Below are 115,343 nucleotides of genomic sequence, written 5' to 3'. Positions count from 1 at the left end.
CGTTGGTGCTGGCGCCGTCGGTCAGGTCGAGGGCGATCCACTCGTCCTCGGTGCCGGTGCGCGCGCCATCGAAGTCGGGGCGGTCGGCGACCGGGGTGAGGGTCGCCGTCTGCGGGCCGAACTCGGTGTCGCGGCTGGCCACCGCCACCGAGCCGCCGTCGTCGTCGTACTCGGTGGTGGTGACGGTGGCGTTCAGGGTCACGTTGTCGCTGTCGTCACCGCCCACGGTGACGGCGATGACGCCGTTCAGGTCGACCGACTGCACCTGGCTGTTGCCGGTCCCGGCGTAGGTCAGGGTCAGGGTCTGATCGCCCATGGGGCCGCTGACGTCGACGGTCCACTCGACACCGCCGATGGTCAGGGTGGCGGGCAGTTCGTTGCCCGCCGCGTCGGTGAACTCACCGGTGCCGCTGGTCTGCTCGACCACGATCCTGGTGATGCCTTCCGACTGCTCGGCGCCGTCGTCGTCCTGGGTCTGGGCCTGGAAGTCGACCGCGACGATCACGCCGTTGTCGGCCCGGCGCGAGCCGCCGTCCTCCTCGAAGGTCCAGGTTCCGTCGGCGTTGAAGCCGCCGGCCGCCGTCTCGGCCACGCCCTCGACAATCACATGCTGGGTGATCGAGGTGCTCGCCGTCTCCCTGCCCGTGGCCACCGAGCCACCCTCGTCGTCGTCATACTCGGTGGTCTGGACGGTGGCGGTGATATCGAAGTCGGTGCTGTCGTCGTTGCCGACCTTGACCAGGACATGATCCGTCAGGTCGATGCTCTGCAGCATCTGCGGACCATCCACGGCGTCATCGGGGAACGACAGGGTCAGGGAACCGGAGCCATCGAACGCGTAGTCCACGGCATGGTCGGTGCCGTCCACCGTGATGGTGGTCGAGCCACTGCCCTCGGTGTAGGTCGTCCCATCCTTGTCGGTGAACTGGAACGCCCCCTGGCCGGTGTGGGTCAGCTCGATCTCGGTGATCGCCTCGGACTGCTCGCCGGACTGGTCCTCGTCCTGGGTGGCGGCGGTGATGGACAGCGGAACCTCCACGCCGCCATCGCCCGCGCTGCCACCACCGACGGCATTGCCGGCATCCTCCTGGACCACCCAGGCCGCCGGCGTGCTGTCGTCGTCGTCGTGATCCTCGCTCGCGCCTTGCCAGTTGGTGTCAAGCGCCGCCGTTTCGGCCACGCCTTCCACGGTGATGGCCTGCTCGACCGGGGCGGTGGTGTGGGTGTTGTCGCTGGTGGCGATGTCGGAGTTCGTGGTCCCGTCCGCCAGCTCGGCGTCGTCGTCGTACTCGATGGTGACGGTCTGGCCGGTCAGGGTGAAATCGGAACTGTCGTCATCAACCAGCTCAACCGAAACCACCTGCGACAGGTGATAGGCCGAGACAAGCCCGATGTACGGGGTGTCGAAAGTCAGGGTCAGGGACTCGCCGTCGGCGGTGCCGGTGATGGTGGCGGTCGCCTCGACGTCCTGGGAGGTGCCATCCGCCATGGTCACGGTGATGGTGACGGTATGGGTGCCGTCCCCATTGTCGGTGGCGTCAGCCAGCGCGAAGGAACCGCCGTCGGAGTCCTGGGTCAGAACGATCTGGTAGACGCCTTCCGACTTCTCGCCCGCGGCATCCTCGTCGTTGGTGCTGGTGCCGTACCACACATCCACGCTGACGCCGCCGTCGGTGGCGCCGTCGCCTTCGCCGTCATCCTCGGCGACCGTCGCGCGCACGTCGTCGTCGCCGTAGTTGAACCATTCCGACGCGGTCTCGGCCACGCCCTCAACGGTCACGTCCTGGTCGAAGTGGGTGACCTTGCTGGCCAGTGCCACGGTGCCGCCGTTGTCGTCGTACTCGACGGTGGTCACGTCGGCGTTGATGGTGAAGTCGGTGCTGTCGTCGCGGCCCAGGTGGATCGAGACGAAGTCGGTCAGATCGACCGCTTCCACGGCATCGGGGGTGTCGAAGGCGATGGTGACGCTGCCGTCGTTGTTGTAGGTGACGGTGACCCCGCTGATGCCCTCGAAAGCCTCGGCGAGGCCGGACTCGTCGACCACGAAGCTCCCCTGGCCGGTGTGGCTCAGGACGACCTGGCTGATGCCCTCCGACTGCTCCGAGCCGTCGTCATCCTGGGTGGCGGTGGCAAAGGCCACCGGCACGACCACGCCCTTGTCGGCGGCCGTCCAGCTGCCATCGCGATAGCCGTTGGTGTCGCCGCCGTCTTCCTGGAAGGTCCAGGTGACGCCGCCCTCGTCGTCGGCCGCCTTGAAGCCGCCAGCGGCCGTCTCGGCAACGCCCTCAATCACCACGTCCTGGTGGAACTCGGTGTCCTTGGTGACCAGCGCCACGGTGCCGCCGTTGTCGTCGTACTCGGTGCTGGTCACCGTGGCGTCGAGGCCGAAGTCGGTGCTGTCGTCGTCGCCCAGCTCAACCGAGACCAGACCGCTCAGGTCGACGCTCTCGATGTCGTTCGGCGCGCTGAACTCGATGGTCAGCGTCTTGCCGTCGGCCGACACCACCGCCGTCGCCGTCGGGTAGGCGGCGACGAAGGCGTCGGACACCTCGAAGCTGCCCTGGCCATCGTGGGTCAGGACGATCTTGGAGATGCCTTCCGACTGCTCGCCGGCCGCGTCCAGGTCCTGGGTCGACACGGCAAACGCCACATCGACACTGACCCCGCCATCGGTGGCGCCGTCTTCCTCGCCATCGTCCTCGCTGTAGGTCCAGGTGGCCTGCTCATCGAAGCCACCGGCCACCGTCTCGGCAACGCCCTCAATCACCACGTCCTGGTGGAACTCGGTGTCCTTGCTGGCCAGCGCCACGGTGCCGCCGTTGTCATCGTACTCGGTGCTGGTCACCGTGGCGTCGATGCCGAAGTCGGTGCTGTCGTCATTGCCCAGCTCGACCGAGACCAGACCGCTCAGGTCGACGCTCTCGATGTCGTTCGGCGCGCTGAACTCGATGGTCAGCGTCTTGCCGTCGGCCGACACCACCGCCGTCGCCGTCGGGTAGGCGGCGACGAAGGCGTCGGACACCTCGAAGCTGCCCTGGCCATCGTGGGTCAGCACGATCTTGGAGATGCCTTCCGACTGCTCGCCGGCCGCATCCAGGTCCTGGGTCGACACGGCAAACGCCACATCGACACTGACCCCGCCATCGGTGGCGCCGTCTTCCTCGCCATCGTCCTCGCTGTAGGTCCAGGTGGCCTGCTCATCGAAGCCACCGGCCACCGTCTCGGCAACGCCCTGCACTTCCACGTGCTGGGTGATCTGGGCGGTGGTGGTTTCCGCCATGTTGTCGTCGTCGTCGTACTCGGTGGTCTCGACCACGGCGGTGATGTCGAAATCGGTGCTGTCGTCGTTGCCGACCGCCACCTTGACGTCATCCAGGTCGATGCCCTGCACGTTCTCCGACTTGGCGAACGACAGCACCACCTCGGTCGCCGTCCAGCTTTCGATGGTGGCGGTGTGGCCGTCGATCTCGACCGTGCCGCCCACCTCGGCGCCGTCCGGCAGCACGAAGGCGCCCTGGCCGGTGTGGGTCAGGGTGACCTGGGTGATGGCCTCGGACCGCTCGCCGTCCAGGTCCTGATCCTGGGTGGCGGCCTGGATGTCCACGTCGACGATGACCCCGCCATCCTCGGCGCCGTCTTCCTCGCCGTCGTCCTCCTGCACGGTGGCATCGGTGGCGGTCAGGGCGGCCTCGCCGACAACGCCGGTCACGGTGTAGTCGATGGTGGTCGAGGTGGTCTCGTACTCGTGGGCGATGGGGTCGCCGCTGGTGTTGTCGTCGTCCGGGAAGACCTCCTGGGTGGTCACGTCGTACTGGACGCTGAAGTCGCTGCTGTCGTCGATCGACAACTGCACGCCGATCTCGCCGTCGAGCACGAAGTCCTGGGCGGCGCCGGCGCTGTCGTCACTGACCAGGGTCAGAGTGAGACTCCGCCCGTCGTTCGACAGCGTGGCCTCGTACTGAAGCCCGTTGATGGTCAGGGTATCGCCGCTTTCGACCGGCTCGCCCTCGCCATCGACGAAGCGGGCCTCGTCGTCACCGTCCTGGCGGGTCAGCACCACCGAGCGGACCAGCTCGGAGCCGTCGCGGTCCTCCAGGCTGGCGGTCATGACCATGGGGATGGTCATCCCGTAGCCGTCATCGACGCCGGTTTCGGCGCCCTGGGCGCCGGTGACGCCGTCATCCTCGTTGAAGGTGGTGGTTTCCGGACCGGTGAAGCCGACCTGATCGGCCACCGCCTTGATCTCCACCTGGAAGGTGGCCTGCGACAGCGCCTGGTTGTTGTCCATGGTGTCGTCGGCGGCCGGATTGGCGGTCGGATCGGCGCTGCTGCCGAGATCAACCAACTCGTCGTCGGTCGGGAAGTCGTTGGTGGTCACCGTGGCCTGGAAGTCGAAATCGTCGTCCAGGTGCTGGGGCAGGCCGATCTGCAGGCCGTAGTCGGTGATCGACTGGCCGCCGCCTTCCGTGAAGGCCTGGGTGTAGATCTGCCCGCCGACGCCCTGGCTGAAGTCGATCTCGACCACGCGCAGGTCGGAGTCCGAGCGCACGCCGGGATCGGTCGAATGGTCGACCAGCGGCGCGCCGCCGTTGTCCGGGTGGTCGCTGTAGATGGTGAAGGTGGCGGTGCCGTCGTTGTCGCCCTGGCTGAAGGTCACCTCGGCCCACACCAGTTGCGGCGACAGGTTGCCATCGGCGTCGGCCACCGTGGCGACCAGTTGCACGAAGTCGCCGTCAGCCAGCGTCTGGCCGCCGTAGAGCAACTCGCTGCCCTCGCCCAGGTCGTACTCGAGCTGGCTGAAGTCCAGCTCGACCCGCGAAATGGACTCCGAGCCGTCCTGGTCCGGGGTCTGGGTGGTGAAGCCGATGTTGTAGAACGAGGTGTCGGCGTCGCCGTCATCGGCGTCCAGCCAGTTGTCGGTGCCGTCCGCGTCGTCGCTGCCGGTGTCGTAGGCGTTGTCCTCGGTCAGCCCGGTCACCGCGATGTCGGGGTCGGCCACGTCATAGTTGGCCACCTGGCCGACCACGCCGAGGTCCGAGCCGATGTCGACCAGACCGCCATCGACGCCCTGGGTGAAGTCGTAATAGTTGTCGCCCGGGGTGTCGGCGTCATACAGCGAGAAGCCCAGCGCGCCGCTGCCGCTCATCGAGCTGAACAGGGCCGACAGGACCCCGGAATCGGCGGTCGAGAACCAGCCGGTATCCAGGTCGTCGTCACCGAAGCCCTGGTGCTCGGCCCCGGTCACGGTGCCGCTGCCGTTGGTGGTCACCGTGGTGACGTCGCTCCAGTTGCCGAGATCGACGCCGTTGACCAGCAGCGTGACGTCGCCGTCATCGAAGTCGCCGGCCGCGGTGTCGCCATCCTCGATGGTCAGGCGGGCGGCAAAGCTCTGCAGGCCGCCGCCGAGGGCCGCCACCACATCGGCCAGGCTGGTGAAGCTGCCGATCTCGACCTCGTTCTGGCCCTCCGGCGCGAAGCCCTCGAACAGGCCGCTGGCCGACAACTGGCCGACCACGCGCACGCCGTTGAGGCCGATCATGTCGACCACGATGCCGCCCACCGGGGTGACCGTGCCGGGCAGTTCGTAGCCGGTCGGCGAGGCCATGGTGAACGGCGTATCCTCGCTGTTCTCGACCAGGACCGGCTCGTCGGTCTGGCCCTGGCCCGGGTCAAGGCCTTCCTCGCCGGTCAGACCGTCGAAGGTGGCCTTGTCGGCCACCGCGTCGAGGATCGCGGTCCCGGCCCCGCTGATCGGGGCGATGTCGCCGGAATCCGGATCGATGATCGCCGCTTCCACGTTGAACGGCACATCAACGTCGGAGTGCTCCGGCGGAATGACGTAGATCTGGTTGATGTCATCGACCGAGACGAAGAACTGCCCGGCGCCGTTGGGGAAAACGATCTGCGCATCGGGGGAGCCCGGCTCGCCGATCACCAGCAGCCAGCCGTCGTAGGTTTCGCGGATGGTCTCAAGGTCGATCACGCCGCCCGCGAGGTCGGCCGGCGTCGGATAGTCGTCCTGGTCGCCGGCGAAGAACAGCTCGGCATCGGGCGTGATGCCCAGGTTGCTGCCGGGCAGGAAGGTTTCGTTGTCGGCCGGGACCAGGGTCACCACCAGACGACCGTAGGCGCTGGCGTACCAGCCCTCGTCGGCGTTGGGCATGCTGTCCTCGAAGATGCCGCCGTACTGACCCTCGACCCAGGTCGGGTCGTAGTCGTCGTCCCCCGACTCGTTGAAGTCGTCCGGCAACTCGTCCGGCACATCGACATCGGTGCGGCCGGTGAGGAAGCTGACCAGCAGCGCCCCTTCGGCCAGGTCGACCCCGACCTCCTCGGTCTCGCTCAGGGTGCCGAAAGCCAGGTCCAGATCGCCGAGCAGGTCGAGCTGGTTCAGCCCGTCGCCCAGGTTGCCGGGATCGTAGGCGCCGAAGCTGGCGCCGCCGCCACCGCCGCCGGCGCCACCGCCGGCCGCCGCCGCCACCGCATCCGGATCAAAGCCGTCGATGCCGGCGATGATCTGCTCGGCCGAAATCACCGCGCCATCGGCCAGGCTGAGGGCCGGCGGCAGGCCGGTGTCGGCAATCACGAAGAAGTCCTGAAGGACCACATCGCCCTGGGCGGTCTGAACCACCAAGCTCGGCCCTTCCTGGGCATAGGTCGCGCTCGGGGCGTCGATTTGATAGGTCACCCCCGGACCGGCCGGGACGACCACCCGCTCGCCGGCTCCGGGCAGGGTCACCGCCTCGGGCACGTTCAGGCCGGCGCCACCTTCCAGGATGGCACCCAGATCCTCGCCAGCCGCCTGGGCCAGTTGCGAATTGACCGCCGTGTCGGCTCCCGACTCGGGGGCGGCGTCGATCTCGGTCTCGGTCAGGGTCTCGGAACCGGTGGTGTCGATGCGGTCAACCATTGTATGCCCCTCTTCGTGTGGTCTGGGAAAGCGCCCCGGAAGCCCTGCCGTTCCGGCAGCCCACAGCAGAACGCTTTCCCGATTGAAATTCTCACGAAAACTGCCCGCAAGGCTGCGGCGCGAGTTCCCTCATTCCTCGATCATCGCCTCTGGGGGATAGGCTGTAATCCCCCATTTGAGTGATATTTTGAACATAAATTATATCCCTGAAATCCTCTCCCCCCCTGGACCTATGGGAGATGCACGCCCTCGGCCGCCCCTCCTGGCGCCCCCACTGCATGGTCGCCTATCACCAAAGGCATACAGCAGAGGTAAGGTTCGGGCGCAAACTTGAAATTGTGCACCTCGCGCCCCTGATCGCCCGATCAGGGTATCGCCGAGTCGCCCGGACCATCTTTCGGTGGCCCCGCCAGCGGGATGCCATCCAAGACGCCGGGCAAAGAGAAAGGGCGGCTCCTTGCGGAGCCGCCCTTTGCTGATCGTCGCCCGGGGGTCCCATCAGACCCCCGAGCCACCCCGAACCGCGATCAGCTCGGGTTCTCGATGTTCTGGTTGGCCTGGATCATCGCCGCGATGTCGGCGTCGCTCATGCCCTCCATGGTGAACTCGGCGCTCGGCGTGCCGGCCTCGTTCTCGGCGGTGATGGTGACCACGCCGCCGGACACCGCAACGCTGAAGTCGGCACCGTCCTCGGCGTTGTAGTCCGGGTCCAGGGCCTCGAACAGGAGGTCGAGGTTGACGCTGTCGCCCTCGCCAGCGTCGAAGTCGGTGATGGTGTCGCCGTCGCCGACCACGAAGGTGTCGGCGCCGTCGCCACCGGTCAGGGTATCGGCCCCGCCGCCACCGATCAGGACGTCGCCGCCCGCGCCGCCGATCAGGGTGTCATCACCTTCGCCGCCGAAGATCACATCGCGCCCGGCGGTTCCGGTGAGGGTCTCACCGTCATCGGTGGGGCTCACGATCTCGTTCTCGGCGCCGACGATGTGCAGGGGCGCCCAGTTGGTATCCCCGTCGCCGTCGGTCACCTGGTACTCGACGGTGTGGTCCTCGGGCAACGGATCGAACTCGACCGAACGAACCATGAAGTCGCTGGACAGATCCCGAAGGAAGCCATCGTGGTACCCCTCGGCCGTGAACACGATGTGCGAGAACGGCGAGTCGGTGGTGATGGTCAGCGGATCGGTCCCGCTCCACGCGATGGCCGCGAGGCTCCCCGAATCGACCAGGTTGCCGTGATCGTCGAAGGCCTCCCAACGCCCTTCCTCCTTGAACCAGCCGCCGAGGCCGTCGAACTCGAGGTCCGCGAAGAGAACCGTGGCGCTGAGGGTGGCACGACCAAGGCTGACCGCCAGGGCCTCGCTCTGACCATTTTTCTTCACGCCAATCTCGGCGCCACCCGGGCTGCCGCCGACGCCCTTGCTGGTGCCCAAAAGGTCGATCTGGGTGGACACCGTTCCGTCCGCCAGACTGAGGTCGAGGCGGCCGTTCGCGTCAACGTAGGAGGTCCCTTCGTTGAAGGCGGCCAGGGCAACGCCCTCCCAGCCCGCCGTGGTGCCGCCCAGGGTGATGGGATCGGCCTGGTAGCTGTAGGTGTAGCTGCCGTCGGCATTGACCTGGATGGTGCTGCCATCGGCCAGGACGTGGGCCTGACCCACGTCAAGCAAGGCACCGTCCACCTTGATCGCGGTCACCGTCGCGGCCTCATCGGCGCCCAACTCGTCGTTGTCGAGCACGTTGCCGCCCATGTCGGAGGCGCTGGGATCGGTCACCACCAGCAGGTCGGCGTTGGCCACCGGCCCGTCATCGTTCACCGTGATGGTCAGGGTGTTGGAGTCCTGATCGCCATCGCCATCGGTCACCGTGTAGGTGAACTTCAGGTTCAGCGGATCGTCGCTCCCGGTCTGACCCTGGTCCGGGTGGTCCAGCGGTCCGTACTGCTTGTACTCGTAGTCGCCGTCCGGCTCGACCACCAGCTTGAAGACGGTCTGGCCAGCGGCCGTGCCGTAGACCACCAGATTGCCGTTCTCGGTGGTGGTCTGAACGTCGACCTTCTCGCCGCCCGACTTCAGGGTGGTCGGCTGGCCGCCCGGCTCGCCGTCGTGCACCTGCACGCCGTTCCACCAGGGGTAGAGGTCGTAGTCGATGATCTGGATGTCGGTCACCTCGGCGCCGTCGGCACCGGGCACGAAGTCCAGCTCGCCGCGGGCGTAGCCCACGTAGCCGTGGGTGTCTTCCTGGGTGCTGTTGGTTTCGGCCATCGCCTCCGGATTGTCGTCACGGATGACGATCTTCAGGTTGTTGCTGGCGCTGTCGCCGTCGCTATCGGTCACCGTCACGTCAAGGTCCAGGTGCCGCTCGCCATCGGTGTACCAGCGGGCATCGTGGTCGATGTTGTCGTACAGAGTGACCGTGTACTGAAGGTCGGCCGGGTCGTTGCCGAACGAGATGGTCATCACCGTCTCGTCGTTGTTGTAGCCCGGCACCGAGGCCTTGATGACCGCGCCCCCGTTGCCGTCCGAGACGGCATAGAGGTCACGCCCTTCCGAGCTCCAGTCGCCGCCACTCAGGGTGGCGTTCAGCGCCCCGATGTCGATCGCGGCATGGGCCAGGTTGCCCCAGATGCCATCGTTCTTGCCGTGGTCGTTGCCGAACTCGACGTTCAGGCTGCCGGTGTAGCTGGGCGGGAACCAGTCGCCATCGGGCTGGTTCGAGCCGTCGTCGTCGCGACGCCCACCCTCGATGTCGGCCTCGTCCAGGGTGGCCGTCTCCGGCCCGCCCCGGTAGAAGTCCGGCCGCGCATCGACGCGCACGGTGACCTCCTCCTCGGTGGTCGCCCACTCGTCGCGCATGTCATCGCTGTCCGACCACGGGAACCAGTCGGTCGGCACGTCGTTGTCGACGTTCCACTCCTTGGCGATGCCGGTCACGGTGACGTCGATGTCGCCGTACCAGTCGGCCGGGCCCTTGACCACCAGATCGTCGCCGTGGGCGTTCATCTGGTCCTCGGTCATGTAGTAGGAGCCGTGGTGCGAGTCCAAGGCAACGAAGTGCCCGTTCACCATGTAGCCCAGTTCCAGGCCATGGCTGCCCGGGTTGTCCAGCCAGGTGTTGGGGTTGATGCCGTCGCCGGGCTGGATGTCGAGGTCGATCTTCACCCAGTGGGCTTCCGAGCCGTCCTGGTCGGGGAAGGTCACCGCCACCGTCGGCAGGTCGATGATCTGCTTGCCGCACCAGTAGCCCTGGGCGTCCTCTTCCACCTCGTAGACGGTGCTCGAGTTCCAGAACGGACCCTCGTTGTAGAACTTGCCGTGATCGCCCTCGCGGCAATCCTTGGTGATGCTGATCTCCGGCGCGTCGGCCACCGCCTTGATGTCGTAGTGGTAGCTGGCGTCCGAGACGGCGGTGTTGTTGTCGCCGCTCAGCTCGTCGTCGCTGGCGTGATCGGTCGTGGTCACCGAGACGTTCATGGTGAAGTCGTCATCGGCGTGCTGCGGCAGCTCGACGTTCAGACCGTGCAGGCTGAGGTCGACCACCCGGGCCTCCTCGCCGCTGACGTTCACCCACTCCTCGCTCTCGCTGTCGAACAGGAAGTACGAGAAGTTGTCGAAGGTCAGGCTGCCATCCTCGCCCACGGTGACGTCGGCCATGATCGGCTGACCGAACGACGGGCCACCGGCAACCACGCCCCACAGCATCACCTGCTGCGGGCCCTGCGGCCCCTGGACCAGGGCCGCCTGGAACGCCGGCTGCGGGCCAATGCCCTGGCCGCCGGTCAGCTCCTGCCAGCCGAAGCGCACGGTGGCCCCGTCATCGAGGTCGGCGAAGCTGACCACCACCGAGGAAATGCCCTCCGAGCCGTCCTTGTCCGGCGTGCCGGTGATGAAGCCGACGCCGAAGAACGGGCAGCCATCACGGTATTCGCCGGTGAACCAGTTGTACTGGGCGTTGTCCTCGTTGTAGCTGGTCAGGAAGTTGGGGTCGCCGTTGTCGTAATCGACGCCGCTGATGTAGCCGTCCTCGTTGAAGTCGGCCGGCCATTCCACGTCGCCGTCGCGGTAGTCCTCGAACGGACCTTCCTTGAACTCGGCCTTGTCGGCAACCGCGTCCAGCACCGCCGTGCCCGACCCGCTGATGGTCGCGATGTCGCCCGAGTCGGGGTCAATGATCGACGCTTCCACGGTGAACGGCACGTCGACGTCGGAGTGCTCCGGCGGGATCACATAGATGTCGTTGATGTCATCGACCGAAACGAAGAACTCCCCGGCGGCGTTGGGGAAAACCAACTGCGCGCCAGCGGTCCCCGGCTCGCCCACCGACAGCAGCCAGCCGTCGTAGGTCTCGCGGATCGTCTCGAGGTCCATGGCGCCGCTGAACGGCGCCGGATAGTCGGCCTGATCGCCGGCAAAGAACAGGTCGGCGTCGGGAATGATGCCCAGGGTGCTGCCCGGCACGAAGGTCTCGTTGTCGGCCGGCACCAGCTCGACCACCAGACGGCCATAGGCCTTGGCGTACCAGCCCTCGTCGGCGTTGGGCATGCTGTCTTCGAAGATGCCGGCGTACTGGCCCTCGACCCAGCTCGGATCTTCCTCGCCGTTGAAGTCCTTGGGCAGCTCGTCGGGCACGTCAACGTCGGTCTCGGCGCTCAGGAAGCTGACCAGCAGCGCCCCTTCCGCCGGATCGACCGCGACGTCCAGACCCGCCGCCGGGGCAGCGAAACCCAGGTCCAGGTCGCCGCCCAGATCGCTCTGGTCCAGGCCGTCGCCCAGGTTGCCGGGATCGTAGGCGCCGAAGCTGGCGCCGCCGCCACCGCCGCCGGCGCCACCGCCGGCCGCCGCCGCCACCGCATCCGGATCAAAGCCGTCGATGCTGGCGATGATCTGCTCGGCCGGGATCACCGCGCCATCGGCCAGGCTGAGGGCCGGCGGCAGGCCGGTGTCGGCCAGCACGAAGAAGTCCTGCAGCACCACCTCGCCCTGGGTGGTCTGAACCACCAGGCTCGGCCCTTCCTGGGCGTAGGTCGCGCTCGGCGCGTCGATCTGATAGGTCACCCCAGGCCCGGCCGGCACAACCACCCGCTCGCCGGCCCCGGGCAGGGTCACCGCCTCGGGGACGTTCAGACCGGCGCCACCTTCCAGGATGGCCCCCAGGTCCTCGCCAGCCGCCTGGGCCAGCTGCTGCCCGGCCGGCGTGGTCGCGCCAGTGTTCTCGGTGTTCTCGGTCACGCTCTCGGTGCCCGTCGTCTCGATGCGATCAACCATGGTGCGCCCCTTTTCCAGGCTGTGAGTGCTGCTCCGATCGGCGGGTGCTTCGGGCCTCGTCCCCCTGGCATCCCGCCCGACCCCCGGGCAGCACCCGAGTGTCGGTTCAATCCACCCCTTGGACGCCTTCCGCCATGTGGCGATGGCCCCGAAGAGGTTTTTCCATAGTCATGATGGTTGCGCAGGAAATGCCGCCTGTAATCCCCCATTTGGGTGATATTTCTGGCATAAAATTCCGGCGGCGCGGCACCCCAAAGGTATGGTTTTGAAGGCCCCTCACCCCCCGGGGGGACGTCGGCGCGGGGCTATGACCAAAGCCATAGACCTCGGCGCGGGCCCCCATGCCGACAGGCGGCGCACAAGGGCCGAGGGAGCGCCGGCACAGCCCCCTGGTCAGGCAAGCGGCGCGCTCTTTGAGCATGAAATCGTCGTCGCGATCCGTTCCGGATCGCTCGGGATTGGCTCAAGGCCGGACTGTCCGGTTTTCGGAATACAAAAAGGGCCGGCGCCCGGAGCCCCGGACGCCGGCCTGGATGGGAACCGGACGGATCGGCCGCGCCCCCCGCCAGCGGGACGCGCGGCCGGAGCCGTTACTCGGAGCCGTTACATGGTGGGCTCGAACACCTTGACGGTCTCGAACTTGCCGTCCTTCACCTGCCACAGCTCGAAGGTGCCGGCGACGTCGCCGTTGGCATCGAAGTTCTGCGAGCCGGCGGCGCCCTCGTAGTCGATGTCCTCGCCGGCCTTCAGCGCGGCCAGGGCCTCGGCCCACTGGCCGGCGCCGATCTTCTTGCCCGGCGGGTTGGCGACCTCGCGCAGGGCGTCGCGCACCGCCTTGGGGTCGGTCGAGCCGGCCTTCTCGGCGGCCAGCGCCAGGAGGTAGGTCGCGTCATAGGCGGTGTCGTGATACGGCTTTTCGGACTCGCTGCCGTATTCCTCGGCCCAGGCGTCCTTGAAGGCCTTCGAGGAATCGCTTTCCAGGGCCTTGGCGGTGGTCCCGAAGGTGCCGTTCATGTAGTCGGCGCCGATGGCGGCGACCAGACCGGGGTCCTTCAGGCCATCGGTGAAGATGAACTTCGAGAAGAAGCCACCCTCCAGGGCCTGACGGATGATGGTCTGGCCCGATTCCGGATAGGCGATCAGGACCAGATACTCGGCCCCGCCCTCGGCGGCGCGCTGCAACTCGCCGCGGTAGGAGGCCTGGTTCTTCTCGAAGCCGACGCTGCCGGTCACTTCGCCGTCCTTGCCGCCGAAGGCCCCGGCGAAGGAATCGGCCAGCCCCTTGCCGTAGTCGTTGTTGACGTACATCACGGCGACCTTGTCGACGCCCTTTTCCATGGTCACCTGGGCCAGCGCGACGCCCTGCCCGGCATCCGAGGGCACGGTGCGGAACAGGAAGTCGTCGTCCTTGAGCTCGGTGATCACCGGCGAGGTGGAGGCGCCGGAAATCTGCGGCACGCCGTTGGCCTTGGACACCGACTCCGCGATCGGGATGGTCACCCCCGAGGACAGGGCGCCGACGATGCCGCTGACCTTCTCGAGGTTGACCAGCTTCTGGGCCGCGTCGACCCCGGCCTGGGGCGCCGTCTGGGTGTCGCCGACGACGATCTGAAGCTCGCCCCCGAGCACCCCGCCCTGGGCGTTGATCTGCTTGGCCGCCAGCTTGATGCCGTTGAGCGAGGTCGAGCCGTAGGCCTGCAGGTCGCCGGTCATCGGCATCGCCGCGCCCAGCTTCAGGCCCTCGGCCTGGGCCGCCGTGGCGCCCAGCGCGGTGCCCAGGGCAAGCGCCGAAACCATCCCCAACCGGGTGAGCGTGTTCTTCATGGGAGCCGTCCTTTCGTCGCTGTCCATGTAAATCAAGGAGTCGCCAACAGGGGCGGGGCGGGGCCGGACGAGCCGTCGCCCCGGTTCCCCGCCGCCAACTCGACCCCGAGATTAGGGCGCCCCGCACGGCCATGCAATGCCCGCGACAGTGCCTTGCGCGCGGCTCATGGAGTGGCGTCGCCAAGCAGGGCCTCACAGCCGGTTGCCCGACACTGGCCCCTTGTCTAAAGTGCCTGCCCAATCACCGCCGCCGGGGGAGAACACCATCATGTCGGGCAGCGTCAACAAGGTCATCCTGATCGGCAACCTGGGCCGCGACCCGGAAGTCAGGACCATGCAGAACGGCGGCAAGGTGGCCAACCTCAACCTGGCCACCTCCGACACCTGGAAGGACAAGGCCACCGGCGAGCGCCGCGAGCGTACCGAGTGGCACCGCGTGGTCATCTTCGGCCCCACCGCCGAGGTCGCCGAGCGCTACCTCAAGAAGGGCTCCAAGGTCTACATCTGCGGCCAGTTGCAGACCCGCAAATGGCAGGACCAGTCGGGCCAGGAGCGCTACACCACGGAAGTGGTGGTGCAGGGCTTCGGCGGCGAGATGACCATGCTCGACGGCCGCCCCAGTGGTGGTGGCGGTGGTGGTGGCGGTGGTGGTGGTGGTGGCGGCGACAGCTATGGCGGCAACCAGGGCGGCGGCTATGGCGGCGGCCAGGGTGGGAACCAGGGCGGCGGCTATGGTGGCGGCTCCTCCGGTGGCCAGGGCGGTGGCTGGGACATGCCGCCGGCCGGCGGCGGCGACCTGGACGACGACATCCCCTTCTGAGCGCCGGCCCGCCAGGGGGCCAAGCGCCGCCCCGCCAGGGGGACCAAGCGAAAGTCTCGTTGTTCGCCCCCCGGGCCTCTGCTAGATTTCGGGGCTCTCCGGGGCCCGCCCGATGGGGTCGACATCGTTGGCCGGCTCCGTCCGGGGGCCCACCGCGCGGCGGCCCGCCCGCCCGCGCCCACCCGGGCCGCCCGCCCCCGACTTTTCAAAGCCTTGATCGATCCGGAACACGCCCACCGTGACCACGCCGCCGTTGCCCGCCGCCGACATCCAGCCGATCAACCTCGAGGACGAGATGAGAAGCTCGTACCTCGACTACGCCATGAGCGTCATCGTCTCGCGCGCCCTGCCCGACGTGCGCGACGGCCTGAAACCGGTGCATCGGCGCATCCTGTTCTCCATGAAGGAGAACGGCTACGAGTACAACAAGCCCTATCGCAAGTCGGCGCGCATCGTCGGCGACGTCATGGGTAAGTACCACCCGCACGGCGACCAGGCGATCTACGACGCCATGGTGCGCATGGCGCAGGACTTCTCCATGCGCCTGCCGCTGATCGACGGCCAGGGCAACTTCGGCTCGATGGACGGCGACAAGGCGGCGGCCATGCGCTACACCGAGGCCCGGCTGGCCCGCGCCGCGCACAGCCTTTTGGAAGACATCGACAAGGAAACCGTCGACTTCCAGGCCAACTACGACGAAACCACCCGCGAGCCGGTGGTCCTGCCGGCCCGCTTCCCCAACCTTCTGGTCAACGGGGCGGGCGGCATCGCGGTGGGCATGGCGACCAACATCCCGCCGCACAACCTGGGCGAGGTGATCGACGCCTGCTGCGCGCTGATCGACAACCCCGACACCGACGACGCCGACCTGCTGGAACTGGTCCCCGGCCCCGACTTCCCGACCGGCGGCACCATCCTCGGGCGGGCCGGCATCCGCGCCGCCTACGCCACCGGGCGCGGCTCCATCGTGATGCGCGGGCGCACCCACTTCGAGGAGGTGCGCAAGGACCGCGAGGCCATCATCGTCACCGAGGTGCCCTACCAGGTGAACAAGGCGGCGATGATCGAAAAGACCGCCGAGCTGGTGCGCGACAAGAAGCTGGAAGGCATCGCCGAGATCCGCGACGAGTCCGACCGCCACGGCGTGCGCGTCGTCGTCGAGCTGAAGCGCGACGCCCAGGCCGAGGTGGTGCTGAACCAGCTTTTCCGCTTCACCCCGCTGCAAAGCACCTTCGGCGTCAACATGCTGGCCATCAACGGCGGGCGGCCGGAGATGCTGACCCTGCGCCAGGTGCTGGAGGCCTTCCTCGACTTCCGCCAGGAGGTCATCCGCCGGCGCACCGTGTTCGAGCTGGGCAAGGCCCGCGACCGGGCCCACGTGCTGGCCGGGCTGGCCATCGCGGTGGCCAACATCGACGCCGTGATCGCCCTGATCCGCGCCGCCCCCGACCCGCAGACGGCGCGCGAACAGCTGATGGCCCGCGACTGGCCGGCCGACAGCGTGGCCCCGCTGATCGCCCTGATCGACGACCCCACCCACCAGGTGGTCGACGGCCACTACCGGCTGTCGGAGACCCAGGCCCGGGCCATCCTCGATCTGCGCCTGCACCGCCTGACCGGCCTGGAGCGCGACAGGATCGGCCAGGAGCTGACCGAGATCGGCGCGCGCATCCGCCACTTCCTGGCCATCCTCGGCGACCCCGAGACGCTGATGGGCGTGCTGCGCGACGAGCTGGTGGAAATGCGCGAGAACTTCGCCACCGAGCGGCGCACCACCATCGAGGAAAACGAGTTCGAACAGGACATCGAGGACCTCATCCCGCGCCAGGACATGGTGGTCACCCTGACCGCCAGCGGCTACGTCAAGCGGGTGCCGCTGTCCAGCTACCGGGCCCAGCGGCGCGGCGGGCGCGGCCGCTCCGGCATGGCGACCCGCGAGGCCGACGTGGTGACCAGCCTGTTCGTCGCCAACACCCACGCCCCGGTGCTGTTCTTCACCACCACCGGCATGGTCTACAAGCTGAAGGTCTACCGCCTGCCCCAGGGCAATCCCCAGGCCCGCGGCAAGGCCGCCGTGAACATCCTGCCGCTGGCCGAGGGCGAGGCCATCGCCACCGTCATGCCGCTGCCCGAGGACGAGGAGTCCTGGGCCGACCTCCATGTGATGTTCGCCACCGCGCGCGGCGGCGTGCGGCGCAACAGCCTGTCGGACTTCACCAGCGTGCGCGCCAACGGCAAGATCGCCATGAAGCTGGACGACGGCGACAGCCTGATCGGCGCGCTGACCTGTCGGGCCGACCAGGACGTGCTGCTCTGCACCCGCAACGGCAAGGCGATCCGCTTTTCGGTCGAGGACGTGCGGGTGTTCGCCGGGCGCACCTCGACCGGCGTGCGCGGCATCCGCCTGCTCGACGACGACCGGGTGATGTCGCTGTCGCTGCTGTCCGGCGGCGACCACGACAGCGACACCCGAAACGCCTACCTGAAGGCCGCGCGGCGCCTGCGCGGCGAGGAAAACGGCGAGGCCGAGAACGAGACCGGGGGCGAAAGCCCGGCCGAGAACGGCACCGAGGATGCGGCCAGCGCCGACATCGACCTCGACGCCGAGCTGTTCGCCACCATGCAGGCGGCCGAGGAATTCATCCTGACGGTGACCGAGAACGGCTTCGGCAAGCGGACCTCGGCCTACGAGTACCGGCGCACCGGGCGCGGCGGCCAGGGCATCACCAACATCGACACCTCGGCCCGCAACGGCCAGGTGGTGGCCTCGCTGCCGGTCGGCGACGACGACCAGATCATGATGATCTCCAACGCCGGACGGTTGATTCGCCTGCCGGTCGGTGATATCCGCATCGCCGGCCGCGCCACCCAGGGGGTGACCCTGTTCCGCACCGATGCCGACGAAACCGTCGTCTCGGTGGCCCACCTGGCTGACGACGGGGCTGACGACGGCGCCGACGACGGGGCCGACGAAGACAGCGAAGACGGGGCCGAAGACGGGACCGAGAACGGCGGGCTCGACGGCCTGGAAGACGACACCAACGGCGCCGATTCCGCGCCCACCGACGACTGACCGAGCGCCCGGGCACCCCCGGCAACAGGAACGAGACCAGCCATGGCCGAGGCCAACAGCCAGCCGCGTGGCCCTCGGGTGGGGGTCTACCCGGGCACCTTCGATCCGATCACCAACGGCCACCTGGACATCATCCAGCGGGCCACCCGACTGGTCGACCGGTTGGTCGTCTCGGTGGCCAGGAACGCCGGCAAGGGGCCCCTGTTCGGCCTCGACGAGCGGGTCGAGATGGTGCGCGCCGAAATCGCCGACCTGCCAGCCAACGGCACGGTGATCGAGGTCGCCCCCTTCGATTCCCTGCTCATCGACCATGTGCGCGGCGTCGGCGGCACGCTGATCGTGCGCGGCCTGCGCGCCGTCTCCGATTTCGAGTACGAGTTCCAGATGGCCGGCATGAACGCCCGTCTGGCCGGCGACGTGGAAACCGTCTTCCTGATGGCCGCCGAACGCTGCCAGTTCATCTCCTCGCGCTTCGTCAAGGAGATCGGCCGCCTGGGCGGCGACATCAGCTCGTTCGTGCCGCCCCGGGTGCGCCGCCGGGTGCTGGACGCCTACGCCGCCGGCGCCCCCTGAGCCGCCCCCCGCCCGATCAAGGAGCCCCGCCAATGGCTGCCACCCGCCGCCTTTTCCTGGCCTGCCTGATGACCCTTGCCCTGGGAGTATCCCCCCTCATGACCGACACCGCCGCCGCCGCCGAGATGGACCCCGAGAACACCCTCTACATGGACCTCGACCATGGCCGCGTGGTGATCCGCCTGCGCCCCGATCTGGCCCCCGGCCACGTGGCGCGGATCAAGGAGCTGACCCGCGAGGGCTTCTACGACGGCACCGTCTTCCACCGCGTCATCGACGGCTTCATGGCCCAGGGCGGCGACCCCACCGGCACCGGCATGGGCGGCTCCGACAAGCCCGATCTCAAGGCCGAGTTCTCCGACGCCCCGCACCTGCGCGGCACCGCCTCGATGGCCCGCGCCCAAAGCCCCAACAGCGCCAACAGCCAGTTCTTCATCTGCCTGGATGACGCCCGCTTCCTGGACGGCCAGTACACCGTGTGGGGCGAAGTGGTCGAGGGCATGGAATACGTCGACATGATCCAGAAGGGCGATTCCAGCCGCAACGGCAAGGTCGCCGTGCCCGACCAGATCGTGAAAATGCAGGTCGCCGCCGACGCCGAGTAGGGGCGCGGTCGCCCCCACCACCAAACCACAAAGGGCGCCCCGGACGGGCGCCCTTTTTGTTTTTCCGATCCCGGGCGTGCCCCGGAGCAGAGCGGCTCGCCGCCCCCTACCGCCCCTTCAGTAGTTCGCGGCGCTCGCCGTCGACGTCACCTCCATGGCCCGCATGTAGGCGCTTTGGCAGTAGGTCTGATAGGCTACCCCCTTCCGGGCGCAGGCCTGCAACAGGGAGGTGGCCCGCCGCTGATCGCCGGCCTTGACGGTCAGGCTGATGGCCAGGGCGAAGTATTCGTGCTCGGGATGCATGGCCACCTTGTTCTGGCCGTGCTTGAGAACATCGAAAGCCTCGTCCCAACGCTGCAAGCGGATGTACTCCCCCAACAGCAGCGTGAACACGCGCTTGGTGGCCCCCGAGCCCGCCCGGGCAATCTCAAGATTCTTCAATGCCGTGGCGATATTGCCCTGGCCCTTGCGGGCGTGGAAAAGAATGATCCGGGCCCGCGGGTCCGGGTCGTTGGCCCCTTCGAGCACGGCCAGGGCCTTTTCCGCCGCCAGATCGTGGTCGTTGGCCTCCAGGGCTTCCTCGGCCTCGTTCAGGAAGACGCTGCGCTTGATCACCTCGAAACCAGCCCCCCGCCAGACCACCTTGTGCAGCCTGTCCACCGACGGCTTGTCCATGAAGACATCCTTGCGATAGTGGGTCCGCTCGTATCCCGCCAGATTGAACAGGCGTTCCTCGGCGCTTGGATGCTCGTGCTTGCCCTCGGTCGTCTTGTAGGGCAGCGGAGCCGGTTCCTCGGGTGCCTCGCCGCCGTTGATCAGGGTGGCAAGGCCGGTATCGAGCCCATTGATCATCCCCTTGATGGCGGTGCCCAGGGAGGGCTCGCTCTCTCCGGCCTCGCCCTTCTTGGCCTGGGCGGCCTCGGCAGCCTCTTCCTGGGATTGGAGGCGCTCAAGATAGACCGCCACCTTGCCCCAGTCGTAGCCGGCCCGCTTGGTCAGATCGAGGGCCATCAGGTCGGCCTGGATTTCGTGCTCGCGCTGCCACTCGAAGAAGCCGACCTCTTCGGCGTGATGGCGCTGCATGCGCTCGAGCATGAGCACGGCGAGGGCGGCATTCTTGTTGTTGCCGTCGCCGGCCAGAAGGGAAGCCAGAAAGGTCGCCCCCACCGCGGTCTGCTTGCTGCGGTAAAGCTGGCGGGCGATGGCATCGTGGTGGTTGAGCAGGCTGTGGGTCAGTTCGTGGGCAATGACGGCGGCCAGCTCGTCTTCCGTCTCCACGTTGACCAGCAACCCGATGGAGATCTGCAACACGTTGAACCGGTTCATCGCGGCCATGTAGCTCGGATTGTCGATGATGATCGCGGTCACCGGTGGATCAAGCGGTTGGTGGGGCCATTGGGCGAGCAGGCGGTTAATCACCGTCTGCACGTAGTCGGTGATGGCCCGCGCCCCGGGGCCCTCCAGGGGAACGAAGTTCTTGTTGCGGGCGGTGCGTTTGGTCAACTCCAGCGGGGTGACGGCGCCCAGCGCCAGGGCCCGCTGTTCGGCGGCCCGGGACTGGGCCCAGGCGCGCACGTTCAGACCGACCTGCTGGCCCCCCTCGGTGTAGCGGACGTCGTCCAGGAAGTCGGTGTAGAAGTTGGGCTCAAGGGGTTTGATCCGGACTTCCTGGGCCTGCCCGATCAGCGGCTGCTCCTGGAACTCCTGGTAAGCGTGTTGGGGCTCGGACTTGCCAAGCAGAGCCTGGGTTGTCTTGCACCCGCCAAGGCCGACCAGGGCCAGCCCGAGAACCATCAGGAACGCCAAACGCCGCACGCCAAACCCCCCTCTTTCCAACGTTCACCTGTTGTCGGTGGCTACTTGCAAGGCTCCTCGCCCAGTCCCCTGGCGGCCAAACTTCGCACCTGAGCGTCAATATCACCGTCTGAATTTTCGGCAATTGCTGATCCAGCTCGAATTTTTGTTTGATTTTGACACCCAACCGGGCTTGAATTAATGACTTCTTCTCCGGTTTCCACCTGGGTCCTCTTGACCCAACCCACCCCCTGGGCTTCCAGAAGGGCCCCCTTTGGCGCCACCCCCCAAGACGACAATGGGGAGAGACGGCAACTGGCTGAGCGACACCTCGCGCAGAAATTCGCTCCGATCAGAATAGACATCGACCAGCCCGATGGCGGGGTCGGCCCGAAACGCGCGGATGGTCACCTCTTCCGCCCGCAGGGGCAGGGCCAGACACCCGCCCACCACCACCGCCGTGACTGCGGCGGCAAGCCGATGGATCAGGTGGGCCCCCTCTGCCATGCCTTCCCCCTTCAGCACCGCCTGTGATTCCGCCGGGGCCGGGACCTTGACGCCCTGCCTGTCCGGCCGGGCATTGGAAAAGCCCTCGTCGAGGCCCTGCCTGCGGCAAAACCGGCGCTGTCTGTCACCGTCCCCACCACCTGGAATCCCGCAGCCTGCCAGGCAACACCCCGGGCCGTTCCGTTACACCAAGTCTAGTCACAGTGGGGCCGGGCCGAGTTGCCAAGCCCCCGGCCGACCGCGGCCGATTGATGTTCACCGGTGCTGGCACACCCGACCAATTCACCCGGCGCCCTGGCCTCGGCCATGTCAGAGGTGAGGACCTGCGTTCTCTTGACCCATCCCACCCCTTCGGCCTGCAGAAGGATCCCGTTGTCACTGGCCCCCACGACGGCAATGGGAGGGGCCGGCAACTGGCTGACCGGCACCTCGCGCTGCCACGTGCCCTGATCGGAAAAGATGTCGACCAGCCCGGTGGTGGGGTCGGCGCGAAACGCACGGATGGTCACCTCTTCCGCCCTCAGGGGCAGGGCCAGACACCCGCCCAGCGCCACCGCCACCAGCCCGGCGGCAAGCCGGCGAATCACCAGGGAACCCTCTGCCATGCCTCTCCCCTTCGCAAAGCGTGTCATTTCGCCCAAAGGCAGCCGGCGCGCACTCTACCTTTACCTGTCCCGGGCGGGCAACGGAAAATCCAACGACAACCCCGAGGGGCGACGTGCATCGCCGGCGCTTGCCGAGGGCGCGCGGCGCGCTTAGCCTGTAGGCCAGGGGAAAGAACGACCCAAGGGGGAGAGAGTGAAGAGCAGTCTGGTTTTTCGTGAGGAGTTCCGGGTGGGCCGCGCCGCGCTGCACCATCTCAAGGGCCTACAGCTCGGCAAGGTTCTGTTCGCCCTGCTCTCGGCGATCCTGATCAATGTGTTCGACCCGCTTGGCCTGTCCGGCGCGACCCAGGAACGCAGTGTGGAGTCCCTGAACAAGATTCTCTCGCCGTTCCACCCCACCGACGGACAGGGCACCGTCACCGTGGTGCTGATCGACGAGCCCTCCGTCGATCCCACGCTCGGCGAGGAAAGCAGGAAGCAGGGGATCGTCGGGGTTTCCTACCCGCTGACCTACGACAACTACAGGGACATCCTGTCGGTCACTCTGTCCTACCGCCCGAAAGCGGTGTTCGTGGACCTGATCATCTCCGAGGGCGGCTCGCGGGCCGAAGACGGGGGCAGTCTGGCTCGCCTGCTGGGACACAACATGGCACGGCGGGAGGCGACGGCGCGGGGCGAACCCGTTCCCCTGCCCTATGTGCCGGTCTACTATCCTGACCCCGAGGCGGTTGGGGTGCCGCTCTCCAGGCAGCCGGCCTGCGAGCATGGCGGAGTGGCCGAACTGGGCGTTTTCGGGGCACTGGCCGAGGAGCGGCCGTTCATTATCCGGGACGACGCCTTCACCGGCTTCTACCCCCTGCTCGCCCAACGCGACTGCGCCAGCGAAGACGGCGACAACCTGTTGGTCTCCCCGGCCCTGATGCTCTATCTGGACCTGTGCCGGGATCACCCCGAGACCTGCCCGCACGGCCTCGGGCCCCCGGACACCCCGCTGGTGGCACGGTTCGGCACCCCCATGGCGCTGGGCTGGTCCGACGCCACCGGCCCCGGCAACCTCGCCTACCGGGACCGCCAAGGCACTCCGTATTGTCAGAGCTTCGAAAGCTCTCCGGCCGAGCGGGCCGGACGCTATTTCCTGGCCGCCCTTTTCGGCGCCGCCGGAGACCGTCTGGTGAGACCCCCGGAAAGCAACTGCTTCTATCAGGATTCCCTCAGTGTTCTCGAGTTGTTATCCCAGTATCACAGGATCACCCCACCCGCCTTCGGAGTCGGCCCCCAGAACTGCGACGCCCTGGGCGACGGCATCGGCAGCGATTTCCTGGAGAAGCGCCTGTGCGGACGGGTGGTGATGCTGGGCATGGATCTGGTCGGCATCAACGACACCATGCCCTCGCCGGTGCATGGCCGGGTGCCCGGGGTGGTCTGGCATGCCCAGGCCCTGGACAACCTGCTGGTCTACGGCCCCGACTACCTGCGCCAGCCCCCCACCGTCTTCATGAACGCCGACATGGGCTCGGCGTTCGAGATCGGCTTGCTGTTCGTCGCCCTGCTGGGAGCGGCGATCACGGCCCGCTGGATCAAGCGCCGACGCAGCCGCCCGCAGCACGCCCCGGCCAGCGCCAGCCTGCCCGCATGGTCCGAGCTTGCCGAACAGCCCCACCTGCTGATCCAGGCCGGGGTCGGCCTGGCGTGGATCGCCGCCAAGCTGCTTGTGGTCGGTGCCGTGATCTTCTGCCTGATCCTGGGCGCCGAGATCATCTATGTCTCGCTGTCGCGCTACGAGCCCAACAACTGGCTGGGCGTGGCCTCCATCGCCTACGCCACCTTCGGCTTCATGATCAGCCGTATGTCCGGCCAGGGCGACACCGACGGCGCGACCTGAGCGCCCTGCCCGCCGGCGCCCCCCGGGGGTTGACTCCCGGGGCGGCTAGGCCAAAACTGCCCGCTCGCAAAGCGCGCAGACCCACCAGACCACGCCAGGAACCCGAAAAAAAGCCTAGAGCAGATCGTGCGAAATGTGAATCGCGGAGCGCTTCAGATTTCGCACGATCTGCTCTCGATCTTAGATGTAGAGCCGATTTGAGCGAAAAATCGTTAACCACCAAGTGGTTCCGATTTTTCGCTCTCGGCTCTAGTGCCACCGTCCAGAGCCGGGGCGTTCCTCCCCGCCAGACACGGAGAAACACATGCCGGTTTTTCGCCGATTCGCCCTCTCCCTGGCCTTGTGCGCCCTGATGGCAGCCTGTCAGACGACCGACACCGCCCGGGTCAGCGAGGACCATGACTGGGGGATTCCCGTCACCACCGAGTACCGGGACGCCGATTTCCATGCCCCCACCCCCACCTCCGTCCCCGGCGCGACGGTCATCTCGACCGAAAAACTGGCCGCTGCCCTGGAGGAAGAGACCCCGCCCCTGCTGATCGATGTGCTTGGCGGCGACGGCCACAACACCATTCCCGGGGCAGTCTGGCTCAAGGGGGCGGGGTGGGAAGGCACCAGCGACGCCCGCCTGGACGCGAAGTTGGCCGAGCTGACCAACGGCGACAAGTTCCGGGACACTGTCTTTTTCTGCCTGGGCCCGCGCTGCTGGCTGTCCTACAACGCGGCCATGCGCGCCTCGCGTCTGGGCTACGTGAACACTTACTGGTACCGCGGCGGAGTCAACGGATGGGAGGCTTCCGGGCGTCAGTTGGTCCCGGCGACCCGAGCCGAGTGGTAGGGGCGCGGTCGGCGGTCAATACCAAAGGGGCGCTGCCCCTTTGGAACCCCGCCGGGGGACACAGGGTGTCCCCCGGACCCTCGCCATGACGTAAAAACCACCCGGAGGGGCTGCCCCCTCCGGGTGGTTTTTTCTTCGTGGAGGGGTCCGGGGAAGCCCGGCTTCCCCGGCGGGGGTTCCAAGGGGGCGGCGCCCCCTTGGCATCGGCCGCCGAGAGCGGGCCTACTTGTCGTCGCCCATGCGCAGGGCGTTGATGAAGGCGGACTGGGGGATTTCCACCTTGCCGAACTGGCGCATCCGCTTCTTGCCCTCTTTCTGTTTCTCCAGAAGCTTGCGTTTGCGGGTGATGTCGCCGCCGTAGCATTTGGCGGTGACGTCCTTGCGCAGGGCGGCGATGGTTTCGCGGGCGATGATGCGGCCGCCGATGGCGGCCTGGATGGGCACCTTGAACATGTGCCTGGGGATCAGGTCCTTCAGCCGTTCGCAAATCTGTCGGCCGCGCAGTTCCGATTGGGTGCGGTGGGCGATGAAGGCCAGGGCGTCGACCGGCTCGGCGTTGACCAGGATGGAGACCTTGACCAGATCGCTTTCGATGTAGCCGGTCATTTCGTAGTCGAAGCTGGCGTAGCCCCGGCTGATCGACTTCAGGCGGTCGTAGAAGTCGAAGACGATCTCGTTCAGCGGCAACTCGTAGACCGCCATCGCCCGCCCGCCGACGTAGGTCAGGTCCTTCTGGATGCCGCGCCGCTCGGTGCACAGGGCGAGCACCGGGCCCAGGTACTCGTCGGGCACCATGATGGTGGCCTTGACCCAGGGTTCCTCGATGCGGTCGATGCGGGTCGGGTCGGGCATGTCGGCCGGGTTGTGCAGTTCGATCATCTGCCCGTCGACCATGAACAGCTTGTAGACCACGCTGGGCGCGGTGGTGATCAGGTCCAGGCCGAACTCGCGCTCCAGGCGTTCCTGGATGATCTCCATGTGCAAAAGGCCGAGGAAGCCGCAGCGGAAGCCGAAACCCAGCGCGGCGGAGCTTTCCATCTGGAAGTCGAAGCTGGCGTCGTTCAGGCGCAGCTTGGCGAGGCTTTCGCGCAAGGCCTCGAAATCCGAGGTGTCGACCGGGAACAGCCCGCACCAGACCACCGGGATGGACGGCTTGAAGCCCGGCAGGGGCTCGGCGGCGGGGCGGCGGTCGTCGGTCAGGGTGTCGCCCACCTGGGTGTCGGCGACCGACTTGATGCCGGCCATGACGAAGCCCATCTCGCCGGCTTCCAGGGCCTCCACCTCGACCATCTTGGGGCTGAAGAAGCCCACCTTGTCGATCGGATGGACCGCCCCGGTGCGCATCATGCGCATGCGCATGCCCTTCTTCAGGCGCCCCTCGACGACCCGCACCAGCACGATCACCCCCAGGTAGGGGTCGTACCAGGAATCGACCAGCAGGGCCTTGGGGGGCGCCTCGCGGTCGCCGGCCGGGGCGGGCAGGCGCTGGACCAGGGCTTCCAGCACATCGCCGATGCCGAGCCCGGTCTTGGCGGAAATCTCCAGCGCCTCGGAGGCGTCCAGGCCGATCACGTCCTCGATCTGCTGGCGGATGCGGTCGGGCTCGGCGGCCGGCAGGTCCACCTTGTTGAGCACCGGGACGATCTCCAGGTCGTTGTCCAGCGCCAGATAGACGTTGGCCAGGGTCTGCGCCTCCACCCCCTGGCTGGCGTCGACCACCAGCAGCGCCCCCTCGCAGGCGGCCAGGGAGCGGCTGACCTCGTAGGAGAAGTCGACGTGGCCCGGGGTGTCCATCAGGTTGAGCTGATAGGTCTCACCATCCTTGGCGGTGTAGGCCAGACGCACCGTCTGGGCCTTGATGGTGATGCCGCGCTCGCGCTCCAGCTCCATGGAATCGAGCACCTGCTCCTTCATCTCGCGCTCTTCCAGGCCGCCGCAGGTCTGGATCAGGCGGTCGGCCAGGGTCGACTTGCCGTGATCGATGTGGGCGATGATGGAGAAGTTGCGGATGCGCGAAAGGTCTGTGGTCATGGAGGAGCCGGGTTGTTGGAGACGGGGGCCGCCCCGGACTGGGCCGGAAAGGGGGGCAGCGGGAAGCGCACATTAGGGCAGGCCCGGGGGCGGGTCAAACCGCCACCGGGCCAGGGCACCGAAGTGTGGGGTGAAAGGCGTCCCGGGCGGAAACCCGGGAAGCCCGGTCTCAGCGGTCGAGCCAGATTTCGGCCCGGCGGTTGCCCGCCTCGCCGGCCGGCATGACCTCGAGATACAGCGGTTCGGTATCGCCCACCGCCCCGGCATACAGGCTGTCGGCCGGGAAGCCGGCGGCGAGCAGGGCGCGGGTCACCGCGTCGGCCCGTTGCAGCGAGGTTTCCAGGTTGATCAGCCGATGGCGCACCAGATCCATGTCCTGGGTGCGGCTGGAGGCGTGGCCGACCACGCGCAGGGTGCCGCCGTACTGGCGCTGCAGGTCGACCACCTGATCGATCACCCGATAGGCCTCGGACGACAGGCGGGCCGAGCCGTTGTTGAAATAGATGGTGGCGACCAGATCGGAGGACACCGCCATGGCCGGATTGAAGGCGCTCAGCGGATAGGGGCCGCCGGTCTCGTCGACCGAGGGCAGCGAGGCGAGCTGGTCGCCGCTGTTCAGGCTGGACACGCCGTCGGAGCTGATGACCACCGTGCCGCCGGAGGCGAAGGGGTCCTCGGCCCCGGGACCGGGCGGGTAGTCGGCGGGGCGGAAGCTGCCATCGGCCTGCCCCGGCGGCGGCGGCGGGCTGCCGGCCCGCTCCACCGCGCCGGCCGGGCTCGGCTGGGGGGACGGGCTGGCCGGCGGCGGCGGGGTTTCGGCCACCTGGGCGTTTTCCGGCTGCTCGGACAGGGCGCGCATGGTGCTCACCTGTCGGCGGCCGCTTTCGGTGTCGTACTGCCGGTTGGCGGTGTCGGGCACCAGCCCCTCGGCCAACGCCTCCTGCTCGGCCTCGGCGGCGGCCTGGTTGGCGGCGGCCTCGGACGCGGCGGCGGCGGACTGGCCGGCCGTGGTCGGCTCCACCGGGTCGTCCTCGAACCACGAGCAGCCGGCAAGGCCACCCAGCCCAAGCAGCAGCGCGGCGACGATCAGCGGCGCGCCCCCGATCAGCCTGCCCGTCGCGCGGACAGGGCGGCGGCCCGGAGCGGTGGCGGTGTGCTCGGTGGCTGGCATGGTCTCGCGATCCCCAGTTTTCACAACCAATTTCACAACCAATTTGACAACCAATCCTACAACCAAACGTCTCAACACCAAATTCTCGGCCAAGTTCTCGGCCAAGCGGCTTTCCCGGCCCGGTGGCGTTGTGCACCGCGGAGCCTTCCGGCGGCGCCGTCACCGATCAGCGATTTGGCGCCCTGCCCCGCGATCTGTTACCATCCGACCAAAGACCCGGGCGGCGACTTCACGCGGCATCTCAACAAGCATACCGTTAAGCCCAGGAAGGCGCTGGATTCGTTCCGTATCGAAGGTACCTCACTCCGGGACGCGAAGGAAGCGGTTGTTTCCGCCGAGTCGCGCCGCCTCTGCCGGTTTTCTCCCCACTGTTGCAAAGGGACCCCACCCGATGGCCAAGGACCCAGCGGATTCCAAGGACGCCGCCGCCCCGCCCACCGTCGACGCGACCCGGTGGGCCCAGCACATGCAGGACATCGCCGCCCGCAGCCAGCGGCTGGTCAGCGACTTTCTGGCCCGTCAGGCGGCCGACCCACAGGTTGGCATGTCCGATCCGCTGGCCATCGGCTCGGCCTTCCTTGACATGACCACCCAGATGATGGCCAGCCCGACCAAGCTGATGGAGGCCCAACTCGGCCTGTGGCAGGACTACATGACCCTGTGGCAGACCGCCGCCCGGCGCATGATGGGCGAGGACGACGTCGCGCCCCTGGCCCAGCCGGAGAAGGGCGACCGCCGCTTCAAGGACGAGGCGTGGAGCGAGAACCAGGTCTTCGACTACATCAAGCAGTCCTACCTGCTGACGGCGCGCTGGATGCGCCATGTGGTCAACGACGTGGAGGGGCTCGACCCCAAGACCGCCGCCAAGGTGGACTTCTACACCCGCCAGTTCGTCGATGCCCTGGCGCCGACCAATTTCGTCGCCACCAACCCCGAAGTGCTGCGCGAGACCCTGGAAAGCGGCGGCGAGAACCTGGTCAAGGGCCTGGAGCACCTGCTCGAGGACCTGGAACGCGGCAAGGGCCAGTTGCGCATCCAGATGACCGACGACACCGCCTTCGAGGTGGGGGTCAACGTCGCCGCCACCGAGGGCAAGGTGATCTATCGCAACGAGCTGATGGAGCTGATCCAGTACAGCCCGCGCACCGAAAAGGTGTTCGAGCGCCCGCTGCTGGTCATCCCGCCGTGGATCAACAAGTTCTACATCATGGACCTCAGGCCCAAGAACTCGCTGGTCCGCTGGCTGCTGGATCAGGGCCACACGGTGTTCATGATCAGCTGGATCAACCCCGACGAGAAGCTGGCCGGCAAGCGCTTCGAGGACTACATGCAGGAAGGCCCGCTGACCGCGCTGGACATCGTGCGGAAGGTCACCGGACAGCCGACGGTGAACGCCATCGGCTACTGCCTGGGCGGCACCCTGCTCGGCGCCACCATGGCCTACATGGCGGCCAAGGGCGATGACCGCATCACCTCGGCGACCCACTTCGTGACCATGCTCGATTTCGTCGAGCCGGGCGACCTGGGGGTGTTCATCGACAGCCAGACCCTGGAGATGCTCGACCGCAAGATGGCCGAGGTGGGCTATCTCGATGGCTCGGAGATGGCCACCACCTTCAACATGCTGCGCGCCAACGACCTGATCTGGTCGTTCGTCGTCAACAACTACCTGTTGGGCAAGGACCCCTTCCCCTTCGACCTGCTCTACTGGAACTCCGATTCGACGCGCATGCCGGCGGCCATGCACAGTTTCTACCTGCACGAGTTCTATGAGAAGAACCGGCTGAAGGACCCCGGCGCCATCACCCTGGAAGGGGTGCCGATCGACCTCGGCAAGGTGAAGGTGCCGTCCTACTTCATCTCAACGCTGGAGGACCACATCGCCCCCTGGCGCAGCACCTACCGCGGGGTGCACCTGTACAGCGGGCCGACCCGCTTCGTGCTGTCGGGCTCCGGGCACATCGCCGGCATCATCAACCCGCCCAACCCGGACAAGCCCAAGTACGGCTACTTCCTGAACAGCCGCAAGCCGAAGGACCCGGCGGCCTGGCTGAAGGGCGCCACCAAGAACGAAGGCAGCTGGTGGCCCGACTGGCAGAAGTGGGTGTCCTCGTTCACCGGGCCGCTGGTCGAGGCCCGCCAGCCCGGCAGCAAGGACTTCCCACCGCTGGAGGACGCCCCCGGCAGCTACGTGCGCATCCGGGTGTAGGACCGGCCGGGGCCGGCCGATGAAGCTTCGCCTGACCCTGCAGGGCGCCGACTACGAAAGCCGCGACCTGGGGCGTTTTCCGGCCTCCCGGGTGGGGGCTCTGTTCAAGGGACTGGACTGGGCCGCCCTGCGCGGCGAGGCGGCCCGGCGAGCGGCGGCGGGCGAGGACTTCTGCCCGCCCGGCCTGTACGTCGAGGCGCGGACCCTGTTCGGCCAGAGCCTGACCCTGCACCTGTTCACCCCCCATCCCGACCGCCCCACCTTCGAGGCGCTGACCCGGGAAACCTTCAGCGATCATCTGGCCGGCTGGGCGCCGCGCCGGCCGATACCGGAGCAGCATGCCCATTACCTGGACCCGGGCGGGGCGGCGGAACTGTTGAAACGTTTCCTGGACGACCTGCCCGACATGCTGTTGCAGCCGTCCGGCTATCAGGGCGGGTTCATCGCGCTGACGCGCCGGGCCTACGTCAACAGCCTGAAGATGATCGCCCTGATCGTCGCCCTGTGCGGACTGGTGGTGGCCGCCCTCACCGCCGCCCTGTGGGCCCGCCACCCCAGCCTGCGTCCCGACTGGATCGACGGGCAGCCCTGGCTGACCCAGGCCCTGGGCCGGCTGGGCGGCTGGCTGGGCGGCTGAGCGACCGGCACCGCACGGACCGTTGCCGCCCCCTCCCGGCCGGGCGCCAGGCGGCCTTCACACAAACCCGTCCCGGGCCCGCAGCAGGCCATGGGCCATCCGCTGCCCCCAGCCGCGCAGCGCGGCCAGCGGGAAGGGGCGCGGCATCGCCGCCATGACGGCCGGGATCTCGGCCATGGGCCCGGCGGCCCGGCCGCTCAGGACGCGGGCGACGGCGCGGCCGCTCCAGGTGCCCAGCGACACCCCGACTCCCTGAAAGCCGATGGCAAACCAGATGCTGGAATCGTCGGGCAGGCAACCGACGGTGGGTGACAGGCGACTGGTGATGCACCACGGGCCGCGCCACGCGTGGCTGATCCCGATCCCCGCCCAGGCCGGAAACTTCAGGGCCAGCCGCCGGGCCATGCGGTCGCGCCAGTGGGCCATGTCGGCCTCGCTGCCCCGGGTGCCGCCGGGGCCGGCGATCAGCAGGCGGCGGCCACCGGCGGCGTCGGGCGGCAACAGGCGCACGTCGGTCAACAGGCGGCGCGTGTCACTGATCGGCTCCGTGCCGACGAAGCGGTGGGCGGCCTGCTCGGTCGGGCTCAGCGGCCGGCTGACAATGACCTGGGTCAGCACCGGCAGGTAGGCGCCCCGGAAGGGCGGCCGGCGTCCGGCCGGGCCCAGGTCGTCCGGGGTGAAGGCGTTGGTCGCCACCACCACCTGATCGGCCCGCAGCTCGCCCTCAGGGGTGGTCAGGATATGGCGCCCCGCTTCCCGCCGCCAGGAAACCACCGGGCTGCCGCCATGCAGACGGGCCCCGGCGGCGCGCGCCGCTATCGCCAGTCCAACCGCCAGACGCAAGGGGTTGAGGCCGAAGCTGCCGGCCATGAACAGGGCGCCATGGCTGTCCGGGCTGGCGTGATGGCGCTCGGCCAACTCCTCGGCCGACCACAGGGCGGTTGGTGGGCCGCCGAAGCGGGCCAGGGCTTCCTGGTGGTCGCGCAGTCCGGCCAGGGCGGCCGGCCGGTGGGCCACCGCCAACTCGCCGGCGCCCTGGCGGGCCAGATCGAAGCCATGGGTTTCGGCCAACTCGCCGACCAGGGCGATGGCCTCCTGCTGGACGCGCACGAAACGGCGCGTCTCCTCGGCGCCGTGGCGACGGGCCAGGGCATCCAGTGAGCGGAAGCTGCCGCCCAGGCAGCACATGCCGCTGTTGCGCCCGGACGCCCCCCAGCCCGGCCAGGCCGCCTCGAGCACCACCACCTCGACCCCGGCCCGGGCCAGCTCGAGCGCCGCCGACAGACCCGTATAGCCGGCCCCGATCACCGCCACCCGACAGTTGGTGGCGCCGTCCAGCGGGGGCGCCGGCGGGGGCGGTGGGCTGTCCTCGGCCCACCAGGTGGGCGGCCGGCGGGTCGGGTCGCGCAGCTCCGGGTGGAGCAGCGAGGCGGCCATCGCCGCGCCGCGCCTACTTGTAGCCCCGCAACTGGTCGAGGTAGTTGGGCAGGAAGAGCGATATCTCGGGCACGTAGGTGATCACCACCAGACCGCACAGCAGGATCAGCAGCCACGGGGTGGCGGCCTTGATGGCCCAGCCGATGCTGTGCCCGGTTATCCCCGCCGTGACGAACAGGTTCAGTCCCACCGGCGGGGTGATCATGCCGATCTCCATGTTGACCACCATGATGATGCCGAAGTGGATCGGGTCGATCCCCAACTGCACGGCGATGGGGAACAGGATCGGCGCCATGATCAGGATGATCGCCGAGGGCTCCATGAAGTTGCCGGCGATCAACAGCAGGATGTTGACGACGATCAGGAAGCCCCAGGCCGGCAGCCCCCAGCCGGTGATCAACTCGGCGATCTCGTGCGGGATGCGCTCGGTGGTCAACACGTGGGCGAACAGCATGGCGTTGCCGATGACGAAGAGCAGCATGATGCTGACCTTGGCCGCGTCCAGCACCGTGCGCCCGACCTCCGGGTGGCTCACCGAGCGCAGCAGCCCGACCGGCAGCATCACCAGATTGCGCAGCACGGCCGAGGCGGTGCCCTCGCCCTCGGCCCGCCACGGGGTGTTCTTCAGCGGCCCGATGTCGCGATAGCCGTAGACGGCGATGAACCACGCATAGACCGCCGAGACGGCCGCCGCCTCGGTGGGGCTGGCGATGCCGCCGTAGATCGACCCCAGCACGATGATGATCAGCATCAGCCCGCCCAGGGCCGACAGGGTGGACGCCGCCATCTCGGCCAGGAAGGGGCCGAAGCCGGGGAACTCGGCGCGCGGCAGGCCACGCACCCGGGCCATGATGTAGATGGCGACCATCAGCGTCAGGCCGATCATGATGCCCGGCACGAACCCGGCCATGAACATGCGCGACGCCGATTCCTCGGTCGCCGCGGCGTAGACCAGCATGACGATCGACGGCGGGATCAGGATGCCCAGGGTGCCGGCGTTGGCGATCACCCCGGCGGCGAACTTCTCCGGATAGCCGTGGCGCACCATGCCGGCGATGACGATGCTGCCGATGGCCGCCACGGTGGCCGGCGAGGAGCCGGAGACGGCGGCGAACAGCATGCAGGCCAGCACGCTGGCCATGGCCATGCCGCCGCGGACGTGGCCGACCAGACTCATGGCAAAGCGGATCAGGCGGCGCGCCACGCCGCCGGAGGAGAGGAAGGCCGAGGAGAGGATGAAAAAGGGAATGGCCAGCAGGGTGTAATGGCTGGACAGGTTCTCGAACAGCTTCAAGGCCACCGAGGCCAGACTGTCGTTGGAGAACAAAAGGATGGTCAGCACGCTGGACAGACCCAGCGCCATGGCGATGGGCAGCCCCAGGGCGAGCAGAACGAACAGCAGGATGAACAGGAAGACGGTGGTCATCGCGCGGCCTCCTGGTTCATCTCGACCCGATCCTCGAGCACCTCGCGGGCCTCGTCGGCCAGATCGAAGCCACCCGCCTTGCCGGTCAGGATGCGCCAGCCGATCTCGGCCAGCCGCCAGCCGATCATCACCATGCCCAACATCAGCATGGAGAAGGTGACCCAGCGCGGAATGGGCAGGTCCTCCATCTCGATGCCGATCTTGTACATCTTGCTTTCATAGACCCAGCCGCCGGCCAGGAAGAGGCCGCAGTAGGCCAGCCCGGCGGCGACCACGACCAGCCCCACAACCCGCCGGGCCGCCAACGGCAGCAGGCGCACGAAGGCGTCCACCCCGATGTGCGCGCCCACCTTGATGCCGTAGGCGGCACCGAACAGCACGAACCAGGCAGCCCCCATCAGGGTCAACTCCTCGATCCAGAAGATGTCGATGCTGCCCTCGCCGAACAACTCGATCAGCTCGGCGTACATCAGGCGGACGATCACCTCGAAGAACACGAGAAGGGTCATCCCCACCAGGAACAGGCAGATGATGATCTCCTCCAGGCGGCCGAGGCCCTGGGCAATGGCGCGCAGCATGGGGCGGGCTTCCTTGGGCGCGAGAGGGAGGGGGCGCGAGAGGGACAAACAATGGCGCGGCGACACGAATGCGGCCCCGACATACGGCCCCGGTTATGGCATCGTGAAGCCCGGCCGCGACCGGCCGGGCTTCACGATGGTTCCTGAGCGGTGCTTTTGAAGGTTGGCGGCGGCCAAACGGTGGACGGGCGGCCGAAGCCGCCCGTCACCCATAAGGTCTTACATGTTGGACTCGACCGCGGCGTCGATCAGGTCCTTGCCGATCTGGTCCTCGAACTTGGCCCACACCGGCTTCATGACCTCGACCCACTGGGCGCGCTGCTCGGGGGTCAGCTCGTGGATGGTCGAACGGCCCGACTCGGCGATCTTGGCGCGGTCGCCGGTTGCCTTGTCCATGGCCACCTTGTTGCCGTGGGCGATGGCCTCGGCCAGGGCCTTGTCAACCTCGGCGCGCACATCGTCGGGCATGCTCTTCCAGAACTCGTCCGAGGTGACGATCAGGTAGTCGATCAGGCCGTGGTTGGAGGCGGTGATGTGCTCCTGCACCTCGAAGAACTTCTTGGAGTAGATGTTCGACCAGGTGTTTTCCTGCCCGTCGATGGCCTTGGTCTGCAGCAGGGTGAACACCTCGCTGAACGGCTTCTTCACCGGCAGGGCGCCGACCGCCTCGAACTGCGCCTGCAGCACGTCGGACGACTGGATGCGGAACTTCAGGCCCCTGGCGTCTTCCGGCACCAGCAGCGGCTTGCTGGCCGACAGCTGCTTCATGCCGTTGTGGATGTAGCCCAGGCCAAGCAGTCCGACGTCTTCCATCGAGGTCAGCAGCTTCTGCCCGGCGGGACCGTTCTGGAAGCGCTCGACGGCGGCCATGTCCTTGAACAGGAAGGGCAAATCGAAAATCTGCAGCTTCTCGGTGTACTGGCCGAACTTGGACAGCGACGGGGCGGCCATCTGGACATCGCCCAGCAGCATCGCCTCCAGCACCTGGTTGTCGTTGAACAGCTGCGAGTTGGGGTAGACTTCAACAACCACCTTGCCGTCCAGCCGCTCGGCGACCAGATCACGGAACTTGTTGGCCATCTGGCCCTTGGGGGTGTTCTCGGCCACCACGTGGCTGAACTTGATGACGATGGGGTCGTCGGCCCGGGCCTGATCGGCGATCAGGAACGGGGCAACAACCATCAGGGCGCTCAGCAGAGCACCGGCGGTAAGCTTGCGGATCACGGGTACCTCCCTAGACGATGGAGCCTCCGGGCGCCTTTATGGTGGCGCCCCGGAACGGAGCGCCCGGCAACCATCGCCGCCGGGCGCCCTCTTGGAACGAAAAGGTCCGGCCGGCAGCTTAGGCCAAAAGCGGCCTGCTTCGCAATAAAACCGCAAGCTGATTCTCCAGATGATTTCACAAGGCGGTCCCTAAGGGTGATCGGGCGACTGTCCGGCGCGGCACGGCTTCAAGGGGGGATGCCCCCGCCGCCACCGCTTGACGTCCCCGCCCCCGGCACCGAAATTCTGCCCTGCGGCCGCCCTTTCGGCGCCTCGCGCGATCTTCGAAAGGCAAGGGGCACCCAAGAGTTGCCCCAGGAATGCTGGAGGGGCACCTCTTGGGTGCTCCAGGCAAGAGCAAGACAGGAAAGGGGCTCCCGACGCCGATGTCCATGTTCAACAGCCCGCTGCTGCTCGGCTTCGACCATTTCGAACGGGTCCTCGACCGGGTTTCCAAGGCCTCGGCCGAGGGCTACCCGCCCTACAACATCGAGCAGACCGGCGAGCACGACCTGCGCATCACCCTGGCCGTGGCCGGCTTCACCGAGGCTGATCTCGCGGTCACCGTGGAAGACAACCAACTGGTCGTGCGCGGCCGCCACGCGGTACCAGAGGACGAAACCCGGATCTTCCTGCACCGGGGCATCGCGGCCCGGCAGTTCCAACGCAGCTTCGTGCTGGCCGAGGGCATCGAGGTGAAGGGGGCGCGGCTCGAGAACGGCCTTCTGCACATCGATCTGGCCCGCCCGGTGCCGGAAACCGTGGTCCGGCGCATCCACATCGAAAAGGCGCCCACCCCGGCCGCCGGCCGCACCGTCGAGGCGCCCGCCAGCCGCACCAGGAAGAGCGACCCGTCATGACCGCACCCAAGGCCACGCCCCGCAAGACCGGCTTGCCATCGGCCGCCGAGTTCAGTACCGAGTTGAGTGGCGCCGGGTTGAGTGGCGCCGAGCTGGCCGCCCTGGGCACCCAGACCATCGCCTTCATCAAGCCGGTCGAGCAGGAAGGGCGCACGGTGTGGTCGATCCACGCCGCCGACGGCCAGCCGCTGGGCGCCGCCCAGACCCGCGACGCGGCCATGGGGGCCGCCCTGCAACACAACCTGACGCCGATCAGCGTGCACTGAGCCCGCCTTGGGGCCGCCCGCCCCGCGCGGCCCGCGCGGCCCCTTCCAACACCTTGACTTCAGGCGCTTTGTGATGGCGCCGACCCGCCACCCCCGGGCCATGCGCGCAGCCTTGACAGCCTGTGGGGCCGGCCCTATGGTGCCGGCGCTTCCCGGCCGCCCTGGCGGCGGGTCGGGGGTGGGTGCGGCTTGTTCCGCAGGCCCCGTCCGGACCCGGCGACACCATGGCGCTGGCCCGCCGGACGCGGACCGGTGAGGCATCTGGGGGAGGTATCGGGCCATGAGCAACCAGGACCGAGGCTCTCCGGACTCCTCCGGCGGCGGACAGCCCGACCTGGCCGACATCGACCGGCGTCTGAAGGACCTGGGGCACGGCGCGGAAGAGCAATCCTCCGCCACCTCTGCCCAGTCCGGCGGGGCCGGTTCCGGGGTCGGCCTGGGCATGCGCATCAGCGTCGAGTTGGTGGTGACCACGGCGGTCGGCACCGGGCTTGGCTGGCTGCTTGACGATGTCCTGGGAACCCGCCCCCTGATGCTGGTCATCGGCCTCCTTCTGGGGGGCGCGGCCGGGGTAATGAACGTCTATCGGGTGGCCCAGGGCCTGGACGACGGTGTCGGTCTGGGACGGGCCATGGAGCACAAGCGCCAGGATACGCCAGGGCGATCCGGCGCCGGCCAGGCGCAGGCGAAGGAAGAGGGACCAAACGGTGGCTAATCCCATCCATCAGTTCGAGATCACCCCCATCATCCCGATCCATATCGGCGATCTCGACCTTTCCTTCACCAACTCGGCGCTGTTCATGACGGTGGCCGTGGCGTTGTCGTTCGCCTTCTTCTGGGTGGCGACCCGCCGGGTGGCGGTCATTCCCGGGCGCCTGCAAAGCATCGCCGAGCTGCTCTATTCGTTCATCGCCAACATGATCAGGGACAATGCCGGCAAGGACGGCATGAAGTACTTCCCGTTCGTGCTCACCCTGTTTCTGTACGTGGCGCTGGGCAACATGCTGGGCCTGTTGCCTTACAGCTTCACCTTCACCAGTCACATCCTGGTCACCGCCGCGCTGGCGCTGGTGATTTTCGTCGGCGTGACCATCCTCGGCTTTGCCCGTCACGGCATGGGCTACTTCCGGATGTTCTTCCCCGAGGGCGCGCCGCTGCTCACCGCGCCGATGCTGATCCCGATCGAGATCATCTCCTACCTGTCGCGTCCGTTCAGCCTGTCGGTCCGTCTGTTCGCCAACATGACGGTCGGCCACATCATGCTGAAGGTGCTGGCCGGGTTCATCATCTCGCTCGGCGTGTTCGGCATCGTGCCCTTCGCCGCGGTCGTCGGGGTGACCATGCTCGAAATCATGATCGCCCTGATCCAGGCCTACGTGTTCACCATCCTGACCTGCATCTACCTGCACGACGCCCTGCACATGCACTGATCCCGGCCGCCCCGGCCCCGGCGGCCGGCGGCACCCGGGTGGGCGCGGGCACCCCCAACAGAGAACCCCACCTGACCACCGTCCAAATCAAGCGAGGATTTTCGATATGGAAGCTGAAGCTGCGAAGATGATCGGGGCCGGTCTGGCCGCCATCGGCATGATCGGTGCCGGTATCGGCGTCGGCAACGTCTGGGCCTCGTTCATCAACACCGTCGGCCGCAACCCGGCCGCCAAGGGCGAGATCGGCGCCAACATCTGGATCGGCTTCGCGGTCACCGAGGCCATCGCCCTGTTCGCCCTGGTCGTCGCCCTGATGGTGCTGTTCAGCTAAGACGCCCGGACGACCACACCGGCCCGACGGAGAGCCCCTTGGTCTGGGGCCTCCCGGGCCGGTGGCCGTCGCGTGCGCCTTGGCTGATCCGACCGCATTGTCGGGGACGGCCCGCATCGCCGTCCCCACGTTGCCGTTCCTCAAGGTTACGGTCCCCTTCAGGCCGCCCTCCCGGGAGCCCTTTCCATGCCCCAGTTCGATCCCTCGAGCTTCGCCTCCCAGCTGTTCTGGCTGATCGTCACCTTCACGGCCCTGTTCATGATCGTCTGGCGGTTCGCCATCCCGCGCATCGGCGACGTCATGGACCAGCGCCAGAAGATGGTCGATGACGACCTGGAGCGCGCCGCCCAGTTCAAGGCGGAAGCCGAAAGCGCCATCGCCACCTACGAAAAGGCGTTGGCCGAGGCCCGGGCCCAGGCCCGCGCCGTGCTCAAGGAATCCGAGGCCAGCCTGCAGGAAACCCAGGAAGCCCGCCAGCGCGAGGTGTCCGCCCGCCTGGCCGAGGAAATCAAGAACGGCGAGGCGCGCATCGCCAAGGCCCGCGACGAGGCCCTGGACAGCCTGGCCGACATCGCCGCCGACACCGCCGCCGCGGCGGCCGAGAAGGTGGCCGGCATTCGTCCGGCGCCCGACGAGACCAGGAAGGCGGTCGCCGCCACCCTGGAAAAGCGCGCCAACTAGACGACGCGCCCCCGGCGTACCCAGAGCCGTCGCCCGCAAGAGGACCGCCCACCGATGATCGCCACCGCCCTTGCCGCCAGCCACGCCGAGGACGCCGCCCACGCCGCTTCCGGGGGCCTGTTCGCCGATCCCGCCTTCTGGGTCGGTCTGGCTTTCCTGGTCGTCGTCGCCGCCGCCTTCCGGCCGGCCTTCCGGGCCATCACCACCTCGCTCGACACCCGTGCCGCCGGCATCAAGAGCCGCCTGGAAGAGGCCCGCAAGCTGCGCGAGGACGCCCAGGCCATGCTGGCCGAGTACCAGCGCAAGCAGAAAGAAGCCCTGAAGGAGGCCGAGGACATCCTGGCCCAGGCCCGTGGCGAGGCCGAGCGGCTGCACCAGAAGGGCCTTCAGCAGCTTGAGGAGTCGATCACCCGCCGCGAGCAGCAGGCCCAGGAGCGCATCGCCCAGGCCGAGGCCCAGGCGGTGCGCGAAGTGCGCACCCAGGCCGTCGACGTGGCCCTGGCCGCCGCCGCCAAGGTCATCGCCGAGCGCCTGGACGCCAACCAGAGCGCCACCCTCATCGATGCCGCCATCAAGGACCTGCCGCAGCGCCTGCACTGATCGGCGCCCTCCCGGCAGCCACCACACAGCCACCAAAGGGGCGGCCCGGCACCAGCCGGCGCCGCCCTTTTCTTTTGGCGCGTTTTTCCGACGCCCCGGGCAGCCCGGCGAGCCGCCGTTTCCGGCCCATGCCGGGCGGCCACCCCGGCCCACCTCCCGCCAGGCCTTTCCGCGTGGGGGTTGGCAAGCCCTCGGGCCGCCCCTATACACGGGGAGCCACTTTGTTTTCCAACGTTCCAGAGGTTTTGAGATGGAGGCCCCTTCCCAGATGCCGCCCGGCCAGCCGGACACCCGGGTCAGCGTGCGCGAGGCCTTCGGGCTGGACAGCGAACTGACCGCGCCGGCCTTCTCGCGGCCCTCCGACCACGTGCCGGAGCGCGACGACAACTACCTGTTCGACCGCGACACCACGCTGGCCATCCTGGCCGGCTTCGCCCACAACCGGCGGGTCATGGTGCAGGGCTACCACGGCACCGGCAAGTCGACCCACATCGAGCAGGTGGCGGCGCGCCTCAACTGGCCGTGCATCCGCGTCAACCTGGACAGCCACGTCAGCCGCATCGACCTGATCGGCAAGGACGCCATCGTCCTGCGCGAGGGCCAGCAGGTGACCGAGTTCCGGGAAGGCATCCTGCCCTGGGCCCTGCAACACCCCTGCGCCCTGGTCTTCGACGAATACGACGCCGGGCGGCCGGACGTCATGTTCGTCATCCAGCGGGTGCTCGAGGTGGAGGGCAAGCTGACCCTGCTCGATCAGAACAAGATCATCCGCCCCCACCCCGCCTTCCGCCTGTTCGCCACCTCCAACACGGTCGGCCTGGGCGACACCACCGGGCTCTATCACGGCACCCAGCAGATCAACCAGGGCCAGATGGACCGCTGGAACATCGTCGCCACCCTGAACTACCTGCCGCACGACGCCGAGGTGGACATCGTGCTGGCCAAGATGCCCGACATGGCCGGCGAGGCGGGCCGCCAGCAGGTTTCGGCCATGGTCGCGGTGGCCGACCTGACCCGCCAGGGCTTCGTCAACGGCGACATCTCCACCGTGATGAGCCCGCGCACCGTGCTCACCTGGGCCGAGAACGCCCACATCTTCGGCGACGTGGCCTTCGCCTTCCGGGTCACCTTCCTCAACAAGTGCGACGAGGCCGAGCGCCCCATCGTCGCCGAGTACTACCAGCGCAGCTTCGGCACCGAGCTCAAGGAAGGGGCGGCTCAAGTTGTCACCCTGTAGCTTTGTCACCCTGTAGATTGGTCACCCTGTAAGACGAAAGATGTCGCCATGCCCGTCCCCCCGGCCAGCAGCAACCAGCCGCCCGGCCTGGTGCCCGGCGACCCGGAACCCGGCGAGACCCTGAAGCGGGCCACCAGCGCCGCCCTGAGGGCCATCGCCGGGCGCCACGAGGTGACCGTCTCCTACGCCCCGCTGGGCTACGGCGGGGCCGGCGCGGCCCATGTCACCGGCGACACGGTGCGCCTGCCGCTGCCCACCGCCCTGCCCGACGCCCGCCAGTTGGGCCGCCTGCGCGGCGCCGCCGACACCGTGGCCCTCAGGCTGCGCTACCACGACGAGAGCCTGCACGGCCGCAACCTGCCTTTCGGCCACGAGGCGCGCGAGGTCTATCAGGCCCTCGAGCAGGCCCGCTACGAGGCGCTGGGGGCCCGGGTGCTGAAAGGGGTGGCCGGCAACATTTCGGGCGCCCTGGAGCAACGTCTGGCCGCCGAGGGCCACGCCGAGGCGACCCGGGCCGATCAGGTGCCGCTGGCCGAGGCCCTGCGGGTGCTGGCCCACCAGAGCTTCGGCCACCTGCCGCTGGGCACCGGGGCACGCCATCTGGTCGAGCTGATCCGCGCCGACCTGGGGGCCGAGCGGGCCGACGCCCTGATGACCCAGCTGCGCGACCTGGTCGGCGATCAGAAAGGCTACGCCAAGGCGGTGCGTCACCTGCTGGCCGAGCTGTCGCTGGAACCCGAGCTGGACGACCCCGAAAGCGACGACGACAGCCCCGCCGAGGCCGACGACGAGGCCGCCCCCGGCGGCGGCGACGATGGCGGCGAGGCCAACCCCGAAAGCCAGATCGCCGGCGGCGCCGAGGCCGCCCCGGACAGCGACGTGGGCGGCCAGGGCGGCCGTCAGGAAATGGCCCCCGAGGAAGAAGCCGGCGAGCAGCAGGTGGAGGGCGAGATGCCCGGCCAGGGCGGCGAGGATGCCGCCGGCCCCGGCGAACGCCGCCCCGAGGCCGCCCCCGGCAGCCTGGGCCTGGGCGGCTACCGGGCCTTCTCCACCACCCACGATCAGGTGGTGGGGGCCGACGAGCTGTGCGATCCGGACGAGTTGACCCGCCTCAGGGCCCAGCTCGACCAGCAACTGCATCGCCTGCAAGGGGTGGTCACCCGGCTGGCCAACCGCCTGCAACGCCGCCTGATGGCGCGCCAGACCCGCTCCTGGGAGTTCGACCTGGAGGAAGGCTGGCTGGACGCCGCCCGCCTCGCCCGGGTGGTCGCCAACCCGACCCACTCGTTGTCCTACAAGATGGAGAAGGAGACCGACTTCCGGGACACCGTGGTCACCCTTCTGATCGACAACTCAGGCTCGATGCGTGGCCGCCCCATCACCGTGGCCGCCATGAGCGCCGACATCCTGGCCCGCACCCTGGAACGCTGCGCGGTCAAGGTGGAGGTGCTGGGCTTTACCACCAGCGCCTGGAAGGGCGGCAAGAGCCGCGAGGCCTGGATCGCCGCCGACAAGCCGGAGCGCCCGGGGCGCCTCAACGATCTGCGCCACATCGTCTACAAGGGGGCCGACCAGCCCTGGCGGCGGGCCCGCCGCAACCTGGGCCTGATGCTGCGCGAAGGCATCCTCAAGGAGAACATCGACGGCGAGGCGCTGCTGTGGGCCCATACCCGCCTGCTCCAGCGGCCCGAGCAGCGGCGCATCCTGATGGTCATCTCCGACGGTGCCCCGGTGGACGATTCGACGCTCTCGGCCAACCCCGGCAACTACCTGGAAAAGCACCTGAGGGCGGTCATCGAGATGGTCGAGAACCGCTCGCCGGTGGAGCTGGTGGCGATCGGCATCGGCCACGACGTGACCCGCTACTACCGCCGCGCCGTCACCCTGATGGACGCCGAGGAGTTGGGCGGCACCATGCTGAAACAGCTCGCCGCCCTGTTCGAGGAAGACGCCCGCGCCGGCCCCGGCCCGGGCTGGCACGCCGTGATGTAGGCGCCCCGGCCCTACAGGAACACCTCGACCGAGGGCACGACCAGACTGAAGCGGTCGGCCAGTGCCGCCAGTTCGGCCCGCACCAGGGCGGCGGCCGGCTGCACCCCACCCAGCGGGTCGGGCAGGTCGCGGTCGGCCACCGCGTCGGCCGGGATGCAGGTGAACAGCCCATGGTCGAGCGCCGCCCGGGCGGTGCTGGAGACGCACATGTGGGCCATGAAGCCGGTCAGGATGAGCTGCTGGCGGCCGGTCGCCTTCACCGCCTCGACAAAGGCCGGGCTGGTGAAGCTGTTGGGCAGCCCCTTCACGCACACCGCCTCGCCCTCGGCCGGGGCGCAGGCGTCGATGATGGCCGCACCCCGCCCCTCGGGGTCGAACAGCCCGCCCGGCCGGCCGTGGTGAACCACGTGGATGACCGGGGCGCCGGCCGCCCGCGCCGCCGCCAACAGGCGGGCGATGGCGGCCGAGGCAGGCCCGATGCCGGGCAGCGCCAGGGCGCCGTCCAGATACTCGTTCTGGGCGTCGACGACCACCACCACGGCGGCCTCGAAGGTGGGGGGAACCAGCTTGGCGCCGGCCATCTCAAGCAGGGTGCGGGGCTGATTGGTCACGCGGGATGCCTCCAGGCCGACAACAATGCCTGGAAGGGTGGCCCGCCGGCCCGGCCAAGCCAAATGACAAATCGGTCAGCCAGGGAGGAAGGCGCGGGGCAGGGTTGGGCGCCGAGCCGCCGGTCAGGGCGCGTCGATGGCTTCCTGGCGGGCGAAGGCCTCTTCCACCAGACGGGTGTCCTGGCGCTTCTGGGCGATCGAACGGGGCAGGCTTTCCAGCTCCTCGATCAGCGCCATGTGCAGCACCCGGGCGACGTCCTTCTTGCGCTCGCGGCAGGCCTGGGCGTGGGCCAGCAGGATCTTGTCGCTCAGCCGCCGCATCGGGTGGCCGGGCGGCGTGTTGGCCTGGGGGCTGGGAGAAGGCTGGGAGACGTCGTCGGCCATGGCAAATCCGGGGGCAAGGTCCGGGGGCAAGTTCCGGGGGCGGGATCCGGGAGCGGGATGCTTCACGGCGAGGTCGCGGCCGGGCTGGCCGTTGTCTTGCCCCGAGCCGCCCCAGCCGGGAAGGCACCGGGGGCGGCCAGCGCCGCGAACCCCTCGCCCATCCTCAATACCCCATCGCGGTCCGCGCCGGAACCCCCGGGGTTGCCGGGCCACGAAAGCGGGTCGTGCGCGATCCGACCCGGATCGCGATGACGATTTGCGGCAATATCAAAAACTTAGAGCGTGTTGCGTGAGTCACAAACCACGCAACACGCTCTAGGTGTGGAGCCGATCTGAGCGAAGAATCGGGAACCACCAAGTGGTTCCCGACTTTTTGCGCTCGGCTTTAGGGCCTGAGGACCCTCAGGCGGCGGCCTGGGTGGCCTTGTTCGCCTTGCTGATGCGCCGCTTCAGGCGCCGCGCCTCCAGCGACAGCTCCTCGTTGCGGGCGCTGGTCAGGTAGGCGTCGATGCCGCCACGGTGCTCGATGCTGCGCAGGGCATGGGTGGAAACGCGCAGGCGCACCATCTGGCCCAGGGTGTCCGACAGCAGGGACACCGTCTGCAGGTTGGGCAGGTAGCGGCGGCGGGTCTTGATGTTGGAGTGGGAGACCAGGTTGCCGGTCTGCACTCCCTTGCCGGTAACGGCGCAACGACGGGCCATGGGGTCTAACGTCCTTGAAGTCCGAAGGGGTGACGAAGGGTCCCGCCGGGGTCCCGCCGGTGTCGGGGCGGACGGCCACCGGCACGCCCCGGGGTGGTCAACAGGGGGGCGGGACCACGGGCAATGATCCTTGAAGGGAAGGGTTCTTAGCCTTTGCCGGGCCGCCCGTCAAGGGGCGGAGTCCGGCCGGCCGGCCTCAGCCGAACAGCTTGTCGATGTCGTCCTGGCTGAAGGCCTCGCCCCCGCCCTCGTCGGCTTTCTCTTCCGCCTTCTGCGGGGCGGGCGCCGGGGCCGGTTTGGGCGCCGGCTTTTCGGCCGGTTCATCGGCCTTGGGGGCGGGCGCCGGCTCGGCCTTCTTCACTTCCACCTTGGCCTTGGCCGCCTCGGGCTTCGGCTCGGGCGGCGGGGCGGCGCCGGCCAGCATGGCGTCCACATCGTCCTGCGACACCCCATGGCCGGCCAACTGCGGGCCGTGCAGGTACTTCTTGTATTCGTCCTTGTCGGCCTCGCCGTCGCGCGGCGGGTCCTCCTGGGCGATGGAGTCCGGCCCCCAGATGAGGATCAGGCTGTTGACCCGGTTCTCGATGAACTGCAACGAGGTCACCACCTTGGTGATGCGCTGCCCGGTGATGTCCTGGAAGGCGCAGGCCTCGAACACGTTGCCGGACTTTTCCGGCACCTGATCGAGCAGGGCCAGGATCTCGGCGTCGCTGGTCTTGGCGCGGACCTGGGTCAGGATGTCCTCGATCCCCTCGACGTTCTCCATGATGGTGTTGGTGGCGCCCTCGGTGGCGGCGACGATGGCATCCAGCTCGTCGGACATGCGCGAGAAGTGGTCCTCGTCCTCGGTCGAGCCGGGACGGCGGATCGCGGCGATTTCCTTCCTGATCTTCTGGATGTGCTGGAACAGGCCCAGAAGTTCGCGCTTCAGGACATGCACGTCATCGTGACTGCTGATCGACATCGGGGGCGGCGCCCTTTGCAACTGGCTTCCGGCCGCCACCAAGGGACGGCCTGGGTTATTCCGGAAAGTTTAACACCTTCGCGGCGGAATGTGTAGGCGGGCCAAGGGGCGACTCCACCAGCGGCCCCTTCAGCGGTCCTCGTCGCGCAGGGCCCGCAGGGCGGCGGTGACCAGCCGGGCCCGGTCCTCGTCGCCAAGGTCATCGAGAATCTTCTGCTTGGCGTTGCGGATGCGCATGGCGTTGAGCAGAAGTTCGGCCCGCTCGCGGCTGATGTTGCCCTGGGCGGCGCGGATGCGGGCGATGGCCTCCTCGCGAGCCGGGGAGTCGCCCTGCCCGGCCCCCTTCAGGTGGGCGGCGGCGGCGCTCTTTTTGGCCGCGCGGTTGCGGGCCCGCGCCGCGCGCGCCTTCTTGGACAGGAACAGCGACAACAGGCGATCCGCCAGATCGGGCATGGCGACCTCCCTCAGGCCTGGCGAGGGGCCGGCCCGCCCACCAACCCGCCGACCGGTCCGCCCACCTCGGCCAACTCGTCAGCCAGGCGGCGGGCCTCCTGCTGACGCTGCCACATTGCCGCATAGGCGCCGCCCCTGTCGAGCAGCTCGCCATGCCGGCCGCGCTCGACGATGCGGCCCCGCTCCATGACCAGGATCTGGTCGGCGTCGATCACCGTCGACAGGCGGTGGGCGATGACCAGGGTGGTGCGGCCCCGGGCAACGCCGGCCAGGGCCTGCTGGATTTCCTGCTCGGTGTGGGTGTCCAGCGCGCTGGTCGCCTCGTCGAAGATCAGGATGCGCGGCTGTTTCAGGATGGTGCGGGCGATCGCCACGCGCTGCTTCTCGCCGCCCGAAAGCTTCAGGCCGCGCTCGCCGACCAGGGTCTCGTAGCCCTCCGGCAGGCTTTCGATGAAGGGGTGGATGGCGGCCAGCCGGGCCGCCTCCTCGACCTCCGCCCGGCTGGCCGAGGGGCGGCCGTAGGCGATGTTGTAGCCGATGGTGTCGTTGAACAGCACGGTGTCCTGGGGGACCACGCCGATGGCGGCGCGCAGGCTGTCCTGGCTCAACTGGCGCAGGTCGTGGCCGTCGAGGGTGATCGCCCCCTCCGTCACGTCGTAGAAACGGAACAGCAGGCGGGCGATGGTCGACTTGCCGGCCCCGGAGGGCCCGACCAGGGCCACCTTGTGGCCGGCCGGCACGGAAAAGTCCACGTCGCTCAGGATGCGCCGCTCGGGATTGTAGGAAAAGCCCACCCCCTTGAAGGCCAGCGCCCCGGGGCCGGGCGGCAGGGCCTTGGCCTGCGGCCGGTCGATCACCTCGGGCGGCGTGTCGAGCAGGGCGAACATGGCCTCCATGTCGGTCAGCGCCTGCTTGATCTCGCGGTAGACCATGCCCAGGAAGTTGAGCGGCAGGGCCAACTGCACCAGATAGCTGTTGACCAGCACGAAGTCGCCCACCGTCATGGTGCCGGCGGCGACCCCGTTGCCGGCCATGATCATCAGCCCGGTCAGACCGAGCGAGATGATCACCCCCTGCCCCACGTTGAGCACCACCAGACTGGCCTTGCTGGTCACCGCCGCCTGTTCGTAGGCGGTCAGGGCGCGGTCGTAGCGGTCGCTCTCGAAGGCCTCGTTGCCGAAGTACTTGACCGTCTCGTAGTTGAGCAGGCTGTCGATGGCCTTGCCGTTGGCCTCGGCGTCGGACTGGTTCATCGAGCGGCGGAACTTCAGCCGCCACTCGGTGACGCTCATGGTGAAGACCACGTAGCCGCCGATGGTGGCCAGGGTGGCGGCGGCGAAGCGCCAGTCGTACAGCCCCCACATGACGGCGCAGACGATGAGCAGCTCGACCAGCGACGGCCCGGCCCGGAACATCACCAGGCGCAGCAGGATCTCCACCCCCCGGGTGCCGCGCTCGATGATGCGGGCCAGGCCGCCGGTGCGCCGCTCCAGGTGGAAGCGCAGCGACAGGGCGTGCAGGTGGCGGAAGGTCGACAGGCCCATGCGGCGCACGGCGCGCTCGGTGACCTTGACGAAGATGGCGTCCTGAAGCTCGGCGAAGGCCTGTTGCAGCACCCGCACCAGACCGTAGCCGACCAGCAGGCCGACCGGCACGCTGATCGCCACCCCGGCCTGGCTGGCCCCGCTCAGGGCATCGACGGCGTGCTTGTAGAGCACCGGCACGGTGATGGTCGCCGCCTTGGCGGCCAGCAGCAGGATCAGCGAGATGACCACCCGGGCCCGGATGTCGCGCCAGCCGGCCTCCTCCGGCCCCGGCCACAGGTGGGGCAGGAAGCGCCTCAGGGTTTCAAGGTCGTTGCGGGGGCGGTCGGAGGGAGGCGGGGGCGGCCGGCGGCTGCGCATCTAGGGGGGACGGCTTTCTGACGGGAAACGGAAGGAAGGGAGAGCGGAAGGAAGGGAGAGCGGAAGGGTCAGGACCGGTCCGGCGGATTTTTCGGCGCGAAGCGGGCGATGCGGGCCCTGAGGCGGGCCTGATCCTCTTCGGTGGTCGCCTGCGAGTCGGTGTCGGCGGCCGACTTGCGATGCCCCGGCTTGCCCGGACGGCCCAGCTTGCCGGCCACGGCGCGCGGCCCTGGCGTTGGAGACTCCGGCGCGGCGGGTGCCGACGGCGTCTGTTCGGCAGGTGCCGGCGGCGCCTGTTCGGCGGGCGCCGACGGGGCCTGTTCGGCGGGCGCCGACGGGGCCTTGGCGGCCGGCTCCGGTTCCCCGGCCGCGCCGGCCGACTTGCGGGCCTTGAGGCGAATGCGCGGGGTCGGGGCGTCGGCGCGGCGGGCCGGCGATTCGGCGCTCTGCGGCGCCTCCGGCGCGTCCTCGGCGGCCTGGGTGGCTTCCAGGATGCCGATCAGCTCGGCGATGCTGGGATCGACCGTGCCCTCGTCGTCGTCCACCGCCGCCCGGGTTGGCGCGGTCGGCCGGTCGGGGGGCGGCTCCAGCGGCAACTGGTCCTGCGGCAAGTGGTCCTGCGGCAACTGGGTGGTCGGCTCATCGACCGGTGGCGCGGTCGGGCCGCCCGGACTGAGCTTGCGGGCCATGGAGCGGATGTCCTCGGCCTCGCCCGGCCCGTCCGGCGGCGGCTTGGCCACCGTTTCCAGGCGCTCGGCGGGGAGAGGCTCGGCGGGGGAGGGCTCGGCGTGACGCGGCTGACGCGGCGCGTCGGGGGCCACCGGCTGCCCGGTGGCGGCGCGCACCCGCTGGTCGACCTCCGAGAGGAAGGCGCGCAGGCGGCCCTGGGCGCCGTTCTCCAGCATCTCGCGGAACAGGCGGTCGGCCTCCACCTCCTCCAGCTCACGCACCAGCCGGTCGTGCCGCCGCAGGAAGGTGGCCATGGCCACCCGCACCGGCTCGTGGCTCTGCGCCCGGCGGACCAGCCAGTCGGGGAAGCCGGGCTCGCTCGCCCGGTGCTCCAGGAAGACGTTGTGGAAGGCCCAGATGTCGCCCAGCGAGGTGCGAGCCCACAGATGCTCGGCCTGCTCGGTGTCGATCAGGCGCAGGTGCTCGGCGCACAGCGCCACCTGACCGATCATGTCCTTCAGGGCCAGCTCAGCGTTGGCCATCACGGCGCCGCGCTGGACCTGGGTCTGCACCTGGAGCAGGGCCCGGATCTGGGACTCGGACAGATCGACCAGCCGCTTGCTCTGCCACAGCACGCCGCGCAGCGCCCGGCTGTTGCGGCCCAGCGCGATCATCTGCAGGGCGGCCACCACGACCAGCCAGAGCAGGGCCGGCGGCCCCACCGCCAGACCGGCGTAGACGGCCAGTTCGGACGCCGGCAGGTCGGCCAGCGCCGACCAGCCGGGGCGGGCACCGATCAGCAGGCCGAGGCCGGCAAGCCAGCCCAGGCTGAGCACCGAGGCGGCGATGGTCAGGACAAGCGCGGGCATCGCGGAACGACCCTGTTGGCGGAAGGGGAATGGCGGCTGGGTCCATTCTGGCCCCCGACGGCGCAAATGTCACGGGGCCCGCCGAAGGTCCGGGAGCGACGGGGTCAGAAGGCGGGCATCCGGGGCGCCTTGTCGGGCCGCCGACGCAGGGCGCGCGGCGGGCGCACCGCGTGGCCGCGCGACTTCAGGAAGCCGCGCACCCGGCTGAAGTAGAGCTCCGCCGCCTGGGCGGCGATGCCTTCGGGATCGCTGCGCCGGTCGGCCCGCACGCTGTCCAGCACGTCGGCCAGCCCCTCGATCAGGGTTTCGGCGAAGCGCCGGGGCTCCTGCTCGAGCGCCGCCTGGGCCAGCACCCCGAAGGCCAGCCGCTCGACCAGCCGCACCTGTTGCAGGGAGTCGTCGGCCCGTGGGGGCTCGCCGTCGCCACCGTGGCGACGGCCGAGGTTGTCGGCCAGGGCCGACATCAGGCGCGAGGTGTCGTTGCTCAGGGCCAGGGTCTGGCGGCGCCGATGGGCCCGCCAGCGGTGGACGGTCACCAGCACCCCGCCGACCGCCCCGGCCAGGGCCGCCAGGATCAGCCCGAACAGCAGGTAGTCGCCCGCTTCCAGGGTGCTCACCGCCTGCCCCAGGCCGATGCTGAGGGCGGTCGCCCCGAGCAGCGCCAGGGCCTTGCCCGGCACGCTGCGGCACAGTGGCAGGATGACCGGGACGAGCAGCACATAGGCCATCATGGTCGAGACCGGGCCGCCGCCGGTCAGCAGGTCGACCTTGCCGTCGTTCATGTCGCGCAGCACCGGCAGGCCCATGCCCAGGGCGATGATCACCGCCACCACCACGACGACGAGCGAGCCCAGGGTCCGCATGGTCCGACTTCCTTTGTGACACCAAGGACGTTACGCAGGCAGCAGGGGCGCCGGCCAACCGATACCCCGCGCCGCACACCGTCGCAAGCCGCATCGTAGCGACTGGCTGGCCCGGCGGCGCCCCGCTCGATGCTTGTTCCCGCATCCCGGAAAGGCTACCACGGAGGCCACCATGAGCCTGATGCGCCACGTCACAGACTGCAATCGCGCCGATCTGGCCGACTTCCATCCCTTCCACGTCGACGGCCGGCGGTTGGGCTGGGTGCGCTCCCGGGTGGCCCGCCGTCTGGCCGACTTCCCCGGGGTGTTCCAGGTCGACCGGCAGGCGGTGACCCTGGCCGAGACCCTGACCACCCCCGAGGCGCGCACGGCGGCGGTGGCCGAGGTGCTGCCCAGGCTGGTCGAGGACGGCCTGATCGGGGCCTTGCGCGGCGAACCCTACCGGGTGACCACCGCGTGGGCGGCGCCCGACGCCTTCACCCTGGACCGCGCCGCCGCCAGCCTGTTCGGAGTGCTCAGCTTCGGGGTCCACCTGAACGGCTGGCGACGGCTCGACGACGGCCGTCTGGCCCTGTGGATCGCGCAGCGCAACCCGGCCAAGGCGGTGGCTCCCGGCAAGCTGGACAATCTGGCCGCCGGCGGCCAGCCGGCCGGCCTCTCCCTGCGCGAGAACATGCTGAAGGAGGTGGCCGAGGAAGCCAGCCTGGGCCCCGAGGTGGCCCAGGCCATGATCCCCACCGGGGCCATCGCCTATCGCATGGCGACCGGGCACGGCCTGCGCCGCGACGTGCTGTTCACCTTCGACCTCGAGGTGCCGGCCGATGTCACCCCCACCCCGGGCGACGACGAGGTGGCCGGCTTTCATCTGATGGAGGCCGAACAGGTCCTGTGCCGAATCCGCGAAAGCGATGACTTCAAGTTCAACGTAAACTTGGTCATCGCCCACTTCGCCCTGCGCCATGGCCTGCTGTCGCCGGACAACGAGCCCGACTATCAGGCCCTGGCGCACGGCCTGGCTGGGCCAGCCGATCTTTGACGGTCCCGCCCCCGCCCCCTGGGGAGGCGGCGGGGCGGCGGCTTGAAAGGGCCCCCGGGCGACCCGACATCACGGTTCCGCCCGGTTTCCACCCCCCTCATTCATCCCAACCATCATCCCAACCATCAAAAGCACGAGGATTGTCCGACCCATGAGTTTCACCATCATCGAGCCGGCCCCGTCCCGCCTCAACCGTTCCGAGCAGGCCGTGCCGGGCTCCAACGCCCGCTTCCTGGAGAAGGCCGCCCAGGGCGATGCCGACGTGGTCTTCCTCGACCTGGAGGACGCCGTCGCCCCGGACGAGAAGGAAACCGCGCGCAGGAACATCATCCAGGCGCTCAACGACCTGGACTGGTCGGGCAAGACCATCTCGGTGCGGATCAACGGGCTCGACACCCACTACATGTACCGCGACGTGGTGGACATCCTGGAAAACTGCGTCGACAAGCTGGACCTGATCATGATCCCCAAGGCCGGCACGGCCAGCGACATCTATGCCCTGGACATGCTGGTCAGCCAGATCGAGGCGGCCACCAAGGCCACCAAGCGCATCGGCTTTGAGATGATCATCGAAACGGCGCTGGGCATGCAGAACATCCATGACATCGCCGCCGCCAGCAAGCGCAACGAAAGCCTGCATTTCGGGGTGGCCGACTACGCCGCCTCGACCAAGGCCCGGACGACCAACATCGGCGGCCCCAACGCCGACTACGGCGTGCTGACCGACCCGGCCGGGGACGGCGGGCGCGACTATCACTGGGGCGACATGTGGCACTACGCCATCGCCCGCATGGTGGTCGCCGCCCGGGCCAACGGCCTGCGCCCGGTCGACGGGCCGTTCGGCGACATCCAGGACGCCGAGGGCTACCGCGCCCAGGCGCTGCGTGCCGCCGTGCTGGGCTGCGAGGGCAAGTGGGCCATCCACCCCAGCCAGGTGGCCCTGGCCAACGAGCTGTTCAGCCCCTCGGAGAAGGAGGTCGCCCAGGCCAAGGCCATCCTGGAGGCCATGGAGCAGGCCAAGAAGGAAGGCAAGGGCGCCGTTACCCTGAACGGCCGGCTGATCGACATCGCCTCGATCAAGCAGGCCCAGGTGCTGGTCGACAAGGCCGCCCAGGTGGCCGCCAAGGGCTGAGGTTGACGCGACCGAGATTGACGCGACTGACGCTGGCGGCGGGCCCGTTCCGCCGCCAGCCGCGCCGACAAGGAGGGCGCTCCGCCCCTTACCTCTCCTGGGCCTTCAGGTAGGCGGCGACGGCCTGGGCGCGGTTGGTGATGCCCAGTTTCTCGAACAGGTTCTTCAGGTGGAATTTCACCGTGTTGAGTGAGATTCCCAGGCGCTCGGCCATCTGTGCGTTGGTCAGCCCGTCGGCCAGGGCGGCGAGCAGTTGGCGCTCGCGCCCGGTCAGATGGTCGAGCGGCCGGGTGTCCAGCCGGGCGACGTCGACAAAGGGAAAGACCATGCGCCCGGCGGCCACCTGGGCCAGGGCGTCGAGCAGCTTTTCCGGCGGCCCGGCCTTGGTGCAGAAGCCGGCCGCCCCCAGCGCCATGGCGCGGCGCGGAATGTCCGGATCGGGCGAGCCGGTATAGACCAGGATGCGCGGCTTGGGCTGCGGCAGCGGGCGCAGCTTTTCCAGCACCCCGGGGCCGTTCAGGTAGGGCATTTCCCAGCCGATCAGCCCGATGTCGAAGGCGAAGCGCTCGACGGCGGTCAGGAAGCGCTCGCCATCGGCCGCCACCGCCAGCACGACAAACCGCCCGTCGCCCTGCAGCAGGCGCACCACGGCGCCTTGCAGCAACGGGTTCTTTTCGGCCACCACCACCTCGATGGGCCGCTCGGGCGCCGAGCGGGGCGGCGCCTCCAGGCGCAACGGGCGGCTTGCGGCAGGATCGCCCCGGGGGGGGATATCCTCGGTATCCGAGGGACTCATGACGTGACTGGAACCCGCTGCGACGACACGAAAGGATGGCTGCGCCGCCGACTCAGCTTTCCGGCGTCCGCCCCATGCCCGGGCGGTAGGGTTGGTGGTTGGCCTTGCCCCGGGCCTTGGCATGATACATGGCGGCATCGGCCCGGCGCAGCAACTCTTCGCCGTTGGCCGCCTGATCGGGCAGCAGGGCCGAGCCGATGGAGGCCGAGATGTGCCCCTGCCGCTCGCCCAGGTCGAAGGGCCGCGACAGGGCCTCGATCAAGCGCTCGGCCAATCCCCGGCAGGCCGCCTCGTCGGCGACATCGGACAGGATGACGGTGAACTCGTCGCCACCCAGACGGGCCAGGGTGTCGGCCTCGCGCACACAGTGGCCCATGCGCCGGGCGGCGGCGACGAGCAGGGCATCCCCGGCCTGGTGACCCAGGCTGTCGTTGATCTCCTTGAAGCCGTCCAGGTCGATGAACATCAAGCCCATGCGGTGCCCGCGCCGGGCCGCCTGGGCCACCGCCTGGTCCAGCCGGTCCATGAACAGGCGCCGGTTGGGCAGACCGGTCAGGCTGTCGTAGGAGGCCTGGTACTGGATGCGCTCCTGGTCCAGCTTGCGCCGGGTGATGTCGCCGATGACCACGGCATAGTGGGTGGTCTGCCCGGCCCCGTCGCGGACCTCGTTGACCGCCACCCTGAGGGCCACGCGGCCGTCGTCCCCGGCCTCGCCGGTGCCCGGGCGCCGCCGCCACTCCTCCCATTCGTAATGGCCGCTCCGGGTCAGGGCAGTGGTCAGCGCGGCCGCCGTCCTGGCATCGTGGGCCAGCAGATGAAGGAACGGCTGGCCCAGCACGTCGCCCGGCGCCAGCCCGGTCAGCCCGCTGAAGGCCGGGTTGACCTGGCGCACCAGGCCAGCCCCATCGGCCACCAGCACCCCCTCGCTGGTGCTGTCGAAGACGATGCCGGCGATGCGCAGGCGCTCGGCCACCTGACGGCGTTCGGTGATGTCGCGCAGCACGATCACGGTGCCGCCCAGGCCGGCCTCGGCGAGGATCGGCTGGCTCGCCAGCTCGGCCGGAAAGGCCGTGTTGTTGCTGCGCAGCAGGTCCACTTCCAGCGGTCCGTGGGCCCGCCCGTCGGCCATCGCGGCGCGGATCTCGGCGGGACAGCCGCCGCCGCTGCCCGGGCGGGCGGCGCGCAGCACATCGCCGACCGGCAGACCGACCATGTGGTCGACAGAACCGCCCAGGATGCACGCCACCGCCGGATTGGCGAAGACCACCCGGCCCTCCGGATCAAGCCCCAGGATGCCGTCGCCCACCGTCTCCAGGATCGACTGGTTGCGCTGCCCGAGGGCGGCCAGTTCGCGGGTCCGCTCCTCGACCCGCCGTTCCAGTTCCACCCGATGGGCCCGCTCGGCCCGCTCGGCCCGCTTGCGCTCGGTGATGTCGCGCAGGATGCCGGTGAACAGGAGGCGCGCGCCCACCCGAAGCACGGTGACGGTGATTTCCATCGGGAACAGGCTGCCGTCCTTGCGCCGCCCCTCCAGCTCGCGGTGATGCCCCATTGCCTGGGACGGCCGGCCGAGCAGGAAGCGCGCCATGTAGCGGTCGTGGTTGGCGGCCACCTCGGAGGGCATCAGGGCATGCAGGCTGTGCCCCACCATCTCGCGCGCCGAGTAGCCGAACATGTTCTCGGCGGCCGGGTTGAAGGAGGCGACCAGGCCATCCTCGCCGACCGTGACCACCGCCTCGCCCATGGTGTCGAGGATGCCGCGCAGACGGGCCTCGCGCTGGCGCAGCCCCTCGGCGGCGCGCACCCGCCCGGTGATGTCGCGGGCCTCCAGCAGGAAGCTGTCGGGCCCGACGAACGGCACCACCATGGCCTCCACGTCGACCGCGCTGCGGTCCATGCGCAGCAGCTTCAGCGGCAGCGCCTCGCCCTCGGCGGCCAGCGCGGCCGGGCCGAGGTCGACGACATCCTGGTAATCGGGATGGAGCAGATCGGCCAGGGTCAGGCCGCTGACCTCGCCCGGCGAGTCAACATCCAGCAGGCGCCGGGCGGCGGCGTTGAGAAACACCACGCGGCCCGCGCCATCGAGCAGGAAGGTCGGGTCGAGCACCGCTTCGACGATCCGCCGACCACGCGCCTGCTGTTCGGCCAGATCCCGCGCCGCGCGGCCGACGGCCCGGCTGTCGATGCCGGAAAGGGCGATCAGGGGCGCCGTGCCGGACAACGTGCCGGGATCGATCACATGCGCCGTCAGGCTGATGTCGCGGGGCAGACCGTCGGCGCCGATCAGGCACACCGGCACCGCCCCCGGCGCCTCGAGCAGGCTGGCCAGGCCCGTCGCCATGGCCGAGCGGCAGGGCTCGGCCAAGAAGTCGGCAAAGCACCGCCCCTGGGCCTCGACCGGGTCGATCCCAAGCAGGATGCCGCCGGCGGGATTGAGATGAACGATCAACTCGTCCCGACACAGGCAGACCAGGGTCGGCACTGCATCAGCCAGGGCGCGGGCGGCGGGCGGAGTCAATGCGTCGGCTGACGCAACCATGGACATTGACTGAGTTCACTCAATTCCAAAGACGCAAATCCCCCGCGCGGATCGTTTAATGTTGCATGTTTTTGACGCCCGGAAAATGCGATAACGCACATGGCTGCCATTCACCCCTCAGCGCCGCCGCGCCCCCCGAACACCCCGGCAAGGCGCGGTTTTGGCAACCTGAGCACCAGCAGCAGGGCCAGGATCACGGCGTGTTCGCCGGCCGTCCCCCAGCCGGCGCGCACCATCATGGCGTGATGGATCACCCCCAGGATCGCCGCCGGGTAGATCAGCCGGTGCAGCCGCCGCCACCGCCGGCCGCCGAGTCGCCTGACCACCGCCTTGGGCGAGGTGGCGGCCAGCACGGCCAGGATGGCGAACGAAACCATGCCCAGGATGATGAAGGCCCGCTTGGTGATGTCGGCCCACAGGGTGGGCAGGTGGAAGGCCTGATCCAGCCCCACGTAGGCCAGCACGTGCAGCACCGCGTAGGCAAAGGTGATGAGCCCGATGGTGCGGCGCAGGCGGACCAGCCGGGTCCACCCGGTCAGCCGCCGGGCCGGGGTGATGGCCAGGGTGAGCAGCAGCAGGCGCAGGGTCCAGTCGCCCAGGCCGCGCACCAGCGCCTCGATGGGATTGGGGAACAGCGCCCCGGTCAGCGCCTGCCCAATCAGCACCGCCAGCGGCACAAGGCACAGGGCGACGGTGGCCGGCGGCACCCAGCGGGCCCCCAGCCATTTGGGTTCGGGCGGGCGCTTCAGTACCATTTGGTCAGGTCGAGATCGCGGTAGAGATCGGCCACCGCTTCACCATAGCCGTTGAACATCAGGGTCTCGCGGCGGAAGAACTCGCCGATGCGCCGTTCCCGGGCCTGGCTCCAGCGCGGGTGGTCGACCTCGGGATTGACGTTGGCGTAGAAGCCATACTCCGAGGGTTGCAGGGCCTGCCAGGTGTTGAGCGGCCTGTCCTCGACCAGACTGATGCGGACCACCGACTTGATGCTCTTGAAGCCGTACTTCCAGGGCACCACCAGACGGATCGGGGCACCGCTCTGGTTGGGCAGCACCTCGCCGTAGAGGCCGACGGCGAGCAGGGTCAGATCGTGGCGCGCCTCGTCCAGGCGCAGGCCCTCCACATAGGGGTAGCTGATCGGCGCCCGGTTGCGCGGCGGCATCCGTTCATCATCGATCAGGCTTTCGAAGCGCACGTAGCGGGCCGAGCCCAGGGGCTCCACCCGATCCAGCAGGGCGGCCAGGGGAAAGCCGATCCAGGGGATCACCATCGACCACGCCTCGACACAGCGCAGGCGGTAGATGCGCTCCTCCAGCGGCTGGGTGGCGAGCAGATCGGCCACGTCGAAGGTCCGCGGGCGGGCGACCAGCCCATCGACGCTCAAGGTCCACGGGCGCGGCTTCAGGGTGTGGGCGTTTTCCGCCGGGTCCTCCTTGCCGGCGCCGAATTCGTAGAAATTGTTGTAGGTGGTCACCGCCTCGTAGTCGGTCAGCGCCTCGTCCACCCGATGGGTGGTGCCGGTGACCTCGAGCGGGGCCAGCTTGCCGGGCCGCTCCACGGCGGCGCGCGCCGCGCCGACCCAGCCCCCCAACCCCGAGGCCAGCCCGGCGGAGAGGGCCAGGCTGCCCGCGCCGGCCTTGAGGAAGCGCCGGCGGGCCCGGAACAGGGCCGGCGGCGTGACCTCGGAGTCGGGCAACGACCACGGAGAGCGACGATGGACCGGCATGATGACACCACGCTGAACTCAAGGGATGGGCGGGCTTATGGGCAAGACCCGCCAAGAGTGCCCGAGCCGCCGCCGCCGGACCACTCACTTTCCCGTGATCCCCCGCCCGGCGGAGCCCCCACCACCCCCACCCGCGAGGCCATTCGCCCCACCGGTCGCCCCACCAGCCGACCAACCGGCCGACCAATCGGCCGCCTCGCCGTTTGTCTTGTCGACCCGTCACCCCCAGCCTAAGTTGGAGTTGAAGTTGGAGCAGGCCAAATCCCCCCCGACCGACCCACCGGTTGCCGACCGGTCGTTACGGAGCGTCGCGTTGACCCCCCCCCCTTCCAGGCCGACTTGTCCAGCCGCCGCCTCCCCGCTGTCCTCCACCGATGGCGGCGCCCCAAGCCGCCTGGGGCGGCTGTTCGCCCTGATGGAGGGCTGGTATTTCGAGACCGACGCCCAGCTCCGCCTGACCTTCCTCTCCGACCGCGCCGAAGGTGGCCTGGGCGCCGATGGCCAGCGCAGCGGCTGGGCGATCGGCCAGCGGCTGGACCGGCTGCTGATCGCCGACACCCGGGACGACCCGGCGGAGCGTCTGCTGGCCGGCCGCCTGCCGCTGGACCGCGCGGTGCTGCGCAAAAGCGGTCATGGCGACCCGTTGCGTCTGGTCGTCAGCGCCGCCCCCCGGGTGGACGGGAACGGCACCTTCCTGGGCTACGACGGCACGGCGCGCCCGCTGCGCGCCGCCCCCCCGCCACCACCGGCCGACGCGCCGCCGGGCGGCACCCCGGGGACCCCGGCCGCCGACGACCCGCGCTGGCTGGAGGCCATGTTCCAGCACAGCTTCCAGTTCTACGGCCTGCTCGATGCCGAGGGCCGGCTGCTCGCCGCCAGCCCGTCGTCGCTGGCCTTCATCGGCCGCGCGTTCGCCGAGGTCCACCTCAAGCCGTTCTGGGAAACCCCGTGGTGGACCCACAGCCCGACCGAGCAGGCCCGCCTGCGCGAGGCCATCAAGGGCGCCGCCCAGGGCCGCTTCGCCCGCTTCGAGACCAGCCACCGCGACGCCCAGGGCGAGACCAGGTTCCTCGACGTCTCGCTGACCCCGATCCACGACGAACGCGGCCAGGTCGGGCTGATCGTCGCCGAGGGGCGCGATGTTTCCGAGCTTCGGCTGGCCCGCCAGGCGCTGCTGAAGAACATCCAGTTCCTCAACGCCCTGTCGGACACCGCGCTGACCCCCATTTTCGCCCTCGACGGGCAGGGCCACTACAGCTTCTGCAACGAGGCCTTCCAGTTGATGATCGGCCGCCCGGCGCACGAGATCCTCGGCCATTCCATGTACGAGGTGTCGCCGCGCATGGTCACCCAGTCGCCGCACGCCTCGTTCCACGACCTGCTCCACTCGGGCGGCACCCAGCGCTATCAGGCGGTGCTGGTCTATTCCGACGGCAGCCGGCGCGACGTGGTGGTGGCCCAGGCGGTCTACCAGGATGAAACCGGAGCCACCGACGGCGTGGTCAGCCTGATCACCGACATCACCGACCTCAAGGAGGCCCAGAAGCGGGCCGAGGATTTCGCCGCCGCCTCCTCGGACTGGCTGTGGCAGACCGACGCCGACAACCGGCTGGTCTTCATCTCGGAAAAGGCGGCCGAGCTGACCGGCCTGTTGAGCGAGGATGCCTTCGCCCCCGACGGCCCCCTGATCGACCAGGACTGGGACCAGGAAGGCTGGCGCCAGCACATGGACGACATGGCGGCCCGCCGGCCGTTCAAGGACTTCGTCTACCGCACCCGCCCGGGCAGCGACGGGGTGAGCCGCTTCATCCGGGTCAGCGGCGTGCCACTGTTCGACCGCCACGGCCTGTTCTGCGGCTATCGCGGCACCGGCAGCGACATCACCGCCCAGATGCAGGCGGCCGAGGACCTGCGCGCCGCGATGCGCGCCGCCGAGGCGGCCAACCGCACCAAGTCCGAGTTCCTGGCCACCATGAGCCACGAGCTGCGCACCCCCCTGAACGCCATCATCGGCTTTTCCGAAACCATGGCCATGGGGGTGTTCGGCCAGGTGTCCAACCCGGCCTATCGGGGCTACGTCAACGACATCAAGGCCTCCGGCGAGCACCTTCTGACCCTGGTCAACGACATCCTGGACGTCTCGCGGGTCGAGATCGGCGAGATCGAACTGTTCGAGGAGGACGTGGCGCTGGCCGATCTGACCGGCTCGGTGCTGCGTCTGGTCCAGCCCCGGGCCCGCCAGGCCGGCATCGTACCGACCATCACCGTGCCGGTCGACCTGCCCCGCCTCAGATGCGACCAGACGCGCATCAAACAGGCCCTGACCAACCTTCTGATCAACGCCGTGAAGTTCACCCCGAGCGGCGGCTCGGTCGGCCTGTCGGCATGGCGCGACGAAGCCGACGGCACCCTGGTCATGGAGGTTGCCGACAGCGGCATCGGGATGAGCCCGGAACAGGCCCAGCGGGCCCTCAAACCCTTCGCCCAGGTGGATTCCAGCCTGGCCCGCAAGTACGAGGGGGCGGGCCTCGGCCTGCCGCTGGCCAAGAGCCTGACCGAGCTGCACGGCGGCACCCTGAGCATCGACAGCGCCGAAGGCCAGGGCACCCGGGTGCGCCTGACCCTGCCCGCCGAGCGGCTGGTCATGTCCCCCGCGGGGTGACGGAAGGGGCCGCCCCGGCTCCCAGATATGGCGTGAATCTTGGGTGACAGATCAAGATAGGGGAAGACAGACCGGGGCCAGCTTCGCTACCCTCAAGACGTGGAAGGTTCCTTCTGAAGCATGTTGCGTGCTTTGTGAACCACGCAACCTGCTCCAGGCCTTTGATATGTTGCCGCAAATCGTCGTCGCCAACCGGTTTGGGCGATCGGTTCCGGATCGCTCGGGATTTGCTCTAGAGAATGTTGCGTGCTTTGTGAATCACGCAACATGCTCTAGGCTCTTGATATTGCCGCAAATCGTCGTCGCGATCCGTTCCGGATCGCTCGGGATTTGCTCTCTAGCCGGAGACAGGCATGCCCCGCCGCCGACTGGTCCCACCTCCGTTGCGCCTGACGTCCGATCCGCTCGCGGCGGCGGACCTTCCCTCCCCCGACCATTGCCGTCCCAACGCCTCCGCCCGCGCGGGGGCGTTCTGTTTTTGCGATCACCCGAACGCCCCATGCCCCACCCCCTGAACCGGGAGAGCAAGATGGCCAAACGTTCCGCCCGCAAGGCCGCCGCCGAGACCCGCCACCAGGACAGCCGGGTGGGTCGCCTGCCCGAAACCACCAGGATCCCGGCCGGCAAGGGACAAGGCGGCAAGGTCCGCCCGCTGTTTCCCGAACCGCCCGGCTGGGACCCGCTGGACGAGCCGGCCGATCCCGAGGAGGCCCAGCGCGACCGCCGCTATGTGCGCAAGGTCAGGCCCTACAACGATCACCAGCGGGCCCTGATGGCCGCCATCGAAAGCCACAACCTGATCCTCGCCCTGGGCCCGGCCGGCACCGGCAAGACCTATCTGGCCATCGCCAAGGCGGTGGAAGCCCTGGAGGCCGGCGAGGTGGGGCGCATCCTGCTCACCCGCCCGGCCATCGAGGCGGGCGAGAACCTGGGCTACCTGCCGGGCGGCCTGGAGGACAAGCTGGACCCCTACCTCAGGCCGCTTTACGACGCCCTCAACGAGCGCCTGGGCGCCAAGCGCCTGAAAGGGCTGCTGGCCGACGGCACCATCGAGATCGCCCCGGTCGCCTTCATGCGCGGGCGCACCCTGAACAACGCCTTCGTGGTCATCGACGAGGCGCAGAACTGCACCTACGGCCAGATCAAGATGCTGCTGACCCGGCTCGGCTGGCACACCACCATGGTGCTGACCGGCGACCCCGACCAGAGCGACCTTTTGCCCGGCGTCTCCGGTCTGGCCGACATCGCCGACCGCCTGGAGCCGCTGGAGGACGTGGCGGTGATCCGCCTGGACGAGGGCGACATCGTGCGCCACCCGCTGGTCGCCAGCCTGCTGACCGTGGTCTGAGCGCCGTCAGGCACGCCCCCGGGGAGGCGCCTTCACGGGGGCGGCGCCAGCAGGTCGCGGTAGGCGTGCCAACTGGCGTGGCCGAGCAAGGGCAGCAGCACGATCAGCCCCACATAGGCGGTGAGCAGGCCGACCGCCGTGGTCAGGGCGATCATCGCCGCCCAGCCGACCAGCACCCGGCGGTTGCGCCAGGTGGCGGCAAGGCTGAGCCCCATCGCCTCCAGCGCCGACACCTCGCGCTCCACCAGCAGGGGCAGCGAAACCACCGAGAGGGCAAAGGCCAACCCCGCCAGCGCCCCGCCGACCAGGGTGCCGACCAGCAGGAACAGGGGCGCCTGCGGGGCGGCCAGCACCTGGCTGACGAACTGGTCCAGCGGCGGGGTGTCGCCGCCATAGAACAGGGCAAAGACGATCAGCGCCGCTTCCAGCCAGACCAGCAGCAGCAGGCTCAGGCCCAGGCCGACTCCGGCCAGCCGGGGCAGGCTGGCCTGCATGGCCCGGGTCAGGGCGTCCAGGTCGAGCGGCGCGCCGCTCTCCTGGCGGCGGCTGATTTCATACAGCCCCACCACCAGGACCGGCGCGACGATCATGAAGCCGCTGATCAGGGGCAGGATCATGCCGCCCTGGCCGACCATCAATGCCCCCCCCGTCACCACGGCCGAAAGCAGGAAAAAGACCCCGCCGTGGCCCAGGCTCAAGAGCGGATTGCGTTTCAGATCGTGCCAGCCGGCGGCCAGCCAGCGGGCCGACTGCTCGACGCCCACGGTGCGAATGGTCGGATACAGCGACTGCCCGGGCAGACGGTCCTCAAGGCCGGACGCTCCGGCCTCGGTCGGTTGGTGGATCATGCGGGCGCCTCCCCATGGCCCTGTGCTACCCTGTCGGCGGGCGCGGCCCCTGCAGCGGGGCGCCGGTTGATCCGGCTTGGCGAGCCCACCAAGGCGCGCCGCTTGTTCAAGGGTTGAAATTCGCCGGCGCCATTTCATTGTAGGCTGAAGCCCCAGACCGGCGCCACCCCCGACCTGCCCCCGTCATCCGGAGCCCACCACCATGCACCTGATCGGCCGCTACATCTCGCCCTACGTCCGGCGCGTCGGGGTCAGCCTGAACCTGCTCGGACTGCCTTACGAGTTGGTCGTCAAATCGGTGGTCGATGACTTCGACGAGCTGCGGGCCACCGCCAATCCGCTGGGCCGGGTGCCGGTGCTGGTGCTCGATGATGGCGAGCAACTGGTGGAAAGCGGCGCCATCCTCGACCACCTGGACGAGTTGGTCGGCCCGGAGCGCGCCCTGATCCCCGCCGCCGGCGCCCCCCGGCGCGCCGTGCTGCAGGTCACGGCGTTGGCCACCGGGGCCTGCGACAAGGCGGTCAGCGCCTACTACGAGCGCACCCGCCGGCCGCCCGAGTTCACCTACCTGCCCTGGGTCGAGCGCTGCCGGACGCAGATCACCGGCGCCCTGCGCAGCCTGGAACAGCGCGCCGCCCGGGGCGACTGGCTGGTCGGCGGCGGATTGACCCAGGCCGATGTCAGCGCCGTGGTGGCCCACGACTTCATCGCCATCGTCGAACCCGAGGTGCTGACCGCCTCCCCCTGCCCCGCCCTGGCCGCCCTGTCGGCCCGCCTGAACGGCCTGGAAGCCTTCGCCCGCACCGCCCCGGATGTCTGAGAAAGGGGGGGGGGGACTGCGCCGCGGCGACGGCCGCTTTCCTGGTCGGGCGAGGGGCCTCGACGGTGGGCCGGCGGTCGGCTAGAGCCGAGAGCGAAAAATCGGAACCACTTGGTGGTTCCAGATTTTTCGCTCAAATCGGCTCTACATCTAAGATCGAGAGCAGATCGTGCGAAATCTTAAGCGCTCCGCGATTCACATTTCGCACGATCTGCTCTAGACTCCGTTCCCCCGCGTCAGGTGGCTGGATGGCCGCCCCGGTTCGCCCGGCGAACCGGGGAGGAAAGTCCGGGCTCCATGGAAACACGGTGCCGGGTAACGCCCGGCGAGGGAAACCTCAGGGAAAGTGCCACAGAGAGCAGACCGCCACCGCACCGGCTCGCCGGTCCGGCGGCAAGGGTGAAAGGGTGCGGTAAAAGCGCACCGCGCCCCCGGCGACGGGGGCGGCAGGGCAAACCCCACCGGGAGCAAGACCGAATAGGGACGGCAGGCCGGCGGGTCCTTCGGGGCCCCTGTCGGCAGGCGGGTTTTCGCGCCGCCGTCCGGGTGTGTCGCGCCAGGCGTCCGGCAACGGGCGTCGCAGACGAATGGCCATCCAGCGGACCCCCTCGGGGGCCCGTGGACAGAACCCGGCTTACAGGCCACCTGACGCGGGGGCCCGCCGGGGTGACCCCTACCCCTGCCGGTAGGCGTCGACCACCTTCCTGACTTTCTCGCGCGCCACCTTGTAGCTTTCGCGCAGCTCGGCCGAGGCGGTCTCGCCGGCCCGGCGCAGCTTCTCCGACTGTTCCTGGAAGTCGTTCCAGGCCGTCTCGGCAAGCCGCGAGTCCGGAATGTCACCGCCGCGACCCGGCTCGGGAAAGTTCTTCCGCACCTCGTCCCACTGCTGGCGCAGGGCGTCGAAATCCTGCTGGGCGGCCTGGACGTACTTGTTGTCGTGACTGCTCATGCCTGCATTCTCCTTGTCTGTTCACTTGAGGGGCCTGTTGACTTGAGGGGTCTGTTCACTTGAGGGGCCGGGGTGGTCCGCGCCGCAAGCGCCGACCCCGAGCCATCCGCAACGGACCGCGACGCCGCCTTGCGGCAGCATCAAGAGGCGAGAGCCAACTGCGGGACTCAAAACAGGGCACGCAACACGCTCAAGGCCCCCGGTTCATCCTTCCTGGTCAATCAACGCGCTGGCGTCCATCGGGTTCCCGGGCCGGGAACCGACCGGCACCCCACCGCGTTGGTCGAGGAGTGACGCCAACGGAAAGGAGACCCTGACGTGAACAGGAACCTGTTGCTTGCCATCCTGGTTGCGGCGGTCATTGCCCTGGCGGCCGTGCTGCTTCTGCAGCCGCCCCGGTCGGATGACGAACAGGCCACCGAACAGGTGGAAGACGCCGTCGAAGAGGTCGGCGACGCGGTCGAGGAAGCCGGCGAGAGCCTCAACGAGGCAACCGACGGCGCCGCCCAGTCGATCGAGGACGCCGCCCAGCAGGCCGAGGACGCCGCCGACGATCCCTGACCCCCAGCCGCTGCCCCGGGGGGTGGCGAAAGCCCGCCCCCCGGGGCAAAGCGACCGACCGCCGCCACCGCGCGGCGGTTTTCTTTTGCGCCGTCGGCGCGGCGGGGCCGTCCCATGGCGTCCCATGCCCGGGCGTCCCCCTCCCCGCCCCGGCCGAGAAAGAACACTTTTCGAACAAAGTATTGCCCCACCCCTTGGCAATTGTCGCCGAAGGGCGGAATCGCGCCGATTCTGGCGACCATGGCTGGACGTCAGAAAAAGCGCCCGCAGCCCATGTTTTCCCATTCGGCGTCCCAAGAAGAGCCATCCGGCTCCATTGACTCCCATGCCATCCCATGAGATACCATATTGGTCCATGCTCCCGGTGGTGTCCCCACCCGGGTTCCAGGGGCCGCTGACCATGGCCCCGGACCCCGTTGCCCGATCCGCCAGCCCGTCCCTTTCACGGCAAGACCGCGTGGCGGGGTGGGACCGGCCGGGAGCCGGCATCCGATGTGCCCCCAGCCACCCACGGCCGGGCGCCCGGCACGGCCCTTCGGGGGAAGGCGATGAAGCTGTTCCTGTCAACCACGGTGAACAAAGTGGATCGGAAGGGCCGGGTCTCGGTGCCGGCCGGCTTCCGCACCGTGCTGGCCGCGAACACCACGCCGGGGGTGTTCGTGTTCCCCAGCTTCCACGGCGCCTGCATCATGGGCGTCGGCTCCGACGAGATGGAGCGCCTGGCCGACGGCACCGAGAGCTTCGCCGCCTTCTCGCCCGAGCACGAGGACGCGGCGCGTCTGATCTTCGGCGCCACCCACCACCTGAACTGGGACGAGACGGGCCGCATCCTGCTGCCGGCCGAGCTGCGCGAGCACGCCGGGATCGACGATCAGGCGGCCTTCGTCGGGGTCGGCAAGCGTTTCGAGATCTGGCACCCGGAGCGCCACCGGGAAGCCCGCGACACGGCCCGTCAGCGCGCCGTGGAAACCAAGCTGAGCATCCCCATGCCCGGCTCGGGAGGCGCCAAATGAGCCGCGCGCCCCACCTTTCGGTGATGCTGGACGAGGTCATCGAGGCCCTCGCCCCGCGCCCCGACTCGATCATCGTCGACGGCACCTTCGGGGCCGGCGGCTACAGCCGCGGCCTGCTTGCCGCCGGGGCCGGCCGGGTGGTCGGCATCGACCGCGACCCCACGGTGCGCCCCCACGCCGAGGCCCTGGCCGCCGAGCATCCGGGGCGCTTCGACCTGCTGTCCGGCTGTTTCGGCGACATGGCCGACCTTCTGGCCGACCTTCTGGCCGCGCGGGGCATCACCCGGGTCGATGGCGTGGCGCTGGATCTGGGCGTGTCCTCGATGCAGCTCGATCAGGCCGAGCGGGGCTTCTCCTTCTCCCACGACGGGCCGCTGGACATGCGCATGGGGCGCGAGGGGACCAGCGCCGCCGATCTGGTCAACCAGCGCGAGGAGGGCGATCTGGCCCAGTTGATCGCCCGCCTGGGCGAGGAACGCCACGCCCGCCGGGTCGCCCGGGCCATCGTCCGTCGCCGCGCCGAGGCCCCCTTCACCCGCACCCACGATCTGGCCGAGGTGGTGCGCGGCGCCATCCCCCTGCCCCGCAAGCGGCCCCGGGGCGCACCGACCATCGATCCGGCGACCCGCACCTTCCAGGCCCTGAGGATCGCGGTCAACGACGAGCTGGGCGAGTTGACCCGGGGCCTGCTCGGGGCGGAACGCCTGCTGGCCGCCGGCGGGCGCCTCGCCGTGGTCTCCTTCCATTCGCTGGAGGACCGCATCGTCAAGGATTTCGTGCGCGCCCGCTCGGCCCGCGCCCCGGGCGGCTCGCGCCACCTGCCGCCGACCGAGCGGCCGGCCCCCAGCCTGATCGAGATCACCCCCCGGCCGCGCACCCCAAGCGACGCCGAGTGTGCCGCCAACCCGCGCGCCCGCTCGGCCCGCCTGCGCATTGCCGAGCGCACGGAAGCGCCGGCCTGGCCGGCCGATCCCCCGCTGAGTGGGGAGGGCCCGGGCCGATGATGCGTCTGTCGACCTTTCTCTGGCTTGCCGTCGCCACCCTGGCCGGGGTCGGGCTGTTCCTGCTCAAGTATCAGGTGCAGTCGCTGGAAGACGATCTGGCCGCCGCCGAGCGTCAGGCGGCGGCCGACCGTCAGGCCATCCACGTGCTGAACGCCGAGTGGGCCTACCTGTCCGACCCGTCGCGCATCCAGCGGCTGGCCGAAAGCCGCCTCGGCATGGTGCCGCTGGCTCCGGGCATGATCCGCACCCTGGCCGAGTTGCCGCGTCCGGCCGGCGAGGTGATGCCGCTGCCCATGGTCAAGCCCCGCGCTGTCTCCCCCGAGGCGGCGGCACTGCCGGTCGCCGATCGCCGGGAGGGCCACTGAGCATGCGCCACCCCTCCGCCCCCCGCTCCCTTGGTCGTTCCCGGACCAGCCGCCCCTTCCTCTACCCCGGCGAGGAGATCCGCCCCGCCGCGACGCCCCGGGTGCGCCTGGAAGGTGCCTCCAAGCGGGCCGTGGAGACCGGCCGCACCCGTCTGATGGTGACCGCCGGGCTGTTCGCCTGTGCCTTTGCCCTGGTCGGCTTGAGGCTGGTCGACCTGATGGCCCTGCCCGAGGGGGCCGGGACTCCCGGGCCGGCGCTGGCCAGGGCGGCCAGCGACGACCCCAGGCGCCAGGACATCGTCGATGCCAACGGCGTGGTCCTGGCCACCAACCTGCCGGTGGTCGATCTTTACGCCGACGCCCGCAAGGTGCCCGATCCGGCCGGCGCGGCGCGCCGCGTCGCCGCCCTCTTGCCCGACCTCGACCCGGCCACGCTGAGCGAAAAGCTGTCCTCCGGCTCGGCCTTCGTCTACCTGAAGCGCGGCCTGACGCCACGCCAGCAGGAGGCGGTCAACGGCCTGGGCATCCCGGGCCTGGAATTCCAGCGGGCCGAGCGGCGGGTCTATCCGCAGGGGCGGCTGGCGGCCCATCTTCTCGGCGCCACGGACATCGACAACCAGGGCATCGCCGGCCTGGAGAAGACCTTCGATGCCGAGCTCACCGATCCCGCCGCCGGACCTGTCCGCCTGACCATCGATCTGGCCGTGCAGGCCGCCGTGCGCCGCGAGCTGGAATGGGCCATGCAGCGCTTCCAGGCCAGCGGCGCCGCCGGGCTGGTCATGGACGTCAACAGCGGCGCCCTGGCCGCCCTGGTCTCGCTGCCCGACTTCGCGCCGGAGAACTTCGGCGACGCCCCCGACGACGCGCGCTTCAACCGGGCCACCCTCGGGGTCTACGAGATGGGCTCGGTGTTCAAGCTGTTCAACACGGCCATCGCCCTGGAAAGCGGCACCGTGTCGCTGAAGGACGGCTTCGACGCCAGCCAGCCCCTGAAGGTGGCCCACACGCGCTTTCAGATCCGCGACTACCATCCCCAGAAGCGCTGGCTGAGCGTGCCCGAGATCCTCATCCACTCGTCCAACATCGGCTCGGCCAAGATGGCCCTGAAGACCGGCACCACCACCCAGCGCCACTTCCTGGAGCGTCTGGGCATGCTGAGGCCGGTCGATCTGGCCCTGCCCGAGACCGGGGCGCCGCTCTATCCCGAGCCGTGGCGCGAGATCAACACCATGACCATCGCCTACGGCCATGGCATCGCGGTCAGCCCGTTGCACGTGGCGCGCGGCGTGGCGGCGGTGGTCAACGGCGGCCTGCTGCCCACCCCGGCCCTGCTGGCGGCCGACGCGGCGACCCCGCCCATGCGCGTGTTCAGCCAAGCCACCTCGCAGACCATGCGCCGCCTGATGCGCCTCGTGGTCACCCAGGGTTCGGGCCGGCAGGCCGACGTCGCCGGCTATCAGGTGGGCGGCAAGACCGGCACCGCCGAAAAGGTGTCCAGCGCCGGCGGCTATGATCGGCGCAGCCTGCGCACCACCTTTGTCGCCGCCTTCCCGATCAGCCAGCCACGCTATGTGGTGCTGGTCACCCTGGACGATCCCCAGGGCATCAAGGAGACCTGGAACTTCGCCACCGCCGGCTGGAACGCCGCCCCCACCGCCGGGCGCATCGTCGCCCGGGTGGCGCCGCTGCTCGGCGTCTTCCCGGTCGCCCCGACGGAAACCGCCCGCTGGGATGGGGAAATCCTGGAAACCGCGCTGACCCAGGAGGCCCGCCTTGCGCTGCACTGAGCTGCTGGGCCCCGACCTGCCGCCCACCCCCGACCTGGCCAACCTGGCCGACTTGGCCGACCTGGAGATTTCCGGGCTGTCGGCCGATTCGCGGGCCATCCGGCCGGGCTGGCTGTTCGCCGCCTTGCCCGGGCGCCGCGCCGATGGACGGGTCTTCATCGATCAGGCGATCGCCAACGGGGCGGCGGCGGTGCTCGCGCCGCCGGGCACGAAGGCGCCGGTGCCGGTCATCGCCGACCCCCTGCCGCGCCGCCGTCTGGCCCTGATGGCGGCGCGCTTTTTCGGCCGCCAGCCGGACACCGTGGTCGCCGTCACCGGGACCAACGGCAAGACCTCGACGGTCAGCTTCGCGCGCCAGCTATGGCGGCACCTGGGCCGCCCGGCCGGCAGCCTGGGCACGGTCGGCGCCTTCGGCCCCGGCTTCGAGCGCCCCGGCAACCTGACCACGCCCGATCCGGTGCTGCTGCACGACCTGCTCGCCCAAATGGCCGAGGCCGGCACCGAAACCCTGGCCATGGAGGCCTCCAGCCACGGCCTGGACCAGCACCGGCTGGACGGCGTGCGCCTCGCCGCCGCCGCCTTCACCAACCTGAGCCGCGACCACCTCGACTACCATGCCGACATGGCCGCCTACCGGGCCGCCAAGTTCCGTCTGTTCGAGGAGCTGCTGCCGCCGGGCGCCGGGGCGGTGCTCAACGCCGACGTGGGCGAATACCCGGAACTGCGCGAGATCTGCGACCGGCGCGGCCTGCGGGTGATCTCCTACGGCATGGCCGGGGGCACCCTCCGCCTGGAGCAGGTGGAGCCGACCCGGGGCGGGCAGAAACTGGTGCTTCGGGTGCTCGGCCGGCGCCACACGGTGCTGCTGCCGGTGGCCGGCCAGTTCCAGGCCATGAACGCCCTGGCCGCCCTGGGGCTGGTGCTGGCCGCCGGCGCCGAGGCCGAGGCCGGGGCGGCGGTCGAGGCCCTGCATCATCTGAGCGGGGTCAGCGGGCGCATGGAGCGGGTCGCCGTGCGCGCCAACGGGGCGGCCGTCTATGTCGACTACGCCCACACCCCGGACGCCCTGGAAATCGCCCTCGAGGCCCTGCGCCACCACGTTCAGGGGCGGCTCAGCGTGGTCTTCGGCTGCGGCGGCGACCGCGACCCCGGCAAGCGGGCCCCGATGGGCGAGATCGCCGCCCGACTGGCCGACCGGGTGATCGTCAGCGACGACAACCCGCGCGGCGAGGACCCGGCGGCCATCCGCGCCGCCATCCTGGCCGCCGCCCCGGGCGCCGTGGAGATCGGCGACCGCGGCGCCGCCATCCGCCGCGCGGTGGCCGAACTGGCCCCGCGCGACGTGCTGCTGATCGCCGGCAAGGGCCACGAAAGCGGCCAGATCGTCGGCGACGCGGTGTTGCCTTTCGACGATTCGCAAGCCGCCCGCGAGGCGGTCCGACGGGCCGATGAAGGAACCGCGCCATGAGGACGCCGGCCATGGTCATCACCTCCCCGGACAGTTTCCCCGGCGCCCCGCTGTGGCGGGCCGAGGACGCCGCCGCCGCCACCGGCGGCCGCGCCGTCGGCACCTGGGCGGCGCGCGGCGTCTGCCTGGACAGCCGGCGGGTGACGCCCGGCGACCTGTTCATTGCCCTGCCCGGGGCGCGCGTCGATGGCCACGCCTTCGTCGCCCGGGCGCTGGCCGAGGGCGCCGCCGCGGCGATGGTCTCGGCGCCGCCCGAGGGGGTCGACGCGGCCCGCCTGCTGATCGTCGAGGATGTGCTGAAGGGGCTCGAGGGGCTGGCCGCGGCGGCCCGGGCGCGGACCCGGGCCCGGCTGGTCGCCATCACCGGCAGCGTCGGCAAGACGGGGACCAAGGAAATGCTCGGCGCCGCCTTCGAGGCCGCCGGCCCGGGGCCAATCCACATCACCCGGGGCAACCTCAACAACCACATCGGCTGCCCGCTGACCCTGGCCCGCATGCCCATCGAGACCAGCCGGGCGGTGATCGAGATGGGCATGAACCATCCCGGCGAGATCGCCCCGCTGTCGCGGCTGGCCCGCCCCCACGTGGCCCTGATCACCACCATCGAGGCGGTGCATCTGGCCCATTTCGCGGGCCTTGAGGGGATCGCCGACGCCAAGGCGGAAATCTTCGCCGGCATGGCGCCGGAAGGCATCGCCGTGCTCAACCGCGACAACGACCAGTTCGACCGGCTGGCCCGCCTCGCCGCCCTCAAGGGCCTGGAGGTGGTGCCCTTCGGCTCGTGCCGGGGCTGCGCGGCGCGCCTGGACAGGATCGAGGCGGAGGGCGAGGGCAGCCGGGTCACCGCCTGGCTGCACGGCCACCTGCTGACCTACCGGCTGGCCCAGCCGGGCCGCCACATCGCGCTCAACAGCCTGGGCGCCCTGGCCGCCGTGGCCGCCCTTGGCGACGACCCGGAGCCCGCCGCCGCCGCCCTGGCCCGCCTCGGCGCGCCGCCCGGACGGGGGCGCCGCAGCCGGATCGCGCTGCCCGCCGGGGGCCACCTGGACCTCATCGACGACAGCTACAACGCCAGCCCGGCCGCCGTGCGCGCCGCCCTGGCCGCCCTGCCGGCGGTCGGTGCCGGCCGCCGCCTGCTGGCCCTGGGCGAGATGCTGGAACTGGGCGAGGCCGCCGAGGCGCTGCACGCCGGGCTGGCCGAATCGGTGCTGGCCGCCGGGGTGGCCAAGGTGTTCACCGTCGGCGGGGCCGCCCGCGCCCTGCTCGACGCCCTGCCGGCCGAGCGCCGGGGCGGCCACGCCGAGACCGCCGAAGGACTGACCGAGGCCGTGCTGACCGAGGCCGCCGCCGGCGACCTGCTGCTGATCAAGGGCTCGCGGGGCCGCCGCATGGATCGGCTGATCGACGCCCTCTCGGCCGTCGCGCCAACTCAGCCCCCCAATAACCAACAATAGAGTCCTGAAAGGAACATCCCGGCGCATGTTGCACTATCTGGCCCAGTTCGCCGACGACCACATCCTGTTCAACCTGTTCCGCTACCTGACCTTCCGGACCGGGGGCGCGGTGTTGACCGCGATGCTGGTTGCCTTTGTCGTCGGCCCCGGCCTGATCCGCTGGCTGAGGAAGAAGCAGAAGCAGGGCCAGCCGATCCGCGAGGACGGGCCGGAGGGGCACCTTCTGACCAAGCAGGGCACGCCGACCATGGGCGGCGTCATGATCCTGCTCGGGGTCGGCGTCGCCACCCTGCTGTGGGCCGACCTGACCAATCCCTACCTGTGGGCGGTGCTGCTGGTCACCCTGGGCTTTGGCGCCCTGGGCATGGCCGACGACTATCTGAAGGTGACCCGCCGCCACACCCGCGGCGTGCCCGGCAAGGTCAAGCTGGCGGTGCAGATCGCGTTGTCGCTGCTGGCCGCCATCTGGGTCGTCTGGCAGGGCACCCCGGAGATGAAGACCGGCCTCGCCCTGCCCTTCTTCAAGGATCTGGTGATCGAGCTGGGCTGGTTCTACGTGCCCTTCGCGGTGTTCGTCATGGTCGGCGCCTCGAACGCCGTGAACCTCACCGACGGCCTCGACGGGCTGGCCATCGTGCCGGTGATGATTGCGGCCGGGGTGTTTATGCTGATAGCATATCTTGTAGGTCACGCCCTTTTTGCAAACTATCTACAGCTACACGCCGTCCCCGGGGCCGGCGAGTTGGCGGTTTTCTGTGGGGCCATCATCGGCGCCGGGCTGGGTTTCCTGTGGTTCAACGCGCCGCCGGCCATGGTGTTCATGGGCGACACCGGATCGCTGGCCCTGGGCGGGGCGCTGGGCGTGGTCAGCGTGGTCACCAAGCACGAGGTGGTGCTGGCCATCACCGGGGGTCTGTTCGTCCTGGAAACGGTGTCGGTGATCGTCCAGGTGGCGAGCTTCAAGCTGACCGGCAAGCGGGTCTTCCGGATGGCCCCGCTGCATCACCATTACGAGAAAAAGGGGTGGGCCGAGCCCACCATTGTTATTCGCTTCTGGATCATCGCCTGCATCCTGGCCATCGCCGGGCTGTCGACCCTGAAGCTTCGATAAGGCTGTGACGGAAAGGCTGTGACGGAAAGGACTTGGCGTAACGCCATGGGCGAGGGGTTGGCATATTTCAGGGACCGGCAGGTGCTGGTGCTCGGTCTGGGGCGCTCCGGACGGGCCGCGGCGACGGCGCTGACCGCCGCCGGGGCCCGGGTGTGCGCGCTCGACGACGATCCGGGCAGCCGGGCGCGGGCCCGCGCCGCCGGTCTGGCGGTGGCCGACTCCGCCCCCGAGGACCTCGGGGAGGTGGCCGCCCTGATCCTCAGCCCCGGCATTCCCCACACCCACCCCGCCCCGCATCCGCTGGCCGCCCGGGCCCACGACGCCGGCCTGCCGGTGATCTGCGAGGTCGACCTGATGCTGAAGGCGAGGCCCCGGGCCACCGTGGTCGGCATCACCGGAACCAACGGCAAGTCGACCACCACCGCCCTGCTCGGCCATCTGCTGGCCATCGCCGGGCGGCCGGCGGCGGTGGGCGGCAACCTGGGCACCCCGGCCCTGGAATTGCCCGACCCGGGGCCCGACGGCGTGCACGTGCTGGAACTGTCGAGCTACATGCTGGAGCTGGTGCCGTCGCTGACCTGCGGCGTGGCGGTGCTGCTCAACATCGCCCCCGACCATCTGGAGCGCCACGGCGGCATGGACGGCTACGTCACCGCCAAGCGCCGCGTCTTCGCCCCGGCCCACCCCAACCTGCCCCTGCCGGCGGCGGTGATCGGCATCGACGACGCCACCACCGCCGGCCTCCACGACGCCCTGGCCCTGGAGAGCGGGCGACGGGTCATCCCGGTGTCACACGGCACGCCGCCCCTGGGCGGAGTCGGCCGGCGCGACGGCTGGCTGATCGACGCCACCGGCGAAACCCCGGTCAAGGTGGTCGAGCTAGCCCGCTGCCCGGCCCTCAAGGGGCGCCACAACGTGCAGAACGCCGCCGCCGCGGTGGCCGCCGGGCGGCTGCTGGGGCTGGACCACGCCACCCTGGCCAAGGGCCTTCAGAGCTTCCCCGGGCTGGCCCACCGCCAGGAGATGGTGGCCACCCTCGACGGCATCACCTTCATCAACGACAGCAAGGCGACCAACGCCGACGCCACGGCCACCGCCCTGGCCTGCTTCGAGGACGTCTACTGGATCGTCGGCGGGCGACCGAAGAGCGACGGGCTGGCCGGCCTCGAGCCCTTCTACCCGCGCCTGCGCCACGCCTTCCTGATCGGCGAGGCCGAGGACGCCTTCGCCGCCACCCTCACCGGCGCCGTGCCCTTCACCCGCTGCGGCACCCTCGACCGCGCCGTGCCGGAAGCCTTCGCCCGGGCCCGCGCCGAGGGCGTCGCCAACCCCACCGTGCTGCTGTCGCCGGCCTGCGCCAGTTGGGACCAGTTCGCCGACTTCAACGCCCGGGGCGACGCCTTCAAGGCCCTGGTCCACCGGTTGTCGGGCAAGCCTGAGAACGATCTTGCGGACAAACTTGCGCGGGAGGCCTCGGCATGACCGCGCTCTCCTTCGCCCGCACCGATACCAGCGTGCTCGGCCACTGGTGGTGGACCGTCGATCGCTGGCTGCTCGCCGCCCTGGCCCTTTTGATCGGCATCGGCATCCTGCTCAATCTGGCCGCCGGGCCGCCGGCGGCCGAGCGCATCGGCGCCGACACCTTCCACTTCGTACGCCGCCAGATGGTCTTCCTGCCGGCCGCCGTGGCCCTGATGCTGTCGGTGTCGCTGCTCGGCCCGGTGGCGGTGCGCCGGCTCGCCGTGCTCGGCCTGTTGGGCGGCATCGTGCTGCTGCTCGCCACCCTGATCATCGGCAGCCCGATCAACGGCGCCAACCGCTGGCTGAGGATCGGCGGCTTCTCGTTGCAGGCCAGCGAGTTCGTCAAGCCCTGTCTGGCCGTCACCGCCGCCTGGCTGTTCGCCCGTGGCCGGCTGGAGGAAGGCTTCCCCGGCCGCGCCCTGGCCGGCGGGGTGTTCGCCGTGGTCGCCCTGCTGCTGCTGGCCCAGCCCGATGTCGGCATGACCATGGTGGTGGCCGCCGTGTGGTGCGCCCAGTTCTTCCTTGCCGGGCTGCCGCTGGCGTTGGTCTTCCTGCTCATCGTGGCCGGCATCGCGACCCTGGTCGGGGCCTATTTCGTGTTCCCCCACGTGGCCAGCCGGATCGACCGTTTCCTCGATCCGGCGAGCGGCGATTCCTATCAGATCAGCCGCTCCATGATGGCCTTCCAGGACGGCGGCCTGTGGGGCGTCGGGCCGGGCGAGGGGCGCATCAAGGGCTCGCTGCCCGATGCCCACACCGACTTCATCTTCGCCGTCGCCGGCGAGGAGTTCGGCCTGTTCCTGTGCCTGCTGATGGTCGGCCTGTTCGCCTTCCTGGTGCTGCGCGCCATCGTCCGGGTGTGGCTGTCGGACAACCTGTTCGTCCTGCTGGCGGTCGGCGGCCTGAGCGTGCAGTTCGGCCTGCAGGCGCTGATCAACATGGCCTCCAGCCTGCACCTGATGCCGACCAAGGGGATGACCCTGCCGTTCGTCTCCTACGGCGGCTCGTCGATGCTCGGGCTGGCGCTGGGCATGGGCATGGTGCTGGCCCTGACCCGCCGCCGGCCCAGCGAGTTGCCGACCGCCCGTTCCACCGTCCCACCCGCCGCCCGGCCCGTCTCACCCCTGCCCCCCGGAGGCCCCCGATGACCGCCCCCCTGATCGTGCTTGCCGCCGGCGGCACCGGCGGCCATGTCTTCCCGGCCGAGGCGCTGGCCAGTGAACTGGCCGGGCGCGGCGTCGAGCTGGCCCTGATCACCGACCCGCGCGGCACCGCCTACGGCGGCACCCTGGGCCGGCTCGCCACCTACCCGGTGGCCGCCTCGGGGATTGCCGGCAAGGGGCTGCTGGGCCGCCTCAAGGGTGCCGTGCGCCTGGGCCGGGGCAGCGTGCAGGCACACCGCCTGCTGGGCGAGCTGAAGCCGGCGGCCGTCGTCGGCTTCGGCGGCTATGCCTCGCTGCCCGCCCTGTTCGCCGCCACCCGGCGCCGCCTGCCGACCATCATCCACGAGCAGAACGCGGTGCTCGGGCGGGCCAACCGGCTGCTCGCCGGGCGGGTCGGCGTGGTCGCGCTCAGCTTCAAGGAAACCCGCCGCCTGCCCGAGGGGGTGCGCGCCGTGCCCACCGGCATGCCGGTGCGCCCGGGCATCGCCGCCATCCGCGACGCCGCCTATCCCGAACCCACCGCCGACGGCCCGCTGCATCTGCTGGTGCTTGGCGGCAGCCAGGGGGCGCGGGTGTTGAGCCGGGTCATCCCGGCCGCCCTGGCCGCCCTGCCCGAGGCCTTGAAGGCGCGCCTGCGCGTCACCCAGCAGTGCCGCCCCGAGGACCTCGAGGCGACCCGCGCCGCCTACGCGGACAGTGGCATCGCGGCCGACCTGTCCGACTTCTTCAACGACGTGCCGGAGCGCCTGACCGCGGCCCATCTGGTGATCGCCCGGGCCGGCGCCTCGACCGTGGCCGAGGTCTCCGCCGCCGGGCGGCCGGCCATCCTGGTCCCCTACCCCCATGCCATCGACGACCACCAGACCTTCAACGCCCATGTTCTCGACCACACCGGCGGCGGCTGGCTGATGCCCGAGGACACCTTCACGCCCGAAACCCTGGGCCAACGCCTGGGCGACCTGCTGGGCAGCCCGCCGACCCTGGTCCGCGCCGCCGAGGCGGCCCGCCGGGCCGACATCCCCGACGCCGCCGCCCGGCTGGCCGACCTGGTGCTGGCCGAGGCCGGACTGGCCGAAGCCCCGCTGACCCGCCAGGGGAGGGACGCCGCATGAGGGCCCTGCCTCTCGACATCGGGCCGATGCATTTCGTCGGCATCGGCGGCATCGGCATGAGCGGCATCGCCGAGGTGCTGGTCAACCTGGGCTATCAGGTCCAGGGCAGCGACCTGAGCGACAACGCCAACGTCAAGCGGCTGCGCGGCCTGGGCATCCCGGTCGCCATCGGCCACGCCGCCGAGAACCTGGGCAGCGCCCAGGTGGTGGTGGTCAGCTCGGCGGTGAAGCCCGACAACCCGGAGGTCCAGGCGGCCCGGGCGCGGCTGGTCCCGGTGGTCCGCCGGGCCGAGATGCTGGCCGAGCTGATGCGCCTGAAGTGGGCCATCGCCATCGGCGGCACCCACGGCAAGACCACCACCACCAGCCTGTTCGCCGCCCTGCTCGATCAGGCCGGCATGGACCCCACGGTGATCAACGGCGGCATCATCAACGCCTATGGCACCAACGCCCGCCTCGGCGAGGGCGAGTGGATGGTGGTCGAGGCCGACGAGAGCGACGGCACCTTCACCAAGCTGCCGGCGACCATCGCCGTGGTGACCAACATCGACCCCGAGCACATGGACCACTACGGCAGCTTCGACGCCCTGCGCGAAGCCTTCCGCACCTTCGTCCAGAACATCCCCTTCTACGGCTTCGCCTGCCTGTGCATCGACCACGGCGAGGTCCAGGCCCTGGTGCCGGACGTGCTCGACCGCCGGCTGATCACCTACGGCTTTTCGCCCCAGGCCGACGTGCGGGCCCGCGAGGTCACCTTCGGGCCCGAGGGCGCCAGCTTCCTGGTCGAGGTCTCCGACCGCCAGCAGGGCACCCGGCGCGCCTTCGGGCCGCTGACCCTGCCCATGTACGGCGAGCACAACGTGCAGAACGCCCTGGCCGCCATCGCCGCCGGCCTGGAGATGGGCCTCGCGGACGCCACCATCATCGCCGCCCTCAAGGGCTTTACCGGGGTCAAGCGGCGCTTCACCAAGACCGGCGAGGCCGGCGGGGTGACGGTGATCGACGACTACGGCCACCACCCGGTGGAGATCGCCGCCGTGCTGAAGGCGGCCCGGCAGGCCAGCCGGGGCCGCGTGGTGGCGGTGGTCCAGCCGCACCGCTACTCGCGCCTGGAAAGCCTGTTCGAGGATTTCTGCACCTGCTTCAACGACGCCGACCATGTGCTGGTGGCCGATGTCCACGCCGCCGGCGAGGCCCCCTTGCCCGGCGTCGACCGCGACCATCTGGTCGACGGCCTGCACCGCCACGGCCACCGCTCGGCGGCGCCGCTGGCCGGGCCGGAGTTGCTGGCCGCCGAGGTCGGGGCGCGCACCGCGCCGGGTGATCTGGTGGTCTGCCTGGGCGCCGGCACCATCACCGCCTGGGCCAACGCCCTGCCCGAGCAACTGGCGGCCTGGCAGGCCACCCACCAGCCGCCGGAGGCCCGCCCATGATCGCCGCCGCCCCGCGCCCGCTGATCCAGCGCCTGCCCAAGGTGCGCGGCCGCCTGAAGGCCGACGCGCCGCTGGCCCCGCTGACCTGGTTCAAGGTCGGCGGCCCGGCCGAGGTGCTGTTCCGCCCGGCCGACCTCGATGATCTGGTCAGCTTCCTGGCCGCCTGTTCGGCCCCCGGACTGACCAACGTGCCGCGCACGGTGATCGGCGCCACCTCGAACCTGCTGGTCCGCGACGGCGGGGTGCCCGGGGTGGTGATCCGCCTGGGCGGCGCCTTCGCCGGCATCGAGGCGGACGGCGACGACGCCCTGATCTGCGGCGCCGCGGCGCTCGACGGCGCCATCGCCGAGGCCGCCGCCGACGCCGGGCTGGCCGGCTTCGAGTTCCTGGCCGGCATTCCCGGCAGCCTGGGCGGCGCGGTGCGCATGAACGCCGGGGCCCATGGCGGCGAGATCAAGGACATCCTGGACTGGGCCGAGATACTCGACCCGGCCGGGCAGGCTTACCGCTGGCGGGCCGACGAGCTGGGCCTCGCCTACCGCACCTCGGCCCTGACCGAGGGCTGGATCGTCACCCGTTGCCGTCTCGTCGGCCGGCCCGACGCCCCCAAGGCCATCGCCGCCCGCATGGCCGAGATCAAGCAGACGCGCCGCGACAGCCAGCCCACCGGCGGGCGCACCGGCGGCTCCACCTTCCGCAACCCGCCGGGAGCCAAGGCCTGGGAGTTGATCGACCGGGCCGGCTGCCGGGGCCTGACGCGCGGCGGCGCCATGGTCAGCGAGAAACACTGCAACTTCCTGCTCAACACCGGCACCGCCAGCGCCGCCGACCTGGAAGGCCTGGGCGAGGAGGTGCGCCGCCGCGTGCGGGCCGCCTGCGGGGTCGACCTGTCGTGGGAAATCCGACGCATCGGCCAGCCCGAGGGAGGCGCGGCATGACCGTCACGCCGCGCCGCATCTCGGTCCTCATGGGCGGCTTCTCGGCCGAGCGCGAGGTGTCGCTGGTCAGCGGCGCCGCCGCCGCCCGGGCCCTGGCCGAGCTGGGCCACGAGGTCCACCCGTTTGACCTTCAGCGCGACCTCAAGGGGCTGCTCGCCCACTTCGAGGAAAGCCGGGCCGAGGTGGTGTTCAACGCCCTGCACGGGCGCTATGGCGAGGACGGCGCCCTCCAGGGCCTGCTCGACATCCTGGGCCTGCCCTACACCCACTCGGGCCGCCTCGCCTCGGCCCTGGCCATGGACAAGCCGACCGCCAAGCGCCTCTTCGCCGAGGCCGGCATCCCGGTCGCCGAGCACCGCATCGTGCCCGCCGCCGAGCTGGCCCACGGCGACCCGCTGCCCCGCCCCTATGTGCTGAAGCCGGTCGACGAGGGCTCCAGCGTCGGGGTGACCATCGTCCGACCGGGCGACAACACGCCGCCGGTCGACCCCGCCGCCTGGGGCTTTGGCGCGGTCATGGTGGAAGCCTTCATCCCGGGGCGCGAGTTGACCGTGGCGGTGCTCGGCGCCGGCCCCGGGCAGCCCGAGGACCAGGCCCTGGCGGTCACCGAGATCACCACCCAGCGCGGCTTCTACGACTACGACGCCAAGTACGCCGCCGGCGGCTCGCGCCACGTGCTGCCCGCCGAGGTGCCCGCGGCGGTGGCCGAGGAAGCCCGCCGGCTGTCCGTGCTGGCCCACCAGACCCTGGGCTGCCGGGGGGTCACCCGGACCGACCTGCGCTGGGACGGGCAGACCCTGTTCGTCCTGGAGATCAACACCCAGCCTGGACTGACCCCGACCTCGCTGGTGCCCGAACAGGCGGCCCTGGTCGGCATCGATTTCGCCGGGCTGGTCCAACGCATGGTGGAGGCAGCGCAATGCGACGGCTGATCCCCACCCGGCGCCGGCCCGGCCCGGCCAAGACCCGCCGCCCCAGCCCGGCCAAGGCCCGCCGTCCGCAGCCGGCGGCGAGAAGCCGCCGCCCGTGGATCCTGGCCGGGCTTGGCGGCGTGGTCCTGCTGCTCGGCGGGGTGGCCGGTGGGCTGGTTCTCTCCGGCCACACCCTGGACAGCCTCGCCGCCCCGGGCACCGGCGCGACGCGCGGCCCGGTCTCGGTGTCGCTGGTTCCCCCGGCGCCGCCCCTGGAGCGCCTGCAGGACAGGCTTGGCCTGAGCGTCGCCTCGGTCGAGGTGATCGGCCGCCGCCGCACCGCCCCCGACGCCCTGCTGGCCGCCCTTGGCCACGGCCCGGGCGACCCCATCCTGTCGCTCGATCTGGCCGCCGCCCGGGCCCGCATCGAGGCCCTGCCCTGGGTCCGCCGGGCCGCCCTGGCGCGCCGCCTGCCGGGCACCGTGCGCATCACCCTGGAGGAACGCCGGCCGCTGGCCCTGTGGCAGCACGACGGACGGTTCTCGGTGATCGATGGCGACGGCGCACCGCTCGCCGTCGATCCGGCCCGCTTCGCCACCCTGCCGGTGGTGGTCGGCCCGGACGCCCCGACCCACGCCGCCGAGTTCCTGGAAATGCTCAACCTGGAGCCGGCCCTGGCGGCGCGGGTGCGGGCCGCCACCCGGATCGGCGCCCGACGCTGGAACGTGGTCCTCGACGACATCGCCGAGGGTCCGGAAATCCGACTGCCCGAACACCGCCCCGACGCCGCCTGGCGCCGCCTGGGCGAGCTCGACCGCCGCCACGGCCTGCTCGGCCGCGCCCTGGCCATGATCGACCTGAGACTGGGCGACCGCCTCGTCGTCGACCTGGACGAGCGCCGCCTGCCCCCCGCCCCGCCCGAGGCCCCCGGCGCCCCCGGCGGCCTGCCCACCGCGCTGCCCGCGCCGCCCATCGCCGGCGGCGAGGAAAGCGCCTGACCCCCCTGACGGAGACCCACCCCCCGTGTCGAGGACCAAGATGCGCACCGGCCTGATTGCCGCCCTGGACGTGGGCACCAGCAAGGTGGCCTGCTTCATCGCCCATGCCGGCGATGACGGCCGCCTGGAGGTGCTCGGGGTGGGCCATCAGCGGGCCCAGGGCATGCGCAACGGGCAGGTGGTCAACATGGACCGCGTGGAAGCCGCCATCCGCGCCGCCGTCGAAGGGGCCGAGCAGATGGCCGGGCAGCGCATCGACAGCGTGCTGCTCAGCGTCAACTCGGGGCAGCCGCACTCGACCCGGGCCGAGATCGATCTGGCCCTGGACGGCCACGAGATCCGCGACAGCGACGTGGCCCGGGTGCTCGACCACGCGCGGGCCTTGAGCGACGGGCCGGAACGCGACCTGATCCACTGCATCCCGACCACCTACACCATCGACGGCGGCGACGGCATCGTCGATCCGCGCGGCATGTTCGGCCAGCGGCTGGGGGTGCACATCCATCTGGTCACCGCCGCCGCCGGGCCGGTGCGCAACCTCGCCCTGGCCGTGGAGCGGGCCCATCTGGCCATCGAGGGCCGGGTCGTCGCCCCCTACGCCAGCGGGCTTTCCTGTCTGGTCGAGGACGAGCGCGAGATGGGCGCCATCCTGATCGACATCGGCGGTGGCACGACCAGCTTCGCCGTCTTCCTCGACAACCAGATGGTCTTCGTCGACAGCCTGCCGGTGGGCGGCAACCACGTCACCAACGACATCGCCAAGGGGCTGTCCACCCCGCTGGCCAACGCCGAACGCCTGAAGACCGTCTACGGCAACTGCCTGCCCTCGCCCAGCGACCAGCGCGAGTTCCTGAAGGTGCCGCTGGTCGGCGAGGACGAGGAAAGCTCGGCCAACGAGGTGCCGCGCTCGATGCTGATCAACATCATCCGGCCGCGCCTGGAGGAAACCCTGGAGTTGGTCCGCCACCACCTGGAACACGCCGGCCTGAGCCACGTCGCCGGCCGCCGGGTGGTGCTGACCGGTGGCGGCAGCCAACTGTCCGGCATCCGCGAGCTGGCCGAGATGGTGCTCGACAAGCAGGTCCGGCTGGCCCAGCCGCAGCGCCTGCTTGGCCTGCCCGACAGCGTCGGCGGCCCGGCCTTCGCCACCGCCGCCGGCCTTCTGCGCTACGGACAGAAAGTCCACGTCGAAGCCCCCGCCCACCCCGAACCGGCCCGCCGGGCCGACGGCAGCGGCGGCCGTCTGGGCCGCCTCGGCCGCTGGCTGAAGGAGAACTTCTGATGCGCGACCAGGACGATCTGTTCCCCCGCCCGCCCGCGTCATCGACCGAGGGCAGGGCGACCAGCGACGACCCGGCCGAGTTGTGGGATCTCGACCCCGACCCGGCGCAAGCCCCGGCCAAGGATCTGGCCGACCGACAGCCCACCCCCTTCACCGGTCCCAAGGCCCCCGCGGCCGGCCCCCGGACCGCCGACCCCGAGGCCGCACCCCGTACCAAGAAACCCACCCAGGATCAGGCAGACAGACAGGAGGCGGATCCCATGAGCATCAACCTCACCGTTCCGGGCTCCCCAGAGGAGTTCCACATGAAGCCCCGCATCACCGTCATCGGTGTCGGCGGGGCCGGCGGCAACGCGGTCAACAACATGATCGCCGCCCAGCTTGAAGGCGTCGACTTCGTGGTCGCCAACACCGATGCCCAGGCGCTGGCCCACAACCGGGCCGAACGGCGCCTGCAACTGGGCATCGAGACCACCCACGGCCTGGGCGCCGGGGCGCGCCCCGATGTCGGCCGTCATGCCGCCGAGGAAGCCATCGACCAGATCCTGGCCGAGCTGGACGGCGCCAACATGGTCTTCGTCACCGCCGGCATGGGCGGTGGCACCGGCACCGGGGCCGCCCCGGTGATCGCCCGCACCGCCCGCGAGGCCGGGGTGCTGACCGTCGGCGTGGTCACCAAGCCGTTCCAGTTCGAGGGCGCCCACCGCCTGCGGCTGGCCGAGCAGGGGATCGAGGAGTTGGCCCAGGTGGTCGACACCCTGATCATCATCCCCAACCAGAACCTGTTCCGCGTCGCCAACGAGAAGACCACCTTCGCCGATGCCTTCAAGATGGCCGACGACGTGCTCTATTCCGGCGTGCGCTCGATCACCGACCTGATGGTCATGCCCGGGCTGGTCAACCTCGACTTCGCCGACGTGCGCACGGTGATGCAGGAGATGGGCCGCGCCATGATGGGCACCGGCGAGGCCGAGGGCGAACGCCGCGCCCTGGACGCCGCCGAGGCCGCCATCGCCAACCCGCTGCTGGAAGACACCTGCATGAAGGGGGCGCGCGGGGTTCTCATCAACATCACCGGCGGCCCGGACATCACCCTCTACGAGGTCGACGAGGCGGCCAACCGCATCCGCGAGGAAGTGGAGGTCGAGGCCCACATCATCTTCGGCTCGTGCTTCGATCCGGAGCTCGAGGGCAAGATCCGCGTCTCGGTGGTGGCCACCGGCCTGGAAAGCGAGATGGGCCAGCTCCACCGCCCGCACAGCAGCGACCTGATCCACGCCGTGGGCGGGCGCGGCGGCGCCCAGCCGGCCGCCCAGCCGCGTCCGCAGATGCGCACCACCGCCCAGGCGGTGGCCCAGCCGGTCGCCCCGCCGACCCCCGAGCCGCTCGCCCAGACGGTGGCCCGGCAGGTGGTCGAGACGGCGGCCGAGGCTGACAGCCAGGCCGAAATGGCCGAGGACAGCGCCCCGACGCCCCAACCGGCGCAAGGCGAGGCCCACGCCGAACCGCGCTCCCGGCCCCAGCAGAGTGCCGCCGAGCGGCGCCTGTCGCCCAGTCAGGCCGACTGGCTGGATCAGGTCTACGGCCCGGCGGTGACCAAGCCCCGGATCGGCACCAAGGCCGAACGCGGCGAGCCGCGCCGTCCGGCCGCCCGGCACGAGGAGGCCTCCCGGAAGGCCGACGTGTTCATTCCCGAACCGCCGGTCGATCCCGGCCACGACCTGCCGGCCGACCTGGAGCGGGAGTCGCCGCGCCGGCCCGCCGCCCGCGAGGCCGGACGGGAAAACCGTCAGGAGGGCCGTAACGTGGTCACCTTCGGGGCCGAGGAGGACACCTATGAGGAGGTGCCCCGGGGCGAGGGCGCCAAGCCGCGCCGCGGCTCGCTGTTCAGCCGGGTCACCGGGCTGGCCCGGCGGGGTCCCGAGGACGCCCCGCACGGCGAGGCCCACCCGCACCACGAACCGCGCCTGGGTGGCCTGACGGGGCGCACCGAGGATCGCCCGATCGACGCCCATCCCGAGGAGGAGCTGGAAATCCCTGCCTTCCTGCGTCGTCAGGCCAACTGATACGGGCCCACTGAACGGGCCCCCCCTTCGGGGCCCGGCCTGATCCCAGCCATCGGGACGGGGTGTCCGCCGCAATACGGGGGCGGCGGACACCCCCCTGCCCGAGCCGGCGGGAAGTCTCCAGCCAGTATCAACCCCGCCCTCAAGACTGAAATCCAACTTTCATTTCCACGATACAATGGCCGACCATGCGGCCCTCTGTATCGAGACCGACCACACTTGAGCCGGCGGCTTGTAACGGCAGCGTCAATATCCCCGCCGAAAGCCCGCCAGCGCCCTGCCCCCGACCCCAGCCGGGGCGGGAGAATCGGCCGTCAGCCAGCGAGTCGCCCTCCCCTGGGCGGCCCCGGACGCGGCGAAACATTCTGAAACAAACATTGATTTGGCCCTTCCCCCGGCCCTTGCTACAAAGACATCGTCAAGAAGCCGCGACGCGATGGCACCCACGGCCTTCCCAGGCTGGCCTCCACGGCCGTCATGTCCAGCGCCCTCGTCGTCGCGGCGCCTGTCCGTTTCCGACCCCCCGCGGAGCCTGTTGCCAATGAATGCCCTGACCCGGGACCCCTTCGCCAAGGATCAGATGACCCGCGAGGACCAGATGACCCGCGAGGCGCTGACCCAGGCGCTGACCGACACGCCGCTCGACGGGCGGCCCGAGGCCGAGGGCGCCGAGGCGGAATCCCTGGCCCGCCGGGCCCGCCGCCGGGTCAGCGACATGCTCTCCGAGGTCTTGCGCCAGAAGACCCTGGCCCGCCCCATCCATTGCACCGGCGTCGGCCTGCACAGCGGCCGCAAGGTCACCCTGACCCTGGCCCCGGCCCCGGTCGACAGCGGCATCACCTTCGTGCGCACCGACATCGCCGGCGCTCGCACCGTGCTCCCGGCGCTGGCCGGGCAGGTCGCCGACAGCCGCCTGTGCACGGTGCTCGCCAACCCGGACAGCGGCGTCTCGGTGGCCACCATCGAGCACCTGATGGCGGCGCTGGCCGCGGCCGGCATCGACAACGCCGAGGTCCGCCTGAACGGCCCCGAGGTCCCGGCCCTGGACGGCAGCGCCCGCCCCTTCCTGTTCCTGATCGACTGCGCCGGCACCATCGAGCAGGAGGCCCCGCGTCAGGCCATCGAGGTGCTGCGCCCGGTGGGGGTCGCCGACGGCCCGGCCTCGGCCACCCTGGCCCCGGCTGAGAGCGGCCTTTGGCTCGACTTCGCCATCGACTTCGACAGCGCGGCGATCGGCCGCCAACAGTTCTCGCTGGCCCTCGACCACGGCGACGACGCCGCCTTCCGCCACCAGTTGGCGGCGGCGCGCACCTTTGGTCTGGCCGAGGATATCCCGCGCATGCGGGCCGCCGGGCTGGGCCTGGGGGGCTCGCTGGACAACGCCGTGGTGGTGGACGGGGCGCGCGTGCTCAACGACGGCGGCCTGCGCTTCGCCGACGAGTTCGTGCGCCACAAGATGCTCGACGCCATCGGCGATCTGTCGCTGGCCGGGGCGCCGCTGATCGGCCACTACACCGGCACCCGGGCCAGCCACGCGCTGAACACCCGTCTCGTCGCCACGCTTTTGGCCAGCCCCGATGCGTGGCGCCGCGTGCCGCTGACCCGGGCCCGCGCCGCCCAGGCCGACTCCCGGCCGGCCGAGGGCACCGGCCGCGCCGTCGCCTGACCCCCTCCGCGGCGCCGCATTTCACGGCACGGGGCACCTTGTCTCCGGGCCACGGGTGCGGGATAGTGGCGGCCATGATGATCTCGCTCGCCTCCCTCCGCCGGCCCCTGGCCGCCATCCTCCTCGCCCTGCCACTGCTCGCCGCCTGCTCGGGCGACGGCGAGGAGGAGTACGTGGAGCGCCCGGTCGAGGACCTCTACAACCAGGCCATGGACCTGCTGCGGGCCGAGGAATACGGCGCCGCCGTCACCGCCTTCGAGGAGGTGGAACGCCAGCACCCCTACTCCACCTGGGCCACCAAGGCGCAGTTGATGGCCGGCTTCTCGGCCTATCAGGATCGGGCCTATGACGATGCCGTGGTCTCGCTCGACCGCTTCATCCAGTTGCATCCGGGCAACCCCGACATCGCCTATGCCTACTACCTGAAGGCGCTGTGCTTCTACGAGCAGATTTCCGACGTCGGCCGCGACCAGAAGATGACCAGTCTGGCCCTGAGCAGCCTGAACGAGGTGGTCGGCCGCTTCCCCGATTCCAAGTACGCCCGCGACGCCCGCCTGAAGATCGATCTGGCCAACGACCATCTGGCCGGCAAGCAGATGTCGATCGGCCGCTGGTACCTGCGTCAGGACCAGTATCTGGCCGCCATCAACCGTTTCATCACGGTGATCCGCGACTACGAGACCACCACCCACGTCCCGGAAGCCCTGTACCGGCTGAGCGAGGCCTACACCGCCCTTGGCCTGGAGCAGGAGGCGCTGCGCGCGGCGGCCGTGCTGGGCCACAACTTCCCGGGCGATCCGTGGTACCAGGACGCCTACCGGCTGGTCGGCGAGGGCAAGCTGGCCCCGCCCGACGACGAAAGCTGGATGTCCTGGGACCTCGGCCTGTCCAGCCTGTTCGACGACGACTGAGCCGACGCCCATGCTGGTGTCGCTGTCCATCCGCGACGTGGTGCTGATCGACCGGCTCGACCTCGAGGTGCCGGCCGGCCTCGCCGTGTTCACCGGCGAGACCGGGGCCGGCAAGTCGATCCTGCTTGATTCCCTGTCGCTGGCCCTGGGGGCGCGGGCCGACAGCTCGCTGGTCCGCCCGGGGGCCGAGCGCCTCACCGTCGCCGCCCGCTTCGAGCCGCCGCCCGGCCACGCCGCCCTCGCCCTGCTGGCCGAGCACGACATCGAGCCGGAGGAGGACGGCGCCCTGATCCTGCGCCGCACCCTGTCGGCCGAGGGACGCTCCAAGGCCACGGTCAACGACCAGCCGGCCAGCGTCGGCCTGCTGCGCCAACTGGGCGATTGTCTGGTCGAGATCCACGGCCAGTTCGAAAGCCACGGCCTGCTCGACCCCAGGACCCACCGCCCGCTGCTCGATTCCTTCGCCGGGCTGGCCCAGCCGCTGGCCGCCACCCGGGCCGCCCACGCCGGCTGGCGCACCGCCGCCAAGGCGCGCGCCGCCGCCGAGGCCGAGCTCAAGGCGGCGCGCGCCGAGGAGGACACCCTGCGCCACCATCTGGCCGAGCTGGAAGCCCTCGCCCCCGCCCCCGGCGAGGAAGGCACCCTGGCCGAGGCACGCACCCGGATGATGCACGGCGAACGCCTGCTGGAGGGCATGAACGCCGCCCTGGCCGCCCTCAAGGGCAGCGACGACGGCCCGGAGACCGCGCTGGCCACCGCCACCCGCCACCTGGAACGGGTCGCCCCCCAGGCCGCCGGGCGCCTCGACGGGGTGATCGGCGGCCTGGAGCGGGCCAGCGTCGAGCTGGCCGAGGCCCTGGCCGCCCTGGAGGCCGCCGCCGCCGACATCGACCTCGACCCATCCCATCTGGAAAGCGTCGAGGAACGCCTGTTCGCCCTGCGCGCCCTGGCCCGCAAGCACCATGTCGAGGTGGACGATCTGGCCGACCGGCTGGCCGACATCCGCCGCCGGCTCGACGCCCTGGAGGACGGCGGGGCCGACCTCGCCCGCCTCGCCAAGGCCGAACAGGCGGCCCGTCAGGACTACGTGGCGGCGGCGCGCGCCCTGTCCAAGGCGCGCACCCAGGCGGCGGCCAACCTGGATCGCCGCATCGCCACCGAGCTGCCGCCCCTGAAGCTGGACAAGGCCCGCTTCCGCACCGCCCTGACCGAGCTGCCCGAGGCCGAATGGAGCGCCGAGGGGGTGGACGGCATCGCCTTCGAGGTGGCCACCAACCCGGGGCGCGACCCGGGGCCGCTCAACAAGGTGGCCTCGGGCGGCGAACTGGCCCGCCTGATGCTGGCCCTGAAGGTGGTGCTGGCCGCCGACGGCACCGCCCCCACCCTGATCTTCGACGAGGTCGACAGCGGCATCGGCGGGGCCACCGCGGCGGCGGTCGGCGAGCGGCTGGCCCGCCTCGGCGAGACCCTGCAGGTGCTGGTGGTCACCCACTCGCCGCAGGTGGCGGCCAAGGGGGCCCATCACTGGCGGGTCGCCAAGCGCCCGGCGGCCAAGGGCAAGGCCGAGTTGACCACCGTGGTCGAGCCGCTCGACGCCGCCGCACGGGCCGAGGAAGTGGCCCGCATGCTGGCCGCCGACACGGTCACCGAGGAAGCCCGCGCCGCCGCCCGGCGCCTGCTGGAGCCGACCCGGTGAGCGCCGCCCCCACCGACCCGCCCCCGGAGGACCTGACGCCCGATCAGGCGGCGGCCGAACTGGCCCGGCTGGCGGCCGAGATCGCGGCCCACGACGCGGCCTATCACCAGCACGACGCGCCAACCGTCAGCGACGCCGAGTACGACCGCCTGAAGGCCCGCAACGCCGCCCTCGAGGCCCGCTTCCCCGAGCTGATCCGCGCCGACAGCCCGCGCCACAAGGTCGGCGCCCCGCCCGCCGCCGGCTTTGCCGAGGTGCGCCACCGGGTGCCCATGCTGTCGCTCGACAACGCCTTCGACGGCGCCGACGTGGCCGAGTTCCTGGCCCGCATCCGCCGCTTCCTGAAGCTCGACCCCGACACCCCGGTGGACATCCTGGCCGAGCCCAAGATCGACGGCCTCTCGGTCGCCGTGCGCTACGAGCGGGGGCGCATGGTCCAGGCCGCCACCCGGGGCGACGGCCGCACCGGCGAGGACGTGACGGCCAATCTGGCCACCCTCGAGGGCCTGCCCGAGCGCCTGTGCACCGACACCCCGCCCGAGGTGCTGGAGGTGCGCGGCGAGGTCTACATGACCCGCGACGCCTTCCTGGCCCTCAACCAGCGCCAACAGGCCGAGGGCGGGCGCAGCTTCGCCAACCCGCGCAACGCCGCCGCCGGCTCGCTGCGCCAGAAGGACCCGGAAATCACCCGCGCCCGCCCCTTGAGCGCCTTCTTCTACGCCTGGGGCGAGGTGGTCGGCCTCGCCTTCGAAAGCCATCACCAGTACCTGGAAACCCTGGCCGCCTACGGCCTGCCGACCAACCCGCTGGCCCGCCGCTGCCAGGGGGTGGAGGCCCTGCTCGCCTTCCACGCCGAGCTGGCCGACCAGCGGGCCAGCCTGCCCTACGACATCGACGGCATCGTCTACAAGGTGGACCGGGTGGACTGGCAGAAGCGCCTGGGCGAGGTGTCGCGCGCCCCGCGCTGGGCCATCGCCCACAAGTTCCCGGCCGAGCAGGCGCGCACCGTGCTGAGGGACATCACCGTGCAGGTCGGGCGCACCGGGGTGCTGACCCCGGTCGCCGAGCTGGCACCGGTCACCGTCGGCGGGGTGGTGGTCGGCCGGGCCACCCTGCACAACGAAGACTACATCGCCGACAAGGACATCCGGGTGGGCGACACGGTGACCATCCAGCGGGCCGGCGACGTCATCCCCCAGGTGCTGGCCGTGGTGCCCGAGGCCCGGCCGGCCGATGCCCAGCCCTTCCGCATGCCCGACCACTGTCCGCGCTGCGGCAGCGAGACGGTGCGCGAAAGCGGCCAGGCGGCGCGGCGCTGCACCGGCGGGCTGGTCTGCCCGGCCCAGGCGGTGGAGCGCCTGAAGCACTTCGTGGGCCGCCAGGCCTTCGACATCGAGGGGCTGGGGGCCAAGCACATCGAAAGCTTCTGGAGCGACGGCCTGCTGGCCTCGCCGGCCGACATCTTCCGCCTCGACGCCGACCGGCTGGCCGGGCGCGAGGGCTGGAAGGAAACCTCCATCACCAACCTGCTGAACGCCATCGCGGCCCGGCGCACCATTTCCCTGGAGCGCTTCATCCACGCCCTGGGCATCCCCCAGGTGGGGCGGGCCACGGCGCGCCGGCTGGCCGAGAGCTACGGCAGCCTCACCGCCTTGCGCGCCGCCCTGACCCAGGCCGCCGAGCCGGACACCGACACCGGCGCGCGGACCCGCGCTGAGTTGCTCGACATCGAGGACATCGGCCCGGCGGTGGCCGACGAGCTGGTCGGCTTTTTCCACGAACCCAACAACCGCGCCCTGCTCGACGATCTTGCGGACCTGCTGACCATCGAGCCGTGGCAGGCGCCAGAGGCCGCCGACTCCCCGCTGGCCGGGCTGACCGTGGTCTTCACCGGCAGCCTCGAGACGATGTCGCGCGACGAGGCGAAAAGCCGCGCCGAGGCCCTGGGGGCGCGCACCGCCACCGGGATTTCCAAAAAGACCGATCTGGTGGTCGCCGGCCCGGGTGCCGGCAGCAAGCGCAAAAAGGCCGAGGATCTGGGCATCGAGGTGATCGACGAGGCCGCCTTCCTGGCCCGGCTGGGCGAGGCATGAAAACCTTTCGTGAAGACGGTCACGGTCGGCGAGACGGGTGATTGACTCGACTCCGCCGCTGTTGCTTCAGTTGAGCCCCATTCAACGCTCGGGCGGAGGGATTCCCCATGACTGTGATCGGACACGAAATCGTCGGCCAAGGGCCGACCAAGGTGATGGTGCTGCACGGCTGGTTCGGCGACCACACGGCATTCGGACCGCTGATGCCCTACCTGGACACCGAAACCTTCACCTACGCCTTCATGGACTATCGCGGCTACGGCAAGAGCCGCGACATGAAGGGCAAGTACACCATGGACGAGATCGCCGCCGACGCCCTGGCCCTGGCCGACCACCTGGAGTGGGACGGCTTCCACCTGATCGGCCACTCAATGGGCGGCATGGCGGTCCAGCGCATCACCGCCAACGCTCCCAAGCGGGTGAAAAGCGTCATCTGCCTCACTCCGGTGCCGGCCAACGGCTTCCCCTTCGACGACGAGGGCTGGGCGCTGTTCACCGGGGCCGCCGAGGATGACGGCAAGCGGGCCGGCATCATCGACTTCACCACCGGCAGCCGGCTGTCAAAGAGCTGGGTTCAGTACATGGTCAAGCGCTCGCGCGAGACGACCACCCAGGCCGCCTTCGCCGCCTACCTGCCGGCCTGGGGCAAGACCGACTTCATGGCCGAGATGCAGGGCCGGGAAACCCCGTTCCTGGTCATCGTCGGCCAGCACGACCCGGCCCTGACCGCCGCCCTGATGAAGACCACCTACCTCAAGGCGCTGCCCGACTGCCGGCTGGAGGTGATGGCCAACGCCGGGCACTACCCGATGCAGGAAACCCCGGTCGCCCTGGCCACCCGCATCGAGGCGTTCATGCGGTCCAAGGGGTGAGAATCGCGGCGCTGATCCTGGCCGGCGGTCGTGGCCGCCGGCTGGGCGGCGTCGACAAGGCGCGCCTTAAGGTGGCCGGGCAGCCGCTGCTGGGCCACGTTCGGGCCCGCCTCGCCGCCCAGCGCCCGGCACCCCCGGACGTGGTGGCCCTGAACGCCGCCGGCCCGGCGACGCGCTGGGCCGGGCTGCATGACGGCCCGTGGCTGCCCGATCCGCCAGCCCACGCCGGGCAGGGGCCGCTGGCCGGGATTCTGGCCGGGCTGACCTGGGCCGGCGCCACCGGCGCCGACTGGCTGCTCGGCGTGCCCTGCGACACCCCGGCCCTGCCCGACGACCTGTTGGCCCGGCTGCGGGAGGGGGCGGAGACCGGCGGCGCCGAGATCGCCGTCGCCGCCTCGGCCGGGCGCCGTCATCCGGTGATCGCCCTGTGGCGCCCCGCCCTGGCCGCCCCGCTGGCCGAGGCCCTGGCGCGCGGCGAGGCCAAGGCCGGCACCTTTTTGGCGGCACGCCATGCGGTGCGGGTGGACTGGCCGGCCCCGCCCGACCCCTTCCTCAACCTCAACACCCCGGAAGACGTGGCCCACTTCAAGGCCGCCCTCGACCAGAGCCAGCAATAGGGAAGCCGGCCGTCAAGGAGCCGGGAGGGGGGGAATACTCGGCGCATCCAGGTCCGCGCCCCCTGCCGGCGCCCGCCCTCGGCCTTCGCCGGCGGCGACACGCCGGGGCGCCCGGCGGACAGACCGGCGCGCCATTGTCACACCGTCGGGCCGATCATCCGGCGCAACTTCGGCGCACCTCCGGGGCAACGGCGCCGCCTCATGCCGAGGCATGTCGGCTCGCCCCCCGGCTCCCGCGCCCCGGTCGCCCGATAGGCCCGGCTGGCCGGCCGGCGTCACCCAAGCGGAACGGGTCAGGCGGCAAGGGTCGGCTGGCAAGAGTCGGCTGGCAAGAGTCGGCTGGCAAGAGTCGGCTGGCAAGAGTCGGCTGGCAAGAGTCGATCAGCAAGGGTCGGGCGGCAAGGGCCAAGGGGCGCGCCGACCGATAGCCCACGTCGGCCGGCGGTCCTTTGCCAAGCCACCGCCCCGGGCCTGCCCAGTGTCGGCCTGCCCAGTGTCGGCCTGCCCAGTGTCGCGGCGGCTCAGTAGGTGCGGATCAGGCCGACCAGACGGCCCTGCACGCGCACCCGGTCGGGCGGGAAGATGCGGGTTTCGTGGCGGCTGTTGGCGGGCTCGAGGGCCAGCGAGTCGCCGCGCTTGCGCAAGCGCTTCAGGGTCACCTCGTGGTCGTCGACCAGGGCGACCACGATGGTCCCCGTCTCGGCATCGTCGCAGCGCCGGATGATCACCGTGTCGCCGTCGAGGATCCCCGCCTCGATCATCGAATCGCCGTCCACGGTCAGGGCGTAGTGCTCGCCCTTGAGGACCAGGGCGGCCGGCACGTCGACGCGGTCGCTTTCGTCGCGCAAGGCCTCGATCGGGGTGCCGGCGGCGATCTTGCCATACAGCGGCAGGTGAACCACGTCGTTGACGCTGACCCCGGCCGGCGTGTCGGCGCCGACGATGTGGCCGGCCCCGCCGGTTCGCCCGCCGGAGACCAGATGCAGGGCGGTGCGCCGTTCATCCGGCGTGAACCCGTCGCCGTTGGCCGGCGGCGTGTTGGCCCGCCCCGGTTGGGTTCGCCCCGGTTGGGCCCGGCCCAACTCTTCCTGCTCGATGCGGGTCAGCCGGCGGGAGCGCGGCGGCAGGTCGCTGGCGTCCAGGTTCTCGGGCAGGCGCAGCACTTCCAGGGCGCGCGCCCGGTGCGGCAGGCGGCGGATGAAGCCGCGTTCCTCCAGCCCGGTGATCAGCCGATGGATGCCCGACTTGGACTTCAGGTCGAGCGCCGCCTTCATCTCGTCGAACGACGGCGAGACCCCGGTTTCCCGCAATTTTTGATCGATAAACCTCAGCAGTTCGTACTGCTTCCGGGTAAGCATCGGGCAATTCCTCGCGGCGGGGACAATTCACTTGTTCTACTTTGGTTCGGAGAACAGGTCAAGGCCGAATCGGCGCCGCCACCGAGTCGGCCGCCAAGGCTCACCCCGCCCGGTCGGGAGTCCCCACCGCACGCCGGCCGCCGTTTTTGGCGACCAGCCGGATGTCGCCGATGACCATCGCCGGGTCGACCGCCTTGACCATGTCGTAGACCGTCAGCGCCGCCACCGAGACCGCGGTCAAGGCCTCCATCTCCACCCCGGTGCGGCCACGCAGCGCGCAGGTGGCGGTGATGCACAGGGCCGGCGGATCGTCCTCGGGCACGAGGTCCACCGCCACCCGGGTCAGGGCCAGGGGATGGCACAACGGGATGAGGTCGGCGGTGCGCTTGGCGGCCATGATGCCGGCCAGCCGGGCGACCCCGGTCACGTCGCCCTTTTTCGCCGTGCCGGCGCGGATCAGGGCCAGGGTCTCGGCGGTCATGAAGATCCGCCCCTCGGCCACCGCCCGGCGCTCGGTCTCGGGCTTGTCGCCCACATCGACCATGTGGGCCGCGCCGTCGCCGTCGAAGTGGGTCAGGCCGCCCACCTAGAGGCCCCCGGCGGCGCCTTCCGGCAGCGGCTCGGCGAGCAGGGCGCCGGCCGCCGCGCCGGGATCGGGCTGGCGCATCAGGCTTTCGCCGATCAGGAAGCGGCGCGCCCCGACCGCCGCCATGCGGGCCAGATCGGCCGGCGCGTGAAGGCCGCTTTCGGCGACCAGATCGCGCTCCGCCGGGACCAGCGGGGCCAGCGCCTCGGTCACCGCAAGGTCGGTCTTGAGGGTCTTCAGGTTGCGGTTGTTGATGCCGATCAGCGGTGTCTTCAGCACGCTCAGGGCGCGCTCCAGCTCGCCCAGATCGTGCACCTCGGCCAGCACATCCATGCCCAGATCAAAGGCCGCGGCCTCCATCTCGGCGGCCAGGGTGTCGTCGAGCGCCGCCAGGATGAGCAGGATCGCATCGGCCCCCATGGCCCGCGCCTCGCCGATCTGCCAGGGGTCGACCATGAAGTCCTTGCGCAGCACCGGCAGATCGACCGCCGCCCGGGCCGCCCGCAGATGGTCCGGATGGCCCTGGAAGTTCGGCCCCTCGGTGAGCACCGACAGGCAGGCGGCGCCGCCGGCGGCATAGCTTTTGGCCAGCTCGGCCGGATTGAAGTCGGGGCGGATCAGGCCGGCCGAGGGCGAGGCCTGCTTGATCTCGGCGATCAGCCCGTAGCCGCCTGCCTCGACCTTGGCGGCCAGCGCCCGGGCGAACCCCCGGGGCGGCGCGGCGGCGGCGATGGCGGCCTCGAGCTCGGCCGCCGGGCAGGTCTTTTTGCGTTGCGCCACCTCCTCGGCGGTGGTGGCGCAGATGCGCTGCAGAACGTCGGTCATCAGCCCGGCTCCCGACCGTTGGTGATGGCCACCAAACGGGCCAGGGTGGTCCGCGCGGCGCCCGAATCGATGGCCTGGGCGGCCAGCGCCACCCCGCCGGCCAGATCGGCCGCCCGCCCGGCGACGATCAGCGTCGCCGCCGCGTTGAGCAGCACGATGTCGCGATAGGGGCCGGGCTGGCCGTCCAGCATGGCCTTGATGGCGGCGGCGTTCTCGGCCGCGTCGCCGCCCTTGAGGTCGGCCGGGTTGGCCCGCGACAGGCCGGCCTGTTCCGGGGTCACTTCGAAGGTCGACAGCCGCCCCTGGTGCCACTCGGCGACCCGGGTCGGCCCGGTGGTGGTGATCTCGTCCAGGCCGTCACTGCCGTGCACCACCCAGGCCCGCTCGGCGCCCAGGCGGCCCAGGGTCTCGGCCAGGGTGCTCAGCCAGCGGCTGGCGAACACCCCCATCACCTGGCGCGTGGCGCCGGCCGGGTTGCTCAGCGGTCCGAGCAGGTTGAACACGGTGCGGGTGCCCAACTCCTGACGCGCCGGGCCGACATGGCGCATGGCGCTGTGGTGACGCGGGGCCATCAGGAAGGCGATGTGGGCCTCGGCCAGGGCCCGCTCGACCAGCGGCATCTCGGCCTCCAGGTCGACCCCCAGGGCGCCCAGCACGTCGGCCGAGCCGGAGCGCGAGCTCATCGCCTTGTTGCCGTGCTTGGCCACCGGCACCCCGCAGCCGGCGACCACCAGGGCGGCGCCGGTCGAGATGTTGAAGGTGCCCGAGGCATCGCCGCCGGTGCCGCAGGTGTCGACCGCGCCGGGCGGGGCGCTGACCTTGGTCGCCTTGGCGCGCATGATGCGGGCGGCGCCGGTGATCTCGTCGACCGTTTCGCCGCGCACCCGCAGGGCCATCAGGAAGGCGCCGATCTGGGCCGGCGTGGCGGCACCCGACATCAGGATGTCGAAGGCCGCCTCGGCCTCGGGCTCGGACAGGCTCTGCCCCTCGGCGACGCGGGCCAGGATGGGCTTCATGGGATCGGACATCGCGGGGCGGGCTCCGGGTCGGGGATGGGGGCCGGCTCAGGCCGACCGGGCCAGCGGCTGATGGCCGGCCAGACGCAGGAAGTTGGCCAGCAACTCGTGGCCGTGCTGGCTGGCGATGCTTTCCGGGTGGAACTGCACGCCCCACAGTGGCAGCTCGCGGTGGGCCAGCCCCATGATCAGCCCGTCGGCGCTTTCGGCGCTGACCTCCAGGCAGTCGGGCAGGCTGGCGCGGTCGACCAGCAGGGAATGGTAGCGGGTGGCGGTCAGCGGGCTGGGCAGGCCGGCGAACACTCCCCTGCCGTGGTGGTGGATGGGGCTGGTCTTGCCGTGCAATGGCTCGGGCGCGCGCACCACCTGACCGCCGAAGGCCTGGCCGATGGCCTGATGGCCCAGGCAGACCCCGAACAGCGGCACCGTGCCGGCGCTGGCGGCAATCAGCTCCAGGCAGATGCCGGCCCGGTCGGGGTCGCACGGGCCGGGCGACAGGATGATGCCTTGCGGCTTCAGGGCCAGCGCCTCGGCCGGGGTCAGGGCGTCGTTGCGGCGCACCTCGACCTTTGCCCCCAATTCGCCCAGATAGTGCCACAGGTTGTAGGTGAAGCTGTCGTAGTTGTCGATCAGCAGGAACATCGGCTGGCCCGCTCTCCCCCGGATGGAATACGGCACAATGCCGCCGCCCGGGACCCCCGTCAAGGCAGCCGCCCCCGCCGGGCTTTGCCCGGCGTCCAATGAAGGTACCGGGACTGGCCCGGCGCCCAACGCCCGTGCCGGGACTGGCCCGGCGCCCGGGGAATGACCTATAGTCCGGGTGGGACCTCCCCCCACCCCGCCTTGCGCATGGACCGACGATGACCGGCAACGGATGGCTGATCCTGCTCGCCGACTGGGCCCGGTGCCACCGCCGGACGGCGCTGGCCACCGGCGCGGCGCTGGGTGGGGTCGGGCTGCTCGGGCTGGGGGTGCTGCTGGGCGTCGGGCTCGACCTGATGCTGTCCGAGCCGCCGCCCCGGCCGGTCGCCCACTCGGCGCCCACGGAGCCGCCGCCGCCGCGCCTCAGCCACCGCTCGACCACCGCCTGGCCGATTTACGAGGACTTCAGCCAGGCCCCGGAAGGGCCGACCGGCGACCGCGTCCCGCCCTCGATCCTCGACGCCCCGCCGACCGGCGACACCACCACGCCGGAGGGCATCGTGCCGCCCCTCGCGCGGCCTCCGCAGCCCTCCGCCGAGCCGCCCTCGGTGGCCCGCCTGCTGCCGCCGACGCCGCTCCCGGCGCCGCCCGAGGCCGCCGACCCGGATGGCGCGCCGACCCCGCCCTGGCGCCTCAACGCGGTGCCGGTGGTGGCCGACCCGGGGCGCGACATGGTGGCCGTGGTGATCGACGACATGGGCCTCGACCGGCGCCGCACCGACCGGGTGATCGCCCTGCCCGGGCCGCTGACCACCTCCTTCCTGTCCTATGCAGAGGACCTGCCGGCGCAGACCGCGGCGGCCCGCCGGGCCGGCCACGAGTTGATGATCCACCTGCCCATGCAGCCGACCAACCCGGCCATCGATCCCGGCCCCGGCGCCCTGACCGTGGACATGGACCCGCTGGCCATCTCCGACGCCCTGACCCGGGCATTGGCCAGCTTCCCGGGCTTCGTCGGCCTGAACAACCACATGGGCAGCCGCTTCACCGCCCAGGCCGATCCCATGCGCGTGGTGCTCAGCGAGGTCCGGCGGCGCGGCCTGCTGTGGCTCGATTCGCGGACCACCGCCGACAGCGTGGCCGGCGAGCAGGCGCGCCACCTGGGCCTGCCGCTGGCGGTGCGCGACGTCTTCCTGGACCACCGCGCCGGCCGCGACGTGGTGCGCCGGCAACTGGCCCACCTGGCGCGCATCGCCCACGCCCACGGCTACGCGGTGGCCATCGGGCACCCGCGCGACGACACCATCGCCGAGTTGGCCCCGTGGATCGACAGCCTGCCCGGCAAGGGGTTGCAACTGGTTCCCATCAGCGCCATCGTGGCCCGCTACGGCCTGCCGGCCAACGCGCCGGAACTGGCCGCCACGCCCCCAAACCCTGAACCAACCAGACCCTGAACCAAGCCGAAAGGGACCCGCCCATGAGCACCTATCACGTGGCCGGCATGAAGTGCGGCGGCTGCGCCGTCAGCGTCGAGCAGGCGGTGCGCGAGGCCGTCCCCGGGGCCCAGGTCAGCGTTGACGTGGACAGCGGCCGGGTGACGGTGGACGCCGAGCTGGCCCCGGCCGAGCTGTCGGCCAAGGTCGAGGAAGCGGTGGAAACCGCCGGCTTCGCCTTCGGCGGCGCCGCCTGAGACGCCGCCAAGGGCACCACCAAGGGCACCACCAACGCAGCCGCGCGGAGGGCGGCCCCACCAAGTTGTCACAACACGCTGGACAGGCCGGCCGATTTTTTCTATACACCCCGTCTCGCCGGGACGGGCGGCGGGTTCCAGCCGGAACCTGATGGTCCGCCCCGGCCGTGCCCAGGTAGCTCAGTTGGTAGAGCATGCGACTGAAAATCGCAGTGTCGGCAGTTCGATTCTGTCCCTGGGCACCACCTTTCCTTCCCCGAGAAAGCGCCTTTCTCGATCAAGGAAACCGGTGGCCGCCACCACCCAGACGCCCCCGCCGCCCGGCCGGGGCGTTTTTTGTTGTCCGCCGATTGGCCGCGCCGGGACCGAGGCGGCAAGCAAAAACCCCCTGGAACGGCGGGCGCTCCAGGGGGCGGAAGTTGGCGGCGGAAAGTCGGCGGTTGCCGAGTGTCAGGCGGGTGGTCCGCCGTCAGCGCTGGTCCATCGGCACGAAGGGGCGCGCCGTCGAGCCGGTGTAGAGCTGGCGCGGCCGGCCGATGCGCTGGTCCCGGTCCTCGACCATCTCGCTCCACTGGGCGATCCAGCCGACGGTGCGCGCGGTGGCGAACAGGGCGGTGAACATCGAGGTGGGGATGCCCATGGCCTTGAAGATCAGGCCGGAATAGAAGTCCACGTTGGGGTAGAGCTTCTTTTCGACGAAGTACTCGTCCTCCAGGGCGATCTTTTCCAGCTCCAGGGCGATTTCCAGCAGCGGGTCCTTCTGCATGCCCAGCTCTTCCAGCACCTCGTGGCAGGTGCGCGACATGATCTTGGCCCGCGGATCGTAGTTCTTGTAGACCCGGTGGCCGAAGCCCATCAACCGAAAGGGATCGTCCTTGTCCTTGGCCCGCTTGACGAACTCGTTGGTGCGGCTGGGGCTGCCGATCTCCTCCAGCATGTTCAGCACCGCCTCGTTGGCGCCGCCGTGGGCCGGGCCCCACAGGCTGGCGATGCCGGCGGCGATGCAGGCGAAGGGGTTGGCGCCCGAGGAGCCGGCCAGCCGCACGGTCGAGGTCGAGGCGTTCTGCTCGTGGTCGGCGTGCAGGATCAGGATACGGTCCATGGCCCGCGCCAGCACCGGATTGATCCGGTAGGTGTCGCACGGGGTGGCGAACATCATGTGCAGGAAGTTCTCGGCGTAGCGCAGGTCGTTGCGCGGGTACATCAGCGGCTGGCCCAGGCTGTACTTGTAGGCCCAGGCGGCGATGGTCGGCATCTTGGCGATCAGGCGGTGCGAGCTGATCATCCGGTGGCGCGGGTCGTTGATGTCCAGGCTGTCGTGATAGAACGCCGACAGCGCCCCGACCACGCCGCACATCACCGCCATCGGGTGGGCGTCGCGGCGGAAGCCTTCCAGGAACTTGTGGATCTGCTCGTGCACCATGGTGTGGTGCGTGATGGCGTGCTCCAGGTCGTACTTCTGGTCGGGGTTGGGCAACTCGCCGTGCAGCAGCAGGTAGGCCACTTCCATGAAGTCGCAGTTGGTGGCCAGATCCTCGATCGAATAGCCGCGATGCATCAGCACCCCGGCCTCGCCGTCGATGTAGGTGATGGCCGACTGGCACGAGCCGGTCGAGGTGTAGCTGGGGTCGTAGGTGAAGTAGCCGGTCTCGGCGTACAGCTTGCGGATGTCGATCACGTCGGGGCCGGTGGAGCCGCTGATGATCGGAAACTCGTGGCGCGTGCCCCCGTTCTTGTTGTCGATCAGGGTGACCGTGTCGGCGTGGGTCTCGGTCATGGGTTGCGGTCCCTTTTTGCTGTTCGTTCAGGGCCTGGCGCGCCGGACCGGGCGCCAGCGGGGCGGATTCAGGCGGACGGCTCCAGGGCGTCGGCGAGGCGGCCCAGGCTTTCCGCCCGGCCGAGCAACTCCAACACCTCGAAGACAGGGGGCGAGACGGTGCTGCCGGAAAGGGCGGCGCGCAGGGGCTGGGCGGCCTTGCCCAGCTTCAAACCCTGCTCTTCGGCGAAGGATCGGGTGAGCGCCTCCAGCGCTTCCCGTTCCCAGGTAGGGGTGTCGGTCAGGCGGGACAAGAGGGCGGCCAGGGTTTCCCGCCCTTCGCCCTCGATCTGACGGGCCGCCTTGTCGTCCAGGGCCAAGGGCCGGGGCAGCAGGTAGAAGCGCGCGCTGTCGGCCAACTCGACCAGGGTGCGGGCCCGGGTCTTGAGGCCCGGCATGGCCGCTTCCAGCAGGGCCCGCCCGGGGTCATCCACCGTCAGCCCCTCGCCGGCCAGCCGCTCGGCGACCAGCCCGGCGAGGCGCGCATCATCGCCCTGGCGCAGGTACTTGGCGTTGAGGTCGGTCAGCTTGGCCATGTCGAAGCGGGCCGGCGAGCGCCCCACCCCGGGCAGGTCGAACCACTGGATGGCCTGCTCGGTGGTGAACATCTCGTCGTCGCCGTGGGCCCAGCCCAGGCGGGCCAGATAGTTGCGCATGGCCTCGGGCAGAAAGCCCATGTCGCGGTAGGCCTCGGCCCCCAGCGCCCCGTGGCGCTTCGACAGCTTGGCCCCGTCCGGGCCGTGGATCAGCGGGATGTGGCCGAACACCGGCGGCTCCCAGCCCAGGGCGCGATAGAGCTGGGTCTGGCGGAAGGCGTTGGTCAGGTGGTCGTCGCCCCGGATGACGTGGCTGATCGCCATGTCGTGGTCGTCGACCACCACCGACAGCATGTAGGTGGGCGAGCCGTCGGAGCGCAAAAGCACCATGTCGTCGAGCTGGCTGTTGGCCACCGTCACCCGGCCCTGCACGGCGTCCTCGATCACCGTCTCGCCCTCCTGGGGGGCTTTCAGGCGGATCGCCGGGGCGACCCCTTGCGGCGCCTCGGCCGGGTCGCGGTCGCGCCAGCGGCCGTCATAGCGCTGCGGCTGGCCGGCGGCGCGCTGGGCGGCGCGCATCTCGGCCAGCTCCTCGGCGCTGGCGTAGCAGCGGTAGGCCCGCCCCTGGGCCAGCAGGTCCGCCACCACCTCGGCATGGCGGGCGGCGCGGGCCGACTGGAAGACCGGCTCCGCGTCGGCCTCGAGACCGAGCCAGGACAGGCCGTCGAAGATGGCGGCCACCGCTTCCGGGGTCGAGCGCTGGCGGTCGGTGTCCTCGATGCGCAACAGGAAACGGCCGCCGTGGTGGCGGGCGAACAGCCAGTTGAACAGGGCGGTGCGGGCCCCTCCGATGTGGAGGAAGCCGGTCGGCGAAGGCGCGAAACGGGTGGTGACGGTCATCTTTTTCCTGAAGCGGACAGGGAACGACACGCCGTCGCGCGGGCGACGGCGGGCAACGGACGGGCAACGGGCGGAACGTGGGCCGGCGCATCGGGGAGTGGATTGCGCCGCCGCACACCGCGTGTAGCATGCTCTCGTGTAGCACAAACCGCACCGCAGTGCAGCAAGACAGGCGTTTCGGGACCGGGAGACGGGATCACCATGGGCCGCACCACACCGGCCGGGCGGGCCAGCCCGCCGCCCCGCTGGGGCCTGCGGCGGGCCAGCCCGCCGCCCCGCTGGGGCCTGTGGCTGCCGGTTGCCCTGGGCGCCGGGGTGGGGCTGTACTTCGCCCTGCCGCGCGAACCCTCGGCCGGCCTGTGCCTGGGGCTGTTGGCCGGGGCGATGGTCCTGGCCGGGCTGGCCCTCACCACGGGCCGCCGGCTGGGCGGCGGACTGCCGGTCGCCGCCCTGCTGCTGCTGGCGGCGGTGCTCGGCCTGGGCGCCGGCACGGTGCGCTCGGCCTGGGTCGCGGCGCCGGTGATCGACCAGCGCCTGGGGCCGCTGCCGGTGGCCGGGCGGGTGGTCGACGTGGAGCCCAAGGGGGCGCGCCACCGGGTGACCCTGGACCGCCTCAGCCTGCCCGACCTCGACCCCGAGGCGACGCCGCGCCGCCTGCGCCTGACCGTGGCCGGGTCGCCCCCCGAGCCGGGCCGGCGCATCGAGCTGGATGCCGTGGTCCTGCCGCCGCCGCCGCCGGCCGCCCCGGGCGGCTTCGACTTCCCGCGCCGGGCCTGGTTCCAGGGTCTGGGCGGGGTGGGCTACGCGGTCGGCCCGTGGCGCCTGTTGCCACTGACCGAGCCGCCGGGAGTCGGCGCCGCCCTCGCCCTGACCCTGGCCGATCTGCGCCAGACGGTGGCCCGGCGCATCGCCCGGGCCCTGCCCGAGGCAGCGCTGTTTCCCCGCCTGGACGACCAGCCGGGAGCGGTGGCGGTGGCCCTGCTGACCGGCCACCGGGGCGGCGTCGACGAGGCCACCTGGCAGGCCTTCCGCGACGCCGGGGTGGCCCACCTGCTGGCCATCTCCGGCCTGCACATGACCCTGGTCGCCGGCCTCGCCTTCGTCGCCCTGCGCCGCGGGCTGGCGGCGGTGCCGGCGCTGGCCGGGCGGCTCGACCTGAAAAAGCCCACCGCCGCCGCCGCCCTGTTGGTGGCCGGCCTCTACCTGTTGCTGGCCGGGGCGCCGATCAGCGCCCAGCGGGCCTTTGTCATGATCGCCCTGGTGCTGGGCGCGGTATTGGCCGACCGCACCGCCCTGTCGCTGAACGGGGTGGCCTGGGCCGCCGGGCTGATCCTGCTGGTCCAGCCGGAAGCCCTGGTCAGCCCGGCCTTCCAGATGTCGTTCGCCGCCGTCACCGCCCTGGTCGCGGTCTACGAGGGCGCCGCCCGACCGCTGCGCCAGCGGGTTCTCGGCGAGCGCCCGACGTGGCCCCGGCATCTGGCGCTGTATATCGCCGGGGTGGCCCTGACCACGCTCGTCGCCGGGGCTGCCACCGCGCCTTTCGCGGCCTTTCATTTCAACCGTCTGGCCGCCTATGGGCTGCTCGGCAACCTGCTCGCCGTGCCGTGGATGGGGCTGTGGGTGATGCCTTTCGGCCTGCTCGCCCTGCTCTTGATGCCGCTCGGGCTGGAGCATCTGGCGCTGGTCCCCATGGGCCTGGGGCTGGAAGTGATGATGGCCGCCGCCCGCTGGGTGGCCGGGCTGCCCGGGGCCGCCGCCCGGGTGCCGGACGTGCCGGCCTGGGGCCTGCTCGCCGCCGTCGCCGGAGGGCTGCTGCTGTGCCTGGTGCGCGGCCGCCGGCGCTGGCTCGGCCTGCCCCTGCTGGCCGGCGCGCTGGCCGCCCCCTGGCTGGGCCCGCCGCCCGACCTGCTGATCGGCCCGCAAGGCCGGGTGATCGCCCTGGGCGACGGCCAGGGCGGCTACCTGACCACTCCGGGGCGCGCCGACTCGTGGACCCGCGCGCAGTGGGCGGCCCGCTTCGGCCCGGCCCGTGGCGACCTCGCCCCGGGGGTGCGCCAGGGCGCCGTGCGCTGCGGCCCCGAGGGCTGCCTGCGCCCGGGCCCGGACGGCCGGCTGGCCAGCGGCGTGGCGCTGCCGTTCACGGCCCGGGCGGCGGTCGAGGACTGCGGCCGGGTCGCCGTGCTGGTGCTCACCAACGGCCTGCCCCGGCCGCCCCTCTGCCCGGACACCCGGATCATTGACCGAGCGAGCCTGAAAGCCGGCGGCGCCCACGCGGTGTGGCTCGCCGCCGACGCCCCCCGCCTGCGCCAGGCCCGCCCGCCGGGCACCGCGCGGCCCTGGCACGCACGGCCTTCAAGCAGATAGCAGGGCCAAGGCGACGCGGATCAGGCGGCCCCGTTCTCGGCCAGTTCGGCCAGAGCCGCCTCAAGGCCGGCGCGCACCGCCTCGGCCTCGCCACCGTCGGCCCGCGCGGCGGCGCCCTCCAGGGCGCGGGCAAGGTGGGTGACATCGCTCGCCCCGACCAGCGCGCTGTCGCCCTTCAGGCCATGGGCAAGGCGGCCCAGTTCGGGCCAGTCGGCCGCCGCGATGGCCGCCTCCAGGGCCGGCAGACCGGCCCCGGCGCGGGCCACGAAACGGGGCAGCAGGCTGGACAGATCGGGGCCGGCGGGACTCTCCGCCGACTCGCCGTCATCGCCCTCCGCCGCTTCCGGCGTGCGCGGCAGCAGGCGGCCGAGCAGACGCTCCAGGGCCCCCGGACGCAGCGGCTTCATGGCGAACTCGTCACAGCCGGCGGCCAGTGCCGCCGTCCGGTCCTCGGCCAGGGCGGTGGCCGAGAGGATCATCACCCGGGTCCGCGCCAGGCCCAGGCGGGCCTCGCGGGCGCGCAGGCGGCGCAGCACCTCGATGCCGTCCAGGCGCGGCATCTGCATGTCCATGATGACCAGATCGAAAGGCGGCGCCTCGGCCTCCAGGCGGTCGAGCGCGGCGCGGCCATCCTCCGCCTCGCTCAGCTCGAAGGGATGCCCGGCCAGCAGGCCGCGCAGCACCATGCGGTTCAACGCGCTGTCGTCGACCAGCAGCAGCCGGGCCGGCGCGAAGCGCCACGACGGGCGCTCGGCGCTGTCCTCGCCCCGCCGCGCCCGACGCCGCTCCGGGCACGGCTCGAGGCGGATCTGGAAGCGGAAGGTGCTGCCCCGGCCGGGTTGGCTGTCGACCTCGATCCAGCCGCCCATCAGCTCGACCAGCCGCCGGCAGATGGCCAGCCCCAGCCCGGTGCCGCCAAAGCGCCGGGTGCGCGAGGTGTCGAGCTGGGCGAAGGACTCGAAGATCGCCTCGCGCTTTTCCGGCGGGATGCCGATGCCGGTGTCGCGGACCGAGAAGACCACCCCCCGGGGAGTCGCCGGCGGAGCGTCGGGCGGGGCGTCCCCGGCCGGCCCGACGTGCACCGTGACGCCGCCCCGCTCGGTGAACTTCAGGGCGTTGCCGACCAGATTGACCAGGATCTGGCGGACCAGCCGCTCGTCGCCGATCCACAACGGCGGCAGCGCCGGATCGACCTCGGCGCTCAGAGCCAGGCCCTTCTCCTCGGCCCGCATGGTCATCAGGTCGACCGTCGCCGAGACCAGCTCGGGCAAGCTGAACGGCGCCTCGCGCAGGTCGAGCCGGCCGGCCTCGATCTTGGAGAAGTCGAGGATGTCGTTGAGCAGGTCGAACAGATGCTGGCCGGTGGTCGCCAGCAGGTCCAGGTAGCGCCGCTGCTCGGGCTGAAGGTCGGTCCGGGCGAGCAGGTCGATCAGCCCCAGAAGGCCGCTCATCGGGGTGCGGATCTCGTGGCTCATGGTGGCCAGGAACTCGGCCTTGGCCTGCCCCGCCTGCTCGGCCCGGTCGCGCGCCTGGCGCAGGTATTCGGCCGCCTGGTGCTCGGCGGTGACGTCCTTGGCGGTGACCACCGCCGCCGGGGCATAGGGCAGATCGGGCACCGACTGGCCGATCAGGGCAAGACGGCGATAGTCGCCCTCGCGGTTCCTGATGCGCAGTTGCAGCCCCGGCCGGCGCTCGGGGTCGTCGGCCGGGCTGTCGACGGCGCGGGCCAGGAAGTCGATCAGCCCGGGCAGGTCGTCCGGGTGGGCCAGATCGCCCAAATTGCTGCCCTCCAGCTCGCCCGGCCAGTAGCCCAGCACGCGCTGCGAGGCCGGGTTCTGGAAATGGATCTCGCCCAGCGAGTCGACGATGCTGATCAGGTCCGAGGCGTTCTCGGCCAGCACCCGGAAGCTGTCGCGCGCGCTGTCGATGCGCTGGCGCAGCCGCCGCGTCGCCAGCGCCTGGGCGGCGGCTTCCAGGCGGTGCCGGAACAGCGCCAGGGTAACCACCAGCAGCCCGGCCAGACAGGCCAGCCCCGGCCCCCACCCCAGCAGCGCCAGCAGGGAGAGCCCCGGCGGGCCGACCAGCAGCAGCGCCGCCGGGGCCGAACCGGCGATCAGCGGCAGGGCGATCAGCGGCCCGGCGAGGGCCACGGCGACCCCGCTCGCCGATCCAAGATCCAGGCCCAACACGGCCCATATCAGCCCGGCGGGCAGGGCCATCAGGGACGGCGCCCAGCGCCCCCAGACGGCCGAGGCGCGGGCCCGCCGGCCCAGCCCCACCCCGATCACCAACCCGATTATCAGCAGCGGGGCGACCAGCGGCGGCCACCAGCCGGTCAGCCCCCAGGCCACCGCGCCAGCCGCCACATGCAGCGCCGCGAACAGATGCCGGGCCCGCGACGAGACGCCGGCAACGAGGAGACCGGCCGCCTCGCCGGGGGCCATCCCGCCGCTGGCGTGGCGGGCCGGTTCGCGCGCCAACCCATCCGCCAACCCATCCGCCAACTCATCCGCCAACTGGGGCCCGACCAGCCAGCCGGCCACCCGTTCGCTCCATCCCCGTTGCCGCCGCGCCGCCACGTTTCCCTCTCCCCGCCAGAGGGGCAAAGTCAGAGGAGCAAAGTCTCCTGGCAGCCCCGGCCGCTGTCAATCACCCAGGGCCGCCTGCCCAACCGGCGCCAGACTGCGGGTCACCGCCTCGATCAGCCGCCCGGGCAGGGTCGGTGGCCGGGGATCGAGGTGGGGATGGCGGGGCGCCTCGGGAGACGGCCCGACCACCAGATGGGCCCCCAGCCGCTGGGCCAGTTCCTGCCCGGCGGCCGGCGGCCCGACCGCCGTCTCCGCGGTGAAGCCGACCCCGGCCAGCATCCCGGCCAGACAGGCGGCCAGCCCGGGTTGCGGGTCGTTGACGACGATCAGCCAGCGGTCCGGCTCGATGCCCGGGGTGGCGCCGCCACCGATCCCGCCGGGGCCGCCGAGCAGACCCGAGGCGGCCGGCTCCAGGGTGCCCAGGGCATTCCCCAACGCCTCGGCCAGGGCCATCGCCTGGGCCCGCCAGCGGGGATCGTCGGGCGCCCGGTGGCCGGCCATGACCAGCACATCCAGCGCCCCGGCCAGACGCCCGGCCTCGGCGAAGCCCATCGAGCCCAGGGAGCCGGCCAGCCGATGCAGCCGCAGGGCGCCCTCGTCGGTTGGCCGGGGCCCGATCAGACGGACCAGATCGCCCGGCCCGGGTCCGCGCAGCCGGATGTCGGCGATGTAGTCGGTGACCAGGGCCTGAAGGTTGGCTGGCCCCCTCACACGCCACCTCCCGTGGCGACCGGCGGGCGATGCCACGGCCACTGGCCGGGCCGGCGCGCCGCCTCCCACAGGTCGCGCACCCGGTCGGCCAGGGTCATCGGGTCGAAGGGCTTGGCGATCAGGCCGATGGTGCCCTCGCCCGGCACCCCGGCCGGGGCGTGGGCGCGCGCCGTCATCATCACCACCGGCAGGCCGGCCAGGGTCGACCGCGCGCCGAGATGGGCCAGGGTCTGCCGGCCGTCCATGCCGGGCATCATCAGATCGAGCAGGATCAACTGCGGCAGGCGGTGCATCCAGTCGTCGGCCGGCGGCTCGGCCAGCCAGCCGTCCAGGGTGTCGAGGGCGCTCTGCCCGCCGTCGCAGGCGCTGACCCGAAGGCCACCGACGTCGCCCAGGGCGAGGCCGACCACCTGGCGGATGTCCGGGTCGTCCTCGATCAGCAGGACGTGTTCCAGATCGACGGCCGGCCAGTTGCCGGAAAGGGGAGTCATGGTGCCGTTTCCTCCTCGGGCGGACGGGGCAGGGTGTCCTCGGGTCCGTCGAGGCGCGGCAGGTAGACGCGGAAGGTGGCCCCCTGCCCGGGCTCGCTGTCCACCTGCACATGGCCCCGGTGGCGGTCCAGCAGGGCCTTGACGATGCTCAGGCCAAGGCCGCTGCCGCGCCGTCCGCCGGTGCCCGGCGGGCTGCCCTGGGTGAAGCGCTCGAACAGCCGTGGCCGCAGTTCGGCGGGAATGCCGGGGCCCTGGTCGATGACCGCCACCTCCACCCAGTCGCCGGCCGGCCGCAGGCGCACCTCGACCCGGCCCCCGGGCGGCGAGAACTTGATCGCGTTGGACAGCAGGTTGCTCAGCACCTGACCCAGGCGGCGCTGGTCGCCGCGCACCATCAGGCCGGGCTCATCACCGTCCAGGACCAGCTCGACCTGGGACTGGCTGTCGTAGGTGGCCATCTCGGCGACCGCCTGGGCGGCCACCTGGGCGAGGTCGACCGGGGCCAGGGTGAAGGGCATGCCGCCGGCCTCCAGACGGTGGATGTCGAGGATGTCGTTGACCAACTCGACCAGCCGGTGGCAGTTGTCGTGGGCTAGCCGGACCAGCCCCGCGGCCTTATCCGACAGCTCCCCGGCGCGGCCGCCGGCGAGCAGCCCGAGCGCCCCGTGGATGGCGGTGATCGGGGTGCGCAGCTCGTGGCTGATGGTGGCCACCACCTCGTCCTTCATCTGCTCCAGGCGCTGGCGTTCGGTGATGTCGCGGCAGACGGCGATCAGCACCCGCTCGCCCTCCTCCTCGCACACCTCGCTCAGGCCCAGCTCCAGCGGGAAGCGCGAGCCGTCCCTGCGCCGCGCCGCCACCACCACCGGCGGCGCGGTCAGGATCTCGGTCTCGGCGGCCAGGAAGTGGCCGACGAAGCTTTCCAGATGGGTCGCCTCCCAGTCGGCCGAGATGAGGGCGATGTTCTGGCCGGTCAGTTGTTTGGCCGTGTAGCCGAAGATCTGCTCCACGGTGCGGTTGGCGGCCAGCACCTTGCCCTCCTCGTCGAGCATCAGGATGGCGTCGATGACGTTGTCGAAGATGCCGCGCAGGCGGGCCTCGCTGGCCTCCAGGGCGCGGCTGGCCTGGACCTGGGCCGAGATGTCGCGCGACACCGCATAGACCCGGCCGCCATGGGCCACCGCCGACCACGACAACCACACCTGGTGCCCGTCGCGGGCGATCAGCCGGTTGCGCAGGTCGCGCACCACCTCGCCCTGGGCCAGCCGGGCCACGGCGTCGGCTGTCGGGTCGATGTCCCTGGGGTGGAGCAATTCGTTGAAATCGCGCCCCACCAGCTCGGCGGACGGATAGCCCAGCACCGCCTCCCAGGCCGGGTTGACGCGGCGCAGGCGGTGGTCGAAGCCGGTCACGCAGACCATTTCCGGGCTGACGTCGAAGAAGCGGTCGCGCTCCGCCTCGACCCGCCGCAGGGCCACCCACACCGCGCCCAGCAGTGTCACCGCCATGGCCAGCAGCAGCAGGTTGAGCAGCAGGCGCTCGCTCCAGGCGCGGATCACCGTCCTCAGCGGCTGCACCATGACCAGCCGCAGCGGCACGTTGTCCAGTTCCGAAACGGCGACCAGGGCGCCGGACCGGCGTTCGATCAGGCCCCCGGTTTCCGGCCCCGGCTGACGACGCAGGCTGTCCAGCGGCAGCTCCAGGTGACGGGCCGCCTCGGCCAGCGGGTGGCCGATCAGCGACTGCCCGGGCGCCAGCCCCGGCACGGCGGCGGCCACCACCTGGCCGCCGGGACTGATGAGCAGGGTGGAGAGTTCGTCAACACCCGTCCCCGAACCATAAAAACCCTGGAAATAGAGCGGACTGGCCGAGGCCAGGGCGACCCCGGCGAAGCTGCCGTCGGGATCGTTGATGCGCCGCGCCATGCCCAGGAACCATTGATCGATGCCGCCGCGCGCCTGCATCGGCTCGCCGACGAACAGCCGGTCCTCCTGGGCCAGGGCCTGGAAGTAGGGCCGGTCCTCGACCCACACCGTGGGATCGAGGGGATAGTGGGTGGACGACACCCGGACCCGCCCGCGCCGGTCGATCAGGGCCAGGAAGCCGATCACCTCGGCGCTGCCGCTGAGGCGCCGCAGGTTCTCGTGCTCTTCCAGCGGCGCCCGAGGGGTGCCGAAGCGGCGCGCCTGCTCGACCTCGGCGACCAGCGCCTGGAGGGTGACGTCGATCAGGTGGAAGGCGTGCTGGTGGTGGCTGCGCACCAGGGTCAGCCGGTCGTGCAGGTCCTTCTCGGCAAAGGCCAGTTCGTGGCGGTAGTCGGTCCAGGCCTGGAAGGCGAACCACAGCACCAGCACGCCAACGGCGGCCATCAGCATCAGGCCGAAGGCACCGTGCCCGTTCTCTCCCTGTCGCCAACCCAAAACCGAGCGCCCGACCATGCCACGTCACCTTCGGTTGCGGGACACATGATGACCCAACCGGCGGCTGGGCGGCAAGGGCGGCCGGCGCCGGCTCACCCCGGGTCGGTCCCGGTCAGCCGGCTGCGCACCCGAACCTCGTTGTGCAGGGTGCGGTGCACCGGGCATTTGTCGGCGATCTCAAGCAGGCGGTCCCGGGTCTTTGCGTCCAGATCGCCGGACAGGGTGATCTCGCGCTCGATGACGTCCACCTTGCCGGTGACCGACTCGCAGTCCAGGCAGTCGTCCACATGCACCTTCTCGTGCCTCAGCCCAACCTCGATACCCTCCAGCGGCAGCTTCTTGCGCCGGGCGTACATGCGCAGGGTGATGGCGGTGCAGGCCCCCAGGGCGGCCAGCAGCAGATCGTAGGGGTTGGGGCCGCGATCGGTGCCGCCGAGGTCGGCCGGCTCGTCGGCCATCAGGCGGTGATGCCCGGCCCGAACCTGGTTGGCGTAGCCGTCCTGGCCGTCCTGGCCGCCCTGGCCGGCCTCGACCACCGAGACCTGATAGGCGGACTCGGTCTCGGGGGCGGCGGCCGTTTCCTCGCCGCTGGCCAGATAGCGCCCGGCCCAGGCGGCGATGACCTCGGCGGCGTAGCGCGAATCGGCCCGCCGGCTGAGCATGTGGTCGGCGTCGTCGAGCGAAACGAAGCTCTTGGGATGGCGGGCGGCGGCGAACAGGCGGCTGGCGTTGTCGATGCCCACCACCTCGTCGCGCGGCGCGTGGCAGACCAGCAGCGCCTTGCCCAGCCGGCCCAGCCCCTCCAACAGGTCGTGCTCGGCGATGTCCTCGACGAACTGGCGGCGGATGGTGAAGCGGCGCCCGGCCAGGGTCACCTCGGCCTCGCCGGCGCCGCGGATTTCCTCCACCTGCTCGGCGAACAGGTGGCGCACGTGGTCGGGGCCGCTGGGCGCGTTCAGGGTGGCCACCGCCTTGACCCCGGGCAACCGGGGCGCCGCCGCCAGTACCGCCGCGCCGCCCAGGCTGTGGCCGACCAGCAGCCCCGGCCCATGGTGCTGCTCCTCCAGCCAGCGGGCCGCCGCCACCAGGTCCTCGACGTTGGAGGAAAAGGTGGTCTCGGCGAAATCGCCGCCGCTCTCGCCGAGCCCGGTAAAATCGAAGCTGAGCACCGCGAAGCCCTTGCCGGCCAGGGCGGCCGACACCCGGGCCGCCGCCCGCACGTCCTTGGAGCAGGTGAAGCAGTGGGCGAACAGCGCCACCCCGCGCGGCGCCACGCCGCGCGGCCGCTCCAGGCGGCCGGCCAGTTCGTGGCCGTGGGCGCCGGGAAAGCGCACCTCCTGGCGGGTGGTGGCGTAGTCGAGGCTGGAACTCATGGGCAGCGTCCGGTTGCGAGGGGCCTTTGCCGCCATATGGGCCGGCAAGCCGGGGCTTGCCAGACGCGGCGCCGGCGAGGACACTCCCCACCCCGATCCCCCGCCACAGGACCGCCCCATGAGCCGCCGCCCCATCCCGCCCGATCCCGCCCCGCCGGAAGGCGTCGAGCACCTCGGGCGGGAGCTGCTGCACGACGGCTTCCTGCCGGTCGAGAAACGCACCCTGCGCCACCGCCTGTTCGCCGGCGGCTGGAGCCAACCGCTGACCCGCGAGGTGGTGCGCCGGGGCGTTGCCGTGGCCGTCATCCCCTACGACCCGGTCCGCCGGCGGGTGGTGCTGATCGAGCAGTTCCGCATCGGCGCCCAACTGGCCGACCAGCCGGCCTGGCAGGTGGAGGTGGTCGCCGGGCTGGTCGAGCCGGGCGAGGATCACGCCGCCGTGGCACGCCGCGAGCTGCAGGAGGAAGCCGGCCTCGAGGCCCTCGACCTTGAGCCCGTGCAGGGGGTGGTGGCCAGCCCCGGGGCGATGGACGAAACGGTGTGGCTGTACGCCGCCCGGGTCGATGCCGAGGCCGCCCAGGGCATCCACGGCCTGGACCACGAGGGCGAGGACATCCGGGTGTTCACGGTCAGCCTGGACGAGTTGGCCGACCTGGTCGACCGGGGCGGGCTGACCAACAGCACCACCCTGATCGCCGCCCTGTGGCTGCTGCGCCACCACGGCGACCTGGACGCCGCCTGGACCGGCTGACCGCCGCCCCAGACCCGTCCCCTAAACTGGGGCGGCGGTCCGCTGCCCCAGACCCGTCCCCTAAACTGGGGCGGCGGTCCGCCGCCCCGGCCCGGTCCCATTCCTACCCCCAGAGCACGCCGAGCGGCGGGTACAGCCGGCCGCGCTCGTAGAGCAGGGCGGCCTCGCGGTCGGCGGCCAGCAGCAGCGGGCCATCCAGATCGACGAAATCGGCATCGGCGGCGAGCAGTGCCGCCGGCGCCATGGCCAGCGAGGTGCCGACCATGCAGCCCACCATGACGCCGAAGCCCCGGGCCCGGGCGGCGTTGCGCAGGGCCAGCCCGGCGGTCAGGCCGCCGGTCTTGTCGAGCTTGATGTTGACCACCTGATAGCGTCCGGCCAAGTGGTCCAGGTCATCAGCCCCGTGCACCGATTCATCGGCGCACAGCGGCACCGGGCTGTGAACGCCCTCCAGACCCTGGTCGGCCTCCGCCGGCAGCGGCTGTTCGATCAGCACGGCGCCCAGATCGGGCAGTTGGGGGGCCAGGGTTTTCAGCAGCTCCAGGTCCCAGGCCTCGTTGGCGTCGATGATCAGGTCGGCCACCGGGGCGGCCTGGTGCACGGCGGCGATGCGTTCCAGCGCGTCGTCGCGGCCCACCTTCAGCTTGAGCAACGCCCGGTCGTCCAGCTCGGCGGCGCGGGCGGCCATCTTCTCCGGGCTGTCCAGGCTGATGGTCTGGGCGGTCAGCAGGGGCCGCGGCTCGGGCAGGCCGGCCAGCCGCCATACCGGCACGCCCTTGGCCTTGGCCTCCAGGTCCCACAAGGCGCAATCGAGCGCGTTGCGCGCCGCCCCGGCGGGCAGCAGGTCGAGCAGCCCCTGGCGGGTCAGGCCGCCGGCCACCGTCTCGGCCAGACCGGCCAGGGCGGCCAGCACCTGGGGCACCGATTCGCCATAGCGCGGGTAGGGCACGCATTCGCCCCAGCCCCGGTGACCCAGGGCATCGACCACCTGGGCCACCACCACCTCGGCGCTGGTCTTGCTGCCGCGCGAGATGGTGAAGGCCCCGGCGATGGGCCAGCTTTCCGGATGAACGCCAAGACGGGTTCCGCGCATCGGGACGGCCCTCAAACGGCGCTCGGGAAGTCGGCCCGCACCCGGTCGACGATCGGCCCGACCCCGGTGCGCACCGGATCGACACAGGGCAGCTCCAGGCGCTCGGCGGTGGCGGCCATCAGGTCGGCCGCCTCGGTGCTTTCCAGATGCCGGGTGTTGAAGGCCACGCCGACGAAGCGGGTCGCCGGCGCGGTGACCCGGGCGGCGGCCAGATTGGCCTCCATGCAGGCTTCCAGCTCGGGCAGGCTGTGGTGCGGGATGCCGCGCATGTGCGGGCGGTTGGGCTCGTGGCAGAGGACCAGCGCGTCGGGCTGGGCGCCGTGCAGCAGGCCCAGGCTGACCCCGGCATAGGAGGCATGGAACAGCGAGCCCTGCCCCTCGACCAGATCCCAGTGGTCGGGATCGTTGGCCGGGGCGATGGTCTCGGCGGCGCCGGCGATGAAATCGGCCACCACCGCGTCCACCGAAACCCCGTCGCCGGCGATCAGGATGCCGGTCTGCCCGGTGGCCCGGAAGTCGGCCTTCATGCCCCGGGCCCGCATCTCGCGCTCGATGGCCAGCGCCGTGTACATCTTGCCGACCGAGCAGTCGGTGCCCACGGTGAGCAGCCGGTGTCCAGGCCGCAAGGCGCCGCTGGCCACCGGATAGCGACCCTGCGGATGGCGCACGTCGTGCAACTTGCAGCCGTGCATGGCCGCCGTCTCGGCCAGGGTGGGGATGTCGACCAGCCGCTCGTGCAGGCCGGCGGCGACGTCCATCCCCGACTGCAGGGCGCGCACGAAAACGTCGATCCAGGCCTGGCCGATCACCCCGCCCCGGTTGGCCACCCCACAGACCAGGGTGCGCACCCCGGCCTTGGCGGCATCCTCGATGGACATCTCGGGCAGGCCCAGGGTGGTCCGGCAGCCGGGCAGGGTAAGCTGGCCCAGGCACCATTCGGGTCGCCACTGGGCGATCCCGGCGGCCGTCTTGGCGGCCAGATCGTCCGGCGCGTCGCCGAGGAAAAGCAGGTAAGGCTGGTCGATACGCACCGCTGAAGGTTCCCTTTGCTGAACGGGGGAGGATCGTTTCCCCCAATCTGTAGCGCAAATCCCGGCCGGCGCAAAGGCGGCCTCGCCGGCCTCAAGGTAAATTGTATACAACCCGCCACGGGCAAGTTATGAAGGAAGTTCAGAAGCCCGAGAATGAATGCTCGCTGGCCCGCCCTTCCGTTCCCGTACCTGCCCGGATGCGCCCATGACCGCCTCGCTCTTCGCCCTGATGGCCCGCAACTTCCCCGCCGATCGCAGCCGCCCGCTGCTGATCACCCCGGACGGGCAGACCCTCAGCTACGGCGACATGGACGCCCTGTCGGCCCGTATCGCCCGGCTGCTCACCGAACTGGGGCTGGCCAAGGGCGACCGGGTCGCCGTGCAGGTGGAAAAAAGCCCCGAGGCCCTGGCCCTCTATCTGGCCTGCCTGAAGGCCGGGCTGGTCTTCCTGCCGATGAACACCGCCTACCGCAGCGACGAGGTGGACTACCTGCTGGGCGACGCCGAGCCGGGCCTCTTCGTGTGCCGCCCGGAACAGCAGGCCGAGGCCGAGAAACTGGCCGCCGCCCGGGGCTGCCCGCGGGTCATGACCCTGGGCGCCCCCCTGGGCACCAACGGCAGCGGCTCCCTCGCCGAGGCCGCCGCCAGCCAGCCGGCCGAGTTCGCGCCGCTGCCCCTGGCCGAGGACGATCTGGCCGCCATGCTCTACACCTCAGGCACCACCGGGCGGCCCAAGGGCGCCATGCTGACCCACCGCAACCTGGCCGCCAACGGCCTCGCCCTGCGCGACTCCTGGCGCTTCACCGAAAACGACGTGCTGCTCCACGCCCTGCCCATCTTCCACGCCCACGGCCTGTTCGTGGCCTGCCACTGCGTGCTGCTGGCCGGCGCCGCCATGATCTGGCTGCCCCGCTTCGACGCTGCCCAGGTGATCGAGAACCTGCCCCGGGCAACCACCTTCATGGGCGTGCCCACCTTCTATACCCGCCTGCTCGCC

The 115,343-nt window shown here is 70.6% G+C and carries 89 protein-coding genes, 1 tRNA gene and 1 other RNA gene (2 of these 91 cut by a window edge); 52 read left to right on the top strand and 39 right to left on the bottom strand.

Annotation, left to right across the window (positions count from 1 at the left end; all coding sequences use genetic code 11):
• The 3 genes from BLR95_RS01650 to BLR95_RS01640 all read right to left on the bottom strand — a co-directional run.
• Positions 1 to 6,910 carry the start of an Ig-like domain-containing protein gene (locus BLR95_RS01650; RefSeq protein ID WP_092614350.1) on the bottom strand. Its footprint begins 9,581 nt before the window's first position, so only the first 6,910 of its 16,491 coding nucleotides appear in the window; it begins with the start codon at positions 6,908 to 6,910; its stop codon lies off the left edge, out of view.
• Between the two features lie 527 nt (positions 6,911 to 7,437).
• Positions 7,438 to 12,168 carry a T1SS-143 repeat domain-containing protein gene (locus BLR95_RS15660; RefSeq protein WP_092614347.1) on the bottom strand — a complete coding sequence of 1,577 codons (4,731 nt, stop codon included), beginning with the start codon at positions 12,166 to 12,168 and terminating at the stop codon, positions 7,438 to 7,440.
• 603 nt (positions 12,169 to 12,771) lie between these two features.
• Positions 12,772 to 13,992 carry an ABC transporter substrate-binding protein gene (locus BLR95_RS01640; RefSeq protein ID WP_092614344.1) on the bottom strand — a complete coding sequence of 407 codons (1,221 nt, stop codon included), beginning with the start codon at positions 13,990 to 13,992 and terminating at the stop codon, positions 12,772 to 12,774.
• 268 nt (positions 13,993 to 14,260) lie between these two features.
• Here BLR95_RS01640 and ssb point away from each other — a divergent pair, with 268 nt between their 5' ends.
• The 4 genes from ssb (at position 14,261) to BLR95_RS01620 (ending at position 19,063) form a co-directional block, all read left to right on the top strand.
• Complete coding sequence (ssb, locus tag BLR95_RS01635) at positions 14,261 to 14,812, top strand: single-stranded DNA-binding protein (protein ID WP_092614341.1); 552 nt, start codon at positions 14,261 to 14,263, stop codon at positions 14,810 to 14,812.
• A 238-nt stretch (positions 14,813 to 15,050) separates the two neighbouring features.
• Positions 15,051 to 17,885 (top strand): DNA gyrase subunit A, encoded by a 2,835-nt coding sequence (gene gyrA, locus BLR95_RS01630; RefSeq protein ID WP_092614338.1) that lies wholly within the window; start codon positions 15,051 to 15,053, stop codon positions 17,883 to 17,885.
• Positions 17,886 to 17,927: 42 nt separating this feature from the next.
• Complete coding sequence (gene coaD / locus BLR95_RS01625) at positions 17,928 to 18,458, top strand: pantetheine-phosphate adenylyltransferase (RefSeq protein WP_092614335.1); 531 nt, start codon at positions 17,928 to 17,930, stop codon at positions 18,456 to 18,458.
• 98 nt (positions 18,459 to 18,556) lie between these two features.
• Positions 18,557 to 19,063, top strand: a complete 507-nt coding sequence (locus tag BLR95_RS01620) for a peptidylprolyl isomerase (protein WP_092615229.1) — start codon at positions 18,557 to 18,559, stop codon at positions 19,061 to 19,063.
• 117 nt (positions 19,064 to 19,180) lie between these two features.
• On the opposite strand, the gene BLR95_RS01615 is transcribed toward BLR95_RS01620, so the two are convergent.
• Positions 19,181 to 20,878: a M48 family metalloprotease gene (locus BLR95_RS01615; protein ID WP_092614332.1), complete on the bottom strand. Its 1,698-nt coding sequence runs from the start codon at positions 20,876 to 20,878 to the stop codon at positions 19,181 to 19,183.
• A 680-nt stretch (positions 20,879 to 21,558) separates the two neighbouring features.
• Positions 21,559 to 21,969, bottom strand: coding sequence for a hypothetical protein (locus BLR95_RS01610; RefSeq protein WP_092614329.1), 411 nt, complete (start codon positions 21,967 to 21,969; stop codon positions 21,559 to 21,561).
• Positions 21,970 to 22,162: 193 nt separating this feature from the next.
• Here BLR95_RS01610 and BLR95_RS01605 point away from each other — a divergent pair, with 193 nt between their 5' ends.
• Both BLR95_RS01605 and BLR95_RS01600 read left to right on the top strand, forming a co-directional pair.
• A complete protein-coding gene (locus BLR95_RS01605) occupies positions 22,163 to 23,851 on the top strand; it encodes a CHASE2 domain-containing protein (RefSeq protein ID WP_143130907.1) in 1,689 nt (562 codons plus the stop codon).
• Between the two features lie 304 nt (positions 23,852 to 24,155).
• Entirely contained in the window at positions 24,156 to 24,689 is a 534-nt protein-coding gene (locus tag BLR95_RS01600) for a rhodanese-like domain-containing protein (RefSeq protein ID WP_092614326.1), read from the top strand.
• Between the two features lie 222 nt (positions 24,690 to 24,911).
• Here the strand turns inward: BLR95_RS01600 and lepA are convergent, their stop codons facing one another.
• Both lepA and BLR95_RS01590 read right to left on the bottom strand, forming a co-directional pair.
• Positions 24,912 to 26,720, bottom strand: coding sequence for a translation elongation factor 4 (lepA, locus tag BLR95_RS01595; RefSeq protein WP_092614323.1), 1,809 nt, complete (start codon positions 26,718 to 26,720; stop codon positions 24,912 to 24,914).
• 169 nt (positions 26,721 to 26,889) lie between these two features.
• A complete protein-coding gene (locus tag BLR95_RS01590) occupies positions 26,890 to 27,891 on the bottom strand; it encodes an OmpA family protein (RefSeq protein WP_092614320.1) in 1,002 nt (333 codons plus the stop codon).
• 391 nt (positions 27,892 to 28,282) lie between these two features.
• Between BLR95_RS01590 and BLR95_RS01585 the strand changes: the two genes are divergently transcribed.
• Positions 28,283 to 30,100 (top strand): PHA/PHB synthase family protein, encoded by a 1,818-nt coding sequence (locus tag BLR95_RS01585; protein ID WP_092614317.1) that lies wholly within the window; start codon positions 28,283 to 28,285, stop codon positions 30,098 to 30,100.
• A 19-nt stretch (positions 30,101 to 30,119) separates the two neighbouring features.
• Positions 30,120 to 30,737 (top strand): hypothetical protein, encoded by a 618-nt coding sequence (locus tag BLR95_RS01580; RefSeq protein ID WP_092614314.1) that lies wholly within the window; start codon positions 30,120 to 30,122, stop codon positions 30,735 to 30,737.
• A 57-nt stretch (positions 30,738 to 30,794) separates the two neighbouring features.
• Here the strand turns inward: BLR95_RS01580 and BLR95_RS01575 are convergent, their stop codons facing one another.
• From BLR95_RS01575 to BLR95_RS01560, 4 genes are all read right to left on the bottom strand, one after another.
• Positions 30,795 to 32,174 (bottom strand): NAD(P)/FAD-dependent oxidoreductase, encoded by a 1,380-nt coding sequence (locus BLR95_RS01575; protein ID WP_092614311.1) that lies wholly within the window; start codon positions 32,172 to 32,174, stop codon positions 30,795 to 30,797.
• A gap of 13 nt (positions 32,175 to 32,187) precedes the next feature.
• Positions 32,188 to 33,600: a TRAP transporter large permease gene (locus BLR95_RS01570; protein ID WP_092614308.1), complete on the bottom strand. Its 1,413-nt coding sequence runs from the start codon at positions 33,598 to 33,600 to the stop codon at positions 32,188 to 32,190.
• Positions 33,597 to 34,178 carry a TRAP transporter small permease gene (locus BLR95_RS01565; protein ID WP_176787515.1) on the bottom strand — a complete coding sequence of 194 codons (582 nt, stop codon included), beginning with the start codon at positions 34,176 to 34,178 and terminating at the stop codon, positions 33,597 to 33,599. The genes BLR95_RS01570 and BLR95_RS01565 overlap by 4 nt, the downstream gene beginning before the upstream one ends.
• 219 nt (positions 34,179 to 34,397) lie before the next feature.
• On the bottom strand, positions 34,398 to 35,402 hold the full coding sequence (locus BLR95_RS01560) for a TRAP transporter substrate-binding protein (protein WP_281241280.1): 1,005 nt from the start codon (positions 35,400 to 35,402) through the stop codon (positions 34,398 to 34,400).
• Positions 35,403 to 35,827: 425 nt separating this feature from the next.
• Here BLR95_RS01560 and BLR95_RS01555 point away from each other — a divergent pair, with 425 nt between their 5' ends.
• From BLR95_RS01555 to BLR95_RS01515, 9 genes are all read left to right on the top strand, one after another.
• Positions 35,828 to 36,301 carry an Hsp20 family protein gene (locus BLR95_RS01555; protein WP_092614306.1) on the top strand — a complete coding sequence of 158 codons (474 nt, stop codon included), beginning with the start codon at positions 35,828 to 35,830 and terminating at the stop codon, positions 36,299 to 36,301.
• On the top strand, positions 36,298 to 36,567 hold the full coding sequence (locus tag BLR95_RS01550) for a DUF1150 family protein (protein ID WP_092614303.1): 270 nt from the start codon (positions 36,298 to 36,300) through the stop codon (positions 36,565 to 36,567). Before BLR95_RS01555 ends, BLR95_RS01550 begins: the two co-directional genes overlap by 4 nt.
• Positions 36,568 to 36,847: 280 nt before the next feature.
• Positions 36,848 to 37,282: an AtpZ/AtpI family protein gene (locus BLR95_RS01545; RefSeq protein ID WP_092614300.1), complete on the top strand. Its 435-nt coding sequence runs from the start codon at positions 36,848 to 36,850 to the stop codon at positions 37,280 to 37,282.
• Positions 37,275 to 37,997, top strand: coding sequence for a F0F1 ATP synthase subunit A (locus tag BLR95_RS01540; protein WP_092614298.1), 723 nt, complete (start codon positions 37,275 to 37,277; stop codon positions 37,995 to 37,997). The genes BLR95_RS01545 and BLR95_RS01540 overlap by 8 nt, the downstream gene beginning before the upstream one ends.
• Before the next feature lie 106 nt (positions 37,998 to 38,103).
• Positions 38,104 to 38,328: a F0F1 ATP synthase subunit C gene (locus tag BLR95_RS01535; RefSeq protein WP_092614295.1), complete on the top strand. Its 225-nt coding sequence runs from the start codon at positions 38,104 to 38,106 to the stop codon at positions 38,326 to 38,328.
• 186 nt (positions 38,329 to 38,514) lie between these two features.
• Positions 38,515 to 39,009 (top strand): F0F1 ATP synthase subunit B family protein, encoded by a 495-nt coding sequence (locus BLR95_RS01530; RefSeq protein WP_092614292.1) that lies wholly within the window; start codon positions 38,515 to 38,517, stop codon positions 39,007 to 39,009.
• Positions 39,010 to 39,063: 54 nt separating this feature from the next.
• On the top strand, positions 39,064 to 39,609 hold the full coding sequence (locus BLR95_RS01525) for a F0F1 ATP synthase subunit B family protein (RefSeq protein WP_092614289.1): 546 nt from the start codon (positions 39,064 to 39,066) through the stop codon (positions 39,607 to 39,609).
• Between the two features lie 250 nt (positions 39,610 to 39,859).
• On the top strand, positions 39,860 to 40,846 hold the full coding sequence (cobS, locus tag BLR95_RS01520) for a cobaltochelatase subunit CobS (protein ID WP_092614286.1): 987 nt from the start codon (positions 39,860 to 39,862) through the stop codon (positions 40,844 to 40,846).
• A 48-nt stretch (positions 40,847 to 40,894) separates the two neighbouring features.
• A complete protein-coding gene (locus tag BLR95_RS01515; protein WP_092614283.1) occupies positions 40,895 to 42,838 on the top strand; it encodes a cobaltochelatase CobT-related protein in 1,944 nt (647 codons plus the stop codon).
• A gap of 11 nt (positions 42,839 to 42,849) precedes the next feature.
• Here the strand turns inward: BLR95_RS01515 and BLR95_RS01510 are convergent, their stop codons facing one another.
• The 8 genes from BLR95_RS01510 to BLR95_RS01475 form a co-directional block, all read right to left on the bottom strand.
• Positions 42,850 to 43,449, bottom strand: a complete 600-nt coding sequence (locus BLR95_RS01510) for an isochorismatase family protein (protein WP_218119448.1) — start codon at positions 43,447 to 43,449, stop codon at positions 42,850 to 42,852.
• 123 nt (positions 43,450 to 43,572) lie between these two features.
• The gene (locus BLR95_RS01505) at positions 43,573 to 43,833 is read right to left on the bottom strand and encodes a hypothetical protein (RefSeq protein WP_092614280.1); all 261 of its coding nucleotides are present in this window, start codon (positions 43,831 to 43,833) and stop codon (positions 43,573 to 43,575) included.
• Between the two features lie 402 nt (positions 43,834 to 44,235).
• Positions 44,236 to 44,535, bottom strand: coding sequence for a 50S ribosomal protein L28 (gene rpmB, locus BLR95_RS01500; RefSeq protein ID WP_092614277.1), 300 nt, complete (start codon positions 44,533 to 44,535; stop codon positions 44,236 to 44,238).
• Positions 44,536 to 44,731: 196 nt separating this feature from the next.
• Positions 44,732 to 45,499, bottom strand: a complete 768-nt coding sequence (locus BLR95_RS01495) for a protein phosphatase CheZ (RefSeq protein ID WP_092614274.1) — start codon at positions 45,497 to 45,499, stop codon at positions 44,732 to 44,734.
• Positions 45,500 to 45,628: 129 nt separating this feature from the next.
• Positions 45,629 to 45,952 carry a hypothetical protein gene (locus BLR95_RS01490; RefSeq protein WP_092614271.1) on the bottom strand — a complete coding sequence of 108 codons (324 nt, stop codon included), beginning with the start codon at positions 45,950 to 45,952 and terminating at the stop codon, positions 45,629 to 45,631.
• An 11-nt stretch (positions 45,953 to 45,963) separates the two neighbouring features.
• Positions 45,964 to 47,856: an ABCB family ABC transporter ATP-binding protein/permease gene (locus BLR95_RS01485; protein WP_092614268.1), complete on the bottom strand. Its 1,893-nt coding sequence runs from the start codon at positions 47,854 to 47,856 to the stop codon at positions 45,964 to 45,966.
• 68 nt (positions 47,857 to 47,924) lie between these two features.
• Positions 47,925 to 49,394: a hypothetical protein gene (locus BLR95_RS01480; protein ID WP_092614265.1), complete on the bottom strand. Its 1,470-nt coding sequence runs from the start codon at positions 49,392 to 49,394 to the stop codon at positions 47,925 to 47,927.
• Between the two features lie 104 nt (positions 49,395 to 49,498).
• Positions 49,499 to 50,257 (bottom strand): hypothetical protein, encoded by a 759-nt coding sequence (locus tag BLR95_RS01475; RefSeq protein ID WP_092614262.1) that lies wholly within the window; start codon positions 50,255 to 50,257, stop codon positions 49,499 to 49,501.
• 172 nt (positions 50,258 to 50,429) lie between these two features.
• Between BLR95_RS01475 and BLR95_RS01470 the strand changes: the two genes are divergently transcribed.
• Positions 50,430 to 51,293 carry a DUF4743 domain-containing protein gene (locus tag BLR95_RS01470; RefSeq protein ID WP_092614259.1) on the top strand — a complete coding sequence of 288 codons (864 nt, stop codon included), beginning with the start codon at positions 50,430 to 50,432 and terminating at the stop codon, positions 51,291 to 51,293.
• A gap of 151 nt (positions 51,294 to 51,444) precedes the next feature.
• Entirely contained in the window at positions 51,445 to 52,425 is a 981-nt protein-coding gene (locus BLR95_RS01465; RefSeq protein ID WP_092614255.1) for an HpcH/HpaI aldolase/citrate lyase family protein, read from the top strand.
• An 88-nt stretch (positions 52,426 to 52,513) separates the two neighbouring features.
• Here the strand turns inward: BLR95_RS01465 and BLR95_RS01460 are convergent, their stop codons facing one another.
• The 4 genes from BLR95_RS01460 to msrP all read right to left on the bottom strand — a co-directional run bounded on the left by BLR95_RS01460 (position 52,514) and on the right by msrP (position 57,486).
• On the bottom strand, positions 52,514 to 53,221 hold the full coding sequence (locus BLR95_RS01460) for a LuxR C-terminal-related transcriptional regulator (RefSeq protein WP_092614252.1): 708 nt from the start codon (positions 53,219 to 53,221) through the stop codon (positions 52,514 to 52,516).
• Between the two features lie 52 nt (positions 53,222 to 53,273).
• Complete coding sequence (locus BLR95_RS01455; protein ID WP_176787513.1) at positions 53,274 to 55,760, bottom strand: PAS domain S-box protein; 2,487 nt, start codon at positions 55,758 to 55,760, stop codon at positions 53,274 to 53,276.
• A 110-nt stretch (positions 55,761 to 55,870) separates the two neighbouring features.
• On the bottom strand, positions 55,871 to 56,515 hold the full coding sequence (locus BLR95_RS01450) for a protein-methionine-sulfoxide reductase heme-binding subunit MsrQ (RefSeq protein WP_092614246.1): 645 nt from the start codon (positions 56,513 to 56,515) through the stop codon (positions 55,871 to 55,873).
• Positions 56,506 to 57,486 carry a protein-methionine-sulfoxide reductase catalytic subunit MsrP gene (gene msrP / locus BLR95_RS01445; RefSeq protein ID WP_092614244.1) on the bottom strand — a complete coding sequence of 327 codons (981 nt, stop codon included), beginning with the start codon at positions 57,484 to 57,486 and terminating at the stop codon, positions 56,506 to 56,508. Before msrP ends, BLR95_RS01450 begins: the two co-directional genes overlap by 10 nt.
• A 313-nt stretch (positions 57,487 to 57,799) precedes the next feature.
• Here msrP and BLR95_RS01440 point away from each other — a divergent pair, with 313 nt between their 5' ends.
• A complete protein-coding gene (locus BLR95_RS01440; protein ID WP_143130906.1) occupies positions 57,800 to 60,148 on the top strand; it encodes a PAS domain-containing sensor histidine kinase in 2,349 nt (782 codons plus the stop codon).
• Positions 60,149 to 60,677: 529 nt separating this feature from the next.
• Positions 60,678 to 61,496 carry a PhoH family protein gene (locus BLR95_RS01435; RefSeq protein WP_092615214.1) on the top strand — a complete coding sequence of 273 codons (819 nt, stop codon included), beginning with the start codon at positions 60,678 to 60,680 and terminating at the stop codon, positions 61,494 to 61,496.
• 32 nt (positions 61,497 to 61,528) lie between these two features.
• On the opposite strand, the gene BLR95_RS01430 is transcribed toward BLR95_RS01435, so the two are convergent.
• Entirely contained in the window at positions 61,529 to 62,344 is an 816-nt protein-coding gene (locus tag BLR95_RS01430) for a DUF2189 domain-containing protein (protein WP_092614239.1), read from the bottom strand.
• Positions 62,345 to 62,546: 202 nt separating this feature from the next.
• Here BLR95_RS01430 and BLR95_RS01425 point away from each other — a divergent pair, with 202 nt between their 5' ends.
• Entirely contained in the window at positions 62,547 to 63,164 is a 618-nt protein-coding gene (locus BLR95_RS01425) for a glutathione S-transferase family protein (RefSeq protein ID WP_092614236.1), read from the top strand.
• A 236-nt stretch (positions 63,165 to 63,400) separates the two neighbouring features.
• Positions 63,401 to 63,817, top strand: an RNA gene (gene rnpB / locus BLR95_RS01420) — RNase P RNA component class A.
• A 20-nt stretch (positions 63,818 to 63,837) separates the two neighbouring features.
• On the opposite strand, the gene BLR95_RS01415 is transcribed toward rnpB, so the two are convergent.
• On the bottom strand, positions 63,838 to 64,113 hold the full coding sequence (locus BLR95_RS01415; RefSeq protein WP_092614233.1) for a hypothetical protein: 276 nt from the start codon (positions 64,111 to 64,113) through the stop codon (positions 63,838 to 63,840).
• Positions 64,114 to 64,431: 318 nt separating this feature from the next.
• Between BLR95_RS01415 and BLR95_RS01410 the strand changes: the two genes are divergently transcribed.
• The 23 genes from BLR95_RS01410 (at position 64,432) to mobA (ending at position 92,155) form a co-directional block, all read left to right on the top strand.
• The gene (locus BLR95_RS01410; protein WP_092614231.1) at positions 64,432 to 64,674 is read left to right on the top strand and encodes a hypothetical protein; all 243 of its coding nucleotides are present in this window, start codon (positions 64,432 to 64,434) and stop codon (positions 64,672 to 64,674) included.
• A gap of 548 nt (positions 64,675 to 65,222) precedes the next feature.
• Positions 65,223 to 65,687 (top strand): division/cell wall cluster transcriptional repressor MraZ, encoded by a 465-nt coding sequence (locus BLR95_RS01405; RefSeq protein WP_092614228.1) that lies wholly within the window; start codon positions 65,223 to 65,225, stop codon positions 65,685 to 65,687.
• Entirely contained in the window at positions 65,684 to 66,691 is a 1,008-nt protein-coding gene (rsmH, locus tag BLR95_RS01400) for a 16S rRNA (cytosine(1402)-N(4))-methyltransferase RsmH (protein WP_092614225.1), read from the top strand. Before BLR95_RS01405 ends, rsmH begins: the two co-directional genes overlap by 4 nt.
• The gene (gene ftsL, locus BLR95_RS01395) at positions 66,688 to 67,056 is read left to right on the top strand and encodes a cell division protein FtsL (protein ID WP_092614222.1); all 369 of its coding nucleotides are present in this window, start codon (positions 66,688 to 66,690) and stop codon (positions 67,054 to 67,056) included. The genes rsmH and ftsL overlap by 4 nt, the downstream gene beginning before the upstream one ends.
• Before the next feature lie 2 nt (positions 67,057 to 67,058).
• Positions 67,059 to 68,843 (top strand): peptidoglycan D,D-transpeptidase FtsI family protein, encoded by a 1,785-nt coding sequence (locus BLR95_RS01390; RefSeq protein ID WP_092614220.1) that lies wholly within the window; start codon positions 67,059 to 67,061, stop codon positions 68,841 to 68,843.
• Positions 68,830 to 70,311 (top strand): UDP-N-acetylmuramoyl-L-alanyl-D-glutamate--2,6-diaminopimelate ligase, encoded by a 1,482-nt coding sequence (locus BLR95_RS01385; RefSeq protein WP_092614218.1) that lies wholly within the window; start codon positions 68,830 to 68,832, stop codon positions 70,309 to 70,311. The genes BLR95_RS01390 and BLR95_RS01385 overlap by 14 nt, the downstream gene beginning before the upstream one ends.
• Entirely contained in the window at positions 70,308 to 71,765 is a 1,458-nt protein-coding gene (locus tag BLR95_RS01380) for a UDP-N-acetylmuramoyl-tripeptide--D-alanyl-D-alanine ligase (RefSeq protein WP_245689166.1), read from the top strand. The genes BLR95_RS01385 and BLR95_RS01380 overlap by 4 nt, the downstream gene beginning before the upstream one ends.
• A gap of 25 nt (positions 71,766 to 71,790) precedes the next feature.
• Complete coding sequence (gene mraY, locus BLR95_RS01375) at positions 71,791 to 72,876, top strand: phospho-N-acetylmuramoyl-pentapeptide-transferase (protein WP_092614216.1); 1,086 nt, start codon at positions 71,791 to 71,793, stop codon at positions 72,874 to 72,876.
• Between the two features lie 45 nt (positions 72,877 to 72,921).
• Complete coding sequence (gene murD / locus BLR95_RS01370) at positions 72,922 to 74,358, top strand: UDP-N-acetylmuramoyl-L-alanine--D-glutamate ligase (RefSeq protein WP_092614214.1); 1,437 nt, start codon at positions 72,922 to 72,924, stop codon at positions 74,356 to 74,358.
• The gene (locus BLR95_RS01365; protein WP_092614212.1) at positions 74,355 to 75,545 is read left to right on the top strand and encodes an FtsW/RodA/SpoVE family cell cycle protein; all 1,191 of its coding nucleotides are present in this window, start codon (positions 74,355 to 74,357) and stop codon (positions 75,543 to 75,545) included. The genes murD and BLR95_RS01365 overlap by 4 nt, the downstream gene beginning before the upstream one ends.
• Positions 75,542 to 76,672, top strand: a complete 1,131-nt coding sequence (gene murG, locus BLR95_RS01360; protein WP_092614210.1) for an undecaprenyldiphospho-muramoylpentapeptide beta-N-acetylglucosaminyltransferase — start codon at positions 75,542 to 75,544, stop codon at positions 76,670 to 76,672. Before BLR95_RS01365 ends, murG begins: the two co-directional genes overlap by 4 nt.
• Positions 76,669 to 78,105 carry a UDP-N-acetylmuramate--L-alanine ligase gene (murC, locus tag BLR95_RS01355; RefSeq protein ID WP_092614208.1) on the top strand — a complete coding sequence of 479 codons (1,437 nt, stop codon included), beginning with the start codon at positions 76,669 to 76,671 and terminating at the stop codon, positions 78,103 to 78,105. The genes murG and murC overlap by 4 nt, the downstream gene beginning before the upstream one ends.
• Positions 78,102 to 79,043 carry a UDP-N-acetylmuramate dehydrogenase gene (gene murB / locus BLR95_RS01350; protein ID WP_092614206.1) on the top strand — a complete coding sequence of 314 codons (942 nt, stop codon included), beginning with the start codon at positions 78,102 to 78,104 and terminating at the stop codon, positions 79,041 to 79,043. The genes murC and murB overlap by 4 nt, the downstream gene beginning before the upstream one ends.
• Complete coding sequence (locus BLR95_RS01345) at positions 79,040 to 79,975, top strand: D-alanine--D-alanine ligase (RefSeq protein ID WP_092614204.1); 936 nt, start codon at positions 79,040 to 79,042, stop codon at positions 79,973 to 79,975. The genes murB and BLR95_RS01345 overlap by 4 nt, the downstream gene beginning before the upstream one ends.
• Entirely contained in the window at positions 79,963 to 80,952 is a 990-nt protein-coding gene (locus tag BLR95_RS01340) for a cell division protein FtsQ/DivIB (RefSeq protein WP_092614202.1), read from the top strand. Before BLR95_RS01345 ends, BLR95_RS01340 begins: the two co-directional genes overlap by 13 nt.
• Before the next feature lie 25 nt (positions 80,953 to 80,977).
• Positions 80,978 to 82,234: a cell division protein FtsA gene (gene ftsA, locus BLR95_RS01335; RefSeq protein ID WP_342719507.1), complete on the top strand. Its 1,257-nt coding sequence runs from the start codon at positions 80,978 to 80,980 to the stop codon at positions 82,232 to 82,234.
• Between the two features lie 260 nt (positions 82,235 to 82,494).
• Positions 82,495 to 84,300 (top strand): cell division protein FtsZ, encoded by a 1,806-nt coding sequence (ftsZ, locus tag BLR95_RS01330; RefSeq protein WP_092615208.1) that lies wholly within the window; start codon positions 82,495 to 82,497, stop codon positions 84,298 to 84,300.
• 541 nt (positions 84,301 to 84,841) lie between these two features.
• A complete protein-coding gene (gene lpxC / locus BLR95_RS01325) occupies positions 84,842 to 85,966 on the top strand; it encodes a UDP-3-O-acyl-N-acetylglucosamine deacetylase (RefSeq protein WP_245689164.1) in 1,125 nt (374 codons plus the stop codon).
• Between the two features lie 77 nt (positions 85,967 to 86,043).
• Positions 86,044 to 86,877: an outer membrane protein assembly factor BamD gene (locus BLR95_RS01320; protein WP_092615203.1), complete on the top strand. Its 834-nt coding sequence runs from the start codon at positions 86,044 to 86,046 to the stop codon at positions 86,875 to 86,877.
• A gap of 10 nt (positions 86,878 to 86,887) precedes the next feature.
• Positions 86,888 to 88,573 carry a DNA repair protein RecN gene (gene recN / locus BLR95_RS15960; RefSeq protein ID WP_092614198.1) on the top strand — a complete coding sequence of 562 codons (1,686 nt, stop codon included), beginning with the start codon at positions 86,888 to 86,890 and terminating at the stop codon, positions 88,571 to 88,573.
• Positions 88,570 to 90,666, top strand: a complete 2,097-nt coding sequence (ligA, locus tag BLR95_RS01310; protein ID WP_092614196.1) for an NAD-dependent DNA ligase LigA — start codon at positions 88,570 to 88,572, stop codon at positions 90,664 to 90,666. The genes recN and ligA overlap by 4 nt, the downstream gene beginning before the upstream one ends.
• Positions 90,667 to 90,773: 107 nt before the next feature.
• Complete coding sequence (locus BLR95_RS01305) at positions 90,774 to 91,538, top strand: alpha/beta fold hydrolase (protein WP_092614194.1); 765 nt, start codon at positions 90,774 to 90,776, stop codon at positions 91,536 to 91,538.
• On the top strand, positions 91,535 to 92,155 hold the full coding sequence (gene mobA / locus BLR95_RS01300; RefSeq protein WP_218119447.1) for a molybdenum cofactor guanylyltransferase MobA: 621 nt from the start codon (positions 91,535 to 91,537) through the stop codon (positions 92,153 to 92,155). The genes BLR95_RS01305 and mobA overlap by 4 nt, the downstream gene beginning before the upstream one ends.
• 521 nt (positions 92,156 to 92,676) lie before the next feature.
• Here mobA and BLR95_RS01295 read toward each other — a convergent pair.
• From BLR95_RS01295 to BLR95_RS01275, 5 genes are all read right to left on the bottom strand, one after another.
• Positions 92,677 to 93,513, bottom strand: coding sequence for a LexA family protein (locus BLR95_RS01295; protein ID WP_092614192.1), 837 nt, complete (start codon positions 93,511 to 93,513; stop codon positions 92,677 to 92,679).
• 100 nt (positions 93,514 to 93,613) lie between these two features.
• On the bottom strand, positions 93,614 to 94,099 hold the full coding sequence (gene moaC / locus BLR95_RS01290) for a cyclic pyranopterin monophosphate synthase MoaC (RefSeq protein WP_092614190.1): 486 nt from the start codon (positions 94,097 to 94,099) through the stop codon (positions 93,614 to 93,616).
• Positions 94,100 to 94,924, bottom strand: coding sequence for an indole-3-glycerol phosphate synthase TrpC (gene trpC, locus BLR95_RS01285; protein ID WP_092614188.1), 825 nt, complete (start codon positions 94,922 to 94,924; stop codon positions 94,100 to 94,102).
• On the bottom strand, positions 94,924 to 95,952 hold the full coding sequence (gene trpD, locus BLR95_RS01280) for an anthranilate phosphoribosyltransferase (protein WP_092614187.1): 1,029 nt from the start codon (positions 95,950 to 95,952) through the stop codon (positions 94,924 to 94,926). The genes trpC and trpD overlap by 1 nt, the downstream gene beginning before the upstream one ends.
• A gap of 36 nt (positions 95,953 to 95,988) precedes the next feature.
• A complete protein-coding gene (locus BLR95_RS01275) occupies positions 95,989 to 96,582 on the bottom strand; it encodes an anthranilate synthase component II (protein ID WP_092614185.1) in 594 nt (197 codons plus the stop codon).
• Positions 96,583 to 96,800: 218 nt separating this feature from the next.
• On the opposite strand from BLR95_RS01275, the gene BLR95_RS01270 reads away from it, so the two are divergent.
• The 3 genes from BLR95_RS01270 to BLR95_RS01260 all read left to right on the top strand — a co-directional run bounded on the left by BLR95_RS01270 (position 96,801) and on the right by BLR95_RS01260 (position 98,517).
• Positions 96,801 to 98,036, top strand: coding sequence for a divergent polysaccharide deacetylase family protein (locus tag BLR95_RS01270; RefSeq protein ID WP_092614183.1), 1,236 nt, complete (start codon positions 96,801 to 96,803; stop codon positions 98,034 to 98,036).
• Positions 98,037 to 98,059: 23 nt separating this feature from the next.
• Positions 98,060 to 98,272 carry a heavy-metal-associated domain-containing protein gene (locus BLR95_RS01265; RefSeq protein WP_092614181.1) on the top strand — a complete coding sequence of 71 codons (213 nt, stop codon included), beginning with the start codon at positions 98,060 to 98,062 and terminating at the stop codon, positions 98,270 to 98,272.
• 169 nt (positions 98,273 to 98,441) lie between these two features.
• Positions 98,442 to 98,517, top strand: a tRNA-Phe gene (locus BLR95_RS01260).
• A 224-nt stretch (positions 98,518 to 98,741) separates the two neighbouring features.
• Here the strand turns inward: BLR95_RS01260 and gltA are convergent.
• On the bottom strand, positions 98,742 to 100,049 hold the full coding sequence (gene gltA, locus BLR95_RS01255) for a citrate synthase (RefSeq protein ID WP_092614179.1): 1,308 nt from the start codon (positions 100,047 to 100,049) through the stop codon (positions 98,742 to 98,744).
• 68 nt (positions 100,050 to 100,117) lie between these two features.
• Complete coding sequence (gltX, locus tag BLR95_RS01250) at positions 100,118 to 101,524, bottom strand: glutamate--tRNA ligase (RefSeq protein WP_092614177.1); 1,407 nt, start codon at positions 101,522 to 101,524, stop codon at positions 100,118 to 100,120.
• A 201-nt stretch (positions 101,525 to 101,725) separates the two neighbouring features.
• Between gltX and BLR95_RS01245 the strand changes: the two genes are divergently transcribed.
• A complete protein-coding gene (locus BLR95_RS01245; protein ID WP_092614175.1) occupies positions 101,726 to 103,888 on the top strand; it encodes a ComEC/Rec2 family competence protein in 2,163 nt (720 codons plus the stop codon).
• Between the two features lie 20 nt (positions 103,889 to 103,908).
• Here the strand turns inward: BLR95_RS01245 and BLR95_RS01240 are convergent, their stop codons facing one another.
• The 5 genes from BLR95_RS01240 to BLR95_RS01220 form a co-directional block, all read right to left on the bottom strand.
• Positions 103,909 to 106,431 carry a hybrid sensor histidine kinase/response regulator gene (locus BLR95_RS01240; RefSeq protein WP_092614173.1) on the bottom strand — a complete coding sequence of 841 codons (2,523 nt, stop codon included), beginning with the start codon at positions 106,429 to 106,431 and terminating at the stop codon, positions 103,909 to 103,911.
• A gap of 102 nt (positions 106,432 to 106,533) precedes the next feature.
• Entirely contained in the window at positions 106,534 to 107,187 is a 654-nt protein-coding gene (locus BLR95_RS01235; RefSeq protein WP_092614171.1) for a hypothetical protein, read from the bottom strand.
• Complete coding sequence (locus tag BLR95_RS01230; protein WP_092614169.1) at positions 107,184 to 107,678, bottom strand: response regulator; 495 nt, start codon at positions 107,676 to 107,678, stop codon at positions 107,184 to 107,186. The genes BLR95_RS01235 and BLR95_RS01230 overlap by 4 nt, the downstream gene beginning before the upstream one ends.
• Positions 107,675 to 110,116 carry a PAS domain S-box protein gene (locus BLR95_RS01225; RefSeq protein WP_092614167.1) on the bottom strand — a complete coding sequence of 814 codons (2,442 nt, stop codon included), beginning with the start codon at positions 110,114 to 110,116 and terminating at the stop codon, positions 107,675 to 107,677. Before BLR95_RS01225 ends, BLR95_RS01230 begins: the two co-directional genes overlap by 4 nt.
• 74 nt (positions 110,117 to 110,190) lie before the next feature.
• Positions 110,191 to 111,471 carry a bifunctional alpha/beta hydrolase/OsmC family protein gene (locus tag BLR95_RS01220; protein WP_092614165.1) on the bottom strand — a complete coding sequence of 427 codons (1,281 nt, stop codon included), beginning with the start codon at positions 111,469 to 111,471 and terminating at the stop codon, positions 110,191 to 110,193.
• A 118-nt stretch (positions 111,472 to 111,589) separates the two neighbouring features.
• On the opposite strand from BLR95_RS01220, the gene BLR95_RS01215 reads away from it, so the two are divergent.
• Positions 111,590 to 112,222, top strand: a complete 633-nt coding sequence (locus tag BLR95_RS01215) for an NUDIX domain-containing protein (protein WP_176787511.1) — start codon at positions 111,590 to 111,592, stop codon at positions 112,220 to 112,222.
• A gap of 103 nt (positions 112,223 to 112,325) precedes the next feature.
• Here BLR95_RS01215 and dgcA read toward each other — a convergent pair whose 3' ends face one another.
• Both dgcA and dgcN read right to left on the bottom strand, forming a co-directional pair.
• On the bottom strand, positions 112,326 to 113,315 hold the full coding sequence (gene dgcA / locus BLR95_RS01210; protein WP_092614161.1) for an N-acetyl-D-Glu racemase DgcA: 990 nt from the start codon (positions 113,313 to 113,315) through the stop codon (positions 112,326 to 112,328).
• A gap of 11 nt (positions 113,316 to 113,326) precedes the next feature.
• Positions 113,327 to 114,346: an N-acetyltransferase DgcN gene (gene dgcN / locus BLR95_RS01205; protein ID WP_092614159.1), complete on the bottom strand. Its 1,020-nt coding sequence runs from the start codon at positions 114,344 to 114,346 to the stop codon at positions 113,327 to 113,329.
• A 205-nt stretch (positions 114,347 to 114,551) separates the two neighbouring features.
• Between dgcN and BLR95_RS01200 the strand changes: the two genes are divergently transcribed.
• A protein-coding gene (locus BLR95_RS01200; protein WP_092614157.1) for a malonate--CoA ligase crosses the window boundary here: on the top strand, positions 114,552 to 115,343 show its 5' portion. Its footprint extends 735 nt past the window's final position; 792 of the gene's 1,527 nt are visible here — the first part of the coding sequence; it begins with the start codon at positions 114,552 to 114,554; its stop codon lies off the right edge, out of view.

Source organism: Roseospirillum parvum (genome assembly GCF_900100455.1).
Classification (GTDB): Bacteria; Pseudomonadota; Alphaproteobacteria; order Rhodospirillales; family Rhodospirillaceae; genus Roseospirillum; species Roseospirillum parvum.
Note: the sequence above shows the minus strand (reverse complement) of the source record. Positions and strands in the feature narration are given on the sequence as shown.

Excerpts from the sequence above, each read along its gene's own strand:
- BLR95_RS15660 (WP_092614347.1), bottom strand. The coding sequence starts at position 12,168 with ATGGTTGATCGCATCGAGACGACGGGCACCGAGAGCGTGACCGAGAAC.
- BLR95_RS01640 (WP_092614344.1), bottom strand. The coding sequence starts at position 13,992 with ATGAAGAACACGCTCACCCGGTTGGGGATGGTTTCGGCGCTTGCCCTG.
- ssb (WP_092614341.1), top strand. The coding sequence starts at position 14,261 with ATGTCGGGCAGCGTCAACAAGGTCATCCTGATCGGCAACCTGGGCCGC.
- coaD (WP_092614335.1), top strand. The coding sequence starts at position 17,928 with ATGGCCGAGGCCAACAGCCAGCCGCGTGGCCCTCGGGTGGGGGTCTAC.
- BLR95_RS01620 (WP_092615229.1), top strand. The coding sequence starts at position 18,557 with ATGACCGACACCGCCGCCGCCGCCGAGATGGACCCCGAGAACACCCTC.
- BLR95_RS01610 (WP_092614329.1), bottom strand. The coding sequence starts at position 21,969 with ATGGCAGAGGGTTCCCTGGTGATTCGCCGGCTTGCCGCCGGGCTGGTG.
- BLR95_RS01600 (WP_092614326.1), top strand. The coding sequence starts at position 24,156 with ATGCCGGTTTTTCGCCGATTCGCCCTCTCCCTGGCCTTGTGCGCCCTG.
- lepA (WP_092614323.1), bottom strand. The coding sequence starts at position 26,720 with ATGACCACAGACCTTTCGCGCATCCGCAACTTCTCCATCATCGCCCAC.
- BLR95_RS01590 (WP_092614320.1), bottom strand. The coding sequence starts at position 27,891 with ATGCCAGCCACCGAGCACACCGCCACCGCTCCGGGCCGCCGCCCTGTC.
- BLR95_RS01585 (WP_092614317.1), top strand. The coding sequence starts at position 28,283 with ATGGCCAAGGACCCAGCGGATTCCAAGGACGCCGCCGCCCCGCCCACC.
- BLR95_RS01580 (WP_092614314.1), top strand. The coding sequence starts at position 30,120 with ATGAAGCTTCGCCTGACCCTGCAGGGCGCCGACTACGAAAGCCGCGAC.
- BLR95_RS01575 (WP_092614311.1), bottom strand. The coding sequence starts at position 32,174 with ATGGCCGCCTCGCTGCTCCACCCGGAGCTGCGCGACCCGACCCGCCGG.
- BLR95_RS01570 (WP_092614308.1), bottom strand. The coding sequence starts at position 33,600 with ATGACCACCGTCTTCCTGTTCATCCTGCTGTTCGTTCTGCTCGCCCTG.
- BLR95_RS01565 (WP_176787515.1), bottom strand. The coding sequence starts at position 34,178 with ATGCTGCGCGCCATTGCCCAGGGCCTCGGCCGCCTGGAGGAGATCATC.
- BLR95_RS01555 (WP_092614306.1), top strand. The coding sequence starts at position 35,828 with ATGTCCATGTTCAACAGCCCGCTGCTGCTCGGCTTCGACCATTTCGAA.
- BLR95_RS01550 (WP_092614303.1), top strand. The coding sequence starts at position 36,298 with ATGACCGCACCCAAGGCCACGCCCCGCAAGACCGGCTTGCCATCGGCC.
- BLR95_RS01545 (WP_092614300.1), top strand. The coding sequence starts at position 36,848 with ATGAGCAACCAGGACCGAGGCTCTCCGGACTCCTCCGGCGGCGGACAG.
- BLR95_RS01535 (WP_092614295.1), top strand. The coding sequence starts at position 38,104 with ATGGAAGCTGAAGCTGCGAAGATGATCGGGGCCGGTCTGGCCGCCATC.
- BLR95_RS01530 (WP_092614292.1), top strand. The coding sequence starts at position 38,515 with ATGCCCCAGTTCGATCCCTCGAGCTTCGCCTCCCAGCTGTTCTGGCTG.
- BLR95_RS01525 (WP_092614289.1), top strand. The coding sequence starts at position 39,064 with ATGATCGCCACCGCCCTTGCCGCCAGCCACGCCGAGGACGCCGCCCAC.
- cobS (WP_092614286.1), top strand. The coding sequence starts at position 39,860 with ATGGAGGCCCCTTCCCAGATGCCGCCCGGCCAGCCGGACACCCGGGTC.
- BLR95_RS01515 (WP_092614283.1), top strand. The coding sequence starts at position 40,895 with ATGCCCGTCCCCCCGGCCAGCAGCAACCAGCCGCCCGGCCTGGTGCCC.
- BLR95_RS01505 (WP_092614280.1), bottom strand. The coding sequence starts at position 43,833 with ATGGCCGACGACGTCTCCCAGCCTTCTCCCAGCCCCCAGGCCAACACG.
- rpmB (WP_092614277.1), bottom strand. The coding sequence starts at position 44,535 with ATGGCCCGTCGTTGCGCCGTTACCGGCAAGGGAGTGCAGACCGGCAAC.
- BLR95_RS01495 (WP_092614274.1), bottom strand. The coding sequence starts at position 45,499 with ATGTCGATCAGCAGTCACGATGACGTGCATGTCCTGAAGCGCGAACTT.
- BLR95_RS01490 (WP_092614271.1), bottom strand. The coding sequence starts at position 45,952 with ATGCCCGATCTGGCGGATCGCCTGTTGTCGCTGTTCCTGTCCAAGAAG.
- BLR95_RS01485 (WP_092614268.1), bottom strand. The coding sequence starts at position 47,856 with ATGCGCAGCCGCCGGCCGCCCCCGCCTCCCTCCGACCGCCCCCGCAAC.
- BLR95_RS01480 (WP_092614265.1), bottom strand. The coding sequence starts at position 49,394 with ATGCCCGCGCTTGTCCTGACCATCGCCGCCTCGGTGCTCAGCCTGGGC.
- BLR95_RS01475 (WP_092614262.1), bottom strand. The coding sequence starts at position 50,257 with ATGCGGACCCTGGGCTCGCTCGTCGTCGTGGTGGTGGCGGTGATCATC.
- BLR95_RS01470 (WP_092614259.1), top strand. The coding sequence starts at position 50,430 with ATGAGCCTGATGCGCCACGTCACAGACTGCAATCGCGCCGATCTGGCC.
- BLR95_RS01465 (WP_092614255.1), top strand. The coding sequence starts at position 51,445 with ATGAGTTTCACCATCATCGAGCCGGCCCCGTCCCGCCTCAACCGTTCC.
- BLR95_RS01460 (WP_092614252.1), bottom strand. The coding sequence starts at position 53,221 with ATGAGTCCCTCGGATACCGAGGATATCCCCCCCCGGGGCGATCCTGCC.
- BLR95_RS01455 (WP_176787513.1), bottom strand. The coding sequence starts at position 55,760 with ATGGTTGCGTCAGCCGACGCATTGACTCCGCCCGCCGCCCGCGCCCTG.
- BLR95_RS01450 (WP_092614246.1), bottom strand. The coding sequence starts at position 56,515 with ATGGTACTGAAGCGCCCGCCCGAACCCAAATGGCTGGGGGCCCGCTGG.
- msrP (WP_092614244.1), bottom strand. The coding sequence starts at position 57,486 with ATGCCGGTCCATCGTCGCTCTCCGTGGTCGTTGCCCGACTCCGAGGTC.
- BLR95_RS01435 (WP_092615214.1), top strand. The coding sequence starts at position 60,678 with ATGGCCAAACGTTCCGCCCGCAAGGCCGCCGCCGAGACCCGCCACCAG.
- BLR95_RS01430 (WP_092614239.1), bottom strand. The coding sequence starts at position 62,344 with ATGATCCACCAACCGACCGAGGCCGGAGCGTCCGGCCTTGAGGACCGT.
- BLR95_RS01425 (WP_092614236.1), top strand. The coding sequence starts at position 62,547 with ATGCACCTGATCGGCCGCTACATCTCGCCCTACGTCCGGCGCGTCGGG.
- BLR95_RS01415 (WP_092614233.1), bottom strand. The coding sequence starts at position 64,113 with ATGAGCAGTCACGACAACAAGTACGTCCAGGCCGCCCAGCAGGATTTC.
- BLR95_RS01405 (WP_092614228.1), top strand. The coding sequence starts at position 65,223 with ATGAAGCTGTTCCTGTCAACCACGGTGAACAAAGTGGATCGGAAGGGC.
- rsmH (WP_092614225.1), top strand. The coding sequence starts at position 65,684 with ATGAGCCGCGCGCCCCACCTTTCGGTGATGCTGGACGAGGTCATCGAG.
- ftsL (WP_092614222.1), top strand. The coding sequence starts at position 66,688 with ATGATGCGTCTGTCGACCTTTCTCTGGCTTGCCGTCGCCACCCTGGCC.
- BLR95_RS01390 (WP_092614220.1), top strand. The coding sequence starts at position 67,059 with ATGCGCCACCCCTCCGCCCCCCGCTCCCTTGGTCGTTCCCGGACCAGC.
- BLR95_RS01380 (WP_245689166.1), top strand. The coding sequence starts at position 70,308 with ATGAGGACGCCGGCCATGGTCATCACCTCCCCGGACAGTTTCCCCGGC.
- mraY (WP_092614216.1), top strand. The coding sequence starts at position 71,791 with ATGTTGCACTATCTGGCCCAGTTCGCCGACGACCACATCCTGTTCAAC.
- murD (WP_092614214.1), top strand. The coding sequence starts at position 72,922 with ATGGGCGAGGGGTTGGCATATTTCAGGGACCGGCAGGTGCTGGTGCTC.
- BLR95_RS01365 (WP_092614212.1), top strand. The coding sequence starts at position 74,355 with ATGACCGCGCTCTCCTTCGCCCGCACCGATACCAGCGTGCTCGGCCAC.
- murG (WP_092614210.1), top strand. The coding sequence starts at position 75,542 with ATGACCGCCCCCCTGATCGTGCTTGCCGCCGGCGGCACCGGCGGCCAT.
- murC (WP_092614208.1), top strand. The coding sequence starts at position 76,669 with ATGAGGGCCCTGCCTCTCGACATCGGGCCGATGCATTTCGTCGGCATC.
- murB (WP_092614206.1), top strand. The coding sequence starts at position 78,102 with ATGATCGCCGCCGCCCCGCGCCCGCTGATCCAGCGCCTGCCCAAGGTG.
- BLR95_RS01345 (WP_092614204.1), top strand. The coding sequence starts at position 79,040 with ATGACCGTCACGCCGCGCCGCATCTCGGTCCTCATGGGCGGCTTCTCG.
- BLR95_RS01340 (WP_092614202.1), top strand. The coding sequence starts at position 79,963 with ATGCGACGGCTGATCCCCACCCGGCGCCGGCCCGGCCCGGCCAAGACC.
- ftsZ (WP_092615208.1), top strand. The coding sequence starts at position 82,495 with ATGAGCATCAACCTCACCGTTCCGGGCTCCCCAGAGGAGTTCCACATG.
- lpxC (WP_245689164.1), top strand. The coding sequence starts at position 84,842 with ATGAATGCCCTGACCCGGGACCCCTTCGCCAAGGATCAGATGACCCGC.
- BLR95_RS01320 (WP_092615203.1), top strand. The coding sequence starts at position 86,044 with ATGATCTCGCTCGCCTCCCTCCGCCGGCCCCTGGCCGCCATCCTCCTC.
- recN (WP_092614198.1), top strand. The coding sequence starts at position 86,888 with ATGCTGGTGTCGCTGTCCATCCGCGACGTGGTGCTGATCGACCGGCTC.
- BLR95_RS01305 (WP_092614194.1), top strand. The coding sequence starts at position 90,774 with ATGACTGTGATCGGACACGAAATCGTCGGCCAAGGGCCGACCAAGGTG.
- BLR95_RS01295 (WP_092614192.1), bottom strand. The coding sequence starts at position 93,513 with ATGCTTACCCGGAAGCAGTACGAACTGCTGAGGTTTATCGATCAAAAA.
- trpC (WP_092614188.1), bottom strand. The coding sequence starts at position 94,924 with ATGACCGACGTTCTGCAGCGCATCTGCGCCACCACCGCCGAGGAGGTG.
- trpD (WP_092614187.1), bottom strand. The coding sequence starts at position 95,952 with ATGTCCGATCCCATGAAGCCCATCCTGGCCCGCGTCGCCGAGGGGCAG.
- BLR95_RS01275 (WP_092614185.1), bottom strand. The coding sequence starts at position 96,582 with ATGTTCCTGCTGATCGACAACTACGACAGCTTCACCTACAACCTGTGG.
- BLR95_RS01270 (WP_092614183.1), top strand. The coding sequence starts at position 96,801 with ATGACCGGCAACGGATGGCTGATCCTGCTCGCCGACTGGGCCCGGTGC.
- BLR95_RS01265 (WP_092614181.1), top strand. The coding sequence starts at position 98,060 with ATGAGCACCTATCACGTGGCCGGCATGAAGTGCGGCGGCTGCGCCGTC.
- gltA (WP_092614179.1), bottom strand. The coding sequence starts at position 100,049 with ATGACCGAGACCCACGCCGACACGGTCACCCTGATCGACAACAAGAAC.
- gltX (WP_092614177.1), bottom strand. The coding sequence starts at position 101,524 with ATGACCGTCACCACCCGTTTCGCGCCTTCGCCGACCGGCTTCCTCCAC.
- BLR95_RS01245 (WP_092614175.1), top strand. The coding sequence starts at position 101,726 with ATGGGCCGCACCACACCGGCCGGGCGGGCCAGCCCGCCGCCCCGCTGG.
- BLR95_RS01230 (WP_092614169.1), bottom strand. The coding sequence starts at position 107,678 with ATGACTCCCCTTTCCGGCAACTGGCCGGCCGTCGATCTGGAACACGTC.
- BLR95_RS01225 (WP_092614167.1), bottom strand. The coding sequence starts at position 110,116 with ATGGTCGGGCGCTCGGTTTTGGGTTGGCGACAGGGAGAGAACGGGCAC.
- BLR95_RS01220 (WP_092614165.1), bottom strand. The coding sequence starts at position 111,471 with ATGAGTTCCAGCCTCGACTACGCCACCACCCGCCAGGAGGTGCGCTTT.
- BLR95_RS01215 (WP_176787511.1), top strand. The coding sequence starts at position 111,590 with ATGAGCCGCCGCCCCATCCCGCCCGATCCCGCCCCGCCGGAAGGCGTC.
- dgcA (WP_092614161.1), bottom strand. The coding sequence starts at position 113,315 with ATGCGCGGAACCCGTCTTGGCGTTCATCCGGAAAGCTGGCCCATCGCC.